Below are 113188 nucleotides of genomic sequence, written 5' to 3'. Positions count from 1 at the left end.
CCCCAGCAGTTCCTGGTCCACCCCCGCGCCGCCGGGTCCACCGCAGGCGTCCAGGGTCAGCACCACCGGCTGTGCCGCGGACTGTGTCACCACGCCGGTGACCGCCAGGCCCCACTCGTTGGGATGGCGGCCGGCGAATTCCGCCACCAGTTGCTCCTTGGTGGGCGGCACAAAAGCGGGCGCGGACGGCGGCGCCGGCGCCGGAGAAGCTTCCTCCGGCACGGCATGGCCAGGCTCGGCAGCACCGGCAGCGCCGTGCCGGGCCTGACCAGGGTGCCCTCCGGGATCCGGTTGCCGGTCCGCCGGGCCGGCCGGATTGCCCGGCCCGGGCTGCCAGGGCGCCGAACACGACGCCGCGGCGGCCGCCACACCCACTGCCAAGCCAACCAACAATTCCCGCCGGCCGGCCAGCGCCGGTGCACGGTGATCCCCCAAGGATGTTCCTTTGTGAAGGCAGGGGCTCCTAGAAGTGGGTCAGGCAGTGCGTGGAACGCTCAACCGCAAACATCCCCCGTGCCTGGAGCGCCGCACCCTGCGTGTGTTCCCGGATCCGCCCAGCCGCCGCCAGCGTAACCGGGCTGACCGCGCCGAGGTAAATCGATGACAGGACAGAGACGTCAAGGTCCAGGTCGGCGGGCGTTTCCTCGGCAAGGCGTTCGACGTCGGCCTGTCCGCCTTCCACTGTAACGGCGAATGTTCCGCCGGCCAGGCCAAGCGGGTCACCGACGTTAATGACCAGCCGTCCGTCCACCGGGTAATGGCGCGCGGTGAGGGCGGCCGGAACGTCGAGGATCCGAAGCCACAGCATGTCCCGGACGTCCGAGGCATCGATGCAGCGGGGATCCGCGAGGGCCCAGGTGAGCGGGTCGTCCAACGGCGCCTCGTCCCACGTGACCCGTTCCACCAGGTCGATGGCGCCGAGGAACTGCCACAGCTCCAGGTAGGCGTCGTCGCTGGCCGCGAGGAAGTCCACTACTTCCACCGTGTAGGGCTCTTTCTCCCAACCCAGGAACTTGTAGGAGACGTAGCCGTCCACGGCGCCGGCAGGCCCGTAATGGAGGGCCACCTTGATGGCCGCATCTTCCTTGCCGTCCCGGCCCCGGGCCCCGGACACCATATGCCGGTACCACTCGTGCCGGCCCACAGACCCCGGCAACAGCCGGTGAACCTGTTCAAAAACTTCCGGGGCAAGGTCCAGCAGCTTCCGGGGATCGGCGATCTCCACAGTCCCGGTGGCCTGGTGGGCCAGGCTGAAACGGGCAGTGGTGTCCACCTTGACGCTGCGCTCAAAACTGGCCACGCCGAACCCGAAGCGCCCGTAAATGGTGCCCTCGGAGGCTGTCAGCGCGGCCATGGAGACTCCGCTGTCCTTGGCCAGGCGCAGGTCCTCAGCCATCATGCGCCGCAGCAGGCCACGGCGGCGGTGTGTGGTGCGCACCGTGACGGCGGTGATGAGGTGGCTGGGCAACGTCCTGCCGAACCCGATGTTCAGGGTCTTCCGGAAGGTGCCAAACGTCGCCACCGGAACTTCCGCCGGCAGGGACGACGCCGGCACATCCCCGACCTGGTAGACCCCGGTGTACTCCGGCTGGTCCGCCACCTTGATGGCCAGGGTGCCGGTGATGTGCTCCGTTGTCCTGGCCTCATCATGGAACCCGAACGCCACTGCCCGGGACCACGCCAGGGACTGGTCGAACCCCTCGCTACCCTCGGTTGCCGCCGGGAAGCGCCGGATCTCATAGTTATCACTCGAATTACTCACGATTCCGAGCCTAACCAATGAATCCGGCGCCTGACCAGCACCTGCGTCAGTGGCCGGCGTCGTACCAGCTGGGTCCTACGCCGATCTGCACTTCCAGGGGCACCGTGAGGTCCGCGGCGGCTGCCATCTGTTCCGTGACCAGCCGTTCCACGGCGTCCCGTTCACCGGCAGCCACTTCCAGCACCAGTTCATCGTGGACCTGCAGCAGCATCCGGGACTTCAGCCCCTGCGCCTTGAGCTCGGCGTGGACGCCCAGCATGGCGCGCTTGATGATGTCCGCGGCGGAACCCTGGATGGGGCTGTTGAGGGCGATCCGTTCGGCGTTTTCGCGCGCCTGCCGGTCGGTGCTGGTGAGGTCCGGCAGGTAGCGCCGCCGGCCTTCAATGGTGGCCGTATAGCCGTCGATCCGGGCCTGTTCCACCACGCCGCGCAGGTAGTCACGCACGGCGCCGAACCGGTCGAAGTAGTCCTTCATGAGGGTGCGGGCCTCATCAACCGAGATTTCCAGTTGCTTGGACAGACCGAACGAGGTCAGGCCATAGGCGAGGCCGTAGGACATGGCCTTGACCTTGGAGCGCATGGCGCTGGTGACTTCCTCCGTGGGCACGTGGAAGATGTTGGAGCCCACAAACCGATGCAGGTCCTCGCCGTCCTTGTAGGCCTGGATGAGGCCGGCGTCACCCGACAGGTGCGCCATGATGCGCATCTCGATCTGCGAGTAGTCGGCCGACAGCAGGCATTCGTAGCCTTCACTGACCACAAAGATGCCCCGGACCCGGCGGCCTTCCTCGCTGCGGATGGGGATGTTCTGCAGGTTGGGGTTGTTGGAGGAGATCCGGCCCGTGGCGGCTACGTTCTGCGCGTACGTGGTGTGGATCCGGCCGTCCGCGGCCACGGACTTCTTCAGCGATTCGATCATCTGGCGGAGCTTCGCGGACTCACGGTGCGCCATCAGCTGCACCAGGAACTCGTGGCCCGTTTTCTCCAGCAGGTTCTTCAGGGACGCGGCATCCGTGGTGTAGCCGGACTTGATCTTTTTGGTCTTGGGCAGTTCGAGTTCCTCAAACAGAACGGTCTGCAGCTGCTTGGGCGAGCCCAGGTTGACCTCATGGCCGATCGCCGCGAACGCCTGTTCCTGGGCGTGGTCGATCACCCGGGCGAGGTCGGCCATCTGGTCTTCCATCCGCTCCAGGTCGATCCCGATTCCTGCCAGCTCCATGTCCGCCAGCACCCGGCTGACCGGCAGTTCCAGCGTGGAGAGCAGTTCCTCGGACTGGCGTTCCTTCAGTTCGGCTTCGAAGAAGCTGCTCAGGGAACGCACGACGGCGGCCGCCTGGACCAGTGCGTCTGCCGCGGCGGTGTCGTCCCCGTCGAAGGAAAGCTCCAGTTGGCCGGCCTTCGCCGTGGCCCCGGGGAGGCCCACGTTCAGGTGGTGCTGGGCCAGTTCCGCGAGTTCGTAGGTCCGGCGGTCGGGTTCCAGCAGGTATCCGGAGATCGAGGTGTCGTCCACAACGCCTTCCAGTTCCAGTCCTCTCGCCGTCAGGGCCTTGAGCGCTGCCTTGAAGCCGTGCAGGACCTTGGGTTCCGCCGGGTTGCGCAGCCAGGCGGCCAGGATGTTTTCAGCTTCGGCGTCCTGCCCCTCCAGGGAGATGTAGGCTGCGCCGCCCTCGCGGACAATGGCCACCGCGGCTGCGTCCTCGCCGACGCGCCCCGGGATGAGGTCCACCGCAACGGCGGACCGCTGGCCGGTACCGGCGGCAAAGAATTCCGAGAGCCCTGCAGCGTCGGTTGGCGTGATGTACTCCGGGGTGGGGATGCTTTCCCGCTCGGCCGCGGGAGTGTCAGCTTCGCCGTACAGTGCGAAGAGGCGGGTCCGGATGGTCTTGAACTCCAGCTCATCAAACAGGTTTTCCAGCGCTGCCTGGTCCGGCCGCGGTTCGTACAGCTCGTCGAGCGTGACCGGCAGTTCCAGGTCCGTGTGCAGCCTGTTGAGCTTGCGGTTCCGCTTGACGGAGTCCACATGCTCGCGCAGGGCGTCGCCCACCTTGCCGCCGATGGCGTCGATGTTGGCCAGCACGCCTTCGAGCCCGCCATAGAGGTTGATCCATTTGGCGGCAGTTTTGGGCCCGACGCCGGGCACGCCGGGCAGGTTGTCCGCGGTCTCCCCCACCAGCGCGGCCAGGTCCGAGTACTCGGCGGGGGTGACGAAGTACTTTTCCTGGATGGCGGCCGCATCCATCCGGGGAATGTCGCTGACGCCCTTCTTGGGGTACAGCACAAAAACGTTGTCCGTAATGAGCTGGAACGCATCCCGGTCGCCGGAGACCAGCAGCACCTCATAACCGGCCTTGTCGCCCATGGCGGCGAGGGTGGCCAGGATGTCGTCCGCTTCGAAGCCGGGCATCTTGATGGTCTTGATGCCCCAGGCCTCCATGACCTGGCCGATGAGGTCGATCTGGCCGCTCATCTCTCGGGGGGTCTCGTTGCGGCCGCCCTTGTATTCGCTGTACTCCGCCTTGCGGTGGGTGGTTTCGTCGGAGACGTCGAACGCCACGGCGATGTGGGTGGGCTTCTGTTCCTTGATCAGGTTGATCAGCATGGAAGTGAAGCCGTGGATGGCGTTGGTGTGCTGGCCGTGGGCGGTGGAGAACTTGTCCGCGGGCAGTGCGAAGAAGGCGCGGAACGCCATGGAGTGACCGTCCAGGACCAGCAGCCGGGGCTGGCCCGTCAGTGGGACAACGGGGGCGTCAGTGGCCGAAACCGTTCCGGCGGCCGGAGGCGGTACCTGGTCCGTGGGGGCAGGGTCGCGCTCGAGGACCTGGGACGGGAAGGGGGCCGGTTTGGTTGTTTCACTCACAGGTGCCAGCCTAGTTGCCATGATGGACAATTTCACGCCCGGACCGTTCACCGCTGAACTGACGGCCGCCGGTATTCCCGAACACCTGCATGGTTGGCTTGGCAGCTTCGGGATCGGTGCCCTGGTGGTGAAAATGGAGATCCGGTTCCTTGAAATGAGCCCGGAACGCACGGTGGCCACCATGCCTGTGGCCGGCAACACCCAGGTTGCAGGGATCCTGCACGGCGGGGCGCACGTGGTCCTGGCAGAGACTTTGGGATCCTTTTCCGCAGGGATCCATGCCGGTCCCGGCCGGCATGCAGTGGGAATTGAGGTCAACGCCACACATCACCGCTCCATCGCCACCGGCTTGGTGACGGGAACCTGCACCGCCATCCACCTGGGCCGCACCCTGGCAACGCATGAAATCGTGATGACGGACGAGGCCGGACGCCGGCTCTCCACAGCCCGGATCACCAACATGATCAGGGACAACAACGGCGGCCGGGCCTAACCGGCCACACCCTCCGCAGCGGTTCCCAAAAGGTAGCGGAGCTCAACAATCCCGCGCCCCATGGTGCGCGAACCGCTCAACTCAAGGACCGGCGTCGGGCCCTGCAGTGGCAGCAGGCGCTTCCCGTCCCCCAGCACCACCGGGATGACCGACAGGATGATCTCGTCCAGCAGGCCGGCGGCTGCGAACTGGGCCGCCAGGTTGCCACCGCCAACCACCCAGATGTTCGCCCCGCCTGCGGCGCCGCGGAAGTCATCGATGAACTCCGCCACGTCGCCGCGGACAAACGTGATGTCCGCCCCCTGCTGGGCGCGGTGTTCATGCCGGGTGAAGACGTAGCTGGGTGTATCCGGGTACGGCCACGTGTCCGGTTCGTGTTCGATCAGCCATTCGTAGGTGCTGCCGCCCATAACGATGCTCCCCACCCCGGCCATAAACGCGTCGTAGCTTTCAGCGCCGCCCTCGAACCCGTCGAACTGCAGCAGCCAGGCGAGGTCGTCGGTGGGTGTGGCGATAAAGCCGTCGAGGGATGCTGCGACAAAGTACTGGATCCGTGCCATGGGGCCAGCCTAGCCAAGCGTGGGCGCAGTTCCCAGAGTGCGGGTGCTCAGGCCGAGAAGTACGGGATGATCAGGTACAGCCCAAAGAGGACTGCAAGCCCGCAGAGGCCGAAGCAGGCGTAGGCCAGGGCCCGTTTTATGCCCGGTGAGGCCTGCTCGGAGTCACCGGCGATGGCTGTGAGCCGGACGCCCAGCGAATAGAGCACCACCACGGTGACGGCGGAAACCAGGGTTGCCCCGCCGACTGTCAGCAGTTCCAACCATTTCATCGCTGGGTCTCCTTGAAGGGTGCGGTGCCGTCTGTGCCGTTGATTTCCGGCGTTGCGCCGGCCGGGTTTTCGGCGGCCGGGGTTTCGGGGGCGGCAGGGTTTTCGGCGGCCGGGGCGGCGGCAGCGCCTGCGCGGTTCCTTGCCCTGTCGCGGACCCGGGCCCTGGCCCGGGCGCGGGCCTCGGCCAGCGCCTTCTTCTTGGCGAAACGGACGGCCTGGCCGGCCTCTTCCACCTCGACGGCGTTGTGGTGGCCCACTTCGGACTTGCGGGAGTGCAGGAACATGTAGAGGACTGCTCCGATACCTGCCACGGCGGCAATCAGGACGCCAACGATGCCGGTCTTGACCAGCAGCGCCGTCAGGGCACCAACGATGCCCGCAGCCGGAAGGGTGAACAGCCAGCCCAGCGCGATCTTGCCCACCATGGACCAGCGGACGCTGGTACCGCGGCGGCCCAGGCCGGAGCCGATGACGGAGCCGGAGGCCACCTGGGTGGTGGACAGCGCAAAACCGAGGTGCGAGGAGGCCAGGATGGCGGACGCGGTGCTGGTTTCCGCGGCGAAACCCTGGGCGGGCTTTACTTCGGTGAGTCCGGAGCCCATGGTCCGGATGATGCGCCAGCCGCCGGAGTAGGTGCCGATCGCGATGGCCAGGGCGCAGGCGGCGATGACCCAGAACTGGGGTCCGGTGCCTGGCGCCTGGGTGCCGGCGGAGATCAGGACGAGGGTGATGATGCCCATGGTCTTCTGCGCGTCATTGGTGCCGTGGGCCAGGGCCACCAGGCTGGAGGTGAAGATCTGCCCGGTCCGGAACCCGCCGCGTTTCTGCGTGAGCTTGCTGCCGGTCTCCGGATCGTGCCGGGACGTCAGTGCATAAGCTAGCCGCGTGCAGGTGTACGCCACGATGCCTGCGATGAGGGGGGCGAAGATGGCCGGCAGGATGACTTTCTGCGCCAGGGATGCCAGGTTGATGGAGTTGAAGCCGATACCTGCGATCGCGGCACCGATCAGGCCGCCGAACAGGGCGTGGGAGGAGCTGGACGGCAGCCCCTTCAACCACGTGATCATGTTCCAGAGGATGGCGCCCATCAGGCCGGCGAAGATAATTTCCGGGGTGATCTGGACCCCGTCGGCGCCTTCGTTGATGATGCCGCCGGACACCGTCTTGGCCACCTCGGTGGACAGGAAGGCGCCCACCAGGTTCAGGATGGCGGCGAGGGTGACGGCAGTCTTCGGTTTGATGGCGCCCGTTGCGATGGGCGTGGCCATGGCATTTGCGGTGTCATGGAAACCGTTCGTGAAGTCGAAAAATAGTGCCAGTGCGATGACCAGCGCCACCATGAAGGTGATATCCACCTGTTGCCCAATCTGCAGAGTCGACGTTCAGCAATTTCGCGTTTCCGGCTGCCCCCGCACAGCATAATTCACCAGCTGTTCGCGGGGAATGACCTGCGGCGTTAACCAACCGGCGTGAAACCTTATCGATCGTACGCGTCCGGAAGGTCAGGTCAAAACAACCGGCGCCGGCCGGTAACCACCCCGCCCAGTGTCAGGCGGTGGTTTCGCGCGGCTGGCCGGTGTGGCCGTCAGGGTGCGTGGCGCCGGCAGCGAGGCCGGGCGCTGCTTTGGCTTCCAGGGCCGCGATGGTGACGTCCGGCAGGACGATCAGGCCATCGAGTTCACGCCGGGCGCGTTTGTAGGCCTGCTGCCGTTCGGCCGGGGTAGCCGCTGAATCCTCGGCGATCCGGAGCAGTTTTCGGGCGGTGGCAAGCCGTTGCCGTTCGGGGCCGCTGAACCTGCTGTCCTTGATGCGTTTAGCCTCGCGCTCGGCCAGGTCCAGCGCCAGCGCGAAGCTGTCGACGGCCTGCCGGTAGGACTCGAAGGCGGCTGGCGACGTCATGTCGGCGGCCGTGGTCGGGCGCTGGCCGTCCGCTTCCCGTTTCGCCCGGAGGAAGGCCACGGTGAGGGGCTCCCGGACGTCCGTCATCAACGGAAAGTCGATGAGTTTGCCGACGTCCAGTTCGTACTCGAGCCACCGCGCGTTGGTTGCGGTGTGCCGGACCAGGACGTCCGCCACCCGGGCAGCCGACGCCACTTCCGCGTCGCGGGACTGGTTCCGGAGGGTGTACAGCTCCACTTTGCGGCGGTGCCGGCGTTCGCCGGCCTTGCGCCACGAGTTGGCCCAGTGCCCGGCAAACGCACTCAGGGGAAAAATCAGCCACCATTTGTCGGATAGGAACTCAAAGAGGGACTCCACCGCACCATCCTTGCAGCAGCCCCGTCCCGCCTCAACCCCCCACGGACCGGCGAGGTGGTTGGTTCAGCGGCCCGGCTGGGAAGCTGCCAGGGCGTAGCTGCCCCATAACCCGGCGGCCAGGAGGAGGGCCAGGTACGCCAGGATCAGCCGGGTATCCCGGAGGTAGCAGTTCGACCGGGTCAGGCCCCGTCGCCGGGCTTTCCAGTAGCCGGCGAATCCGACGGCGGCGAACACGGCCAGTGCCACCGGGCCGGCAACCCAGCCCAGCAGGGCAATGGTCGCGAAGATGCAGAGCCGCAGCGGATCGAACGGCGGTGGGTCCGCCGGGTCCGTTCCGTGGCCGCGCCCCTGGCCGTGCAGGGCGGCATGTTTGGCGCGGACCAGTTGCGATGGCATTGGCCCGGCTGCGATCCGCCGGGCCTCCGACTCGGCGTCCATCAGTGCTCCCCGGCACTGGCCGGGACCTGGCGGACGGGGAGGAGCCGGGTGCCGGTGGCCGTGCTGATGCGTTGCCTGGCCAGGGCGGGCCACGCCTGGACAGCACAGAACGGAGCGCATTGGTGTTCGCCGGCGTCGCTCTTGGTGCCCACGTGGACGCAGCATTGCGTGAGCCGTTCCTCGATCATGGTGGAGATGTCCATAAAGGGCTTCACCATGATGCGGGTGATCCGTTCGCCCAGCAGCCGGCGCAGCCGCTGCTGCTGGCCTGGCAGTTTGCCGGCGGCCAACGTGGTCAGGGTGCCGATGCCGAGGTCGCACTGGGTGCAGATGTTTTTCCAAAGATCCATGGTCCGCGGGTGGGACAGCGATGACTGCTCGCTCAGGAGGTCCAGGAGGGAGGTCTTCATGAGGTTCCGCAGCTCGAGCGGGATCGCGCTGTCGGCGATGCGGTTGGCAAGGCCGTCGGGATTGAGTTCCAGCCACGCGAGCAGCTGGTCATGCCCGACGAGGGCTGCCAGCGAACGCCAGGCCCCGGAATCGTCCTTCAGCATGTAGCCCACGGATGCGCAATGCGGATGGGAGCACGGGAGTGCCGTCAGGTCGTGCCATGAAACCACCCCGCCGGTTTGCGCCGCGAGCCGTTCCAGGACGCCCGTGTGGGTGAGCCTGGCCGTGGGGTCGATGCCGTGGCCGCGCCCCGAACCGAACACCGGCTGCAGCGCAACCCCACCCACAAACGGGGTTTCCAGGGCCCGCATCACAACGGCGCCGACCTCACCATCGTTGACGCCAAGGGCCGCCGTCATGGTCAGGGTGGTGAAGACACCTGCCTCGGACAGGCGTGCGATGGCCAGGTCCTTGAAGCGGGTCAGGTCTCCCCCGCGGTGATGGATGGATGTTTCCCTGGACGGGCCGTCGTATTGGAGGTAGACCTCCACCCGGTCCCGGTGCCTGGCCAGCAGCGCCAGCAGTTCATCGTCGGTTGCGATCAGCATGCCGTTGCTGTTTACCATGATCCGCACGATCGGACGGGCTACGAGCTCGTCCAGGAGTTCAGCCAGCTGCGGATAGAGCGTTGGTTCGCCGCCGGAAAGCATCAGCACGTCGAGCCGCCCGTTTTCGCGGGACAGCCGGGTGTCAATGTTCGCGAGCACCTCGCTCAGCGGTGCCACCCCCTGCAACGTGGGGCCGGAGGCGGTGAAGCAGGTGGGACAGCGCAGGTTGCAGTGTTCGATGATGTCCTGCAGGAGGATGCAGGTGTGCTGGGTCTGCATGGCAGGCAGCCCGTATGCGTAGGCTTCGGGCACCTGGCGGTAATTGCCGGCCTGGTCCGGGATGTGCTGCTTGGTGGGGGCCTGCCATTTCTCCAGGTAGCGCAGGATTTCCGGGGACTCGTCATACAGTGTGCTGACGAGGCCGTGATCGGGGCAGCCGCGTTCCAGCCAGACCCGGTCATCGCGGATCAGCAGCGCGCCGGAGAGGCGCCGCACCTGCGCGAGCGGGGGGTTGGTTTCGTGGCAGTGGGGGCAGAATGCTGTGACGTAGCGGTGGATCCGGTCCCCGCGCAGCGGCTGGCCGGGGCCGGGCAGCGACTGTCGGGAGGCGAACGGCAGTGGATTCATCTCAGGCCCTTATCTGTGCGAGGTATCCGACGCAGATCCCGCCGCCGAGCAGCGTGAAGATTCCCAGGCCAATCAGCAGCCCGGCGCCCCACTTGGCTGTGGGTGGCCGGACCGCCAGCAGAATCGCGATGGCCAGGTAGCCTGCGATGGGAATCAGCACCACAGGCCCACTCAGGTACCGCACCGGCTGGGTGGGATCGGCCGTGGTCTGGACTGCGCTGAAAATAATCGGTCCGCCGACATAGAGGCCGTAGAGGACCACTGCCCCCACGAGGGTTCCGACCCCCAAGGGACCGAGCCAGGGTTCAGCGGGGTCCTCACCGTTCCCGGTAAAGCGGTTGTTCCTGCTCATGCCACCCGTCCTTCCAGCCTGGGGCGGCGGGGTTTCCCGAACACCCGCTGCATCCGCCAGGACAGCAGGGGGAGAATCACCAGCAGAAACCACTGGGGCCGGCTCATGCCCAGCCACAGCACCTCGTTGCCCCGGACGAATTCGACGCCGAACCGGAACAGCGCGTAGGCGCTCACATAGCAGATTAAGAGGTCGCCTGGACGGGGCAGGCGGTCCCGGTACCGCCACATGAGCGCAAAGGCGGCTGCGTGGAAGGCAATCTCATAGGCAAAGGACGGGTGCAGTCCTACCCCGGGCAGCCCGCCCAACAGCGCCGCCTGTGCCGGCGTGAGCGATATGCCCCAGGCCTGCCCGGTGGGGGTACCGGGCAGTTCCGTGAGGAGGCAGCCCACGCGTCCAAGCACCAGCGCCAACGCCACCGCGGGTGCCAACAGGTCGCCGGTGGACCCGCGGTAGCCCGTCAGCCGTTTCCCCAGGTGCACACCAAGCCAGGCTCCGACCAGTCCCGCGAGGATACTGCGGTCGCCGTTGCCCCACCACTCGGCCAGGGAGACCTGGCGGGAAACGTCCCAGGTGAGGACTCGTGAGCCGATTGCCCCGAACGCGATGGCGAAACCCGCAATGGGCCACAGGCGTGGGTCGGTCAGGCCCCGGCGGCGCTTTTCGTAGCCGTAGAACAGCAGGGCCGCCAGGATGCCCAGGCCCAGCAGGCAGGCGTGCACCAGTGGGTCCCCGGCGAAGGGAAGGCCTGTCATGGCCGGTGTGCAGCAGTGAGCATTCCTGCTCCTCAGGTCCTACATCCGGGTGGAAATGGGTCCAACAGCTCCGGCCGGCGCGTCCTAGGGGGCGCCGGTGGCACCCTGGGCGCCGTTGACGTTCACCAGCCAGTCGATGCCGAATTTGTCGGTGCACATGCCAAAAATATCGCCCCAGGGCGAGGCCTCCATGGGCACGGTGACGGAGCCGCCGTCGGTACTGAGCTTCTCGTAATAGCCGCGCAGTTCGGCCTCATCATCCCCGCTGACGGAAACCGAGATGGCCGAGCCCGGGTTGTAGGGCATGCTGTTCGGGGTGTCGGCGCCCATCAGGACCAGCCCACTGGGCGTGGTCAGCATGCCGTGCATCACCTTGTCCGCTTCGGCGGGATCCTCGGAGGCCTGGTACTCGCCGAACGTACTGACGCGGAGGTCGCCGCCGAACACCGACTGGTAGAAGTTCATCGCGTCGCGGGCGTTGTCGCGGAAACTGATGTACGGGTTAAGGATGGTGGGCATGGCGGTGACTCCTTCGTGCAGGATAAAAGCTGGACCAGACAACATCCTGCCCCAAGCCGGTCGCCGCCGGTAGGGGGGATTTCCACATGGCCGGGCCCGGGGTTAAGGCTCGAAGCGGTACCCCATCCCCGGTTCGGTGCGGAGGTGCCGGGGATTGCCGGGATCGGCCTCCAGCTTGCGCCGCAGCTGGGCCATGTACACCCGCAGGTAGTTGGCTTCCTTCTGGTAGGAGGGACCCCAGACCAGGGCCAGCAGCTGCTGCTGGCTGACCAGCCGGGACGGATTGCGGACCAGGATTTCCAGGATGCTCCACTCGGTGGGGGTGAGCCGGACCGGTTTTCCGCCACGATGCACCTGCCGCCGCACCAGGTCAACGGTGAACCCTTCCGTGGCTACCGTGGGGGCGGAATCCGGCTGCGGCACGCGGCGCAGCAGTGCCCGCAGCCGCGCCAGCAGTTCGTCCAGGCCGAAGGGTTTGGTGATGTAGTCGTCAGCACCCGCGTCCAGGGCAGCCACCTTGTCCGCCGAACCGTGGCGGGCAGAGAGCACCAGGACGGGGACGGTGCTCCAGCGGCGCAGGTCCCGCAGCACCGCTGCGCCGTCCATGTCCGGCAAGCCCAGGTCCAGGACCACCAGGTCCGGTGTGTCCCTGGCCGCGGCGGCAAGCGCCGATCCGCCGTCAGCTGCCACGGTGACCCGGTAGCCGTGGCCGGCCAGCGTGATCCTCAGGGCCTTAAGCAGGTGCGGATCGTCGTCAACAACCAGGACGGTGGCCAGTGGGGCAGGTCCGCCTGCGGGGACGTCGGCGGTGCTCACTGGGCCTGTTCCCTGGGACCCGTGGACAGGGGCAACCGGATGACCATGGTCAGGCCCCCGCCCGGGGTTTCCTCCGCGGTCAGGGACCCCCGCATGGCCTCGACGAAGCCCTGCGCAACGGCAAGCCCCAGGCCCACGCCGGTTGCGGGCTGGGCGTCGTCCAGGCGCTGGAACGGGCGGAACATTTCCACCACTTTCATGGCGGGAACGCCGGGTCCGCGGTCGGCGATCCGCAGTTCGCCGGAGGGGTGCCCGGCCAGAGCGGAACCCATGCCATCGGTGGTGCCGGTGATTGCCACCTGGGTGCCGGGTGCGTATTTGAGGGCGTTTTCCACAATATTGGCGATGACCCGTTCCAGCAGCCCGGGGTCCGCATCCACGGCCGGCATGTTGGGCGGCAGCACCACGGCGACGGCGGTTGACGGGATGCCGCGGAGCGCCTTGTCCAGCACGTCATGCCACCGCACGGGTCCCAGGAGGGGCTCCACCGACTGCGCAGTGATCCGTGACATGTCCAGCAGGTTGCCCACCAGCAGGTCCAGCCTGTCGGAACATTCGTCGATGGTCTGCACCAGCTCGCGCTCCTCGGCCCGGGTGAAGGTGCCGGCGTCCTGCAGCAGTCCCCCGGCGGCCAGCTTGATCCCGGCCAGCGGCGTCCGGAGGTCATGGGACACCGCCCTCAGGATGGCGGTGCGCATGGTATTTCCTTCCGCCAGCCGCATGATCTCAAGCCGGCTGGTTTCCAGTTGTCGGCGCTCCAGCTGCGCCTTGATGTGCACGGCAACGGCGCCCAGCAACGTGCGCCGGTCCGGTGCGACTTCCCTGCCGAAAAGGACCAGCCACGTGACGGCGTCCACAGGTTCCACGGTGCTGCCGGGCGGGGGCGCGGCAGGCGGCACCATTCCGTGCCATCCCGTAGTGTCCCCCACCCCGGCAAGCAGCACTACCGGCGCCTTCCCGGCTCCGGCGCCGGGTGACTGCCGCGCCACAATGGCCGCTCCGGCGACGCCAAACACGGTGACCGCATCGGACAGCAGACCGCGGAGCGGGTCTGCGGACCGCGAGGCGTCCAGCGCCAGGTCCCCCAGGATGCCGGCCTCCGCCCGCGCCTGCGCGGCTTCGCGTGAGCGCCGTGCAGACCGGTCCACTACGCCGGCCACCGCAACGGACAGGCCCAGGAACACCGCCAGGGACAGAAAATCCTGCGGGTCCTCGATGGCCAGGTTGCCCAGCGGGGGCGTCGAGAAGAAGTTGACCAGGACACTGCTCCACAAGGCACCAACCACCGCAGGCCGCAAGCCGCCCACCAGTGCGATCGCCACGGCGCCGGCCAGCTGGATCAGCACGGCGGTGGCAACACTGTGTTCGAACGCGGCGAGGACCAGCTGAAGCAGCGCCGGCAGTATGGCGGCGAGCGCAATGCCCCCGAAGGTGCGGGCACGGCCCACATCCAGCGGCCGTCTTTGCACGGGGTTCCGGGCCGGCAGGCCGGGGACCACATGGACGTCGATGTCCCCGGCACCGCGGATCACCCGCATGCCCGTACCGGCAGCGCCCCGGAACATCCCTGCCCGGGAACGCCCCACCACCATCCGGGTGGCCTGGACCGAGCGTGCATAGTCGAGCAGGCCGGTGGCAACGTCATCGCCCTGCAGGGTCCGGAAGGTGCCGCCGGCTGCCACGACGGCGCGGCGCTGCGCCTCGAGTGCCTGCGGTGATCCGCTCCGGCTCCCCTTGGGGGTCCGGACGTGGACGCCCAGGAGTTCACTGCCCCCGCCGGGCGGCAGAAGGCGCGCGGCGCGCTCCGTGAGCACGCCACCGTCGTCGTCCCCCTTGAGGCCGATCACTATACGTTCCGCTGGCATGGGGCACATTCTGCCACCTCCGGAGCGGCACCTTTGACCGCCGGTGTGCCCTTCCCCACACCGGCGTTAAGGATGCGTCAAGATCCCCGGATTTCGGGGTTCGGGGCCTTGTCCCGGTGCTACGTTCGGCTGTGCCGCGGCGCTGTGCCGTGGCCTGGACACTGACGCAGAGGGAACCCGATGACCACCATGAGCAGACCGCCGGCTGATCCGTCAGCCCTTCCTCCCGGCCGCAGGGCTGCGGTACGGGACTGGCTGCTTTTTGGCCTGCAGGACGCCAAAGGCACGCACCAGGGCCCGGGCGGGCAATCATCCGGGCAGGACCACAAACACCCCTGGTGGCAGGTGATGTGCCTGACGGGCGTGGACTACTTCTCCACCCTTGGCTACCAGCCCGCCATCGCGGCGCTGGCGGCGGGGGCCATCTCACCGCTGGCCACGCTGGTGCTGGTGGCCGTGACCCTCCTGGGGGCCCTGCCGGTCTACCGCCGCGTGGCCGGCGAAAGCCCCCGCGGCGAGGGTTCCATCGCCATGCTGGAACGGCTTCTGCCGCGCTGGGGCGGGAAACTCCTGGTCCTGGGCCTGCTGGGGTTCGCCGCCACGGATTTTATGATCACCATGACCCTCTCCGCCGCCGACGCCACGGCGCACCTGATCGAGAACCCGTATGCGCCCGGCTGGCTGCACGGCCAGGAGGTGGCCATCACCCTGGTCCTCCTGGCGCTGCTGGCCGCCGTTTTCCTGCGGGGCTTCAAGGAAGCCATCGGTGTGGCGGTTGTCCTTGTGGTGGTGTACCTGTCACTTAACGTGGTGGTCATTGGCCGTTCCCTGGTGGAAGCGGCCAACCATCCGGTGGCGGTGGACAACTGGTGGCAGACGCTGACCACCTCCCACGGGAACCCGCTGATGGCCGTGGCCATTGCCTTGCTGGTGTTTCCCAAACTCGCGCTGGGCCTCTCCGGTTTTGAGACCGGCGTGGCAGTGATGCCCCAGATCAAGGGCAGCCCCTCGGACACCGACGCGAACCCAGCCGGAAGGATCCAGGGCACCCGGCGGATGCTCACCACAGCGGCCCTGATCATGAGCACGTTCCTGGTGACCAGCAGCTTCGCCACTGTAGTACTTATCCCCGCGGCGCAATTTGAGCCGGGCGGGGAAGCCAATGGCCGTGCGCTGGCCTTCCTGGCGCACTCCTACCTGGGGCCGGGGTTCGGCACGGTGTACGACCTCAGCACCATCGCCATCCTGTGGTTCGCCGGTGCCTCCGCCATGGCGGGGCTGCTGAACCTGGTGCCGCGGTACCTGCCCAGGTACGGCATGGCCCCGGCCTGGGCCAAAGCGGTGCGGCCGCTGGTGCTCGTGTTCACCATCCTGGGGTTCGTGGTCACCTGGCTTTTTGAGGCCGACGTCGACGCCCAGGGCGGCGCTTACGCCACGGGCGTGCTGGTGCTGATGACGTCCGCGGCAGTGGCCGTCACGCTTTCGGCCCGGCGCCAGCAGCAACGCAAACGCACCGTGGGCTTCGGCATCATCGCCGTCCTCTTTACCTACACCACGGTGACCAACATCTTCGAACGGCCCGAAGGCATCCGGATTGCCGCGTTCTTCATCCTGGGCATCATTGCCGTCTCCCTGCTGTCCAGGTTGATGCGCTCCTTCGAACTGCACGCCACCCACGTGCGGCTGGACACCGCAGCCCTGGAGTTCATGGCCCCCGCACTGGCCGGGCCCATCGGCATCATTGCCCACGAACCGGTCCGCGTGGCCGCTGCCGACTACCGGCAAAAACTGGCGTCCGCCACCGAGGCAAGCCACTTCCCGCGAAACGCCCGGCCGCTGTTCCTGGAAGTCATTGTGGACGACTCCTCCGACTTCGAAACCGCCCTGGAGGTGCGCGGCGTACTCCGGCATGGGTACCAGGTCCTGGAAGTCCACGGGCCGGGCGTCCCCAACACCATCGCCTCCGTGCTCCTGCACATCCGTGACGTGACAGGGCTGATGCCGCACATCTACTTCCGCTGGACGGAAGGCAACCCGGTCCGCAACCTCCTCCGGTTCCTGTTCCTCGGCGAAGGCGAAATTGCGCCGGTGACCCGGGAGATCCTCCGTGAAGCCGAGCCGGACATCCGGCAGCGGCCCTGGGTGCACGTGGGCTGACCGGCCGGGCGCCGCCGTCGTGCTTTCCCCGCCCCGACCGGGAAGGTGGTGCGGTGGCGGTCCCGGGAACGTAGGCTCTCCCACATGGCCAGATACTTTGACGTTCATCCACAGGACCCCCAGCCCCGCGCCATCTCGCAGGCAATCAGCATGGTGCGCGACGGCGGCCTGATCGCCTACCCCACGGATTCCTGCTACGCGCTGGGCGCACAGCTGGGCAACAAGGACGCCCTGGACCGGATCCGGAGCATCCGCAAACTGGACAGCAAGCACCACTTCACCCTGGTGTGCCGGGACTTTGCGCAACTGGGCCAGTTTGTGAACATCGGCAATGACGTGTTCCGCAGCATCAAGTCCGTCACCCCTGGCGCGTACACGTTTATCCTGCCCGCCACCAAGGAAGTCCCGCGGCGCCTGCTGCACCCCAAGAAGAAGACCGTGGGGGTGCGGATCCCGGACAGCCGGGTGGTGCAGGCCCTGCTGGCGGAACTGGGCGAACCGCTTCTCTCCAGCACCCTGCTGCTGCCGGACGAGGAGGATCCGTTGACTCAGGGCTGGGACATCAAGGAACGCCTGGACCACCAGGTGGACGCCGTGGTGGACGCCGGCGACTGCGGCTCCGAGCCCACCACGGTGGTGGACTTCTCCAGCGGGGTGGCCGAGGTGGTCCGGCGCGGAGCCGGCGACCCGTCCCGCTTCGAATAAAAACGGCTACTCCGGCTTCTTTGCCCGGCTGGGCTGGACGCGCGGCGGCTCGCCCGGCATCTTTGGATAGTCGGGTGGGAATGCCAGCTCGCCCAGCCCGGCCTCGAGGTCACGTTCCCACCACTGCATCAACGTGTCGATGGTGCCGGGCTTCGCGCCGAAATCCGCCCACGGGTCGCCGATGGTGCGGAGCCGCTCCGGGACCGTCAGGATGGTGAAGTTCCGCGGGTCAGCGGTGTCCAGTTCGTCCCAGGTGATGGGGCAGGAGACCGGAGCGTGCGCCAGGGCCCGCGGGCTGTAGGCGCCGGCAATGGTCCGATCCCGGTTGGCCTGGTTGTAGTCGAGGAAGATGCGCTGGCCCCGTTCCTCTTTCCACCATGCCGTGGTGACCTGGTCCGGCATCCGCCGCTCCACCTCGCGGGCTGCGGCGATCACGGCATGCCGGACGTCCAGGAACTCCCGCGTGGCCTCGATGGGGGCATAAACGTGCAGCCCCCGGTTGCCAGACGTTTTGATGAACGCGTCCAGTCCGGCCTCGGCCAGGACGTCCCTCAGCACCCGCGCTGCGGGGACGGCGTCCTTGAAGTCCGTGCCGGGCTGCGGGTCCAGGTCGATCCGCAACTGGTCCGGGTTGTCCGTGTTATCCGCCCTGGACGGCCACGGATGGAACACCACGGTGTTCATCTGCGCGGCCCAGACGGCCGCGGCCGGTTCATCCAGCACCAGCTGGGGGTGGGACCGGGCGCTGGGGTAGACCACCTTGACGGAGCGGACGAAGTCCGGGGTGCCGCGGGGCGGGTTCTTGGAAAAGAACTGCTCGCCGTCAATGTTGTCGGAGAACCTTTGCAGCGAAACGGGACGGTCGCCGTTGGCGGCGATGAAGGCGTCCCCCACATCGGCGAGATAGTTGGCCAGGTCCAGCTTGGTGAGGCCAAGCTCCGGCCAGAGCACCCTTGAGGGACTGGAAATGCGCATTTCGCGTTCGCCGTGGGGGCCCTGGACTGTGATGGTGGTCTGTTCGCTCGCCATGGGGACAACGTACACCCTGCCCCCGTCGCAGGGCCGTTGCTTCCGGCATGATGGATCCATGCCCATCGCAGAAGAACCCCGCACCATCACCGTGGCGGACGGGGCGGTTTCGGCCGCCTATACCCGCCCCGACCACCCCGCCGCGACCCTGGTGGTGGCGCACGGGGCAGGCGCGGGCATGGACCATCCGTTCCTGGCCGGGTTCTCCGCCGGACTGGCCGACGCCGGCGTTGCCAGCCTGCGCTTCAATTTCCCGTACCGGGAAGCCGGCCGGAAATTCCCGGACCGGCCACCCGTAGCCATTGCCGCCTGGCGTTCCGCCATGGACCATGCCGCTGCACTGGCCGCGGACCACGGGGACCACGGGAACCTCTGGGCCGGCGGCAAGTCCTTCGGCGGGCGGATGGCGTCCATGGCCGTGGCCGAAGGAATGCCCGCCGCCGGGCTGGTGTACCTGGGCTACCCGCTGCACCCGCCCGGAAAGCCCGAAAAAATCCGGGACGAACACCTGTACGGGCTGACGCTGCCCATGCTTTTCCTGCAGGGCAGCCGGGACACGTTTGCCACCCCGGACCTCCTGACGCGCGTGGTGTCCGGGATAGGGACCAATGCTTTCCTGGAATGGGTGGCCGGCGGGGACCACTCCTTCGCCGTCGCGGGCAAAAAGCGGGCCGCGTTCGACGTCGGTGCCGCCGCTGCCATCCCCGTCGCAGCCTTCATCCTGTCCCGGCTGGATCCGCAGCCGTAGGGGTGCCGGGCTCAGACCTGCTCTTCGTGCCACCAGCCTTCCCAGGCGGCTGAGGTGAGCCGGCCTGCCGGGAAACTGCTGCCGGCGCTGCTGCCGAAGGCGTGCCCATCGTCGTTGCGGCGTCCGTCGAGCAGAAGACTGAGGCTGTTCAAAAGAAACATTCGGTGCATCCTTCCAGGTCCATTCGGGCTTCCTTGCCCCTGTGGATCCGAGACTAACGGGACCATGTTTCAACGGGTCGACGCGGCGTTTCCGCTGTGTATCGGACATCTCACCCTGCGCTTGCGGCAGGCCTGCTCCCGCGCCGGAAGGCCGCCCTACCGGGGTTTCGTCCGTGCGGTGGCCGGCGCCGACCAGGGGTCTTCCGGCCAGGGGTGCCGTGGATAGCGGCCCCGCATCTCCGCCCGGACCTGCGCATAGGGCCCCGACCAGAATGACGCCAGGTCATCGGTAACCGCCAGCGGACGCCGGGCCGGTGAGAGCAGATGGAACAGGACCGGAACCCGGCCGTCCGCCAGCCGGGGTGTGGTGGCCAGCCCGAAACACTCCTGCAGCTTGACCGCCACCACCGGCCGGCCGGTACCGTCAGCGTCGGCCGGGTATTCAATCCGGATCCGGGAACCGCTGGGAACTTCAAGGCGCTCAGGTGCCAGACTGTCCAGCCGCCCTGCTTCGGGCCAGGGCAGGAGCCGGCGCACGGCCGGGGAAAGATCCAGGCTGCCCGCGGCGGCGCCGCCGGCCAGTGCCGCCAGCTCAGGCCCCAGCCAGTCATCCAGCCGCTGCAGGAGGGCCGTATCCGACATGTCCGGCCAGGGCGCCCCCATCTCGCGGTGCAGGAAGGCGAGCCGGCGGCGGATGTCCAGTGCCGCCGTCGGCCAGGCCAACACATCAAGCCCCTCAGCTCTTAGCGCCGCCGCCACGGCGGTCCGGCCCTCCGCCGGGGACGGCCGGACCGGGGTGCTCGCCAGGACGATGGCGCCGAGCCTGCGGACCCGCCGGGCGCTGACCCGTCCCTGCACAAACTGTGCCACCACGGAGTCGCTGAGCAGGTGGGCTGCCGCGGATTCCGCCAAGGCAGCCGTCAGCGGCGCGGCGGCGCGGATCACGGCTCCCGTGCCGGCAGCGTCCCTGCCTTCCGCACGGGACACTTCGGCCACGGCCAGCCACTCGTGGCCGGCCAGGGAACTCCCGGCCGGCAGCCCGGCCCGGGTGCCGGAGGCCAGCAGGTAGCGTTCGGGCCCGTCGCCGGCGACGCGTTGCGCCACCCTGCCAGGGAAAGCCAGTGCCACCACGGCGCCCACCGCCTCTGCGCCGCTGCCGGCTTCAGGGCGGGAAGAACCGGGCGCCTTCGCCTTTCCGCTGTTCCCGGCCCGGGCGGCGAGGTCCTGCAGCCGCCGGGACTCCTCAGCCCACCTCCGGCCTTCCGGGCCCCTCTCGGCACGGAGCTGCGACAGGAGGCCGGGGAGGTCGGCGCCGCGCGCGCGGTGGTCCCCGGCCACGGCTGCCACCACCTGTGCTGCCAGGACGGGACCCGCGGCGGTGCCGCCGGCCAGCAGGGCCCTGGCCAGGCGGGGGTCCGCCGGAATGCCGGCCAGCGTGCGGCCGGTGGCGGTGGGGTGCCCGTCCGCACCCACCGCACCGAGTTCGAGCAGCACCGCCGTGGCGTCCGCCAGTGCCTGCTGCGGCAGCTGGTCCGGCAAGGCAAGGCCCGCGCCGCCCGGAGAGCCCCAGCAGGCAAGGGTAAGGGCGGCGCCGGTGAGGTCCGCGACCGCAATTTCCGGGGTCACGTGGGCGGGGGCCGCTCCGAACGCCTGCTGGCTGTAGCACCGCACCACTGTTCCCGGCCCCTGCCGGGCGGCCCGGCCTGCCCGCTGCTCCGCCGACGCCCGCGAGCAGGACACGGTGACCAGCCCCGTCATGCCGCGGCCCGCGTCGCGCCGGGGTTCGCGGGACAGGCCGGAATCGATCACCAGCCGCACCCCCGGCACCGTCAGCGACGATTCGGCCAGGTCCGTGGAGACGATGATCCGTGGTTTCCCGCCTTGCCGCCGGCCGGACACGGCGCTGTCCTGGTCGGCCGCGGGGGCTTGGCCGTGCAGCTCCAGGACGTCAACGCCGCTGCCCAGCCGGCCACGCAGCGCAGCCGCAACCTGGGCCACCTCCCGGGCACCCGGGACAAACACCAAAGCGTCAGCGCCGGGCTCGACGGCAAGGGCGCGGGCATGGAACTGCGCGGCCGTCGCGGCCACGTGGTCCAGGAAATCCCGTGCCACACCCCGGCCATCCACTCGCGGCCCTGCGGCCGGCTGCCAGTCCACTGTCAACGGATGCAGCGCCGACGGGCAGTCGATCACGGGAGCCGGCCGGCCGCCGTCGGAATCCGCCAGCAGCGCGGCGAACCGGGGCGCGTCAAGCGTGGCGGACATGGCCACCAGGGTCAGGTCGCCGCGCAGCTCGCGGACTTCGGCGAGCATCCCCACCAGCAGGTCCGTCTCCAGGCCACGCTCGTGGACTTCATCGAGGACGACGGCGGCCACCCCCGCCAGGCCGGGATCGGCCAGCAGGCGGCGCAACAGGATTCCCGGGGTGACAAATTCGACGACGGTGGACCGGCTGGTCTTGTTTTCGCCGCGGACGGTGTAGCCCACCGGTCCACCCAGTGGGGTGCCGGCCAGGGCCGATAGCCGCCGCGCAGCAGCACGGGCAGCCACCCGGCGGGGCTGCGTAACAACGATCTTCAGGTTGCCGGTACCTGGTTTTCCTGCGCCCAGCAGGTTTGCCAGCAGCGGCGGGACAAGGGTGGTTTTGCCGGTTCCGGGTGGTGCCTGCACCACAGCGGCCATCCCGGCGCCCAGCGCCTCCCGGAGAGCTGGCAGGGATGCGGCGAACGCGAGGCCGGCGCCGATGGCGGCCAGGTCGAAGGCGGGGCCAGGACGCGTCGGGGCGGGTCCCTCAGGAGAAGTCACCCGTCCATTCTGCCCGGTTTTGTACGGGCACCGGTTCCCGGCCAGGCAAGCTGCGCGTCCGTCAGGTCAGGCCGGGGGGGGCAGGCCAGCGCGGCGGCCCGGCACGTCAGGCGGCGTGCCGGGCCGCCCCGGAAGCGGTGCGGCGCACCGGCAGGGGCAGGACGCTCGCAAGCCGGACGGGAGCCTGTACGGGTTCCTGGCTGGTGTCCACCCGCGGCGGGGCAGCCTTCCGCACCAGCTGCCGGGCCAGCGCCTTCAGGCCCAGCGTCAGCAACTGCCCCAGTCCGAGGCCCAGGAACACGTGGCCAACCAGCTGTAGGCCATTGAGGCCCTGCGCCCCGTTACCGCTGGCCGCCAGGCCCACCAGGGTGCCGCTCGCGGCAAGGCCCAGCCAGCAAACGGCGCTGACGATTACGCCCATGGTTCCTGCTCCCATCCTCCGGTTCATCAGTACGCTTACTGATATTGTTCAGCAAGCTTACTACCGGGCGGATGGTGCTTGCGGCACTGGGCCGGCGACGGCCCGGGATCAACTTGTCCCTTCCTGGCGGGACACCGTACAGACCGGTCTGTCTGGGTAGTGTAATGTCTGCCCTGATGGAACATACACGTAGCTCTTCAGCTGGCCCGCTTGCCGCTCCCGTCCCTTCCGGCGCGCGGGAGCGCATCATGGCGGCCGCTTATGAATTATTTACGCAGCGTGGCATCCGGGATGTTGGCATCGCTGAACTTATTTCCCGTGCCGGGGTTGCCAAGGCCACGTTCTATGGGCACTTCCCCGCCAAGGATGTGTTGGTCCTCGCGTTCCTGGAACGCTGTCATCAGGACCTGACCGTTGAACAGATCATTGCTGAATGCAGAAAGCGGTCCGAGGACCCGACAGCCCAGTTGCTGACTATTTTCGACGTCCTGGATGGGTGGTTCCGCCGGGACGACTTCCAGGCCTGTGCGCTGATAAGCACCATGCTGGAGATGGGTCCCACCCACCCCCTGGGGGAAGCATCGATGAGCTACCTGGCGCAGGTCAGAGCCTTTATGCGGAACCTTGCCGAGGAGGCCGGACTGGACCATCCGGATGTTTTCGCGCGGTCATGCCACATCCTCACCAAGGGCTCAATCATCTCGGCGGTTGAAGGCGACAGGGATGCAGCCGTCCTGGCCAAGAGCATGGCCGTGGCCCTCATCGCCAGCCATGGGGGCACCACCGGCGCCGACCATTGGGCGGTCCAGGACAACATGGCGGATCTCTCCTGAGTCTGGACCCGGCTGCTCCACTGCCGGGACGATTCCAGGCAGCCACACCCCAAAGACGGCCCACCGCATCCCCTCCAAGGACCCACCATGGCGTACTCACAGTTTGACCGGTTCCTTCAGGAAGCCACCCACCGGGACCAGGAGTCAGACTCGACTCTTGCCCCGGACTCCCTCTACGGCCTGTACACCAGCTGGTGCACCCTATCGCAGCACCCCCAACAGGCCGAGCACATCTTCTGGGCTGCAATGAGGGACCGCATCGGCCCTGGACAGGGCCTGCGCATGAAGGGACCGGCGGGCGCGGACTACATTCTTGCCAGCTATCCGGCATTGGTTTAAGACGGCCATGACAACATCGTTAAGCAGCTATGTTCCACGGGACAAGGACCAGCCCCGGGGAAAACGCCCCTGGTGCCCCACGTGTGACACCGACCTGCACCTGCAGATTGCATCGCCCAGCGTTTCCGGGCGGCAGGAGGGCACCCTCGCGGTGGCCGTCTGCTGTTCCAAGTGCCACGGGTCCCGCGTGCTGGACACAACGGCAGTCCACTTGGAAACCCTGTCGGGGCAGTTGATGGGCGCTTGTCCGTTGCCGGTGAAGGCCTTATGAACGGCCCCGTCGAGCAGGGCGCCTGTCCCGCCACCGACCAGGCCGGCGACAGTCTTGCCGGGTTGCTGCTGCGTACAGCCGAAGGTGACCACCACGCGTTCAGCGAGTTCTACCGGCAGACATCCACCCGGGTCACCGGGCTGGTCCAGCGCGTTGTTGTTGACCGGGCGCTCAGCGAAGAAGTCGTGCAGGAAGTATTCATCACTGCCTGGCAGGACGCCGGGAAATACCGGCCGGCCCTGGGCACTCCGATGGCCTGGCTGATGACCATCGCCCACCGAAGGGCCGTGGACAAAGTCAGGTCAACCCAAAGCAGCCGCACCCGCGATCATCGATGGGCAGGGTCCGCGCCGGCAGCCTGCGACGGTTTCGTCGACGACCTGGCCGACAAAATGGACGCCCAAATCATCATTGCCTCGTTGGCATGCCTGTCAGCCCTGCAGCGCGAATCAATTCTCCTTGCCTACTTCGGCTCGTTGACCTACCAGGACATCGCCGCGAAGCTCTCCGTGCCGCTGCCCACGGTCAAGTCCAGGATCAGGGACGGCCTCCAACGGCTCCGCTCCCACGTCACCATGGAACATCCGGGCGTTTCGGAGATCGGGTAACAGCCGCAGATCAGCTGGCAACCTCAAGCAGCCGGTCAGCAGCGGAAATCCCGGCGTAGCGGCCCTTGAAGAACAGCAGCGGCTCGGCATCCTGGCGTGCGCTCAGGTGCCGGACGGCTGCCACGACGATGGTGTGATCGCCGCCGTCATACTCCGCGTGGAGTTCGCAGTCGATCCAGGCCAGCGCATCATCCAGGACCGGGTTGCCCAGCGGCGAGGCAGCGTGGCTGACGCCGGCAAATTTATCCGCCCCGGAACGGGCAAACTGGCCTGCCAGGTGCTGGTGTTCTGCCGGCAGGATGTTGACGGTGAACGAGCCTGCCTCGCGGAGCAGCGGCCAGGTGCTGGACGTCCGGGCCGGGCTGAAGGTGACCAGCGCCGGCTCCAGGGAGAGCGAGGCAAACGACTGGCAGGTGAACCCGGCCGGGCCATTGTCCGTTGCGCTGGTGATGACCGTCAGGCCGGTGGCGAAGGTTCCAAAGATGTCCCGAAGCCTGCGGGGCGCAAGATCTGATGTAGCTGTCATGTGAAGGGCCTCTCGTTCGGATCGTTACCTCACCAAACCATCCCCAAATCGTTCAGTTCAAGCGCCGCCGCAATGCCCGGACGCGGGCCGCAACGAAAATTCACAGCACTACTTCTGCCGTCACGGGACAGTTCGCTGCGACGTAAAAAGACGCTGTTTGACGTGCCGCGAACCACCGTGAACTGCGGTTGCGAACTGTTGATGCGCGTGTCGGGAGAACTGGCGGCCCCCGCGGCGCCGGGGCTAACTTCGCAGTGGCTGCCGGGCTGAAACCCCGCCGGCCGGCCCCCGAACCCCCGGCCCGGTCCTCCCCTGCGTTGCACTGGCCCCGACGAGAGATCCCGGCATGACAACAGTTGAAACCGAAGCGTCCCCCCGCGTCCTCGACGCTTTCGCCAGCGCACTCGGCGAGCGCCACCCCGCCATTGAGCTCCTGGCACCCGCCGACGGGACGGACCGGTACCGCTACGACGCCGCGACCGCCAGGGCAGGCGCGGCGGGCGCCGGACAGCCAGGGCCCGCCGTGGTTTTTCCCCGGACGGCAGCCCAGGTGCAGGACGTGGTGCGACTCGCCGTCGAACTGGGCCTGAGTGTTGTGCCGCGCGGAGCGGGGACCGGCCTGTCGGGCGGCGCCACCGCGACTGGGGAGCAGGTGGTGGTGTCCACCGAACGGATGGCGGCGATTGTGGAGATTTCGCCGCTGGATGAGGTGGCAGTGGTGGAGCCGGGGCTCATCAATGCCGACCTGAACGCCGCGCTGGCTCCATACGGGCTGTTCTACGCACCGGACCCCGCCAGCTACGACATCTCCTCGATCGGCGGCAACATCGCCACCAATGCCGGCGGGCTGCGCTGCGCCAAATACGGGGTGACCCGGGAATCCGTCCTGGCCCTCGACGTCGTCCTGGCTGACGGCAGCCTGGTCACGGTGGGGCACCGATCCATCAAAGGCGTCACGGGCCTGGATCTGACCTCCCTGTTTGTGGGCTCCGAGGGAATCCTGGGCATCGTGGTCCGGGCCACGGTCCGCCTGCGGCCCATCCCCGTGGCCCGCAACACCGTCACCGCGTTTTTCGACAGCACGGCCCTGGGCGCCGCAGCGCTCGGCGCCATCACGCTCTCCCCCGTCCGGCCCGCAGCCATCGAGTTCTTCGACACCCCCACCCTGGACTCCATCGACAGCCACTCCGGCTCGGACCTGAGGGCCCGCGGGGCAGCGCTGATCCTCATTGAAATCGATGGTTACGGCATCGCCGGGCAGGCGTCGGACCTGACCGACGCCCTGACCGCCAAGGGCGGCCGGGTCACCGTGGAGCCTGCTGCGGATGCCGTCCAACTCTGGGAGCTGCGCCGCAGCGGGCGCGGGCTGCCGGCCGGCCACTGGTACATCGGCGAGGACATCGCTGTGCCTAAATCCCGGCTGCCGGAGGTCTATGCGGCGTTTCCCGCGCTGGAGGCACGCTTCGGCGTGAAGATCTCCGCCGTGTCCCACGCCGGAGACGGGAACCTGCACCCGCTCATCACCCTGCCGATCGGCCCGGGTGAGGACCAGCCCCCGGCAGCCCTCCAGGATGCTGCCACGGAACTGGTCAGGGTGGCCCTCGCCCTGGGCGGCACCGTCACCGGCGAACACGGGATCGGCAGCCTCAAACAGGACTGGGCCGCGCTGGAACTCTCTGAACGCGTCCGGGAATCCCAGCACGCCATCAAGGCCGCCCTGGACCCCTTCCACCGGCTCAACCCCGGCAAAGCCATCTAGCCCACTTCACATCCCCACACTTTTCCAGGAGACCACCCCCATGCATGCAACAGAATTCAAACGCCGCGCGTTCCTTGCCGGCTTCAGCGCCATCAGCGCCACCGCCCTCCTCACCGCCTGCGGCGGTCCCGCGGCCACCGGCACCCCGGCCGACGGCGGCACTCCCGTGGACGGCGGAAACATCACCTTCCTGATCCAGGGCTATGACACCGGCTGGGTGTCCAGCAAAACCTCCATCTCCAGCTACGAGGGAAACCTCTGGGGCCAGCTCACGGACAAGCTGGTCTACGTTGACGCGAACGGTGCGCTCAGCCCCTGGGTTGCCGAAAGCTGGGAGGAGCTGAACGGGGCGAAGGACTTCGTCATCCACCTCAAGGACGGCGTCACCTTCTCCGACGGCACCCCGCTGGACGCGGCCGCCGTGGTGGCAAACCTCCAGGCCTGGGCCAAGGGGGACCCCGAGCGGGGCATCAGCAAGGTGGGCCTTTTCCCTGCCAGCAACTACGTGGGCGCCGAAGCTGCGGACGCGAAGACCGTCAAAGTCTCCTTCTCCTCCCCCGCCCTGGGCTTCATCGCCACCCTGGCCTACCACGGCTGCATCCTGCTCAGCCCGGAAACCCTTGCCCTCCCTGCCGAGGCGCAGGCAGACCTCAGCCAGGAAATCGGCAGCGGCCCGTTTGTGCTGAAGTCCTGGAAGCAGGGCGACAGCTATGTGCTTGCGAAGCGGCCGGACTACAACTGGGGCCCGGCAGCGCTGGGCCACACCGGCCCGGCCCGGCTGGACACCATCACCTCTAAAGTCATCAAGGACACCTCCGTGCGGACCTCCACGGTGGCCTCCGGCCAGGCGGATGTTGCCTTCAACGTGGAACCGCAGGAAATCGAAGCACTCAAGGCCGCCGGTTTCACCGTGGGAACCCCCAAGTACCTGGGCTTTGTGGATGGGTTCCAGGTCAACACGCAGGCCTTCCCCACCAACGACGTCAGCGTCCGGCAGGCCATCCAGCACGGCATTGACCGCGAGGAAATCCGCAGCACCGTCTACACTCCCGACTGGGACGCGGCCACCACCTTCATCCAGGGCAACGTCCCGGAAGCAGGCGACTACAGCAGTTCCTTCGCCTTCGACCCGGACAAGGCCGGCAAGCTGCTGGACGACGCCGGCTGGAAAACCGGCTCCGACGGTTACCGCACCAAGGACGGTAAGACCCTCGAGTTCCCGCTGACGCCGAACCCCTACGTCCCGTCCACCAAGGCCGAGGACGAACTCATCGCCCAGCAGCTCAAGCGGATCGGCATCAAGGTCACCCTCAAGGTGGTGGACGTCGCCGGATACGCCGCGATCCAGGCCAGCCGTCCGCCGCTGTTCCAGACGTCCCGCAGCTTTGTGGACGTGGGTACCGTGGCAGGCGTCCTGACCAGCCAGAACAAAGGCGAGGACGGGTTCAACGTGGGCACCTCGGACACCCGGCTCAACGAGTTGTCCGCCGCCGTCGCCAGCGCGTCCGACAGGGCATCCCGCGAAAAGGTCACCGGCGAACTGCAGCAGTACGTCCTGGAACAGGGCTACTTCATCCCGTTGAACCAGCTGGTCCAGCGCCTGTACCTGATTTCGCCGAAGGTCCGGGACGTCCAGTACAACGGCCTGGCCTACGCAAACTTCTATACCGCCTGGATCGCCAAATGACCGGCCCGGCCACCTCGTCCCGGCCCCCGGCAACTGTTGGGTGGTGGCGGAGATGACCAACACCTATGGCCGCTTTGCCCTGGTCCGGACCGGCCAGGCCGTGGTGGTGGTCCTGCTGGCGTACATCCTCACGTTCCTGGTGATCAGCGTCCTTCCGGGCGATGCCATCACCAACAGCCTCAGGGACCCGCAGCACGGGCTCAGCGAGGCAGACATCCAGCGGATCGTTGCCTACTACGGACTGGACCAGCCGGTCCTGGTGCAGCTGGTCCTGTCCCTGGGCCGGTTCCTCACCGGGCAGCTGGGTTTCTCGCTGCAGTCCAACCTGCCGGTGGCCCAGCTGGTTGGCGACGCGCTCCCCTCCACCCTGACCCTGGCGTTCACTGCCTTTGTCATCGCCCTGGTCTTCGCCGTGGCCATCGCCTACGGCGCCCACTACGCGCCCGGCCGGTGGGCGGGGGTGCTGCGCTCCATCCCGTCATTTTTCCTGTCCGTCCCCAACTTCGTGATCGGGCTGGTCCTGATTGAACTGTTCGCGTTCCGCCTGCATTCGTTCACCACCACCGATCCCAACAGTGCCGCGGCCACACTGTTCGCCGCCATCACCCTGGCGATTCCCGTCTCGGCGCCGCTGGCAGAGGTCCTGCTCGCCAGCCTGGACCACGAAAGCCGCCAGGACTACGCCCAGGTGGCGCGGTCCCGGGGACTTACCGAGGCCGCGCTGTTCGCCCGGCACCTGGTCAAACCTTCCGCACTGCCCTCGGTTGCCATGATCGCCCTGATCGTCGGCGAACTTCTGGGCGGCTCAGTCATCACCGAAACCATCTTCGGCCGCGACGGCATCGGCACCGTGGTGCAGAAAGCCGTCACCGGCGAGGACCAACCGGTCCTGCAGGCGGTAGTGGCCATTTCGGCAGTGGTGTTTGTGGCCGTCAACCTCGCCGCTGACCTCCTCACGCCGCTGCTGGATCCGCGGGTCAAGATCAACGAAACGGTGGACGCATGAGTGCCGACCTGACCTTCGCCCGGCTCCGCAGCGCCGGCGCCGCGTCCCTCCGCACCAGGACCGCCCTGCCGCCCACGGTGGCGCTGTCCTTCCTGGTCCTCCTCATTGTGGTGCTCTGGTCCCTGGTCCCCGGGGTCTTCACCTCCTTCAGCCCGGTCACCGGCGAAACCGCCGCGAAGCTCGCTGCCCCCAGCGCCCAGCACTGGTTCGGCACGGACTACCTGGGCCGGGACCAATATGCCCGGGTGGTCCACGGGACCGCTTCCTCGGTGACCAGCGCCCTGGTGGCAGTGATCATCGGGCTGGTGGTGGGAAGCGTCATCGGACTTGCCAGCGGATTCCGCGGCGGCTGGGTGGACACCACCCTGGGCCGGTTCGTGGACGTGCTGCTGGCCATCCCCGGCTTCCTTCTGGCCGTGGTGATTGTCAGCTCGCTGGGCTTCCAGACCATCAACGCCGCCATCGCCACCGGCGTTTCGGCCGTGGCCGTGTTTGCCCGGTTGATGCGGGTGGAAGTGATCCGGGTCCGCCGGGCCGCTTTTGTGGAAGCGTCCTACCTGCAGGGCGGCAACCGGCTGCAGGCGCTGCTGGGCCATGTGCTGCCCAACGCCTACCGCCCGGTGCTGGTGCTGGCGGTGCTGCAGTTCGGCACGTCCATCCTGGTCATCGCGTCGCTGGCGTTCCTGGGCTACGGCGATCCACCCCCGGCGTCCGACTGGGGACTGCTGGTGGCATCCGGAAAGACCTACCCCACGGCACCGTGGCTGGTCTACGCGCCCGCCCTGGTGATCGTGGCCACCGTCCTGGCCGTCAACAGGATCAGCCGCTGGCTGCGGAGCACCCGGTGAACGCCGTCCGTCCCCTCGAAACCGTCCACCCCGCAGGAAAGGAAAATCCAGTGCCGACACCCCGGAACGAAGCGCTGCTCACGGTGGCAGGGCTCAATGTCGCCTACGGGCGCAACAACGTGGTCCACAACGTGGGCTTCAGCCTGGACCGCGGCGGCAGCCTGGCCCTGATCGGCGAGTCCGGATCCGGAAAGTCCACCATCGCCAAAGCCATCCTCCGGCTGCTGCCTTCGGGGTCGTCCGCCGGCGGCAGTGTCCGGTTCGACGGCACGGAGGTCCTGGCTGTTCCGGAGCGGCAGTTCCGTCCCCTCCGCGGCCGGAAGCTGGGCTTCATCCCCCAGGACCCGGGCTCCGCCCTGAACCCGGTCCGGACCATCGGCGCCCAGGCCCAGGAAGCCGCGGCGCTGCTGGGACCGGCAGGCGCCGACGAACGCCGGGAGGCCGTCCTGCGCGTGTTCGGGCAGGTGGGCCTGCCGGACCCGCGGCGGGTTTATGACTCCTACCCGCACCAGCTCTCCGGCGGAATGCTGCAGCGTGTCCTGATCGCCCTCACCGTGCTGCCGCGGCCCGCCCTGGTTGTGGCGGATGAACCGACGTCGGCCCTGGATGTCACCGTCCAGAAACTCATCCTGGACATGCTGGCGGACCTTCGCCAGGAGCTGGACATCAGCCTCCTCCTGATCACCCATGACCTGGCCATCGCGGCGGAGCGCACGGACTCACTGGTGGTGCTCAAGGACGGCGCCGTGCAGGAATCGGGCTCCTCGCGGGAGGTGTTTGCCGCCCCGGCCACGGAGTATTCACGCAGCCTGCAGGCCGACGTCCCGGCCCTGAATCCGGACCGGTACCGCAGCCAGCGGACTGCCTCATCCGCCCTCACTGAGCCGGCGGCGCCCCAGATCGAGGTGGCCGGGGTGACCAAGCGGTTCCGGACCGGCAAGAAAGACTTCCTGGCCCTGGATAAGGTGTCGTTCACGGTGGAGCGCGGCCGGACGCACGCCCTGGTGGGCGAGTCCGGCTCCGGCAAGACCACGGCCGTCCGGCTCCTGCTGGGTCTCGACCAACCGGACGACGGCGGCATCCTGGTGGGCGGCCAACCCACCGCCGGGCTGTCCCGGGCTGCCCTGCGGGACGTCCGCCGCCACCTCCAGCTGGTCTACCAGAACCCGTTCACGTCCCTGGATCCCAGCTGGCGGGTGGGCAGGATCATCCGCGAACCGCTGGACCGGTTCCAGGTGGGCCACAAGGCCGGCCGGGCCGCGCTGGTGGTCGAGGCGCTGGAAGCCGTGGGCCTGCCCGCGGAGACCCTGCGCCGCCGGCCCGCGGAACTGTCCGGCGGCCAACGCCAGCGGGTGGCCATAGCCCGCGCGCTGGTGGTGCGCCCCGATGTTGTGGTCCTGGACGAACCCACCTCCGCCCTGGACGTCAGCGTGCAGGCCGGAATCCTCGAACTGCTCGCCCGGCTGCAGCGGGGGCTCGGCCTGACGTACCTCTTCGTCTCGCACGACCTGGCACTGGTGCGCCAGGTGGCGGCCACCGTGTCCGTCCTGCGCCGGGGACAGGTGGTGGAGCAAGGCACCGTGGATCAGGTCTTCTCCCGGCCGGAACATCCCTATACCCAGGCGCTCCTGGCGGCCATTCCCGGCGCCGGCCCCGTCCAACAACCCGTAAAGGCTGCATCATGACTTCCACCCCGACCCGGCCCGCACCGGCGCGCAAAACAGCACTGATCGCAGGGTTCACCGCCCCGAAAGGCTTCGGCGACGCCACCCTCCGTGACCGGCGGGAGGATGCCATCGAACTGCTCGGTGGTATCCCGGACCCCGGAGTCCTCCCTGCCGCGGAGCTGGCTGCGGCCACCACCCGGGTCCTGTCCCGCCCGGGGCTGCCGTCACTCCAGTACTCCCGCACCGAAGGCATTTCGCCGCTCCGGGACTGGATTGCCGCCAGGGAAGGCGTCCCGGTGGAGCGGATCATTATCACCAACGGCGGTTTCCACGGCCTGTCGCTGGGCATCCAGGCGGTGGTGGAACGCGGCGACACGGTGGCCGTGGACAACCCCATCTTCCCGCTCTTCCTCCGCGGCCTCCAGCTCTCCGGTGCAAACACCCTGCCCATCCGGGTGGGCGCGCACGGACTGGACGTGGACGAACTCGCGGACCGGCTCCGCGCGGGTGCCCGCCCGTCATCGCTGTACACGGTCCCCGACTTCCATAACCCCTCGCAGGGCACACTTCCGGCCGGGGCCCGGACCGAGCTGGTCCGGCTGGCGGAGCATTACGGCTTTGTGGTCCTGGCCGACAACCCGTACCGAGAACTCTGGTACAGCGGCGGACCGGAAAGCGTTGACGCCTTCAACACCTCCGACCACGTCATCCACATCAACACCTTCACCAAGACGCTGGGCCCCGGGCTGCGCTTGGGCTGGCTGGTGGCACCCGAACACCTCGCCGCGGACCTCGTGGCACTGCGCAGCCGGCAGGATTCGCACAGCTCCACGCTGGTCCAGGCCATTGTGGGCGAACTTTTGACGTCCCAGCCGGACCTGTTTGACGCCACCCTGGCGCGGGCCCGGGAGCTGTACCTGACCAGGGCAAGGACGCTGGTGGCCGCCTTGGAACGCGAAGCCCCCGGAGCGTTCCAGACCACCCTTCCCGGCGGCGGCCTTTTCCTGTGGCCCCGCCTTCAGGACGCCGGAATCGACGCGGACGCACTGGCGGCAGCCGCCAGCGCCGAAGGCGTGGAGTACCAGCGGGGTTCCTTCTTCGCCTCCGGGCCCGGCACGGACGCTGACCGGCACATCCGGCTGGCCTTCGGGGACGTCCCCGCACAGCGGCTGGAAGAAGCAGCAGTGCGCCTGGGCCGTGCCGTGCGGCAGCAGTAACCGGCTGCGGGTGGCCACCAGGAAAATCGCCTGACGGCGGGCGCCGCGGCGTCAGGAGCAGTAGATTCAGGAGAGGCGGACCACCCGCCGCGGAGTTGTTAACGGAGGATCACATGGCTGAAAAAACCACAGGGCTGTCCAAGGACGAGCGGGATGCTGTCAAACAGCGCGCCGCGGAACTCCGGGCCGAGGAAAAAGCCGGTAAAACCCGGGCCGCAGGGGAACAGGCAGTCCGCGACGCGATCGCGGCAATGCCTGACGACGACCGTGTCCTCGCGGAGGGGATCGACCGGATTGTCACCGAGGTTGCCCCGCAGCTGGTGCGCAAGACCTGGTACGGCTTTCCGGCGTACACGGACGCGGACGGCAAGGTGGTGGTGTTTTTCAAGGCAGCGGCCAAGTTCACCTCCCGCTACGCCACAGTCGGGTTCGAGGAGTCAGCGAACCTTGACGACGGCGACCTCTGGGTCACGTCCTTCGCGCTGCTCGCCCTCACCCCGGAGACGGAGAAGCGGATCGCTGACCACATCAGGAAAGCTGCCGGCTGACCTGCCTCGAACCTTCAGGCGCGCTGGTCCAGGGCTGCCAGGAGCCGCTGGACCGAGCCGCCCAAATTCCATTCGGTGGCCAGGCGCTCCAGTTCCTTCCGCGGACCGCCGGTCACCGGACGAAGGTGCGCGCCTGCCTCCTCGAGGGTAGGCAGGTCCAGGTCCCGCACCAGGTTGACGACGGCGGGGGCTGCTTCAAGGTAGTCCCCGGCCGCCGCCAGTTTGGACCGCACGGCCGGGGAGATCTTGCTGGCGGGGTTGGCGGCTGCTTCGAGGAGTCCTGCCAGGGTCCCGTAGTCGAGGAGCAGCGTAGCTGCGGTCTTTTCGCCGATCCCCGCAACACCGGGGAGACCGTCCGAGGCGTCGCCGCGGAGGGTGGCGTAGTCGGCGTACTGCTGCGGGAGCACCCGGTATTTGGCCACCACGGTTTCCTCGGTCATCACGTCCAGGTTCTTCATGCCCCGGGCGGTGTAGATCACCCGGACCTGGCGGCGGTCATCGCAGACCTGGAACAGGTCCCGGTCGCCGGTGACAACATCCACGGGGAAGGCCGCATGGCTGGCGTAGGTGCCGATAACGTCGTCGGCTTCGTGGTTGGCGGCGCCCACCACGGCGATGCCGGCAAGATCCAGCACCTCGCGGATCATGGGCAGTTGCGCCTCCAGCGCGTCCGGGACCACCTCGACGTCGGTGGCGTCAGGAAACGCCTGGGCCACCCGGTGGGCTTTGTAGGTGGGAATCAGGTCCACCCGCCACTGCGGCCGCCAGTCGTTGTCCCAGCACGCCACAAGGTGCGTGGCGCGGTAGTCGGTGGTGAGCCGGGAGATCATGTCCAGCAGCCCGCGGACCGCGTTCACGGGGGTCCCGTCCGCCCGCCGGATGGAATCCGGCAACCCGTAGAAGGCACGGAAGTACAGCGACGCGGTGTCCAGCAACATCAGGCGGTGGGGCATACCTGATCCTTCCACGGCGCCTGCCGATCCGGCTACCGCCGGACGCCGGTACCGGCCCGCTGGCCAGCCACGATACCGCCTGCAAGGTGAACACCCCACGTGGAGATCATGGCAGGGGACATCGCCGCGCAGGTTTCGGAACCCCGTGCAGCCTGCAGGCCACGGCAATTGAACAGTTACCGGGTGGGGTCACGCCCGCGACGTACCGGACCGGAAACGGCCAGCGGCACTGACCAGCAGGTCGCGGCCGGCCCGCTCCAGGATGGGGTCCAGGCTCAAGGTGGGGTGGTTGACCAGGACGCCGATGTCGCGCTGGATCCGCTGCAGGGGATGTGCCAGCCGGTGCACGCCGGCTCCGGAACCGGCCATAACCAGGCGCACCGCGTCCTGGGCGGCATCGGCGCTGAGGCCCAGCAGCAGCCGGACCTCGGCTCGCCCGGATTCGGTGGGGTCCGCGCCCTTCCCGGGTCCCGCCGTCGTGATGGCGCCAAGGGCCTCCGTCCACAGCAGGCGGGCCGAGGCGAGCTGTCCGAAGGCCCGGGCAAAGCGTGCCTGCGCCAGCGGCGAGTCTGCCTGCCGGCCCACGGGGTTTTTGCCGCCGCCGGCCTGCAGCCGGTCCCGGAACAGGTCCACGGCGCTTTCTGCAGCGCCGAGGGCCACCGAGGGCGCCACCAGGTTCAGCAGCGTCCCCATGGGTGCGTGGATCAGGGGTTCCGGGTGGATCCTGCTGCCTGGGTTGTCCGGCGCCGCCAACTTCTCCCACGCCAGGGTGCGGTAGCCCGGAACAAACAGGTCCTTGGCCAGCAGGTCATTGCTGCCTGTTCCGCGCAGGCCGTCGGTTTGCCAGGCATCCTGCAGTTCCAGCTCCGGCACCGGGACCAGGCACTGCAGGCGAACGCCGTCGAGGTCCACGGCCAGCAGGGCCCACTCCGAGTGCAGGATGCCGGAGGCAAAGCGCCAGTGCCCGGTGATGGCCAGCCCGCCGGGCACGGTGCGGGCCGTTCCCGCCGGTGCGCTGGTCGCAGCGGCCAGGGGCATGGTTCCGTGGTTGAACACCTCGTCCTGGATCTGACGCGGCCAGCGCGCCAGCATCCAGGCGTGTTCCATCAGGTGCCCTGCCGTCCAGGCCGTCGAGGCGCAGCCCCTGGCCAGCAGCCGGATGACCTCTGCATAGGTGTCCGCGCCCATGCCGAAGCCGCCCAGGGCCTTCGGGACCACGACCCGGAAGACTCCGGCACCATGCAGGTCTGCCACGGTGTCCGCCGGCAGGCGCCGCTGCGCCTCGGTGTTGGCAGCGCGGGACTGCAGGGCCGGGGCCAGGGCCTCCACCCGGGCCAGGAGGTCTGCGGGATCGGGGATGCCGGCAGGCGCCGGCACAGCGGAAGCATTTCCTGCAGAACGCTCCACGGCGGAGGGCTCGACGGCGGCCGGCAGGACCAGCGTATGGGCGGTCCGGTCGCGCTTGGCGGCGAGGTACCGGCCGTTGGCCGCCGAAAGGTGCACGCCCGTGGCGACCGACTCGGTGATGCCGATGCCGAACCCCGCCAGTTGGGCGGCCTTGTCCGGGTTGTTGCTCAGCAGCCGCACGGAGGTGGCGCCCAGGGCGTGCAGCATCTGGGCCGCGGCGGTGTAGTCCCGTTCGTCAGCCGCGTGGCCCAGCGCCAGGTTGGCATCGTAAGTGTCCAGCCCCGTGTCCTGCAGGGCATAGGCGTCCAGCTTTGAATACAGTCCGATGCCCCGTCCTTCCTGCCGCAGGTACAGCAGGAAGCCGCCCGTGCCGGCAATCTGCTCCACGGCTTCGCGGAGTTGGGGTCCGCAGTCGCAGCGCTCGCTGCCGAAGACGTCCCCTGTCATGCACTCGCTGTGCATCCGGACCAGCGGGGCGGCTCCGGCCGGGGATCCGGTCGCGGGGTCGGCACCGAGGAGGGCCTGCTCCCACGGTCCGAGGGCCAGCAGCAGGTGTTCCTTGCCGTCGGCCAGGCCGTGGAAGGTCAGGACGTCAGCGGTGGTGCTGTATCCGTCGGAAAAACGCAGGGGAACGGTGACCTGGGTGCGCACGGTGGCCGCGGGCGGGACCGGGAAGTGGCGGGAGGTGTGGGCAACAGCGGTCATGGCGGTCCTCTGCGGTCGAGTTACTTGAAGCTTAAAGTTTATCTTAGGTATGTTTACTCAAAGCTTCAAGTATTTCGCCGTGTGACCTGCCGCCCGCGCCTCCCGGTTAGAGCGCCGTCGGCGCGTCCCCGAAGTCGGGGATGGGCAGCCGTGCGCCATTCTGGAGGGCGGATTCGTGCGCAATGATGCCGGGAAGCGTAAAGCGAGCGGCGGTCCAGGCGTTGACCGGGGGCAGCGTTCCGGAGTTGACCGCCGTCACAAAGTCGTCCACCAGGAAATGGTGGCTGCCCTCGTGGCCGTTGGGCGCGCCCTGGAATTCGGCGGGCAGCCGGAAACTGTCATGGACAGGGGCCAGCCCGGACACAAAGGCGTCACGGAGTTCCGGCGCCACGTTCTCCAGCGACGGATCGTCCAGGGACATGCTGGCCTGCGTCGCCATGAGGTGCGAGATGTCCTCCACGGCCGCCTTGTTCTGCCACACCGTCACGTTGGCCAGCTGCTCGAAGCTGGCCTCCGTGCCGAAGAACCGGAACCGCGATTCACGGATGTGGGAGGGGTAGCCCACCCGGCGCATCTCATTGGTACGCATGGCCCCGCCGTCGCTCATTTCAAACAGGGCGGTGGCGTTGGAGAAATCGTTGCCGAACATGCTGATCTCACGGTCGAAGACGCCATCGCCGCGGTCATCCCTGACCCCGACGCAGCTGACGCTGACGGCATGGGAGGCCGTGGCGCCCAGCACGCCGCCGATGGCGTGGGTGGGGTAGAGCATGGGCGGGTAGCTTGCCGTTTCCTTCCACTGCTCGCCGCCACTGTAGGCGTAGGCATCGTAGAAGCCCAGGTCCATGTCGTGGACGTAGTCGCCTTCGGTGTAGAACAGCCGGCCGAAGTCGCCCGCGGCCTGCCGGTTCCGGGCATAGACGGTGGCGGGGTTGTAATAGCTGGTCTCCCCCATCATGTACACCTTCCCGGTCTCCCGTACCGCCTCGATGATCCGCGCGATCTCGGCTTCGGTGATGGCCATGGGCACCGCCGAGTAGACATGCTTGCCGGCCCGTAGCGCACGCTCCACCAACGGCCCGTGGGTCCAGCGCTGGGTGAAGATGGCCACAGCGTCCACGTCGGAGGCAAGCAGGTCATCGAAGGACGCCATGGTGCCGGTCAGGTGGTGTTGCCGGACAGCCTCTTCGGCACGCTCCGGGCGCTCGTCCACGGCGTAGACGGCACTGACGCCGGGGTGCAGCATAAACAGGTGGGCAAACTGGCCGCCGAACTGGCCGGCGCCAACCACGCCGAGAGAAAACGTCATTGTTATGGGTCCTTTTGTTGAGTGCGGGTGCGGTTCCACTATTCTTGGCCGTATTTCTACTCGAGTCAACTGTTTTTCAAGTTGCCGCTCTCAATCTTTAGCAGCAAGCTTTCTGATTTGGCCTTGATCTATCTACTCGTGTAGATAGAAGATTCGGGTTAAGCGGGCAACCCGGCCTGACCGGCCCGGTGGCGGCCACCGCGCCGCCGGTGTGCAATTCTGGGGGAATGGATTTGGAGGTGCTACCCACGCTTGTTATCCCGGCGGCCGAGCTGGGCTGGCGATTTTCGCGCGCCTCAGGTCCCGGCGGGCAGCACGTCAACACCACCGACAGCCGGGCGGAGCTGTCCTGGAATCCAGGCGCTTCTGCTGTTCTTTCGGAAGGCCAGCGCGGAATGCTGCTGGCCCGGCTGGGCCCCCGGCTCGTTGCCGGCGTGATCACCGTGACGGCGTCCGAGCAGCGCTCTCAGCTGCGGAACCGCGAACTGGCGCTGGCGAAACTGGCGGCGCTGGTTGCTGATGCCTTGGCGCCGGGTCCGGCCGTTCGCCGGGCCACCAAGCCCACCCGCGGGTCGCACCGCCGCCGCCTCGCCGCCAAGGTGCAGCGGTCCGCCACCAAGCAGCAACGACGGCGGCCACCGGCGGAGTAGCGGCTTTTAGGGGCGCGTTCAAGCGCCGCTGTTCAGGCCCGGTTGTTCAGGCGCGGTTGTTCAGGGCCAGCCGGGCGAAGAAATCCTCAACCACCAGCCGAGAATCCAGCTGCTTATAGAGCCGGCGGGACGGCGCGGTGCCGGTTGTTTCATAGCTGCTGGTGACATCGTCGAGGCCGGTGACCAGCAGCGGCGCGCTGTCCCCCAGGCACCAGGTGGGGCCGAACTTTACGACGTCCGGAACCTGCAGGGTGTCAAAGCGCTCCCAAAGCCAGGCGCCGGCGTCGCCCGCTTGTTTCAGGCGGTGCTCAAGCTCCGCCAGGGAAACCACCAACTGACGGTAGGTCTCGAGCGGAAACTGCCACACCGCCAGGTCCGGGTTGCGGAGGACGAAGCCGGCTGCTTCGGGGTCGGTGAAGTAGTTGTATTCATCGGCGTCCGCCGCCGCGCCGCCTACCCAGGCCAGGGTGAGCCGGCCGGCGATGCCGGGATCCGCCAGCAGGGCGTCCGCTACGTTGGTCAGCGGCCCTGCGCAGACCAGGACCGCGGGAAGGTCGCCGTCGGCGTTGGCCGCCGCCACGATGGCGCGGGCAGCGGCGGAATCCCGCGGCCTTCCCGTGAAAGGACTGTCCGGACCGGCGTGGACCGGGGCCGGGACAGCCAGGACCTGCAGGAGTTCCGCCGCAAGGGCTGACCCCGCCAGGGCCTGGCCGGCCGGCGGGCCGAACATGGGATTGGTCAGCGACCCCGTCACGGCGATGATCCGGTTGGCCGGAGACAACGCATGGTGGGCCAGTCCGATCAGTCCATCCGGATCGCCCGCCCAGTCGTTGTCGATAATGACGCGGCATCGTGGTTCAACCCGGATCATGCTGTCCCCTTCCACCGCCGGGCGCTTGCCGCGGTGACGTGCGGCCCCTTGGTCCTGCCGGGATGGCAGCCGGTAACCGTCAGCCAACCATGAACCGGCAGGGCCTGCCGGTGCCGGCGGATTTCATTCAATGGAAGGGTTTCACTCCTGCGTAGGGGCAGGCGCGGTGGTGAGCAGGGCCCGGAGTGCCTGGCCCAGCGGTTCCGTGAAGTCGGCGGAGGTTGCAGAGGTGACCGGCTGGACACCGGTGGAGGTCCGCAGCATCACCAGGCCCAGCATGGTGGCGATCGCTATCTGCGCCCGCAGGAGGAGCGGCTCCGTGGTGGGGTCCTCCGCACGCCAGCCGGCAACCCCGGCAAGCCGTTCCGTGAAGGACTCCAGCGTCCTGCGGCGGATGGCATCCGCCCGCTCATCGCCGGAGGACCGGAGCAGAAGCAGCAGCTGGAGCGGATCATCCGGGTTGGGCAGTTCGATGATGTGCCCGATCAGCCTGTCCACCAGTTCGTCCACCGTGCCGGGGCGGGTAATCCGCCGCGGATCCAGTTCGTCAACGGTCCGGCTCATGCAGGCTTCAAACAGGCCCTCCTTCGACCCGAAATAGCGGCTGATCAGGGCTACATTGACGCCCACGTCCGCGGCGATATGCCGGACCGTGGTAGCCCGGAAGCCTTCGGTGGCAAACCTGCGGCGGGCAGCCTGGACCAGGCGGCGGCGCGTGCCAGCTGCGTCCCTGCCCGTCGTCGTCTGTTGGTTGTCCATGTCCTGCCTTTCCTTCCCCAACCCTATCCGGAATACCGGCATGTAAACGCATGTTGACTTAGGTTGTTCCGTGATCAATTATGAGTCATCAACTGTTTACATCTTGGAGGAGCATCATGTCCGTCACTACGCAGCAACCGGCCGGGAGTCCCGCGCCCGGAGCGGACGTCCAGCGGCCCCGGGGCACCGCAATCATCATGTACCTGGCCTTGGCCGGGCTGTCCTTTGCCGTCCTGCAGTCACTCGTGGCCCCTGCGCTGGGTACCATCGGCAAGGACCTGGGCGTCGCCACCAGCGATGCAAGCTGGGTCCTCACCGCCTACCTGCTGGCCGCCGCCGTCCTGACGCCCGTGCTGGGCCGCCTGGGAGACATGGTGGGCAAGCGTAAAGTCCTCATTGTGGTGCTCGCGCTGCTCCTGGCCGGTACCGTCCTGGCCGCCCTGGCCACCAACCTCACCGTGCTGATCATTGCCCGGGTACTCCAGGGCGCGGCCGGTGCCGTGATGCCGCTGTCCATCGGCATTGTCCGCGATGAGCTTCCCAAGGAGCGGGTCAGCGTCACCATCGGCCTGCTGTCCGCGATTTTCGGAATCGGCGCCGGCATTGGCATCGTAGCTGCCGGGCCCATCGTTGAGGCCTTGTCCTGGCACTGGCTGTTCTGGCTGCCCGCCGTGCTGGTCCTCATCGCCCTCCTGGGTGCCATCTTCGGGATGCCCGAGTCCCCCGTCCGCAAACCCGGCCGCCTGGACATGCTGGGAACCGGCGTCCTCACCGTGGCCCTGGTGGCCATCCTGCTGGCCGTCACGGAAGGACAGGCCTGGGGCTGGGGCGATGCCAAAACTGTTGGCCTCCTGATCGGCGGCGCCGCCGCACTGGCAGCCTTTGTCATCATCGAACTGCGCGTTGCCGAGCCCCTGGTGGATGTCCGGCTGTTCAAAAACCGTGGCGTGTGGACCGCCCACATCGTTGCCCTGGCCTTCGGGTTCGCCATGTTCGGCACGTTCATCCTGATCCCCACGCTGCTGCAGTTGCCGTCCGTGCTGGGGTACGGCTTCGGCAAGTCCGTCAGCGAGGCGGGCCTGTACCTGCTGCCCACCATCGTGGCCATGGTCATCTCCGGTGTGGTGGCCGGTGCCCTCATCCGCCGGATCGGACCAAAGGTTCCCATGATTGTGGGTGCCGTGTCGGTCATCGCCGCATTTATCCTGCCCGCCCTGGGCCATGCGGAGGCGTGGCAGATCCTGGTCTCCGGCGTCCTCACCGGCATTGGCATCGGTATGGCACTGGCTGCCACGTCCAATGCCATTGTCGAAAGCGTTCCCGCCACCCAGACCGGCGAAGCCATCAGCGCCAACACCGTGCTGCGGACCATTGGCAGCAGCGTGGGCACCGCAGTCATCGCGGCGCTCATCTCTTCCAACGTCACCCCGCAGGGGGCGCCGTCCGACGACGCCTTCACCCTGGGCTTCTGGGCCTCGGCTGCCGTGGGCGTGCTCGCCCTCCTGGCTGCACTCCTGGCCCCGTCGCACCGGCAGCGGAAGCAGGACGCGGCAGCCGCCGGAATCGACGACTTTCCTGAAGCAGGCAGCTAGGTCCGGACCGCGGGGCAACGCCGGCGCCGGCCTCAGCGGAGCCTGCGGTCCAGCCGCTGCTCCATGCGGTCCAGTGCCTGGGCAGCGGCGGCGGCTTCACGCAGGCTGCCGAATTCCCCTGCCAGCAGTGGGCCGGCGGCGTCCGCCTCGCAGGTGTCGCCGATGGCTTTGGCCGCGGCTATCCGGACCCGCTCCGTTCCGTCGGCCATCAGTTTGACCAGTTCGTCCGCGGCCTCCGGCAGGTCCCGGAGGCGGCAGACTTTTGCGCACATCTCCCGCACCCGCCAGTGGTCATCGGAAAGTCCGGACACCACGGCCGGCGCGGCCGTGGTGTCCCAGACGTAAAGCAAGGCCCGGGCGCCCCAGACCCGGAACCAGTACGCGTCCCAGCCAGGGGAGCCGCCCAGCAGTCGGATATCCCTCACCCCGTCCTTGCCGGCCCCGTCCAGACCAGCGTCGTCCGGACCAGCGTCGCCCGGGTCGGCGCCGGCCAGCAGGCCCGCCGCCCAGTCCACCACCTCATCCGCGCCGTAGCGCCGGACTGCCGATTCGATCAGGGCCTGCGGACGTTCCCTCATGCCCCGATCCTAGGGACCGGGGCCGGGAACGCAACTACTTTCCGTGCGGAACGATCACGGCCCGGGCGCTCAACTGCCCGTCCGCCAGCCTGCGGTAGGCGGCCAGCCCGTCCTCGAGGCTGAACGTCTCGATGTCCGGCACAATCTGGCCTGCCCGGTACATGTCCACCACCTCGTGAAGTTCCTCGATGGTGCCCCAGTAGGTGTTGGTGATGGTGGACTCGTACGGCGTGTTGAAGAAGGTCCACTCGTGGACTCCCCCGGCAATGCCCACCACGGTCAAGCGGCCGCCCTGCGCCATGGATCCGGTGGCAGTGGCGATGGTGGGCGTAACGCCAACAAAGTCGAAGGCCGCGTCAACGCCGCGCCCTCCGGTAATGGCGCGGATCCGCTCCACCTGTCCGGGACCGCCCGGGACGGTGATGGCGCCGGCAGCTTCCGCCTTGGCCATGGCCTCGGGTTTCATGTCCGTGGCGATCACCGTGGCGCCGGTCAGTGCCTTGAGGATCTGGACGGCGATCTGGCCCAGGCCGCCAAGTCCGACGACGAGCGCGAACCGGCCGCCACCCGCCAGGTTGGGCATGGCCTGCTTGATGGCGTGGTAGGGCGTCAGTGCGGCATCGGACAACGGGGCTGCAGCCACGGGATCCGCGTCGCCCAACGGAATCAGGTTCCGGACCGGCACGGTGACGTACTCCGCCATGCCGCCGTCGCGGCCCAGTCCGATGGCGAGGTAGGGGTTGGTGGCGGCGTTGGCACAATAGGTGTCCTGCCCCCGGGAGCAGGCCTTGCAGTGGCCGCAGCCAACGGGCCCGTACACCAGGTATGCGTCGCCGATCCCGATGCCGGAGACGCCGGGACCCACTTCCTCGACCCAGCCGGAGCTTTCGTGGCCCAGGACAAAGCCCTTTTTGATGTTGCCGGGGACCTCTGCGGTGAAGTCCTGGAAAATGCTGACGTCCGAGTGGCAGGCACCGGCGCCGGCCACCTTCAGCAGGACCTCGCCCGGGCCGGGCGTTGGCTTGGCCACGTCCGCCAGCACGGGAAACTGCTGCCATTCCTCAAAAACGATTGCGCGCATGTCGATGGTCTTTCTGTGTGGTTCAGGTCAGGGGGCGGTGCGGACCGCCCGGCTGCCGGAGCGTGCCGGGCAATCCGCAGGGGCTTTGGCGATCAGCGGGCGGTATAGCCGCCGTCGACCACAAGTTCGGAGCCGGTCATAAACGCAGCGTCGTCGCTGGCGGCGAACAGGATGACCGCTGCGACATCCTCGGGCCGGCCCAGCCGCGCCATCGGGGTGGTTTCCGTGAGCAACTGGCGGTCGGTGTCCCCCAGGATGGGCGTGTCAATGAATCCGGGGTGCACCGAGTTCACGCGGACGCCTTCCGTGGCCCAGCCGAGCGCCGTGTTTTTGGTCAGGGTGCGCACGGCGCCCTTGGCTGCGGCGTAGGCCGGGGACGTTCCGAAGCCGCCCACAATCCCGAACATGGAGGAGACGTTCACCACCGCGCCGTTGCCGGACTCCTTCAGGGCGGCCGATGCGGCCTTGACACCGAGGAACACGCTGGTCTGGGTCACGGCAACCACTTTGTTGTAGGTTTCCAGGCTGGTGACTTCAATGGCCTGGTTGTCGCCGATGCCGGCGTTATTAACCAGGACGTCCAGCCGGCCGAATTCCCGCAGGGTGAAGGCCACGGCGTCGGCCCAGCCGGCCTCGCTGGTGACGTCCAGGTGGATGGCCCGGGCATTGCCGCCGGCGGCCTCGATCCCGGCGACAACCTGCGCTGCGGGACCGTCCTGGACATCGGCGATGACCACCGAGCCACCTTCCGCCGCGAAACGTACCGCGGAAGCCCGGCCAATGCCGCTGGCCCCTCCGGTGATGATGCCGACGCGACCGTCAAAACGGGCCATGGTGCTTCCTTCCAGCCGATGGGCCGGACAACCGCCGGCCTCAGATATCTATCCAACACTTGTTGGATACTTGACACGCTACGCTCGGACTGGCGGTAAATCCACCGCTGGAGTCCGACATCACCCGGGAGTGTGACCTGCATGACATCGCCGCAGAAGGAGGGCGCCGCCTTGGCACCCGCGCTGGACCCCCGGGCTCAGCGCAGCAGGGAGCGCCTCGCCGCGGCCATCCTGGACCTTGCGGCGGACCACGACGCCGGATCGCTCACCGCTTCCCAGGTGGCCGCTGCTGCCGGGGTGAACAGGTCAACGTTCTACCAGCACGCCGCCTCACCGGTGGCGCTCCTCCATCAGGTGCTCTCGACGGAGCTGGACGCCCTGCGCTCCGGGAACCTTACAGCGACGGATAACGAACTGGGCGATGCGATCCGCGCAGTCACCGCAGGAGTGGTCCAGCACGTGGACCAGCACCGCAGGATCTACCGGCGCGGCCTGAACACCGACGCCGGTCCTGCCGGGCTGCACGCCATGCTGGGCGGGCACTTCGAGGCATCCGTGCGGCTGGTCCTCGAAAGCAGGGGCATCACCGTCAGCGCCCGGGACGGCCGCCGGGTTCCGGCGGCGATGGTGGCCCGCTTCATCGCTTACGGCGTGGTGGGTGCGTTCGAGTCGCGGTTGCTGGAGGATACGCCCCGGGCCGCCGGGGATTTCCTGGCGGACCTCAGCGAACTGCTGCCCGCGTGGTGGCCGATCGGCTGACAGGCCGGTGCCACCGCAGGCAGGGCGCTAAGCCAGCCGGGCCGCCAGGTAGGGTGCGGTCCGGGATGCTGCCGAACGGGCCACGTGGGCGGGGGTTCCGGCCGCAACAACCTGGCCGCCCGCGTCACCGCCGGCAGGTCCCATGTCGATCACCCAGTCGGCGGCGGCCGCCACGTCCATGTCGTGTTCCACCACAACAACGGTGTTCCCGGCATCCACCAGCTTGTGCAGCTGGGCCATCAGCAGCTGCACGTCAGCCGGGTGCAGCCCGGTGGTGGGCTCATCCAGGAGGTACAGGGTATTGCCCCGCTGGGCCCGCTGCAGTTCGGTGGCCAGCTTGATGCGCTGCGCCTCGCCGCCGGACAGCTCCGTGGCGGGCTGGCCCAGGCGAAGGTAGCCCAGCCCCACATCGCGCAGTGCCTGCAGGCTCCGCGCCGCAGCAGGGATGTCGGTGAGGAAACCGGCAGCGGCGTCCACCGTCATGCCCAGGACACCGGCCACCGTCTCGCCGCGGTACGTCACCTCAAGCGTCCCGGGGTTGAACCGCGTGCCGTGGCATTCCGGGCAAGGCCCATAGCTGCCGGGCAGGAACAAAAGCTCAACGGCCACAAAACCCTCACCCTCGCAGGTTTCGCACCGGCCACCGGCCACGTTGAAGGAAAACCGGCCGGCACCGTAACCGCGGGCACGGGCATCCTCCGTGGCGGCGAATTCACGGCGGACCGCGTCAAAGAGCCCCGTGTACGTGGCCAGGTTGGAGCGCGGGGTCCGCCCGATGGGCTTCTGGTCCACCGACACCAGACGGTCAATGCGGTCCAGTCCGGCCGCTGACAGCAGACCCTCGGCGGGCCCGTCATCAGCGTGCAGCCGGTGGCCCACAACGTCGGCCAGGACCTGGCTGACCAGCGTGGACTTGCCGGAGCCGGACAGGCCGGTGACGGCGGTCAGCACACCCAGCGGCACCTCGACGTCCAGCCCGCGGAGGTTGTTGCGGGTGACGCCGCGCAACTCAAGCCATTCCGAGGCATCCCGGCCGGCACCCGCGGCGCGCTGCTCCGCGGCGGTACCCGTTCCGGCGTCGGCCGTTGCTACTGCTTCCGCCGGAAACAGGAAAGGCCGCGTCACGGATGACGCTACGCCGGCCAGGCCGGCCACCGGCCCGCTGTACAGCACCTCGCCGCCGCCTTCCCCGGCCCGGGGTCCCACGTCCACCAGCCAGTCGGCCCTGCGGACCACATCCATGTTGTGCTCCACCACAAACACGGAATTGCCGGCCGCCTTGAGCTGCTCCAGGACCGCCTGAAGCGCTTCGGCGTCCGCCGGGTGCAGCCCTGCCGACGGTTCGTCCAGCACGTAGATCACGCCGAACAGGCCGGACCGGAGCTGGGTGGCGATCCGCAGCCGCTGCACCTCCCCCGGCGACAACGTGGGGGTTGCCCGGCCCAGGCCCAGGTAGCCGAGGCCCAGGTCCAGCAGGACCGTGACCCGCTGGAGCAGGTCACGGGTGATGGTCACCGCCACCTCGTTGGTTTCGCCGGTGCCCTGCCGGCGCGAGGCGGTCCCGGCGTCGTTCACGCGTGTGGTGGGGCGGATGATGTCCGCCAGTTCGGTCAGCGGCGCCGCGTTCAGTTCGGCGATGGTCCGGCCGGCGAAGGTGACGGCCATGGCTTCCGGGGTGAGGCCGCTGGCGCCGCAGACAGCGCACGGACCGGTCTGCATAAACCGCAGCGCCCGCTCACGCATGGTGTTGCTCTTTGAATCCGCCAGTGTATGCAGGACGTAGCTTTTGGCGCTCCAGAACCGGCCCTTGTACGGCTTGGCCACCCGGTCCCGCTGCGGCGTGATCTCCACAACGGGCTGCTCGGCGGTGAAGAGAATCCAGTCCCGGTCTTTTTTGGCCAGCTGCCGCCACGGGGTATCCACGTCGTAGCCCAAATGGATCAGGATGTCGCGGAGGTTTTTGCCCTGCCAGGCACCAGGCCAGGCAGCGATGGCGCCGTCGCGGATGCTCAGGGACCGGTCCGGGACCAGCGAGTCCTCGGTGACCGTGTGTGTGGTGCCCAGGCCATGGCATTCTGGGCACGCCCCGGCCGCGGTATTCGGGGAGAAGGCGTCCGAGTCCAGCGGACGGGCGCCGGCGGGGTACGTGCCTGCGCGGGAAAAAAGCATGCGCAGCGAGTTGGACAACGTGGTGACGGTACCCACCGTGGACCGGGCCGTGGCCGTCCCGCGGCGCTGCTGGAGCGCGACGGCGGGCGGCAGGCCCGTGATCATTTCCACCTTGGGATTGTGGCCCTGCTGGATCAGGCGCCGCGCGTAGGGCGCAACAGATTCAAAGTAGCGGCGCTGCGCCTCGGCGTAGATGGTACCGAAAGCCAACGAGGACTTGCCGGAACCCGAAACACCTGTGAAGGCAACAATCGCGTCCCGCGGAACGGCGACATCCACGTTGCGGAGGTTGTTTTCCCGGGCTCCCCGGACAGTGACGAAGCCGGCAGTGGCCTGGTTGTCAGCCGGCAACTGTCCGGCGTCGCGGGAAAGGTCAGCTGCTTGAACGGTCTGCATCTATGCGGGTTCCTCCGGCATCCGCCGGCGGTGCGGCGGATGCTGTTGATTGGTCCTGGCTGTCCACTGTATCGCCGGTCAGGAGCCCCCAGCGACGCAAGTCCCCCTGACGGCCCGCCCCATTGGCATGCCGGCTGTCCAACCACGTGAGGGATGCCTTGCCGGTACACGTTCCAGCAGGGCCTCCCACACATTCCCGGAGGGGTGTTGACTGGGGAGCAGGCTAGCCGGCCTGCAACGTTCGACGAAGGAGAGACGATGCACACAAGGACACTGGGCCAGGGCCTCGAGGTTTCTGCACTGGGGCTGGGCTGCATGGGCATGTCGCAAAGCTACGGCCCCAACCCCGGGGACCGCGCCGGGATGATCGCAGTACTGCGCGGCGCCGTGGACCTTGGGGTCACTTTTTTCGACACCGCCGAGGTCTACGGGCCTTTTGTCAACGAGGAACTGGTGGGTGAGGCGCTGGAACCGGTCCGGGACCAGGTTGTCATTGCCACAAAGTTCGGCTGGCGGATCGAAGCCGGCAGATCCGTGGGGCTGGACAGCACGCCTGGGCGAATCAGGCAGGTGGCGGAGGAGTCCCTGCGCCGGCTGAGGGTGGACTGCCTCGATCTGTTCTACCAGCACCGGGTGGACCCCGATGTACCCATCGAGGACGTTGCCGGTACCGTGGCCGAACTCGTCCAGGCGGGCAAAGTCCGTCATTTTGGCCTTTCCGAAGCCTCGGCTGCCACCATCCGCGCCGCCCACGCAGTCTTCCCCGTCACCGCAGTGCAAAGCGAGTATTCGCTGTGGACCCGCGACCCGGAGCCGGAAGTCCTGCCCACGCTGGCGGAACTGGGCATCGGGTTTGTTCCGTTCAGCCCCCTGGGCAAGGGATTCCTCACGGGTACCGTTGACGCAGCCACCGAGTTTTCCACCGATGACGTCCGGAACACCATCCCACGGTTCACCAGCGGCAACCGGACCGCCAACCACACACTGGTGGACCACGTAACTGCGCTCGCCGCCGTCAGGGGCGCCACCCCCGGGCAGGTTGCGTTGGCCTGGCTGCTGGCGCAGCAGCCGTGGATCGTGCCCATCCCGGGAACCCGCCGTCGTGGGCGCCTGGTGGAAAATGCTGCCGCCACCGCCCTGGCGCTGTCCGCTGATGAGGTGGCAGACCTTAACGGCGTGGCCCGCCGGATCGGGGTGCAGGGCAACCGGTACAACGACACCCACCTGGGCCTGGTGGGCCGCTAGCCACTCCCCGGACCTGCGTCAAGCCGCTGAGCAGGGGCGATCTTGATCAAAGACTTGGTAAAACGCTGGCTGATTCCTGATGGTTGTGCGGCACCATCGAGGCAACGAGACCGCCAGGAGGGCTGCCATGCCAAGCGACCAGCACCCGCCGGTAGCCGGCCACACCGGCGACGGGGACCCTGCAACACCGCTGCCCGGCACCCTGGTGATCAGCACGTGGCACGAACCGCAGGGGTTCCGCGCACGGCTGACGTTCAGCACGGATCCCGACGGTGAACCCCGGACCCTCTACAGTGCCGACACCGCTGAGGTGCTGCGAACGGTGGGGCAATGGCTTGCGGGCCAGGCCACGGCCCGCGGGGATACCTGAGCTGCACGGCCGGCAGGCAGCACTTATGAGATGTCGGCAATAAGGCGCCCCAGGGCAGCCGATGGCGCCAGGCCCAGATCGGCCTTTAACTTTGCCCGGTACACCCTGAATGCCTGCAGGGCGGCGGCGTTGTTGCCCTGCAGCTTCTCCGCGCGGATGAGCAAACCCACGGCGCTCTCGTACAGGGGTTCCAGTTCGAGGGCGGCCTCGGAGGCTTCCAGCGCCGACTCGAAATCCCCGTGGGCCAGCGTCTCGCGGGCGATGATCTGGAAGGCGTGCAGCCGGTCGTGCCGCAGCCTGCTTTGTTCAAAAAGCACCCAGTCGTCGTACCAGCCGGGGAGCAGGTCCGCCCCGCGCAGCTGGTGCAGACTGGCGGCTGCGTTGCCGTTGACTCCCGAACGGCCCAGCTCCAGAATCTGCGCACGCACCCGGTGCAGGTCGACGTCGACCCCTTTGCTCAGCGACAGCACCCGGCCGCCGTTGACCAGCAGGCCTGGCGCCTGCCGCGAAACCAGGTGCACACTCACCCGGAGGCTCTCCAGGGCCCGCGACTCGCGGCATTCCGGCCAGAGCAGGCCCACCAGATACGGGCGGGGACGCGGCCCGCAGATGGCCAGGGCGGTAACGAGCCGCTGCTGGCGGACTGCGAGGTGCACCTCCGTGGTGTCGCAGCGCAGCTGCCAGGCCTGCAGGAGGTCCAGACAATAGCCAGGGATGTCGTCGCCGTTGCCCATGGGTACCCCCAAACAATCCGGCGTGGTTGGAAGGGCCGGATCCGTTGTAGCAACGACTTTTCTCCGCCGGGGGGCGCCCTGTCAATGGTCTCTATTAACTCTCCGCGTGTCGCGGTAAGGCCCGCCCTTGGCTACCAATACATTACGGCCGTGGTGCCGCTGCCGCCGGACCAGTAAAGGCGGACCCGCACCACATATTTCCGGTTCTGGAACAGCTTGACTGACACCTGGGCATTGCGTTCTTCGCCGCTGTCGTCGTCTCCGGCCAAGAAACGGAGTTGCCCATCCACCTCCTCAAAAAGAACCAGTACGGCATCGGCGTTGCCGAAAGTGCCGATTGTGTACGTCCTGGACTCGGACGGCTCGATGCGGAAATTTGCCTGGTCGCCCGGGCCAAGCGTCAGCGGGACGGACGCGAATGGTTCGAGGCGGGCGAAGCCGTTCTCAATGGTGGGATAGAACTTCAGGATCCACTCCTTGTCCGCCGGGGACAGCCCGCCCGGCGGCCGCAGCCCCTCGTGGTACTTCGCCGGCTGGACAATCAGGCCGGCCGGAAACCAGTATTCCATGACGGAGTCAGGGTCCCAGTTGGAGCCTTCAACCTCTGCGGCGTCGATTTTCCGCAGCACGTTGTTGAAGGTCTGGTCCCTGGACCAGAAGTTGGGGCTGCCGCCGAAGTACTGGTAAACTTTCGGTTCGTCCCAAACGATGCCGGTGAAGGGGTTCTGGTGCTCGTGGGGCATGCCCAGGGTGTGGCCGATCTCGTGCAACGCCGTGGTGCGGCCATAGTCGGTGGTCAAATCCCAGCCAAAGTTCATGGTGGCCTGTGCCATCCCGATCGACAGGACGTCGGTACCCACGTAGGACCACGACCCGTCGTTTTGGGCGAACCCGATCCTGACCTCCGACTCGCTCCGGTCCTGCACCTCCCGGAACTCGAGGCCGATCCCGAGGTTCTTCCACTCGGTGAACGCCTTGCGGACTGCCTCCTGCTGCGCTTCGGGTCCGCCCTGGAAGCAGTAGTGCAGGATGGTCCCGTTGACCCATTTGGTGGCGAATGTCCGGATGAGCTCCATCCGGTCCCCGGGCAAGCCGGGCGGCATCGGCCGGGGAATCCGTGCTTTGACGCTGCAAACCGGGGGCACATCCTGTTTAGCCATGGTCTTCTCCTTGAATCCTGGGTGGCGCGGGACCCCGCCACCCGCTTCCGAGCGGGCTCAGCAGCAGCTGCTGAAGATCGGGCGGTGGACCGGCAACCCCGCGGCCGCCGGTCCACCGCCCGTTACGGAACAGGCCATCAGCGCCGGAGCCGGCCGCTCATCACGTGACGTAAACCCACGGCACGCCCAGGTAGTTGGCGTTCCCGTCGCTGAAGTTCAGCTGGGCGTGGGAGCCGCCGCCGCGTGCATAAACGTACAGGGACGCGCTGGCACGCAGGTAGGCCTGGTCCGCGCCGAGCAGGTCCGAGTAGTACATGGTCCGCCAGCCGTCGAACCGGTCGTTGACGTTGATGTTGTCATCGGAGATATCCAGCACGTTGGTGGAGCCGGTAGCCTTGTAGTTGTATTGGTAGCCGACGGCGGACAGGTCGATCCTGACTTTTGCCTCCTTGGAGTCCCAGAAGCCGTCGTCAGAGCGGACAATGTGGAAGCCGTTGAACGGGATGTAGATGGTGTGGGCGTAGTTGCGGTTTTCCGGTGCACGGAACGTGAACCACCAGTCAATGTAGACAGTGAACGATCCCGCCCCCGTTCCAAACAGGCCGGAACCGGACCCACTGGCCGACAGCCAGGTGTCGAGCTGCCCCGGGTTGTAGCCCTGCCAGTACACGGTTCCGTCTGATCCGTGGAGGGTGGCGTAGTACGGCGTCAGCCATCCCACGGCCGCAGCCCCTGCACCCAGGCTCCCCTGCCCGGCGCCCGGATGCAGTCCCGTGCCGGTGGCCAGCGGTTCGGCCTCCGCCATCTCCCGGCGCATGTCGCCGGCCAGCTTTTCCGTCTGGGCCGTTTGCTCCTCGTTGTAAGTGTCCTGGTTCTGCAGGACGGCCGCGATGTCCTTGGGCAGGCTATCGCGCAGATCCGACAGCCGCTGCTGCCCGGTCCGCTCAAGCTGCTGCAGCCGGTCGGCTTGGGCCTTCTGCAGGCCCACAACCTCCTCGCGCCGGGCAGCGACAAGCTGCTCCAGGACCCTGTCGGTCTCGGTTGTTATCTTTTCCATGGTGCATCCTTTGTTGATTGCCATGGGGAGCAGTCCGCAAGCAGCGCCCCCCGGACCAGAGACCGGTGCCGCCACCATATGAAGGCGGGTGTTACTGCGCCGTTATCAGGGACCGCGCCGGCGGCGGCCTGAAACCCGGTAACGCTGCGATAACGCCGCCCCACTACCGTGCGAAGTGCATCGTGCATCGTGCGGCGGAAAGCCTGCAGTTTGGCGCACGGCGCGATGCTCAACCGCGCTGGGACGGTCAGGGTAAACCGGGTCGAATGATCCGGCCGTCCATAGCGGAGTTGTTGAGAGAGGTTTGGACATGCCAAGTCCATTTGTGGGTGAAGTCTTCACTTTCGGGAATCCTGATGGCTCGGAAGTGACCCTGCGGGGGTGGGGAAACCAGTTTGAAGCCGTCTTCGAGACACTCGACGGCTACACCGTGGTCCAGGCCGCTGACGGCTACTTTGAATATGCAACACCGGAAGGTGGCGGCGAATCCCTGGTTGCCGGTGGCAGCCGGGTGGGAACCGTGGATCCGGAAACCCTCGCCATCCCCAAACACCTGCGGGTCACCCGCGTGGCAAGCCGCATCCGGGCCGGCCAGGCCCGCAGCGCCATGGGGCCCGTCCCCCGGTGGATGCAGCGGCGGCAGGAAGAACAGGCGCGCCGCAACGCGCAGCAGCCGCCGGGACTGCAGCAGGAAGCCGGGCCGGACGGGCCCGGCGCTGCGCCGCCGTCGGGCAGCACCACAGGCGACTACCTGGGCCTGGTCCTGCTCATTGATTTCTCCGACTTCCCCCAGTCCATCAGCCGGCAGGAAGTGGATGACTTCTGCAACAAGGCAGGCTATTCCGGCTTCGGGAACAACGGGTCGGCCTTTGACTACTTCCGGGACGTATCTGATGGAAAGCTCCGGTACCGGAACCACGTGGCCGCCTACTACCGGGCAGCCCACGCACGCACCTACTACACGGATCCTGCCGTCGCCTACGGCACCCGCGCGCAGGAACTGATCCGGGAAGCCCTGGACAGCCTGGTGGCCAGCGGTTTCGACTTCTCGCACCTCACCGTTGACTCCGGAAACTTCATCCAGGCGCTGAGCGTCTTCTACGCCGGGAGCAGGTCCAACGCCTGGTCGCAGGGCCTGTGGCCCCACTCATGGGCGCTCGCCAGCACGTACTCCGTGGGCGGCGGCCGCCGGTTCTCCGACTACCAGATCACCGATCTCGGCAGCCAGCTGACCCTGCGGACCTTCTGCCACGAGAACGGGCACATGGTGTGCGATTTCCCGGATCTCTACGATTACGACGCCGTTAATGTGGGAAACGGCATCGGGCACTACTCGCTGATGTGCTTCGGTGGCCAGGACAAAAACCCCACCCAGGTGGAGGCCTACCTCAAGCACGCCGCCGGATGGTCCTCCAACGTCACCACCCTTGCCGCCGGTACCACTACCACCGTCGAGGCCGGCAGGAACGACTTCCTGATCCACGCCAGGAACGCCGCCGAGTACTTCATTATCGAAAACCGGCAGCAGTCCGGCCGGGACGCGGCGCTTCCCGACGCCGGCCTGGCCATCTGGCATGTCGACGTGAACGGCAACAACAGCAACGAACAAATGACGGCGGCCAAGCACTACGAGTGTTCGCTGGAACAGGCCGACAACCGGTTCGACCTTGAGCGCAGGGTCAACGGCGGCGACGTTGAGGACCTGTACGGCGGGGCGGCGGCCACGTTCGGCCCTGCAACAACCCCGGCCAGCAACTGGTGGGACGGCACCGCCTCCGGCCTGGACATCGAGCAGGTCTCCGCCGTGGGCGCCGCCATGACCGTCAAAACCAGGGCTACGGGGGCGCAGTGGTACTCCGCCCTGGCGGTTGACAGCGTGTTCACCACCCACCATGGCCAGAACGGCTGGGCAAGCCTCTCCGGCCTCGGCTGGCGCAAGATCCAGACCGGAGCCCCGGACGGCGTCACCAACATGCTGGCCGTCTTCACCGTGGCACGCAGCAAAAACCTGAGAGTCACTGTCAACGCCGACACCACCACCGTCTTCCAGACCTATCTCTGACCCGCCCACCTACGCAGAGGAACCAACCGACCATGTGGACCCTGATCAACCAGATTTTCACCACCCACCATGCCCAGAACGCCTGGGCCCTTCTCGCCGTGGACGGCGCCTGGCACAAGATCCTGCCCAACGCCGCCGACGGCGTGACCAACGTGCATCTGCTGCTCATCACTGCGAGGGCAAACGGCAAGCAGGCCTACGTTGTGCTGGACGCAGCCAAAAACATCACCCAGGTTTACTTGTAGCCGACGGGGGAACTCCGATGCCCAACGACATCACGATCAATATCTCCCTGGACCCGGCGGCCAGCGTCAAGGGCGCCGGCGACGCCGGGGCCGCACCGGCACCCGCCTCGATCGGGGGCCCAGGCACCTCCGGCGCGGCGGCGGCCGACGCGCAGGATCCGGGCGGGGCACCCGCTCCGCTCCCCCTGGACCAGCTGCCTGCCGGCTCGTCCGGCTCGTCCGGCGACGCGGAGGCGCCCGCGCCGGCACCGCCAGGGTCCTTCGGACCGGCAGCCGACGAAGCGCCGGGGCCGTCGCCGCTTGTGGACCTGCCACCGGAAAGCGGCAGCCGCAGCCGGGCAAAGGCCAAGTAGCTCACGCCTGTCATTGCGAGGAGGGAACGTCCGTGCCCCTGCCACCCCGGCCTGGCCTGGTTTCGGTTTCAGGCCACACATTCCTTACCGATGTGGTGCCTGATGTCTTCGATCAGCGCGACCTCGAGTACCGCCCGCGACTGCAACCGCTGCCCCATGCAATGGACGCCCGGCCCGGGCAGCACTTTGTCCTGACCCAAGTGGGAAGCTCCTGCACGGGACACGCGGTTGCTGCCATGATCAACACGGTCCTCGCCGCAGGACCGGACCCCATCCGGGTCAGCCCCTACATGATCTACAGCCTGGCACGCCGCTACGACGAGTTTGCCGGCGACGGCGACGAGGGCTCCTCCCTGCGCGGCGCGCTCAAAGGCTGGTTCTACCACGGGGTGCTCCCGGAACAGGACTGGCCGTCCCTGGCCGCGGATCCACAGATCGACCTGCACCCGGACCTGGCCGCAAAGGCCCTGCAACATCCGCTGGGTGCGTTTTACCGGGTCAACGCCTTCCGGCTGGACGACATGCAGTCGGCCATCACGGAGCTCAACGCGGTGGCGGCGTCCGCCAGGGTCCACTCCGGCTGGCTTAACCCAACGCTGGAACACCGCGACGACGGAACCAGCTATTACCGCATCAGCCGGCCCGACAAACTGGACCAGCTGGGCGGCCACGCCTTCTCGATCGTCGGATACAACGACGTTGGCTTCCTGGTGCAGAACAGCTGGGGAAAGAACTGGGGCGGCCACGGCTTTGCCACCCTGCCCTATGAGGACTGGCTCACCTCCGCCTACGACGCCTGGGTTGCCCGGCCGGGCGTTCCGTCGGTGCTCAACCTGCATGGCGTAACCAAGGTGGTCACAGCGACCACAGGCGGCCTCGCGCAAGGGCCCGGACCTGACCTGGAACGACTCAAGGACCATGTGGTTAACCTGGGCAACGAAGGGCGGCTCTCCACCAGCGGGCGTTTCATCAGCACCGGCGGGCAGATTGACCGGATCTTCCAGGCAATGGCCGCCAGCCATTCAGCCTGGCAGCAGGCCGCTGCCGGCGGCGCCGACGCGGTGCCACGGCGGATCGTTTTCTACGCGCACGGCGGACTCGTGGACGAGGAAGGCGGACTGCGGGTGGCGCAGGCCCAGCTCAACTGGTGGCTGAACAACAGGGTCTACCCAGTGAGCTTCGCCTGGCAAAGCGGCCCGATCGAAACCCTCACTAACCACCTCCGGGACGTCACCGGCGGCCTGATTCCCTTCGGCGGGCTTGGCTTCGACCTGGTGGAACAGGTGGACCGGCTGGTCGAAAAAATCGCGCACTCCCGGCTCGCCTGGATGTGGGCCGAAATGAAGGAAAACGCCACCAGGTCATCCGGGAACCTGCCTGGTCCCGTCTCCTGGAATCCGGTGGACAGTGCCGCCATGGAGAACCTGCCGGGGGCTTCGCTGGTGGTCAGCAGGCTCCGGGCCTACCTTGACGAAGTGGCCCCGGTGCCCGTGGAGGTGCATCTGGTGGCCCACAGTGCCGGCGCCATCTTCACGGCCCATATGCTGGCCCGGCTCCAGGCGGAGCAGATACCGGTGGCATCCCTGTGCTGGCTGGGACCTGCCATCCGGATCGATGACTTCGAAAGGCTGGTGATGCCGGCGCTGCAGACCCATCAGGTGGAAAGGTTCACCTCTTTTGGGCTGAGCGAGGCTTCCGAACTGGACGATGTGGTGGGCGCCGGTCCCCTGAACATCTACCAGAAGTCCCTGCTTTACCTGGTTTCCCGGGGACTGGAAAGCGGCGGTGAAACGCCGTTGGTGGGGCTGCAGCGCCACGTCAGCGAATCGGCATCCCTCACCGCACTGGCCAGGGACCGCCTCGCGAAGTTCTTCTGGTCACCCAGCCAGAACCCGGTGAGCGGACGGACCAGCGCCACCACCCACGGCGGACTGGACGAGGACATGTTCACCATGACCTCGGTGCTGCTGCAGATCCTGGGAACATCTGCCGTCACCACCAGGACAACGTTCCGGCCCTTTACAGCACTCGACAGTCCCGGCGCTTCGGGAGTAGCCGCCACCGACGTCCAAACCGTTAATGTCCAGCAGGCGGGTGCGGTCCCCGTCACCCGAACGGGCCACCAGCAAACTGCGGATGACCCGCCCGAATAAACGGCGAGGTTCTCTCCGCCTAAGGAAAAGCATTCAGGAAAGCGAGTAGCGCACCCGGCAATTGCCGCTAATTCGAACAAAACGCCCACGGCGTGCTATTCCGCAGCCGGGCGTTGCGATTCACCATGCGGTTTTCCACTGACGTTATTCAGGACGCTGTGCGCCTGCCGGTCAACAATTCCTGTGACCAACTGCTGGCCGGCACCAAAAATCACAGCCCACGCAAGGATCTGCGGTGAATTGTCCAGGGCCGTCAGGCCGGGAACAAAACCACCCCGCATCAGCATCAGTCCCAGGACAGCGGTCAAGGCACCCGTGGGCAGTTTGATCAGCGCCAGCCACAGCGGCAGGTGGTAGGGGGTCGAGGTGCCGGAAACCTTCCGCAGCGAGGCTGAGCCCGAGACGGCAGCGGCCAGGAGGCCCACAAACTCCACCAGGAAGATATCGCCTGCACCGGCCTGGGCACTGACCACCTCGTCCACGTCCGTGCCCGGCGGGACCGGATTGGCCGCTTCGAACCGGGTTTCGTTGGTGGGGCAGACGATTTTCTGGTCCGGGTTGAAACACAGCGCAAGGTCCGTGGGAGACCTGACACCCCAGAGCCCCAGCAGCAGCGCCAACAGCGTCAAGGCTGCAGCAGAGGCCAGGATCAGGGACTGGAAGCTCCTGGCCTGGGCGTAGACCTGCCGTGAGTGGGAATGGGCGGCAGCCACGGCCACGATCACCAGTTCACGGTGCTCTTCCGTCAGGGGCGGATCCCCGGACGCCCGGAACCGGACCAGGGTTTCCACCCGGATCCGGCGCGGATCGTGCTCGTCAAGGTACTTGCATACGTCCGAGTGGATGTCCGGCAGGCGGCCTTTGACGTAGTCGATCGGGGCCCTCCGGAGGAGCAGTTCATCGGCAGCCTGCAGGTTTGCCAGCGCGGACTCCACCTGCGCTGCCCGCCGCGCACCACCTCGCCGGCCGGCCTGGGCAATGCGCCTGGCTGCGTTCAGGTGCCGGCTGATGCCTTCGTCCAGGGCAGCTGCGCCGGGTGGCGCCGGTGCCTCCTGCCCGGCAACACCGCCGGCGGACTTCACCCATTCCGCCAGGGCGGCCATGGACGTGATCCTGGTGAGAATCTGGCTTTGCCAGCCATTGGCAACACGGATTTGCTTTTCCTGGGCTTCAGACATTCCAGCCGCCCTTCCGGGGCATTTGGCCGAATTTTATCCAGCCAGCGTTACTGGGCCGTTACTGGAACGCCGAAACCAGAATCAATGAAACTGCCGCAATAACGCCGCGCACGCGAGGGCTGCAAATTCATTGACAGCAAAGTGGCCCCCGGATAATATTTATTGCATTTACATTGATATACCTGCGCAGCCCCATGTCCGGGAATTATCCCGCTCCTTGCTCCGGCCATTATCGCCGGCCCCTGCATTTACGGCCCCACTCAACGGGCGCCATTTGGCCGCTGCCGGAAGCCGCGGCAAAAGGAGATTACGATGCCAGAATCACTGTCCCGGAAAATCATTATCCTGCGGGCGCCCGCCCTGCGTGCCACCCGCGACCCTTTCGACGGACCAGGGGCGCGGGGGCTGGAATCCGCGGCCCAGAACGTGGCCGAACGGGCCGCCGGCATGAGCGTGGAAACGGCCGGGTATCCTTCCGGCGCCACCATCAGTGCGCTGCAAAAGGACCCTACCGTCCTGGGGTTTGCTCCGGCGATGCCCATGAAGCTCATCGAACCTCTCGCCGCCGATGCTGCAACGGCCGCCGCCGCGACGTGGGGCGTCAAGGCCGTCGGCGCAGACACCTCGCCCTTCACCGGAGCCGGCGTGGTGGTCTCCGTCATTGATACAGGCATCGATGCCGACCATCCCGCGTTTACGGGAGTGGACCTGGTCACCAAGGACTTCACCGGCGCCGGCAGCGCGGAAGACGACAACGGCCACGGCACGCACTGCGCCGGAACCATCTTCGGCCGTGACCTCGGCGGCCAGCGGATCGGAGTGGCCCCTGGCGTCCAGAAGGCATTGATCGGCAAGGTCCTGGGCGGCCCCAACGGTGGCACCAGCGACATCCTGGCCTCAGCCATGCTGTGGGCTGCGGACAACGGCGCCAATGTGATCTCCATGTCGCTGGGCATGGACTTCCCCGGATGGGTGGACGAACTCGTCAACAACAACGGCCTCTCAATCCCGGCAGCCACCTCGATCGCCCTCGAAGGCTACCGCGCCAACGTGCGGCTCTTTGAACAGATCGCCAACCTCCTCAACGCCCGCGCGTCGGTGGCACAAACCACCATCGTGGTGGCAGCGGCCGGCAACGAAAGTGAACGGCTGGGCCAGCCGGCTTATGAAATCAACGTTGCCCCGCCCGCAGCGGCCTACGGGATCACGTCCGTGGCAGCCCTGGCGGACGGCGCCGGCGGGCTCACCGTCGCACCGTTCTCCAACACCATGGCAACGGTTGCCGGCCCCGGCGTGGGGGTCTTCAGTTCCTGGCTGAACGGGGGAACCAACACCATCAGCGGCACCAGCATGGCCACCCCGCATGTGGCCGGCGTGGCGGCGCTTTGGGCCGAACGGCTCCTCGCCCAGGGACCGCTGAGCCCGGTCCTGCTGCAGGCCAAACTCATTGCCTCGGGAACGTTCAAGCCACTCAAGGCCGGCACGGATCCGGTGGACGTGGGCTCGGGCCTGGTGCAGGCCCCCACGGCCGCCAGCTAGCAGTACCGGGCTAGCCCCGGCCCGCCAACTCCTGCCGGGCCGGCCGAAGGGGCGCAAAGAAGGCGGCAAGCCGGGCCGTCGCCTCGAGTGGCAGGACATCCGCCACGTACTGGTCGGGCCGGACCACCACCACGGCGCCACTGCGGCTGATGCCGCGCAGGTCGAAAATATCAGCCTGGGGGTCCACAGCGAAGACCTTCTCCAGGTAGGTCAGCCGGAATGGCCCCACCGTGGGTTTGAACACGGCGGGGACCGCGGAGATGTTGATGTCAGGGTGCGCCAGTTGGTAGATCACCTTCACGTCGAACCAGGCGTCGGCGTCAGCGCCCGACGGCGTCGCGGCCAGCGGCGAGTCGGTTGCGGATTCCAGCCACGCGGCAAAGTCCGCCAACGGTGAGTCGGCACCCGGCGTCGCGGCATCCGCGAAGACATAGATCCGCCAGCGGCCGTCCGCCCTGGCGTGATGCCCGAGGTGCAGGGGGTTGGTGTCGCAGACGCGGACCACGGGCGCGGACTTGAAGCGCTTGCCGATGGGGAAACCGGTGGCGAGGTCCTGGTGTTCCGGCGCGGCCACCAGCATGGACGGTGCGTACTGGGTCATGAACCCTGCCGGAAACTCCGCGGTGCTGACGTAGAAATCTTCCAGTTCCGTCGGGTCCTCGAAGTCTTCGGGCTTTTTGGCCATCAGGGTGGACCATTTCCTGTCGAAGTCGATGAGGTCCCTGGCCACCACCTGGCGTTCGGCCGAATAGGTGGACAGGAGGCTTTCCGGGCTGCGACCCTCCAGGACGTGGCCCAGTTTCCAGGCGATGTTAAAACCGTCCTGCATGGACACGTTCATGCCCTGGCCGGCCTTGGCACTGTGGGTATGGCACGCGTCCCCGGTGATAAATACGCGGGGGGTGCGGCTGCCGAGGTCTTCAGGCCGGACGTCGTCGAACCTGTCCGTGAGCCGGTGCCCCACCTCGTAGACGCTGTGCCACGCAACGTTGCGGACGTCGAGAGTATACGGGTGGAGGATCCCGTTGGCCTTGGCAATGATCTGCTCGATGGTGGTGCTCCGGACGCTGCCGTGCGTGGCCGGGTCCACCTCGCCCAGGTCAACGTACATCCGGAACAGGTGGCCACCCTCGCGTGGGATCAACAGGATGCTGCCGCCTGAGCCGGACTGGATGGCGCACTTGGTGCGGATATCGGGGAAATCGGTGACGGCCAGGACGTCCATCACGCCCCAGGCATGGTTCGCCTGGTCGCCGGCCAGGCTGCAGCCGATCGCTTCACGGACCTTGCTCCTTGCACCGTCCGCGCCCACCACGTATTTGGCGTGGACCGTGCGCTCCTTCCCCTCCTCCGGGCCGGCCGTACAGAGCAGGGTCACGCTCACCGGGTACTCGCCGTCGTCCGCCACGTCCAGCGAACGGAATTCGTAGCCGTAGTCGGGGCTCATCCGGGCCGGCGAAAAGGCCATGACCTCGGCGAAGTAGTCCAGCACCCTGGCCTGGTTGACGATCAGGTGCGGGAATTCGCTGATGCCCATCCCGTCGTCCACCGCCCTGGCGGCGCGGACAATCCGGGAGTGGTCCGCAGGGTCCGGCTTCCAGAACGCCATCTCCGTGATCCGGTAGGCCTCGGCGATGATGCGCTCCGCGAAGCCGAACGCCTGGAAGGTTTCCACGCTCCGCGCCTGGATGCCGTCCGCCTGGCCGATTGCCAGTCGGCCGGTCCTGCGCTCAACGATGCGGGTGGTGATGCCCGGGAACTGCGAAAGTTGTGCGGCGGCGAGCATTCCCGCCGGGCCGGTGCCGACAATCAGGACATCCACGTGGTCAGGAAGCCCCGCAGGCCGGTCGAGGCCCACGCCCGCCGCTGGTTGGATCCGCGGGTCACCGGAAACGTAGCCGTGGTGGTGGAACTGCATGTACTTTCCTCACTCCGTTGTGTGGCCGGCGGTTAACCGGGGCTGTTCGATAATCGAACAAGAAATTCCATAATCGAAAATCCTATGTTGCTCCAGAACTGTACGCCACGCGCCGAGGCCGTTTCAAGCACTGCAAAATAGGCCTTGACGGCGACCCCTCCCGGCGCAATACTCTTTCGTATACGATTTCGTACTCGATGAGGAGCAGCTTTTGGAACAGGTCACGGACCACACGCTGGCCGGCGCCCGCAAGGTCATCGCGGTGCACATCAACTACCCCAGCCGCGCGGCCCAGCGGGGCCGGACCCCCGCCCAGCCCTCATATTTCCTCAAACCAGCCAGCTCGCTGGCGCTGTCCGGCAGCAGCGTGGAACGACCCGCCGGCTGCGAACTCCTCGGCTTCGAAGGCGAAATCGCGCTTATCATCGGCACGCCCGCACGCCGCGTCGGCCTCGAGGACGCCTGGAGCCACGTCAAATGGGTCACAGCCGGTAACGACCTAGGTGTCTACGACCTCCGGTACGCCGACAAAGGCTCGAACCTCCGTTCCAAAGGCGGGGACGGCTTCACCCCCGTGGGCCCGGCACTGCTCCCGGCGGCCGCCGTCGACCCCGCCGGACTCCGCGTCCGCACCTGGCATAACGGCAACCCCGTCCAGGACGACACCACGGAGGATCTGCTCTTCCCTTTCGCCCGGCTGGTGGCGGACCTGTCACAGCTGCTGACCCTTGAGGCGGGCGACATCATCCTCACCGGCACGCCCGCGGGCGCATCCGTCGCCGTACCGGGGGACGTCCTCGAAGTTGAGGTCAGTACGACGGCGGCGGGTGCTGCCGGCGTCGCACTCACCACTGGCCGGCTGGCCACCCGCGTTGTGGAAGGCACTGAGCCGTTCGCCGGCTTTGGTGCGGGGCCGAAAACCGACGACCGGCAGCGCGAGGAAGCGTATGGTTCCCGCGAAGCGGCCGGAATCCCGGCTCCGGCCACCGTACTGACCCCGGCATTGAAGGCGAAGCTGGAACAGGTGGCCACCGCCACCCTGTCCTCGCAGCTGCGCAAACGCGGGCTCAATAACGTGAGCATTGACGGGCTCCAGGCCACCCGCCCGGACCGCAAGGTGGTGGGCCTGGCCCGGACCCTCCGTTTTGTGCCCAACCGCGAGGACCTCTTCAAGGCCCACGGCGGCGGGTTCAACGCCCAGAAGCAGGCCATCGACTCCGTGAACGAAGGCGAGATCCTCGTGATGGAAGCCCGCGGCGAAAAGGGCACCGGCACCGTCGGCGATATCCTGGCCCTCCGCGCCCAGGTGCGGGGCGCGGCCGCGATCATTACCGACGGCGGCGTCCGCGACTTTACAGCCGTGGCCGGCCTGGAGATGCCCACCTACTTCGCCAACCCGCACCCGGCAGTCCTGGGCAGGCGGCACATCCCCTGGGATACGGACATCACGATCGCCTGCGGCGGCGCCACCGTCCAGCCCGGCGACATCATTGTGGGGGACGCGGACGGCATCCTGGTGATCCCGCCTGCCATCGCCGCGGAGCTCGCGGACGACTGCATCCGGCAGGAACGGGAGGAAGCCTTTATTTTCGAGATGGTGGGGCAGGGACACAGCGTTGACGGGCTCTACCCGATGAACGCCGCCTGGCAGTCCCGCTTCGAGGAACGGGAAGCGGGCGCGCCCCATGCCTGACGGCGTGGCCACGGCCAGCAAATCCGAACAGGCCTACCAGGCCGTCAAAGCCCGGATCGTGGACGGCACCTATTCCCCCGGCTACCGCCTGGTGCTGGCCAAGATCGCCGAAGACCTGGGCGTCAGTGTGGTTCCTGTCCGCGAGGCCATCCGCAGGCTTGAAGCAGAGGGCCTGGTGACATTTGTTCGGAACGTCGGGGCAACGGTTGCCGGCATCGACCCCACCGAATACCTCTACACCATGCAGACGCTGAGCATCGTTGAAGGCGCGGCCACGGCGCTGTCAGCCCCGCTGATCGGACCGGCCGCCATTGACCGGGCCCGGGCCGTCAACGCGGAGATGCGCGACTGCCTGGACCATTTTGATCCCCTACGGTTCACCGCCCTCAACCAGGCGTTCCACAGCATCCTGTTCGAATCCTGCCCCAACCCGCACCTGTTGGACCTGGTGCACCGCGGCTGGAACCGGCTGGCCTCCCTCCGGTCCTCCACGTTCCGCTTCGTCCCCGGCCGCGCCCACGACTCCGTGGCTGAACACGAGGCCCTCCTGCAGCTGATTGAATCCGGCGCCGGTGCTGACACCATCGAGACGGCCGCGCGCCTGCACCGCTCCACCACCCTTGATGCCTACCTGGCCCAAACAAACCACTGACCAACGGACAAGGACCTCAACGATGACGACTCCTGCACAAACCACAGCCACGCATTACGTCCCCCAGGACCTGCCCGGCCACATCCAGCACTACATCAATGGCCGGTTTGTTGATTCCGTAGGTGGGGCAACCTTCGATGTCCTGGACCCGGTGTCCAACACCAACTACGCCACCGCAGCGGCAGGGCAGAAGGAGGACATCGACCTGGCCGTGGCCGCCGCCCGTGACGCCTTTGTGAACGGCCCGTGGCCCAGGATGAAGCCACGCGAACGCGCCCGCATCCTCAACAGGATCGCCGACGCCGTCGAGGCCCAGGAGTCCCGCCTCGCGGAACTTGAGACGTTTGACACCGGCCTGCCCATCACCCAGGCAAAAGGCCAGGCCCTGCGCGCAGCGGAGAACTTCCGGTTCTTCGCTGACCTGATTGTGGCCCAGTTCGATGACGCCATGAAGGTCCCGGGCGCCCAGATCAACTATGTGAACCGCAAGCCCATTGGTGTGGCCGGCCTGATCACGCCGTGGAACACCCCTTTTATGCTGGAGTCCTGGAAGCTCGCGCCCGCCCTGGCCACCGGCAACACCGTGGTCCTTAAACCGGCTGAGTTCACCCCGCTCTCGGCGTCGCTGTGGGCGCAGATCTTCAAGGATGCGGGACTCCCGGACGGCGTCTTCAACCTGGTCAACGGCCTCGGCGAGGAAGCAGGCGACGCGCTGGTGAAACATCCGGACGTCCCGCTGATCTCCTTCACCGGTGAAACCACCACCGGCCAGACCATTTTCCGCAACGCCGCCACCCACCTCAAGGGCCTGTCCATGGAGCTCGGTGGCAAGTCGCCCTGCGTGGTGTTCGCCGACGCGGACCTGGACGCCGCGATCGACTCCGCCCTGTTCGGGGTGTTTTCCCTGAACGGCGAGCGCTGTACCGCCGGTTCCCGCATCCTCGTGGAACGACCCATCTACGACGAATTCTGTGAAAGGTATGCGGCCCGGGCCAGGAACATTGTGGTGGGCGATCCGCACGATCCCCGGACCCAGGTGGGCGCACTGGTCCACCCGGAGCATTACGCAAAAGTGGCCTCGTACGTCGAGATCGGCAAAACCGAAGGCAGGCTCCTGGCCGGCGGCGGCCGCCCCGACCACCTCCCCGAAGGCAACTACATCGCACCCACGGTGTTTGCCGACGTCGGGCCCGGCGCCCGGATCTTCCAGGAGGAGATCTTCGGCCCTGTTGTTGCCATTACGCCGTTTGAGGACGACGACGAAGCACTCGCCCTGGCCAACAACACCAAGTATGGGTTGGCCGCGTACATCTGGACCCAGAACCTGACCCGGGCGCACACGTTCTCCCAGAACGTCGAAGCCGGCATGGTGTGGCTCAACAGCCACAACGTCCGGGACCTCCGCACCCCGTTCGGTGGCGTCAAGTCCTCCGGGCTGGGCCATGAAGGCGGCTACCGCTCCATCGACTTCTACACCGACCAGCAGGCGGTCCACATCAGCCTCGGCGCGGTACACACCCCCAAGTTCGGCGCCTAAGCACCACCCCGCCCAACTGACTCGCAGTTGTTGTCGTTATGGGCCCCCAAAACGACAACAACTGCGACCTAGTTGGGCCTCGAGACCCTTTCAACGAAGAGAGCGCACCATGACGAATTTTGTTCCCACCCCCACCGCCCCGGCTCCGGACATTGTCCGCTGCGCCTACATGGAAATTGTGGTCACCGACCTCGCCAAGTCCCGCGAGTTCTATGTGGATGTCCTGGGCCTGCACGTCACCGAGGAAGACGGCAGCACCATCTATCTGCGGTCCCTGGAGGAGTTCATCCACCACAACCTGGTGCTCCGCCAGGGCCCCGTCGCCGCGGTGGCCGCCTTCGCCTACCGGGTCAAGTCCCCCGCCGAGGTGGATGCCGCCGAAGCCTACTACCGCGAACTGGGCTGCCGGATTGAGCGCCGCAAGGAAGGCTTCACCAGAGGCGTTGGGGACTCCGTCCGGGTGGAGGACCCCCTGGGCTTCCCGTACGAGTTCTTCTACGATGTGGAACACGTCGAACGCCTCACCCAGCGCTATGACCTCTACTCCGCCGGAGAACTGGTCCGCCTGGACCACTTCAACCAGGTCACCCCGGACGTTCCCCGCGGCCGCGCCTACCTCGAAGACCTCGGCTTCCGCGTCTCCGAAGACATCAAGGATGCCGACGGCGTCACGTACGCCGCGTGGATGCACCGCAAGCAAACCGTGCACGACACCGCCCTGACCGGCGGCAACGGGCCCCGGATGCACCACGTCGCGTTCGCCACCCACGAAAAGCACAACATCATCCAGATCTGCGACAAGATGGGCGCGCTGCGCATCAGCGACAGGATCGAACGCGGCCCCGGCCGGCACGGCGTCTCCAACGCCTTCTACCTCTACATCCTGGACCCGGACAACCACCGGATCGAGATCTACACCCAGGATTACTACACCGGCGACCCCGACAACCCCACCATCACCTGGGACGTGCACGACAACCAGCGCCGCGACTGGTGGGGCAACCCGGTGGTCCCCTCCTGGTACACGGAAGCTTCCCTGGTCCTGGACCTGGACGGGAACCCGCAACCGGTGATCGTCCGGGAGGAAAAAAGCGAAATGGCTGTCACCGTCGGGGCTGACGGCTTCTCCTACACCCGGCCCACCGGCGACGGCGCCGCCGAAGGGTTCAAGCTCGGGGCCCAGCTGTGACCCTGGACCAATCCACAATTGAGGCCATCGCGGATGAGTTGGTGGCGGCCGGCCGCTCCCGGACGCCGGTCCCCCGGCTCACTGCCCGCTACCCGGGCATGACGGTGGCCGATTCCTACGCCGTGCAGCAGCTGTGGCGGCGGCGGAACGAGGAAGCCGGCCGCACCCTGGTGGGCCGGAAGATCGGCCTCACGTCCAGGGCCATGCAGGCCGCCACGGGCATCACCGAGCCGGATTACGGCGCCATCTTCGATGACATGGTCCTCGACACCGGCTGCTCCGTGACCTGGGACAAGTACACGCACCCGCGGGTGGAGGTGGAGCTCGCGTTTGTGTTGAAGTCAGCGCTCAAGGGCCCGGGCTGCACCATTTTCGATGTCCTGAACGCTACCGACTACGTGGTTCCGGCCCTGGAGATCCTGGACTCCCGGATCGAGATGGAGGGCCGGACCATCGTGGACACCATCGCTGACAACGCCGCGATGGGAGCCATGGTGATCGGCGGCAACCCCGTGAAACCCGACTCCGTGGACCTCCGCTGGGTCTCCGCTATCCTCTACAAAAACCAGACCGTCGAAGAAACCGGAGTTGCGGCAGGAGTCCTGGACCACCCCGCCAACGGAGTGCACTGGCTCGCCAACAAAATCGCCGCCCACGGGGACACGCTCAAAGCCGGCGACATCATCCTGGCAGGCTCCTTCACCCGTCCCCTCTGGGTAGCCAAAGGCGATACGGTGCACGCAGACTACGGACCCCTCGGGAGTGTCACATGCCGGTTCGACTAGAAGACACCTTCCGGGACACCCTGCGCCATCAAAAAGAAAACGCCGGCAGGCCATTGGCCGGGATGTGGGTGTGCTCCGGCAGCCCGCTCATCGCGGAGCTCTGCGCCGGCTCCGGCCTGGACTGGCTGCTGGTGGACGCCGAGCACAGCCCCAACGGACTCGAATCCATCCTCGCCCAGCTCCAGGCCATCCACGGCTACCCCGTCCACACGCTGGTCCGGCCGCCGGTCAACGACACCGTACTCATCAAGCAGTACCTCGACCTCGGCGTGCAGAACCTGCTGATCCCCATGGTCCACTCGGTCCAGGACGCCGAAGCGGCGGTCGCGGCCACCCGCTACCCGCCCCACGGCGTCCGGGGCGTCGGATCCGCCCTGGCCCGGGCCGCCCGCTGGAACCGCGTCCCGGACTACCTGGCCCGGGCCAACGACACCATCAGCCTCACCGTGCAGATCGAATCAGCCGCCGCAGTCGACGCCGTCGCGGAAATCCTCGCGGTGGACGGCGTGGACGCCATCTTCCTTGGCCCCTCCGACCTCGCCGCGTCCATGGGACTTCTCGGACAGCAGGAACACCCCACGGTGATGGCCGCCGTCGAACACTGCCTCGCCGCCGCGAAGGCTGCCGGCAAACCCGCCGGCGTCAACGCCTTCAACCCCGCCACCGCCCGGCACTACCTCGACGTTGGGGCCGCCTTCATCCTGGTGGGCGCCGACGTCGCCCTCCTGGCCCGGGGCAGCGAGGCGCTGGCGGCGGAATTTGCCCGGACTGACGACGGCGGGACCCCCGGCAGCTACTGACCCCCGGTCCGGGAGGCTTCGGCGTCGTCGCCGAACGACGCCTGCAGGGTCCGCTTCAGGATTTTCCCGCTGGGGCCCAGGGGCAGCTCGGTCCGCAGCTCGATGAGGCGGGGGTACTTGTGGGCCGCTAGCCGGGCCTGCGCAAATTCCGCCAGTTCCCCGGTCGTCACGGTGCTGCCGGGCACGGCGATCACAGCCGCGGCGATCTCCTGGCCATGGACCTCATGCGGTACCCCGAAAACCGCCACCGTGGCCACGTCCGGATGCTGGCTGAGGACTTCCTCGACCTCCCGCGGGTAGACGTTGTAGCCGTTCCGGATGATCATGTCGCCCTTGCGGTCCATGATGCGCAGGTAGCCGTCCCCGTCCTTGGTACCGAGGTCCCCCGTCCGGAACCAGCCGTCCACCAGGGCTTCGGCGGTGGCATCGGGCCGGTTCAGGTACCCCTTGAACAGGTTGTGGCCCCGGACCACCAGTTCGCCCAGCTCACCTGCCGGAAGCAGTTCGATGGCATCGGCCACCTCCGGCCGGGCAATGGCCACCTCCACTCCCCAGATTGCAGTACCGATGGTTCCGGGACGCGGTGTGGTGCCCACATGGTTGAAACTCGCCACCGGGGACGTCTCCGTCAGCCCGTAGCCCTCGTAGATTTCCACACCGAAAAGTTCGCGGAAGCGATCGATCACGGCCACGGGAAGGGAGGAGCCACCCGAGATGCCATACCTCAGTCCCTCGGGGCGGCCCGGACTGGCCCTGATCGCTTCCAGGAGGGCCATGTACATCGTGGGGACGCCGAAGAAGATGTCAATGTTGTGGCGGCGCACCAGGTCCAATGCTGCCGCGCCGGTGAACCTCGGCAGCATCACCACAGTGGCCCCGGCGCGCAGGCCGGCGTTGAGCACACACGTCTGGCCGAACGTGTGGAACAGCGGAAGCCCGCCGAATATTTTGTCTCCGGCGCGGAGGTCGAATGTACTGGTGAGCAGCACGTTCACCTGCTCCACAAGCGCGAAATGCGTTCCCAGCGCCCCCTTTGGCTTCCCGGTGGTGCCCGAGGTGTACAGGATGGTTGCCGTGTCCTCCGGCCGGCGCGGCACGTACGTCCGGATAGGTTCGGTATCCGCCGCCGCGTCTTCGAGGCGCGGCAGTCCGTCCGTTGCCTCGGCCGCCAGGACGGTCAGGACCGGGGTTCCCGCGGCCCGGGCGCCCGGTTCGCCTTCCGGCAGCAGCGGCGCCGCGCAGACCAGCAGCTCCGCGCCGCTGTCCCGGATCACGTACTCGATTTCCCGTGCCTTCAGTAGCGCATGGACAGGCACCACGATGCCGCCCAGGGCCAGGACCGCGAAGTAAACGCGGGCAAAGTCGGCCACGTTGGGGACCAGGATGGCCACGGGCACGCCCGGGCCCACGCCGCGGTCCCGCAGTGCCCCGGCGTAGGCCCTGGCCTGGTCCCAGAGAGCGGCATAGGTAACACTTTCGTCACCCACGATCAAAGCGACTGCGTCGGCCCTGCGGGCAGCTGACTCGGCAAGGATGGCGGCGACGGAGATGGTGCCGAAGCCGTCGTTGGCTTGTTCTGTTCCCATGGCAACTTCCTTCGTGCAGCTGGTGCTGGAATTCGGGTGTCCGTGCAGGCCGGACCCGGGGAGCCGGTCAGGACGCTGTTGTGCACAGCATAGTGCCCGCGCCAGCCCTGGGCACGGCATCCCCACCGCGGCCGCCGGATGGGAGAGAATCGGACGGGCGCCCCACAAAGCGCCCACCGCCGGCGCCAGGTCCCACCAAAGACCGGACCGGCGCAACCCAACGACAGCCAGGAACCCCAATGACTACTCCGGACACCCGCCCAACGGACACGCCCACCCGGACAGCACTGGTGGTGGGGGCCAGCGGAATCGCCGGCTCGGCCATCATTGAGCAGTTGGAGCGGGAGGGCGGCTGGACGGTCCTGGCACTCTCACGGACCCCGGTCGCCGGCTCAACCGCGAGTCACATCGCCGCGGACCTGATGTCACCGGACAGCCTTGCCGGGGCACTGGCCGGGGCCGAACCCACGCACGTCTTCTTTACGGCATGGGCCAGGCAGGATTCGGAAGAGGAGAACATCCGCGTCAACGCCGCGATGCTCCGCAACCTGCTCCGGGCCCTGGCCCATGCCCCGGTGGAGCACGTAGCCCTGATGACCGGGCTGAAGCACTACCTTGGGCCTTTCGAGTCCTACGGTGCGGGACCGGTTCCGGATACACCGTTCCGCGAAGAGGAACCCCGGCTGCCGGTTCCGAATTTCTACTACGCCCAGGAAGATGAGTTGTGGGCGGCAGCAGCGCGGCAGGGGTTCCGCTGGTCCGTGCACCGTTCCCACACGGTGATCGGCCACGCCGTGGGTAACGCCATGAACATGGGCCTCACGTTGGCGGCGCAGGCAACCCTGTGCAAGGAACTGGGCCAACCGTTCATCTTCCCCGGCTCGGAAACCCAGTGGAACAGCCTCACCGACATGACCGACGGGGACCTGCTGGCGGAACATATGGTCTGGGCAGCCACGACGGAGCAGGCAGGCAACGAGGCCTACAACGTGGTGAACGGGGACGTGTTCCGGTGGCGCTGGATGTGGCCAAAGCTGGCGGCCTGCTTCGGCGTCACAGCGGAAGGCTTCAAGGACGCCCCACGGCCCCTCGAAGAGCAGATGCGGGGCATGGAAAAAGAGTGGTCGAGGATCGCAGCCAACCACGGACTGGTCGAATCCGACCTGGGCAGGGTCGCTTCGTGGTGGCATACGGACGCTGACCTGGGACGCACCATGGAAGTCCTCGCGGACATGGGCAAGAGCCGGCAGGCAGGCTTCAAGGGCTACCGCCGGACTGATGATTCCTTCCGGAGGCTGTTTGACCGATACCGCGGCGACGGCATCATTCCCTGATCCGGCGTCCACACCAGTAGCGCCGCCGGACCAGGCGGCGGTAGCTTTGGACTACTTTCTTCCGCTGGGCAGCCAAGGTGCCGGAGGTGCCGCTGATGCAGGGCCTTTCCACGTCATTGGTGCTGATTGCCCTGCTGGCCATCCTGGCACCCCTGGCCGCCCGGTTCCTTGAGCGGGTAGTCAAGGTGCCCATTGTGGTCTTCGAAATTGTCCTCGGCATCCTGCTGGGTCCCAGCCTGCTGGGGTGGATCCAATCCACGGCGTTCACCGACACGCTGGCGGACTTCGGGTTGGCCATGCTCTTCTTTGTTGCGGGCAACGAGATCGATTTCGCGCTGATCCGCGGCAGGCCGGCCAACCGCGCGGCCACCGGATGGATCATCTCGCTGGCCCTTGGAATCGCCGCCGGTTTCATCCTTGTCCCGGCAGCGGGCGCGGCAGTGATCATCGGCGTGGCGTTGTCCTCCACGGCCCTGGGTGCCCTGCTGCCCATCCTCCGCGACGAGGGCCGGTCCCGGTCGCCACTCGGCGTAGCAGTGACCGCACTCGGCGCGGCGGGTGAGTTCGGCCCGCTGGTCGCCATCTCCGTGTTCTTCAGCGGCCGGCAGCTGGGCCCGGCAACCGCCGTGCTGCTGGGTTTTGTCCTCCTGACGGGCCTGGCCATTGTCCTGGCGTCCCGGTCCAGGCACACGCTGCTCCATTCCCAGGTCACCAGGACCCTTCACACCAGCGGCCAGTTCGCCGTCCGCGCCATCATGTTCATCCTCACCGTCCTGGTGGTGCTGAGCATGGTGCTGGGCCTGGACATGCTGCTGGGAGCCTTCGCGGCCGGTGTCCTGTGGAAGGTTGCCATGGCGCGGGCGCCGGAAAAAGACAGGACAGTGATCGAGGCCAAAACCGACGCGATTGCGTTCGGCTTCCTGGTGCCGGTATTTTTCATCGATACGGGCATCGATTTTGATCTGGGTGCACTCACCGGAAGCCCCGCTGCCCTGGCACTGGTCCCCCTGTTCCTGCTCCTGCTGCTGGTGATCCGCGGGTTTCCGGCGCTGCTGGCCGATCCCGCCCATTCCACTTTCGCGGACAAGCGGGCCATCATGCTGTTCGGCGCAACGGGACTGCCGATCATTGTCGCCGTCACCGCGATCGGGAAAGACCAGGGCCTGATAACCAGTGGAATGGCTTCGGCGCTGGTTGGTGCCGGCATGCTCTCGATCCTTGCATTCCCGCTGCTGGCCCTCCGCCAGCAGCAACGGGCGACCCCGGAACGCCGGTCCCGCAAAAGTAATTAGGGGGCTGAGCATTGACACGCCGCGCTGTCAGCACGTTAGAGTCATCCACCAAGGGGGACTCCGCGACGCCGCAAGACGAAGGGCCAGGTCCGCTGGACAATGAGCACCGAAGCGCAGGAACCCTTACATCACCGGCATCTTGGCGAGCGGCACCGGGCCGGTGCGCACATCAGGCGGATCACGCCCCGCACGTGGCTCATCCTCGCAGCGGCCGCGTTGCTCATCCTGGTCCTGGCCGCCTGGATCCGGGTGGCAGACCTGGCGTCGTCCATCGAAACCGATCTGAAGGCCGTCGCGCGGCTGATGCCTGAAATGCGGCAACAGGTGGCCGGAACGGACATTGCGGGCGCCCGGGGAACGGCGGAAAGCATCCGGCTGCATACTGCAGCGGCCAGCAGGGCCGCCCATGACCCGCTCTGGGAGGCCGCGTCCGGCCTCCCCTGGGCTGGACCGAACTTCAGCACCGTCACGGAAGTGGCGCGGTCCGCCGACGAAATCACCAGGCTGGGGCTCCTGCCCCTGATTAACGTCCTGGCGTCCCTGGATTGGGACACCCTGGTCCCGCGTGAATCCGGCACCGACCTGGAACCCATGAAAGCCGCTGCACCCAGTGTGGCTGCGGCCGCCGACGCCGTGCGGGCTTCCTCGGACCGGCTCGCAGCCATTGATGACCGAAGGGTATGGCCGCAGGTGGCCGATCAGCTGAACCTGGCGCGCGGGCAACTCCGGGAGGTCACCGGAGCCCTCAGTGCAGCCGCCGACGCAGCCAGGGTGGCCCCGGCGATGCTGGGCGCGGACGCACCGCGCAACTATCTCCTGATGATCCAAAACAACGCTGAATCCCGCGCATCAGGCGGAATCCCCGGCGCTTTGGCCGTCATTACCCTGGACCGGGGAAAACTGACCCTGTCCGCCCAACGGAGCGCCGCGGACCTCGGCACCATGACCCCGGCCCTCGGGAGCGACCCGGAGCAGCTGGCCCTGTACACGGCCCGGCTGGGCACCGCCATGCAGGATGTAAACCTGACGCCTGATTTCCCCTCCGCCGCCGCAACGGCCAGGGCCATGTGGGAACGGAAAACCGGGCAGGGGGTGGACGGTGTCATCTCCATCGATCCCGTGGCCCTGAGCTACATCCTCGCAGCGACCGGCCCGGTCAAATTCACGGGCCTGGAACTGGTGGCGGCGGCCGCCGTTGGCCTGCCAACCGAGCTGACCGAACAAAACGTGGTCCCCACCCTGCTCTCGGACGTTTACGCCAAAATAGCGCAGCCCAAAAGCCAGGACGAGTACTTCGCGGGAGCCGCCCGGCAGATCTTCGGCGCGCTGTCCAGCGGCAAGCCGGAAGCCGCCGGGCTCATGACCGCGCTGACCCAGGGTACAGCCGAAGGCCGGGTCCGGGTGTGGTCCGCGGCAACGGGCGAACAGGATGTCCTGGGCAGGTACGACCTCGGCGGATCGATCTCCGGCCCCAGCCTTGCGCCCGCGCAGTTCGGCATCTACCTCAACGATGACACCGGCGCCAAAATGGACTACTACGTGCGGCGCACCGTCCAGCTGGTCAAAGCCTGTCCCAGGGGGGGCTTCGAACAAACCACCGTGCGGGTCAAAAGCACCAACACCGCTCCCGTGGACGCAGCAACCTCACTGCCTGCCTACGTCACCGGAGGCGGGCGCACTGTGGAACCGGGTTCAGTCCGGACGAATGTTGTGGCCTACGGTCCGCTGCAGGCGAACGTGGAGGCGGTCACCGAGGACGGCCGGGCGGTGGACCTGTCGCCACACCTGCACCAGGGCCGTCCCGTGGCGGTCCATACGATCGTCCTCAAGCCAGGGGAAAGCAAAACCATCGATTTCAGCTTCGGAAAAATTCTTCAGGACACCGAACCCGAACTCGCTGTTACCCCCACCATCCAGCGCGCCGATGACGTGCTGCTCCCCCCGCTCGATTCGCCGTGCGGCTGAGCTGACGCAGCCGGCGCGGCCTTGGGTGTCGCCCGGGAACCCTCAGCGGCCGGCCGGCCCGTAGTGCGCGGCCAGTTTCGCCAATCCGTCGTCCAGCGACACAGCGGGCGTCCAGTCGAGGAGTTCGCGGGTGCGCCGCTGGTCGAACCAGTGGGCGGTGGACAGCTGCTCGGCCAGGAACCGGGTCATGGGCGGCTCCTCGTTCCGGCCGGCCCAGGTCCAGAGCCGCTCCACCACTGCTCCGCCGGCCCGTGCCAGCACACCCGGCACCGCCCAGGAGGGCGCCTTGACGCCGCCGGCGGCGCAGATGCCCGCGAGCAGCTCGCCCACTGGCCTGGGCTCACCGTTGCTGACCACCAAAGCCTGGCCGCTGACGTGGTCCATGCGGTGCAGTGCTGCCACGATGGCCGCGGCGGCGTTGTCCACGTACGTGGTGTCGATCAAGGCGGCGCCGGCGTCGAGCAGGGGCAGCCGACCGTGCCTGGCGCGGGCCAGGACCCGTTCCACCAGCTGGGTGTCGCCGGGGCCCCAGACGATGTGGGGGCGCACCGCCGCCACCCGCAGCTCCGGGCTGTTCGCCGCCAGCGCCAGCAGTTCTGCTTCCGCCTTGGTGCGGGAGTAATCGCCGTGAGCCCGCACGGGATCGGCAGGCTCCGCGGCCAGGCCGGTGATGGCGGCGCCGGAATTGGCCACCGACGGTGAGGAAACAAACACCACGTCCCGTACGCCGGCCCCGCGGGCTGCGTCCAATACCCGGCGGGTGCCCGCAACGTTCACCTCGTCAAATTCCGCGGCACGGCCGGTGAAGGAAACCTTCGCCGCGAGGTGGATGATCCCTTCCGCGCCGCGGACCGCTGCGTCAAGTTCGCCCGCGTTGGTGACGGAACCGCGGAAGTCCGTGGCGCCGTCGACTCCTGAGGGGCGGCGCTGGAAGGTGGCGACCGTGTGGCCCTGGTGGACCAAAAGGCGCGCCACCGCTCCGCCGAGCAGTCCGCTGGCACCCGTTACCAGGACCCTCACGGCTTCCCCGGCCGGCCGCCGGCCAGCACGCGTTCTGCCCACCGCGCCAGCCTGGTCCTGTCGATCTTGGCGTTGTGCCTGATGTCGGTGGGCTGCGCAGGCACCGCGAGCACCGCCGCGACGTCAACCCCCGCATCCCGTGCAGCGCCGCGGACGCGGCCGGCCAGTTCAGGCGTGGCTGGACCCGCTTTGCGGACCGGTGGGAGGGTCTCGACGACGGCCACCACGGCCTGGGTGCCGGCCGGGCCGACGCCGGTGATGGCAGCCAACCTGATGCCGGGGAGCCGTTCGATGGCCTGTTCGGCGCCCACCGGCGTCACGGTGGCGTCGGGGGCCGTGACGATGTGGGCGAGGCGGCCTTCCACCCAGAGCCGGCCTGCGGCGTCGAAATGGCCCACGTCACCGGTGCGGTGCCAGCCCGGGACGGAGACGCTTCCGCGCTGGACCAACCACAGCCTGTCGTACGCCTCTTTGACGTGTGGAGCACTGACCAGGATTTCCCCGGTCACGCCAGGCGCGGTGCTGGGTCCGGAGCCGGGCGCGGAACCATCCGCGGCAAGCGGGATGACGGCTACGCGGGCGCCTTGGACGGGCCAGCCCACGCAGACGCCGTTGCCTGCTCCTGCCACGGTGCCGGCGGCTGCGTCAGCGGCGGCCTGCCGGATCTGCCCGAGGCTGATGTCCGTGACGGGCAACGCTTCGGTCATGCCGTAGGGCGTGTGCAGGGAAGCGAGGGGCAGCAGGCGCTGCACCTGTGCCAGCAACGGTTCGGGGACCGGTGCGCCGGCGGAGAGCAGCAAGCCGATCCGTGCCAGGGCCTCCCGGCCGGAGCCGCCCATGCCGGTCTCGGTGTCGATAACGTTCCGCAGGGCCGCCGGCGAGGCGAAGACCACCCTGGCGCCGATGGCCGCGGCGGCGTCCCCCAACGCGCGTGCTGTCAGGGTCCGGGGCGCAGTGACGTCCATGTCCGGGGTGACGGACACCGCACCGAGGGCTGGTCCCAGCAAGGCGAAGGGGGCGAATCCCGCCACCAGCCGTGCGCCGGGTCGGATCCCGAACGTGCCGGCCACAGTGTCGCGCATCGCTGCCAGCTGCCGGTGTGTGTAGAGGACGCCCTTCGCGGGCCCGGTTGACCCTGAAGTGAACAGCACCGCTGCGGGGGCATCCGGATCTGCTGCTCCGATCACGTGGGTCGCGCTGGCGGGGGCACCTGCCCGCGCCAGCGCCTGCAGCGACGTTTCCACCCCGAGGAGCCGCCGGCGTGCGGCCGGAAGGTCCTGGACGCTGATCCGCCGGCCAGGCCAGCCAAGGACCGAGGCGGCGGCCAGCGCCTTGTCGATGCCGATGAGGAAATCGGCGGTGGCTCCCTTGACGGCGCGGCTCATGCCCTTGGTTCCCAGTCCTGCGTCTGCCACTACCACCACGGCTCCCAGCCGGAGGCAGGCATACAGCGTGACGGTCAGGTCCACACCGGGCGGAACCATCAGGCTGACCCGGCTGCCGCGTTCCACGCCGGCGTCGTGCAGTCCCGCAGCGAGGTCCAGGATGTTGCGTTCCAGGTCCTGCCAGCTGAGCGAGCGGTCCACTGTGCCATCCGCGGCCATTTCGGCGACGGCGGTCCCCGTTGCGGCGGGCCCTGCGGCCAGTTTCCCGAGTTGGTCCCACAGCGGCGTGAAAGCTACCGGTTCCGGCGCGGCAGGTTCCGGCAGCGCCGGAGTCCCCTGGTCAGCGAGCCATTGGAACACCGGCGTGGCAATGTCGCGGTCTTCGGCCACCAGGTGGCCGGCGCCTTCGAAGCGGTGGATAGTGGCGTTCGGCAGCCGGCCGGCGAGGTCCTTGAGGTATTTGTCGGAGAAGATCGGATCCCGGGGGCCCCACAGCATCAGGGCCGGTACTTCCAACCCGCGCAGGCGTTCCGCGACGCCGGACAGCGCAGCAAAGCTGGGATGCCCGGCGTCCACGGGGATGTCCGCCACAAAATTTCCGACGCCGGCCCGCCGGTCCGCGCCGCGGTACGGGGCCATGTAGGCGGCCCGGATATCCGGGGAGAGCGGCGGGTGGGCCAGCGCATGGGTCACCCGCAGGAACGCATCAGAGGTTGTGGTGCCCCAGCCATGCACGGCCGGGTGGAGGGCAAGCCGCAGCGCCGCCGGGATGTCCGATTCCGGCGGCTGATGCACGGCCGTGTTGGTGAGCACCACCCCGGCAAGATCGTCCGGATGCGCCAGGGCCCAGCCCAGGCTGATCACACCGCCCCAGTCGTGGCCCACGGTGACCACAGGGCCGGACAGGCCCAGGGCATCAGTCAGGTCGCCCAGATCGTTGATCCGGTCGGCCAGCCGGCGGAACGTTCCCGTCCGTTCCGAGAAGCCCATGTCCAGCTGGTCCACGGCCACCACGCGCCAGGGATGGGCGGGATTGGACCCTGCTGCCAGCAGGGTCCGCCACAGGTAGGACCAAGTGGGGTTGCCGTGGACGCAGAGTAGGGTGCCGGCAGGTTCCAGGCCCAGGCGTTGCAGCTGGGCGCTGTTGTCCAGCAGGTGCCAGCGGCGGACCGTTCCCGGCCCATCGGCTGCGGAGGTGGATGGCACATCAACTTCCCGCGGCCACTCCGGGTGGACCCCGGGCCAGCCGGCGGCTACCAAACGAGTTCCAGCATTGCGGTGTTCAGGCCGGAGCCCACACCCATGCACAGCACCCGGTCCCCGGCTTCCAGGGACTGCGCTTCGGCGGCCAGGGTCATGGGCAGGGACGCCGGACCCACATTGCCCCAGTGCGGGAAGGTGATGGGGACCTTGTCAGGATCCAGGTCGATGGCGTCGATGATGGCCTGCGTATAGGCGTTGCTCACCTGGTGGGTGACGTACCTGTCCATGGAGCCCCAGTCCCACTCGGGGTGCGCCTCGTGCCAGGCGTCCACCACAAGCTGCAGGCCGCCGTCGAGCAGGCCTTTGGTGTCAGTGGACATGCCGTCAATGCCGCCCACACACAATTCGTGATGTTCGGTGCCGGCACGCATCACGCCGCCCACAATCCGATGGGCACCGGGGTGCCGGTCCGCGGGGCCAAGCACTGCTGCCGCTGCACCGGAGCCCAGCGTCAGGGTGGCGAACTCCCGGTTGAAGTCCTCCCGGGTGGTTTCCGGCCGTTGCAGCCGGGCCAGTGTGGCCTCCTGCGTACCCTGGGCATCCTCGGCGTTGACGATCATTGCGTAGTCGATCTGGCCCGAGTCGATCATGTTGGCCGCCAGGGTCATGCCGTTGACGAATCCCAGGCAGGCGTTGGCCAGGTCAAAGTTCATGGCCGACGACGGCAGGCCCAGGCCGTGATGGATCTTCACCGCAACGGATGGCTCAAGGTTGCGCCGGGTCACCGACGTGTTGATCAACAGCCCCACCTGCGAGGCATTGATGCCGGCCTCAGCCAGGGCCTTGGCGCCGGCCTCAATGGCTGCATCATCGAAGGAGGTCCCGGCCGCCCACCAGCGCCGGTGCGTGATGCCTGCCACGCGTTCCAGCAGCCGCGGCGGGAACTTCAGCCGCTGCAGCGTGGACGCCAGCCTGCGGTCGAACTCCGTGGAGCTGACGATCATGGGAGCCTCGACACTGCTTACCGAAAGCAGCGCCGAGTTGTGATGCCGGAAGGTTGCGTTACCTGCCAATTCAAGCCTCTGTTCGTTTCCGTCCTGCGTTCCTGCGGGGACTTTACCCAAAAAGCGCAAGTCCAGAAGCTTAACTATGCTGGTGCGCGCCCGAATCTGCACATTAACCACGCTGTTGGGCCGCCAAGATGGAGCAAGATCACTAAGTTTGCTTCGCACCAGGGCAGCTGGGGCGACGGGGCGGATCGGCTGCCCGACGGCGGCCGCCAAGTGCCGCCGTCGGCCGTCTGTTGGTGCTGCAGGCAAATACCGGTCCGGCTCTGGACTCTCCGGCAAGGCGCACCCACACTGGCTGCATGGGGTGGAATTTTTACCGAGGTGCCTGTTCCATACCCTTTGAAAGGACCTGGTCATGCCGGACCTGTCAGCATTCTTTCCCCTGATCGCCATCATTCTTGGAGTACTTGTTGCGGTCGGATTCATCTGGGGGGCCACCCGGCTGATGTGGAAGGTGGCCGAACCCAACGAGGCCCTCATCATTTCCGGGCTGACCCGGGGAACGCCGGAAACCCGGGCCGGGATGGACTTCAAAATTGTCACCGGTAAGGGTGCGCTGGTGCTTCCGGGGCTTCAGACAGTGCGGGCCTTATCGCTGACGTTGAACGAGACCGAACTGAAAGTCTCCTGCGTCACCTCCCAGGGCATCCAGGTCATCGTGGAGGGCGTGGTCATTTACAAGATCGGGGATGCGCCGCCCTTCATCGCCAACGCGGCCCGGCGGTTCCTGGGCCAACAGCCCAAAATGCAGAGCCAGGTCTACAACGTTTTCGAGGGCCACCTGCGCTCCATCATCGGCAGCATGACGGTGGAGGAGATCATCCGCGAACGGGACAAACTCGGCTCGCAGGTCCGCAGCGCCAGCGGCGTGGAAATGGAAAAGCTGGGTCTTGTGGTTGATTCCCTGCAGATCAAGGACCTGCAGGACCCCACGGGCTACATCCAGAACATCGCCAAGCCACACATCGCGCAGGTGAAAATGGAAGCCCGCATTGCGGAGGCCACCCGGAACCGTGAAGCAGCCGAAAAGGAAGCGGAGGCCGCCGCGCTGATCGCGGATGCGCAGAGCATTTCAGCCATCAGGCAGTCTGTGGCGCAGGCTAACGCCGAGCGGGCCAGGGCCAACGCCGCCCAGGCCGGACCCTTGGCCGACGCCACGGCGCGGCAGCAGGTGGTGGTCCAGGAAACCGAGGTGGCCAAACTGGAGGCGGACCGGGAGGAACAGAAGCTCCAAACCACAGTCCGGAAACCCGCCGATGCCAAGGCCTACGCCAAACGCACCGACGCCGAAGGCCAAAAGGCCGCGGACATCAGCGCGGCCGAGGCCCTGGCGCGGCGCACCGAACTCGAAGCCCAGGCCAATGCCCGCCGAACGGAACTTCAGGCGCAGGCAAATGCCACCGCCGCAGCTGCCGCTGCAGGCGCCACCAAGGTCACCGGCGAGGCAGAAGCCGCAGCCACGCGGGCCAGGGGTGATGCCGCGGCCTCGGCGATCAAGGCCAAGGCACTGGCTGAAGCGGATGGCATCAAAGCGCGGGCCGAAGCGTTGGGAACCAACCAGGACGCGGTGATCTCCCAGCAGCTCGCGGAGAACATGCCCGCCATCATCGCGGCAGCGGCCGAGCCGTTTTCGCACGTGGGCCATATGACGGTCCTGAACGGCGGCGAAGGTGTGAACAAGATGCTGGGCGGCATTCTCGCGCAGGCCGGCGACTACCTGCCGGTCCTTGCGTCGGCGCTGAAAAAGGGCCAGGCGGGCCAGCAGCCGCCGGCAGCTCCCGGCGCCTGAGGAACAGCTGATGCACAGGGAAGCCGACCGGAGCCTGACCGGCCGGATCGGAAGGGTTTCCGGGCGGATCGGGCCGGGCACCATCGGCGAGGTGATGCTTTCCTACCGGGGTGGCACTGCTGCCTTCCACGCCCACCCGTTCGACGGGGTGAGCGGCTTCGCCGTGGGTGATGAGGTGCTGGTGATCTACTTCGACCCGCCGCAAACGGTGTACGTGGATGAACTCCCTGACGTGTTGCGGCATACCGGTTGAGGCCGGCGCTTCACCAGCCGCCGCGCGTTGGTGTGTGTCCGGTCCGCGCGTCGTCCGGCATGGCCATTTCGGCGCGCAGGCCCAGCAGGCGGATAGGTTGCCCCTCCTCGATCGCGGCTGACAGCTCCACCGCCCTGGCCAGGATTTCGTCCCGGTCGAAGGTTTCCGGGATCTTCTTCGCGTGTGTTGTGGTGCGGAACGGGGCGTAACGGACCTTTAATGTCAGCCCCACCACGGGCCTGCCTTCGGCCGCCACATCCGTCAGGACCCGCGCCACCAGCTCCCTGACGGCGTCCGCCACCTGGGCAGGAACGGTGAGGTCCTGCTGGAAGGTGGTTTCGCGGCTGTGCCCGCGGGCCACCCAGGGGGTGTCGTCCACCTCGCTGGCACCGTCTCCGCGTCCCAGGCTGGCATACCAGGGACCCATCTTCGGGCCGAATTCCGGCACCAGGGCCGCAGGATCGCAGGCGGCGAGCCCGGCCACGGTGCGGACGCCAAGTTTCGCCAGCCGGGCCGATACCTTGGACCCCACCCCCCACAGGTCCTTGGTGGGCCGGTTCCCCATAACGTCCAGCCAGTTCGAGGCCGTGAGGCGGAAGACGCCGGCCGGTTTGCCGAACCCGGTGGCCACCTTGGCCCGGACCAGCGTGTCTCCGATGCCAACGCTGCACTGCAGCTGCGTCCGGGCCAGCACAGCCGCCTGCAACTGACGGGCGTACGACTCCGGGTCCGCCGTGGTGATGCCGACAAAGGCCTCGTCCCAGCCCAGGACCTGGACGACGGCGGCCGGCTGCGCCCGCAGCGTGGCCATAACCGCCTCGGACGCCTCAAGGTACGCTTCCTGGTCAACAGGCAGGATCACGGCGTCGGGGACTTTTCGGGCCGCGATCCGAAGTGGCATCCCGGATCCCACTCCGAAGGCCCTGGCCTCGTAGGAAGCCGTGGACACCACGGCCCGCTCCGTAGGGTCGCCCCGGCCGCCGACAATGACCGGCCGGCCCGCAAGCTCCGGCCGCCGCAGGACTTCGACGGCAGCTATGAACTGGTCCAGATCGACGTGCAGCACCCACGGAATTCCGCTCACGCCATCAGTCTGCACCATTTCACCGAGGCGCGCGTTCCCGGCTGCTGCCTGCCCAGTCTTGAACCAGCCTGCTGGCACGTCAGTCGAGCTTGACGCCCCGGAGCAGCACCAGCGTTCCGCCCACCACAACAGCGGAGACGAGGAACACCCCCGCGGCGCCAAGTCCTGCAGCGACGGTGCCGATCGCGGCGGGCAGCACCACCTGTCCCACCCGGTTGCCGGCAAGCCGCAAGGCCAGCGCCCGGCCCCGCTGTCCCGCCGGGGCACGGGATGACAGCCAGGACATGGTGAGCGGCTGGCCGATCCCCAGCCCCAGTCCCAGCGCACCCATCACAACAAACAGCAGCCAGGCCGGCATGGGGATCGCCGCAACAGCCAGCGCCACCGTGGACAGGACAAGGCTGACAACCAGCAGCGGCATGCGCCCCATGGCCCTGGCAGCCCGGCCCAACAGGATGCGGGAAAGCATTGAGAAAACGGCCCGGACGGTCAGCATGGCACCCACGGTGGCCGCCGTCAGCCCCCGTTCGGTTCCCAGTGCGGGAAGATAGACCATCGTCAGGTCCACCACAGCCAGGACGGTGGCACTGGTGGCCAGGGCCCGGGCAACGCCAGGGGTCTTGAGCAGTGCCAGGGAACCACCGCCACTCCCCGGCGCGGCGGTCCCCTTTATGCCGCTGCTGACGCTTCCTGACACCGCAAACGTTGTCAGGAAGAGCACCAGGGCCATGCACACGGCCAGCAGGAAAATGGCCTGCGTGTCCGGGCGGATAACGGCCCCGCCCACCAGTGCAATCGCAAGCGGCCCCAGGGCCTGGCCCAGCGATGCGGCGAAGGTCAGGTATCCGAACGCCGAGTCCAGCCTGGCTGCGACGGCGTTGTTGGCCACCACAGCCTGCTGTCCCACCACACACGCCAGTTGGCCCGCGCCCAGCACGGCAGTGCCGATCACCAGGGTGACAATGGACGAGCCAGCCACCAGAAGGAAGGCGGAACTGGCCAGCACAACGGCGGATCCGATGGCCATCAGCCGGCGCTCGCCCAGGCGGTCCACCAGTGCGCCCGTTGGCACGGCAAGCAGGAGCGGGAAGACGGCGTAGCTGGCGGCCAGGAGTCCGAGGGCGTAGCCGGGCACGTCCAGTTCGAGGGCACGGTAGGTCGCGGCCGGCCGGACCAGGAAGGTGACGGCCTGGATCAGCGCGGAGTGCACCAGCAGGGCCGTGGCCGAGCGGCGGCCGAGTTCACCGATCACGGGGTGACCGGGCCGTTGCGCGTGATGGCCCGCAGGGACGCGTCCCGGGCGGCGATCACATGCTCGAACGCGATGGCAGCGGCCTCGTCCGGATTCCCGGCCGCCACGGCCGCCACCAGGATCCGATGCTGGGCCAGGGCAGCATCGCGCCGGTCCTGGGTGCTGTTGGTGAAGTGCCGGTACCGCTCCATCTGGCTGGAAACCTGGCTATGGACGCGATGGGCCCACGAGTTTCCGGCAATGCCGGCGATTTGGGCGTGCAGGGCCATCCCCTGCTGCATTGCGTCATCGGCAAACTCCACCAGGGCAGCGTTACGCGCCAGGATCCGCTCCAAGGCTTCGATGTCTGCAGCCGTCGCTTTGAGGCAGGCGTTGCGCGCCATCAGGGATTCCAGGGCCGCGCGCACCTCGTACAGCTCCGAAATCACCACTTCGTCCAGGTCCGGCACCAGCACGCCGCCCGTTGGTTGCTGCTCCAGGAGGCTTTCGGAAATGAGCCGCCGGATCGCCTCCCGCAGGGGCGTCCGGCTGATCTGGAGTTCGGCGGCCATCGCCGGTTCGTAGATCCGCTCCCCCGGCTTCAGCTCGAGCGTCAGGATCCGGCGCTTCAGCTCTGCGTAAACGACGTGGGCACCGGTGTTCCGGGTAATTTGTTCTGGCATTGCGTCACCTCCGCATACAAGTCTACTTGTATACAAGAGCGAGCAGGAAGACCCGGCGCTAGGCTCGGGTGATGGAAGTCGAGCACAGCCTTGCCGGCGGTAATGCCAGCGGCGCCGTGGTGCGCGTGGGAGTATCCGTCCTCACACGCCGCCGGCCGCAGCTGCCAGCGTCGCATCGATGACTGCCGGCGACAAAACATGCTGGGCCACCATCTGGCTGGCGCCCAGGATGGCGGCACTCGCGCCGGCCAGGGCCACACCGATGTGCAGCCGTGACGTGGCAAGGGGCAGCGACCGCTGGTAGACGACCTCCCGGATGCCCGCCACCAGGTGGTCGCCGGCTTCGCCCAGGCTGCCGCCGATCACAATGACGGACGGATTGAGCAGGTTCACAACCGTGGCCAGCACGTCACCCACGTCCCGTCCGGCCTGGCGGAGAGCCTGGACTGCACGGACCTCCCCCTCAGCGGCGAGCCGGAGCACATCCGCCCCCGTTGCAACGTCCAGTCCCTGACCGCGCAATTCCGCGGCCAGCGCGGGGCCCGAAGCGAGCGCTTCGAGGCAGCCATGGTTGCCGCAACGGCACAGCACCCCGCTTCCCCGCGGCACCCGGACATGGCCAAGGTCTCCGGCGGTGCCATCCGCCCCGCGCTGGAGCGCACCGCTGCTGATGATGCCCGCGCCAATCCCGGTAGCCACCTTCACAAAAAAGAAGTTGTTATGCCCGGCCCAGTGGGCCGCACGTTCCCCCAGCGCCATGATGTTGACGTCGTTATCCACCAGGACCGGGACGGGCAGTGACTTCCGGATGTACTGGACCACGTCAAAACCGTCCCATCCGGGCATGATGGGCGGCTTAACGGGAGTACCGGTGCTGTGCTCCACGGGTCCCGGCAGGCCCATGCCGACTCCGGCCAGTTCCTGCAGGCTGCGGCCGGCACCTGCCAGCACCTCCCTGCCCAACGTGACAACGCGGTCCAGCACCACTTTGGGGCCGTCGGCAATATCCAGGACGGCGCGGCGCTGGCCCAGGACCTTTCCGCCCAGGTCGGTCACGGCAACGATCACGTGCGTCGCGCCGACGTCGACCGCCAGCACCACCCGCGCGGCCGGATTGAAGGCAAAGCGCGACGGCGGCCTGCCGCCGCTGGAGACCGCCTCCCCGGCCGGTCCCACCAGTCCGGACAGCATAAGCGCATCAACCCGTGCAGCGACCGTGGACCGGGCAAGTCCTGTGCTGAGGGCAAGTTCGGCCCGGGTCCTGGCCTTCCCGTCGCGCAGCAGCTGGAACAGGTCCCCCACACGGCTGTGGCTGCCCGCGGCTTCAGCGGGCGGGGGCAGCAGGTCTCCGGATGTGGGCATACGACATGGATAGCACGCCCACTTATATATGTCACGCCAGCAACTTTTGCTTGACCTTCGGCAGAAGTGGCCTTAGGTTTGCAGGAGACCCGAAATGTACTGCACAACACATCCCCCATGCCAAGGAAGCCAGGAAAACATGCCGTATTCAATCCAGCTCTACACCCTGCGTGATGCCATGTCCGCGGACCTGCCCGGAACCATCCGCAAGGTAGCGGAAATCGGCTTTACCCAGGTGGAGCCGTACAACTTTGTGGCCACAGCCCAGGAGCTCGGTGCGGCGTTGAAGGAAAACGGCCTGGCGGCCCCGTCCGGCCACGCTCCGCTGCTCAGCCAGGACCAGGACCAGATTTTCGCGGCAGCCAGGGAACTTGGCATCACCACGGTGATTGATCCGTTCATCGGCGCAGAGCACTGGCAGGAAGCCGCCGACATCGAGGCGACGGCAGCGAAGTTGAACGACGCCGCCAAAAAGGGTGCGGACTACGGCATCCGGGTGGGCTACCACAACCACCAGTGGGAGCTGGAGTCCACCATCGGGGACCAGACGGCGCTGGAATACTTTGCCGGCCTGCTGGATCCGGAGGTTGTCCTGGAAGTGGACACGTACTGGGTTGGGGTGGGCGGCCAGGATCCGGTGGCGGTGCTTGAAAGGCTTGGCGACCGGGTGAAGCTGATCCACATCAAGGACGGTCCGCTCACCACCGACACCAAAGCCCAGCAGCCGGCCGGCCAGGGCCTGGTCCCGGTCCTTGACGTCATTGCCGCCGTGAAGTCCCTGGAGGTAGGCGTGGTGGAATTCGACGACTATGACGGCGACATTTTTGCGGGCATCGCCGCTTCCCTGGCCTTCCTCACCGCCAACACCCCCGCAGGAGCCAGCGCATGAGCACCCCTTCAGCAACAACCCGCCGCGGACCCGTGGGCGTCGCCGTCATCGGCGCCGGCAACATCTCCAAGGCCTACCTGGACAACCTCACTACCTTCCCCGACCTGAAAGTCCTGGTCATCGCAGACCTCTTCGTTGAGGCAGCCGAGGCCCGCGCCAAGGAATACGGCGTCCCCGAATGGGGCGGCCCGGACGCCGCCCTGAACCATCCCGACGTCGAAATCATCGTTAACCTGACCATCCCCGCCGCCCACGTGGAGGTTGCCACCGCGGCGGTCAAAGCCGGAAAACATGTCTGGACCGAAAAGCCGTTCAGCCTGGATCGGGAATCGGGCCTGGGTCTGCTGAAGGTTGCGGACGCCGCCGGCATCCGGCTCGGTTGTGCTCCGGACACGTTCCTGGGCGCAGGCCTGCAGACCGCCCTGCGGCTGATCCAGCGCGGGGATATCGGCACGCCGCTGACCGCAATGACCACGTTCCAGACTCCTGGCCCGGAATCGTGGCACCCCAACCCGGCCTTCCTTTTCCAGTACGGCGCCGGTCCCCTGTTCGACATGGGGCCGTACTACCTCACCACACTGGTCCAGGCCTTCGGGTCCATCAACAAGGTGGCCGCCGTCGGCTCGAAGGCCAAGGAGGTGCGCGTGATCGGTTCCGGTCCCAAGGCAGGCGAGGAATTCACCGTCGAGGTCCCCACCCACGTCTCCGCGATGGCGCTCTTCGACTCCGGCGCATCCTCGCACAGCGTCTTCTCCTTCGAATCCCCCCGCGTCCGGATGGGCTTTGTGGAAATCACCGGCACCGAAGCAACCATTTCCCTCCCGGACCCCAATAATTTCGACGGCGACATCCGGCTCTGGCGCGCGGGAGACGACGAGTGGACCGTTATCCCCGCGACCGGTCCGGCCAACGGCCGCGGCATGGGGGTCCTGGACATGGCCAGGTCCCTCCGCGCCGGGGTCCAGCACCGCGCCACCGGCGAACTGGCCTACCACGTGCTGGACAGCATGGTCTCCATCGCGGAATCCGTGGAAACCGGCACGTTCGTGGACGTAGCCAGCACGGCCGGCACCGCACCCGCCCTCCCCGAGGACTGGGCGCCGGAAACCGCAACCCTCTAACCGAAGCGAAGCAGGCACACCTTTATGCGCACTCCCGAAACCCCTACCGCACAGCCACCCGCAGCAGCGGACCGGCCATTGGGCGTGGCCATGATCGGCTACGCCTTTATGGGCAAGGCCCATTCGAACGCGTGGCGGAATGTGGCCAGCTTCTTCGACGTACCCGCCATCGAGCAGAAGGTGCTGGTGGGCCGGGACGCTGGTGCGGTGGCCGAGGCCGCAGCCCGGTACGGGTGGGCGGAGTCAGCCACCGACTGGCGTGAGGTCATCGCGCGGGACGATATCGACATCGTGGACATCTGCGCGCCCGGGTGGATGCATGCCGAAATCGCCATCGCGGCGCTCGCAGCCAACAAGCATGTCCTGCTGGAGAAGCCCCTGGCCAACACCCTCGCCGAGGCGGAAACCATGACCACCGCCGCGGCGGCCGCCCGGGCACGGAACGTGCAGTCGATGGTGGGGTTCAACTACCGCCGGGTGCCTGCCCTGGCACTGGCCCGGGAGCTCATTGCGGAAGGAAGGGTAGGGAGCGTGCGGCAGGTCCGGGCAGCCTACCTGCAGGACTGGCTGGCTGATGTCCAGGCGCCCATGACCTGGCGGCTGCGCAAGGAAACCGCCGGATCAGGGGCACTGGGGGACATCGCCTCGCACGCCATCGACCAGGTGCTGTTCCTGCTGGGCGATTCGGTCACCGGGGTTTCGGGCCGCCTCCACACGTTCGTGGACCAGAGGCCCGGCCCGGACGGACTGGAACCCGTCACTGTCGACGACGCCGCATGGGCCACCCTCACCCTCGCCTCCGGCGCCATCGCGTCGGTGGAGGTCTCCCGGGTTGCCACCGGAAGGAAGAACGCCCTGACGGTGGAAATCTATGGAGACAAGGGCGCCCTCCGCTTTGACCTTGAGAACCTGAACGAACTCGAATTCCTCGATGCCACAGCCCCTGCCCGGGAGCAGGGTTTCCGCCGGATCCTGGTCAACGAACCGGAACACCCCTACCTGGCCGCGTGGTGGCCGCAGGGCCACATCATCGGCTGGGAGCACACCTTCACCCACCAGATCCGCGATTTCCTGCTGGCGGTCCAGGGCGGGCACGCCCCGTCCCCGTCGTTCCAGGACGGGCTGAACGTCCAGTACATCCTTGACGCCGTGGTGGAATCCGCCGCGGCAAACAGCACCAGCATCCACGTCGACGGCCGCAGCACCAGCGTCGCCGATACCGTCCCCGAAGGAGCCTGACCATGCCCCGCCCCTACACCCTGTTCACCGGCCAGTGGGCCGACCTGCCCTTCGAGGAAGTGGCCCGCCTGGCATCAGGCTGGGGCTACGACGGCCTGGAAATCGCCGTCTCCGGAGACCACCTGGACGCCTGGCGCTGGGACGAACCAGGCTACGTCGAGTCAAAACTTGCCATCCTGGCGAAGTACAACCTGAAGGTCTGGGCCATCTCCAACCACCTCAAGGGCCAGGCCGTGTGCGATGATCCCATCGATTTCCGCCACGAGGCGATCGTGGGGTCCAAGGTCTGGGGCGACGGCGACCCCGAAGGCGTCCGCCAGCGCGCCGCCGAGGAAATGAAACACACCGCCCGGCTCGCCAAGGCACTGGGTGTGGACACCGTCGTCGGCTTCACCGGCTCCTCCATCTGGCAGTACGTCGCGATGTTCCCGCCTGTCCCGGAAAAGGTGATCGACGCCGGCTACCAGGACTTCGCCGACCGGTGGAACCCCATCCTGGACGTGTTTGATGAGTGCGGTGTCCGCTTCGCCCACGAAGTCCACCCGTCCGAGATCGCCTATGACTACTGGACCACCGTGCGCACCCTTGAGGCGATCGGCCACCGTGAAGCCTTCGGCTTGAACTGGGACCCGTCCCACTTCATGTGGCAGGGCATCGACCCCGTCTCCTTCATCTGGGACTTCAAGGACCGGATCTACCACGTGGACTGCAAGGACACCAAGCTCCGCCCCACCGGCCGGAACACGGTCATGGGCTCCCACCTCCCCTGGGGCGACCCCCGCCGAGGCTGGGACTTCGTCTCCGCCGGGCGCGGCGACGTGCCCTGGGAATCATCGTTCCGGGCCCTGACCGCCATCGGCTACACCGGCCCCATCAGCGTTGAATGGGAAGACGCCGGCATGGACCGCCTCCACGGCGCACCCGAAGCCCTCGCCGCGCTCAAGAAGTTCGACTTCCCCGCCTCCCAGACCTCCTTCGACGCCGCGTTCAGCAGCGGCGACTAGAACGGACTAGCCCGGAACTGCCTGGACATACGGAAAGCCCACGCTCAGCGAGAGTGGGCTTTCCGTATGTCCCACCAGCGATGCTCTGCTGGTCCTGCCGCTGTTGCTCGTCGCCAGTGTTGAGGCGCCCGCCCGGATCCCGGAGCAGTCCGAAGGATCTTCCCCGTCGCCCGGGCTGTTTCTGCCACCGGCAGCGTCAGTCCTGGGGGAATGGGGGTGGCCCAAGAATTTCGATGCCGCCGTTAAGGCGCCCGGATTCGCGGATGCGGTCAAAGTCAACCACGCCAGACCCGCTCGCGGAGTCGAGAGGTTCGCTGGCACCGTCGTAGAACGCCTGGGCGCTGCCAGGGGTGTGGAGGCACAAAACACGGGTCCCGTCCTGGAGGACTTTGAAGGCATGCGGGACGCCGCGGGGCGCGATTGTCACCCCACCGGCGGCAACCCGGTGTTCTGCCCCGTCCACGTTCATCAGAATCTCGCCGGCCAGGATGTACATGGTCTCGTCTGACTCCGGGTGCGTGTGCAGGGGCGTGGTCTTGCCTGCCGTCATTTCGTCTTCAAACAGGAGGAACGCTCCCGCTGTTTCTTCCGCCGTCGCCTTCCATGTGTGCACCCCGCCACCGAAGAACCATCGCCGGGGCCCTTCTCCCGGCTGCCGGATGATCGCTGGTGCAGCTTTTGTCGTCTCCATGGTGGTCGCCTCGATACGTGGTTGGAAGACTTATGGGACTGATGTCCCATAACAAGACTCGTGTACCATAAAAGCTATGTCAAGACCTTATGCCGAGGCCGGCAGGACGGGCCAGAAGCGCCGTACCAGGGAAGCCCTGGTCGCGGCCGCACGCGAACTGGTTGCGGCCGGCACATCGCCGACCGTCGACGATGCCGCGTCCGCTGCCGGGATCTCAAGGAGCACCGCCTATCGGTATTTCACCGGCCAGCGGGAGTTGCTTGCGGCAGCTCATCCGGAAACCGGACGGACAACGCTGTTGCCTGCGTCTCCACCCGAGTCCGTCGCAGAACGGCTGGACGCGGTGATAGCTGAGTTCACCAGGCTGATTGTTGAAACTGAATCCCAGCAACGCACCATGCTTCGGCTTTCGCTTGAGCCGGCGGATGCTGCACCACGTGACCTGCCGCTGAGGAAGGGCCGGGCGATTGCCTGGATCACCGAGGCGCTTGCACCGCTCCAAGGGACAATGCCGGACCAGGACATCCATCGACTGGTCATGGCAATTCGAAGCGCCACCGGCATCGAGTCACTGGTCTGGCTTACTGACGTCGCGGGTTTGAGCCGGGAACAGGCCATCGCCTCGATGCGGTGGACCGCCGCGGCGCTGTTGTCCCAGGCCGTGGCACACGGGCTTCCATCACCGGCCTGAACCGGCACTGCCGCCTCCGTTGCATCCGTACCGACGGAAATTTATCCCGTGACGGTTGGCCACACCAAACGTGCGGAGACTGACCATCCCTACTGCAACTGCCCCACCCAGGCCGTGGCGATGGCGGTGAACGCTGGAAGCGCAGCCAGGAGCGCCGGCTCATCGGAAAAAGTTACCACAAACCGGTTCCGGTCCGCGCGCCGGAGCAATCCTGATGGATCTTCGATCATGATCTCCGGATGCCCCGGTTTGGGCTTCGCGCCGGTATGGAAAATGACCTGGACAACGGCGGCCCGGCGGAGGTTCATCGTCGCAAAATCATCCTTGAGGGCGAAGTTCGGGGCCTTCCACTTCACGGATTCCTGAACTTCCGGCGACAGCGAGGCGAGGACCCGCCGCAGCTGCTGAGCCCCGGCCTTCATCGGATGGTCCAAGGCCTCGAACCACGCATCCACATCGGTTAAGGTCATGCTTTATCATCCCCCGAATCAAGCAGCCGCAGCCGGCGACACCTGCAGGTTTGTTCACCACATGGTCCTCCCTGCCGGCGGGAAAGGCCTTGCCGTAAGGTGGCGGACAACCCACTGCACAGCGGCACGGACCGCCGCGTACCCACCCAGCATCAGCCGTTAGGGAATCTTCTTATGCAACGCATCACTTGGGGCATTATTGGCCCGGGAAACATTGCAGCGCGGTTCGCGGAGCAACTGGCAGCCAGCGCCACGGGGACCCTGTCCGCCGTCGCAAGCCGTAGCCTTGAGCGCGCCCGGTCGTTTGCCGACCGGTTCAGCACCGGCCAGGCGCCGGTTCGGACGTTCGGCTCCTACACCGAACTTTTCGCGGACCCGGGCATTGACGCTGTCTACATCGCAGTCCCCCACACCGAGCACGTAAGGCTCGTTGTCGAGGCCGCTGAGGCGGGCAAGCACATCGTTTGCGAGAAGCCCCTGTCCGTCGACAAAGCCGGAGCCCTCACTGCCATCGACGCCGCACAACGCGGCGGCGTTTACCTGGCGGAGGCGTACATGTACCGGTTCCACCCGCAGACCGAGCGGCTGGTCGATCTTGTCCGCACTGGCGCAATCGGCCAGGTCCAGCACATCGAGGCTTCCTTCGCCTTTGCCGCCGACGCCCCGCCCGAACACCGGCTCATGAACCCCGATCTCGCCGGCGGCGGCATTCTGGACGTTGGCGGCTACACCGTCTCCATGGCCCGGCTCATCGCCGGCGCCGCCAACGGCGAGCCCTTCGCCGAGCCCACCCACATCACGGCAGCGGGAACCATCGGGCCCACCGGCGTCGACGAATGGGCCACCGCGTCGCTCACCTTCGCCTCCGGCATCACCGCTCACCTGACCGCCGGCATCCGAGTCCAGGACGACAACCGCGTGGTGGTCTCTGGTTCAGCCGGCCGGATCGTCCTGGCCCAGCCGTGGCTCCCCAATCCGGACGCCGACACCATCATCGAGGTGCACCGGACAGACTCCGCAACAAACCACATCGCCATTCCCGCTGCCAAGCAGTACGCCCTGCAGGCCGACGCCGTCGCTGCCTTCCACGGCACCGGCCAGGCACCCCAGATGAACTGGGCGGACTCCCTCGGAACAGTCGAGGCCATGGACTGCTGGCGCGCTGCGATTGGTCTCCGCTACCCTTTCGAGCAAGCAACGACGGCGGCCGCAGCAAACCAGGCCTGACAGGCCGTGCGGGCTCCGCCTGCTTTTCCACTTAGGCGATGCAGGCCTGCGTGGATTCTGCCGCCGCACGGTGATTTACTTCGACAATGGCTGAGATGGTGGAACAGCACCCCAACGAACCGCACGAGCAGACCTTTGCCGCCCGGCTGAACTGGCTCAGGGCAGGTGTCCTGGGCGCCAATGACGGCATCGTGTCCGTTGCGGCAACGGTGGTGGGCGTGGCCGGGGTGACCAACGAGGCAACCCCCATCCTTGTGGCCGGCGCGGCTGCCGTGGTGGGCGGCGCCGTTTCCATGGCACTCGGAGAGTACGTCTCCGTCAGCAGCCAGAGCGACAGCCAACGCTCACTTATTGAAAAAGAACGCAAGGAACTCCGCGACGACCCGCAAGGGGAACTGGCTGAGCTCGCCGCGATGTACAGGGCCAAAGGCCTGTCCGATGCCACCGCGCAGACCGTGGCGCGGGAACTGACCGACCATGACGCTTTGCGTGCCCACCTGGAGGTGGAGCTTCGGATTGAGGAAGGTGAGGTTGCCAGTGCCTGGAACGCGGCCCTCGCCTCTGCAGTCGCCTTTACGGCCGGGGCCATTCTTCCATTGTTGGCGATCCTCCTTACCCCGGCAGGGGTGCGCGTACCCCTGACGTTCTTCGCCGTCGTTGTCGCCCTGGCGATCACCGGATCCGTCAGCGCCCGGATCGGTGGCAGCTCAAAACGCCGCGCAACCCTGCGGCTCGTGGTGGGAGGCGCCGTCGCCATGGCCTTCACGTACTGCGTCGGGCTGTTGCTGGGCACCACCGGAATCGCCTGACTGATCCCGCGCACCATGCCGGGACCGCAGAGTGGACTACGCGCGGACTACTCCTGACCGGCACCCATCTCCTGCATTCGTGCCCGCAGGCGCCGCCGTTGGTACACCAACCAAACCGTAGTGACGATGGGCAAAACCGGAACCACCGGCCTGTCCATCAACACCAGGACGACGAAACCTGCCCAAAGAACAGCGGTGACGACGGCGGCCGAGATCAGTGATTTGGGAAGTTGGCAGCGTCCAAAGCGATTCCCAGCAGCGCGGACCTCCTGTCCCCGTAATCAGGGAACCCGGAGACGCGCCTTCAGGCTTTCTGAAAATTCCGCAACTCCGGCCACAATGTCGACTGTCCCGTTGGACAGCACCCACTGGATCTGCAGGCCGTCGCTGACAGCTATGCATTCGCGGGCAACCAATTCCAGGTCAACATCCGGCCGGATTTCCCCTTTGTCCACGGCCGCCTGCCAGCGGGCAACCAGCGACTCCACCACGCCGTTGTATTGCCCGGCAAGGCGCGCGTGTGCGGGGCTGCTCGCGTCCGCCGCCTCAGAGATGGACAGCACAAAAAGCTCGATCAGGCCCGGCTGGTCGGTGAAACGCCGCGTTGCCTCCACCATCTGGTCCAGCACGGCCAGTCCTGATTCCGAGCCCGGTTGCGCCTCCCACCAGGACGCCGTTTCGATGAGGCGCCGCTCAGCGACGGCCTGGAGCAGCACCTTCTTACTGGGAAAGTGGTGCGCCAGGCCGCCCTCGCTGATGCCCACGGCCTCGGCGACCGCTGACATCGGCGTGGCGTGATAGCCGCCCGCACCGAACAGCCGCGTTGCGGTGTCGATGATCTTCTCGCGGCGCCGGAGTCCGGTTGGATAGCTGCCGCCACTGGCCTTCAGTCCCATGCTCTTTACGCTAACCCACGGGCCAAAGAGAAAAAACAGTGGTTCCACTTTTTTATGCCATACTGTCGGTACAACACCCGCTCATCACTCCCACAGGCCTTGTGTGCGAAGCATCCGGGCGGGCAGCACGCAGACAAAGGAGTTCCTGTGACTAACCTGATGGGGGCGGAAGTGCCCTTCGCCGCGGTGCTGGAAGGCGCGGGGTGGATCCGCCCCAACGAACCCGCCGACCCCGGCCCGGGCGCCCGCCCCGCCTACGTCCTCCGGCTCGATGTTGAGCTGCCCGACGACGTGGAAACGGCAACCCTCGCCGCAACGGCCCACGGCATCATCGAGGTTTTCCTGAACGGTCACAGGATTGGGGACGAAGAGCTGGTCCCTGGGTTCACGGCCTACCGCAAGCGGCTGCAGGTTTTTGAGTGGGACGTTGCCGGCTACCTTCACGGCGGAACCAACAGCATAGAGGTGCTCCTGAGCGACGGCTGGTTCCGTGGCCGGCACGGCTTTGAACGCCGCGCCAACGGATTTGGCGCCGAAACGGCCCTCCTGCTCGGACTGCAAGGAATGTCCCGGACAGGAACGCCGATCCGAGTCGTCTCAGACGCCGCTTGGCGTTCGGCCCCGAGCCACATTGTTCGTGCCGACCTCATGGACGGCCAAAGCGTTGACTTCCGCCGGCTCGACGACGGGGGCTGCTTCGCCGGACCCTGGTCACCGGCGCTTCCGGCAACCGGCGGCCTCTACGACGACCGGTCGCGGTTAATTCCGGCGGCTGCGCAACCGGTACGCCGGATCGAGACGCTTGCCGCTGTGGCGGTTACCTCGCCGAAGCCGGGTACCGCCGTCGTCGACTTCGGCCAGAACCTCAACGGCTGGGTGCGGCTGTCCGCCCTTGGCCCCAAGGACACCCGCCTGGTTCTGACGCATGGGGAAGCCCTCGACGGCGAGGGCATGGTCAGCACCGAAAACCTCCGGGCCTTCAATTTCGCCACCGGCGACCTCCTGCCGGCAGGCCAGGTTGACGAGGTCATTTCCGCCGGCCGGCCCGGTGACGTCTTCGAGCCGCGGCACACCACCCACGGATTCCGCTACGTCCAGGTCGAAGGCCTGCCGGGCCACCTCTCCCCCGGTGACATCTGCGCCGTTGTTGTCCATTCTGATCTGGCTCCCGCTGGCTCCTTCTCCTGCAGCGACAGGTCCCTTAACGCACTGCACACGGCCGGGGTGTGGAGCTTCAGGGGAAACGCCTGCGAAATACCCACTGACTGCCCACAACGGGAACGCTCCGGTTTCAGCGGCGACTGGCAGGTATTCGTCAGCACTGCAGCCCTCCTCTACGACGTCCGGGCCTTCTCGGACAAATGGCTCGCAGACCTCGCCGCCGATCAGTGGGCGGACGGACGGGTTCCCACCATCACACCCAACCCGGCCGGCGACCAGCCTTCCGGCGTGGTCTTTGAGGATCTGTCAGCCGGGTCAGCCGGCTGGGGTGACGCCGCAGTCCTGGTCCCTTGGGAACTCTGGCGGGCCTACGGCGACAAGGGCATCCTGCGCCGCCAATTGCCATCGATGCAGGCCTGGGTGGACTACGCGTCCCGCGCCGCAGCGGCCTCCCGGCATCCCGCCCGGGCTGAGCTCCGGCCTACCCCTGAGTCCTGGGAGGCCTTCCTCTGGGACACCGGATTCCACTTCGGCGAATGGTTGGAACCTGGCGTCCGCCCCGCGCCGGACCCCAGCGCGGACCACAGCATCGTCGCCACGGCCTTTCTGCACCGCTCTGCCTTCCTCCTTGCCGCCTCGGCAAAAGTACTGGGCGAACCGGAGATCGAAGCCAAATACGCGGCCATTGCAGCAGGGGCCCTGACGGCCTGGCGGCGCGAGTTCCTCACGGACATCGGCCTGCTCTCGCTGGAATCACAGGCAAACTATGCCCGGGGCCTGGCATTCGGGCTTTTTCCCGTTCCTCTCCGTGACAACGCTGCGGCGCGCCTCGGTGAGCTGGTCTCGCAGAACAACGGCCGCTTGGGCACCGGGTTCCTCAGCACCGGGCAACTGCTGCCCGCCCTTGCCGACCATGGCAGGGCGGAGCAGGCATACTCCCTCCTGCAGTCCACGGGATTCCCCTCCTGGCTGGGCATGCTGGAAAATGGCGCAACCACTGTGTGGGAGTGGTGGAACGGCGTCAGCGACGGCGACGTCCGTGGCTCCCTTAACCACTACAGCAAGGCCGCCGTCCTGTCCTTCCTCTACACCCATGTGGCCGGAATCCGGCTTGGGGAGCAGCCCACCGAGGCCGAGGCAGCGTACCGCCACGTCACCATCGCGCCGGTACCAGGCGGCGGGCTCGGCTGGGCCCGGGCCTCCCTGGCCACAACGCGTGGCCCGTTGTCATCTGCCTGGCGCATCGTTGACAGCACCTTCATCCTCGACATCGAGATACCTCCCGGCACCCGTGCGCGCATTGAACTGCCGGACGGCGCCGTCCTGGACATCGGAGCCGGCCAGCGCACCTTCAGCGTTCCGCTGCACCAGTCCGTCCCGGCGTAGGCGCGCGCAGGAACGGGTGTACCGGCCGGCACTGCACCGAGGCCGCGTATCCAGGCGCCGGCGCAGTAGTCACAATTGAATATGCGTCCCGCTGCGTTGCTTTGATCCGCAGATGAGGTACTACTGTGGCCTTGTGACCAGAATACGCATCGCTGAAGCAGCACGGTTCCTGGGTGTCAGCGACGACACCGTGCGGCGTTGGACGGACAACGGAACCCTTTCGCCCCACAAGGACGATTCCGGCCGCCTGGCCGTGGACGGACTCGAACTCGCCCAGCTGGCCCGGGAGCAGGCCCAGCTTCCGGATGACCCCACCAACATCGGCCGTTCCGCCCGCAACCGGTTCGTTGGGTTGGTCACCGGAATCACGGCCGACAAGGTCATGGCGCAGGTGGAACTGCAGTGCGGGCCCTTCCGGGTTGTATCCCTGATGAGCAGCGAAGCCGTCCGTGAACTCGGGCTGGAACTTGGTTCAGTGGCAACGGCCGTGGTCAAGGCCACCACAGTCATCGTCGAAACACCCCAAGGAAAGAGCATCATATGAGGATCACCCGCGGGACCATCCCGGCCCTCCTGGCTGCCGGGACCCTCGCCGCCGGCCTGGCGGCGTGCGGTGGCGGCAACGCCCCACCGTCAACCACCAGCACTCCCGGCACCACCGAAACGGCCAAGCTTTCGGGCACCGTCACCGTGTTCGCAGCAGCGTCTCTGAAGGCAACCTTCACCAAAATCGCCGCCGGATTCGAAGCAGCGAACCCCGGCACCAAAGTCACACTGAACTTCGCGGGCTCCTCGGACCTGGTCACCCAGATCACCCAGGGCGCCCCGGCTGACGTCTTCGCTTCGGCGGACACCAAAAACATGTCCAAGTTATCCGACGCGAAGCTCATCGACGGCGCAGCGGCCAACTTCGCCACCAACGTCCTCGAAATTGCCGTCCCGCCATCAAACCCAGCCAACATCACCTCCTTCGCAGACCTGGCCAAGCCAGACATCAAGGTTGTTGTCTGCGCCCCGCAGGTCCCCTGTGGCTCCGCCACCGAAACCATCGAAAAGGCGACCGGCACCAGCCTGGCCCCGGTCAGCGAGGAATCCTCCGTCACCGATGTCCTCGGGAAGGTCACTTCCCAGGAAGCCGACGCCGGACTGGTCTACGTCACGGACGTCAAAACCGCGGGCGACAAGGTCAAGGGCATCCCGTTCACAGAATCGGACAAGGCCGTCAACACCTACCCGATCGCCACCGTCGGGGAGAGCAAAAACAAGCAACTGGCCCAGGCGTTCATCGACGCAGTGATCGGCGCTGAAGGCAAAAAGGTCCTCACCGACGCCGGTTTCGGAACGCCGTAACCCAGCGGATGCCATCACGCAGCCGGAACGGCTACACAGGGGTCCCGCCGTGGATTTACGCCATCGCGGCAGCAGGGGCGCTCTTTGTCCTGCTGCCGCTGGCAGCCATGGTGGCAAAGGTCAACTGGAACCAGTTCATCCCACTCATTACGTCCGAGTCCTCGCTCACGGCCTTGGGCCTGAGCCTGCGCACCTCGGCAACCAGCACCGCGCTGTGCGTTGTCCTCGGCGTTCCACTCGCGCTTGTGCTGGCCCGCGGAAGCTTCCCCGGGCAACGCCTGCTGCGCGCTTTTGTGCTGCTGCCGCTGGTGCTGCCACCTGTGGTGGGCGGCATCGCCCTGCTCTACACCTTCGGCCGCCAAGGGCTCCTGGGGAAATCCCTCGAAGTGGCCGGCATCCAGATTGCCTTCTCCACCACGGCCGTTGTCCTGGCCCAGACCTTTGTGGCCCTCCCCTTCCTGGTGGTCAGCCTCGAAGGAGCCCTTCGTACTGCCGGGACCAAATACGAAGCGGTCGCCGCCACCCTCGGCGCCCGGCCCACCACGGTCCTGCGCCGGGTCAGCATCCCCCTCGTTCTGCCAGGACTCGCGTCAGGTGCCGTATTGTCCTTCGCCCGCTGCCTCGGCGAATTCGGCGCAACCCTGACCTTCGCGGGAAGCCTGCAGGGGGTCACCAGGACCCTCCCGCTCGAAATTTACCTGCAACGCGAAACCGACGCCGACGCCGCCGTTGCGCTCTCCCTTGTCCTGGTCGCCGTGGCGGTGGCCGTCGTCGGGCTTTCCTACCGGCGTTCCCGTCCGCTACCGGCCAAGGAGGCAACCAGCCCATGACCTTCGAGCTGAACGCGACGCTGCCTGCCCGCAATTTCGATGTCTCCCTCGCCCTTGGAGCGACTGAGACCGTCGCGATCCTTGGGCCCAACGGCGCCGGGAAGTCAACGCTCCTGGGGATCATCGCCGGGCTGCTCCGCCCCGACACGGGCAGATCCGCACTCGGCGACACAATACTGTTCGACACCGATGCCGGCGTGTTCACCCCTCCGCACCAGCGCGGCACCGCCCTCCTGGCCCAGGAGCCGCTGCTCTTCCCGCATCTGAGCGTCCTGGAGAATGTGGCCTTTGGCCCGCGGGCAACAGGCGCGTCCCGCAGGGAAGCCCACCACACCGCAGACCACTGGCTGGCCGAAGTCGACGCCACGGAGTTCGGTCAGCGGCGACCCGGGCAACTCTCCGGCGGCCAGGCACAGCGGATCGCCGTGGCCCGCGCCCTGGCCACCAATCCGGACCTGCTGCTCCTCGACGAGCCCATGTCCGCACTCGACATCCACGCCGCCCCCCTGCTGCGCCGACTCCTTAAACGCGTACTTGCCGGCCGGAAAGCCATCATCATCACCCACGATGTACTGGACGCCCTGATGCTCGCCGACCGGGTCATTGTCATCGAAAACGGCCACATCACCGAACAGGGGCCCACCCGGGACGTCCTGGCAAAACCCCGGAGCCGGTTCGCCGCGGGCCTGGCCGGCCTGAACCTCCTGACGGGGACCATCACCGATGACGGCCTCGCCAGCGACGACGGCCGCCACATCGCCGGGCACCTGGACGGCAACAGCACCCCCGGCAGCCAGGGGGCAGCGGCTTTCCCGCCCGCTGCGGTCTCCATCTATCCGACGGCGGAACACGGCAGCCCCCGGAACGCTTTCCAAGTGACCATTACGGACCTCGAACCCCACGGCGACCTGATCCGGGCCCGGGCCGGGAACCTCTCCGCCGACGTCACCCCCGCCGCTTCGGCCGACCTTGGCCTCACGCCGGGAAGCACCGTCTACTTCGTCATCAAAGCCGCCGCCGTGACCGTCTACCCTGCCTGAGACAGCACGGCGCCAAAAATAGCGGTCTCCCGGAACGCCTTGCTGTGGTCCAATAGGAAGGTTAGACCGGCTGCCCGAGTCCGACCTTGGCCTCGGCCATATGGAAGGAAGCACATGACGGATCATCAGGACCAGCCCCAGGCCCCCACCCCGGAAAGCGCCCCGGGCATGGACCCCAAGGCCGAGGGTGGGTGCCCCGTTATCCATGGCAACGCAACGTCGTCCGGCAGCGAGAGCGAGAACCCTGCGATCGATGCGCCGCAGCCCAAAGCGCACCGGCCGCGGACGGTTGCAGACTGGTGGCCCAACCAGCTGGACCTCACAGTGCTCCACGCCCACTCCCCTGTCGGCAACCCGCTCGGCCCGTCTTTCAGCTACCGGGAGGAGTTCCAAAAACTCGACGTCGAAGCCCTCAAAACAGACATCATCCAGGTTCTGACCACTTCCCAGGAGTGGTGGCCTGCCGACTTCGGCCACTACGGTGGCCTGATGATCCGGCTGAGCTGGCACGCCGCGGGCACATACCGCGTCCAGGACGGCCGCGGCGGCGCAGGCGATGGCAGTCAACGGTTCGCGCCCCTCAACAGCTGGCCTGACAACGCGAATCTCGACAAAGCCCGGCGGCTTCTGTGGCCGGTGAAGCAGAAGTACGGCCAAAAGATCTCGTGGGCCGACCTGCTGGTCCTGGCAGGCAACGTTGCCCTTGAGTCGATGGGCTTCAAGACGTTCGGTTTCGCGTTCGGGCGGCAGGACGTCTGGGAACCGGAGGAGATTTTCTGGGGACCGGAAGACGCCTGGCTGGGCGACGAACGCTACATCGACGAAAGCCGGATGGCCGACGATGTGGGAGCCACGGAAATGGGCCTGATCTACGTCAACCCTGAAGGGCCCAAGGGTAACCCGGACCCGGCTGCGGCCGCGGCGTTTATCCGCGAGACATTCAAGCGGATGGCGATGAACGACGAGGAGACTGTCGCCTTGATCGCTGGCGGCCACACGTTCGGAAAGACCCATGGGGCCGGGGACGCGGACGCCAACGTTGGCGCCGAACCCGAGGCTGCCAACCTCGAAGCCCAGGGCCTGGGCTGGCTCAGCACCTACGGGTCAGGCAAGGGCTCCGACACGATCACCTCGGGCCTGGAAGTTACCTGGACGGACAAACCCACCCAGTGGAGCAACCGGTTTTTCGAGATCCTGTTCGGCCACGAGTGGGAACTCGTCAAGAGTCCCGCCGGAGCCAACCAATGGGTGGCCAAAGATGCGGAACAAATCATCCCGGATGCCCACGACCCGCAGAAGAAGCACCTGCCAACAATGCTCACCACCGACCTGTCCCTGCGCGTCGACCCGACCTACGAGAAGATCTCCCGCCGGTTCCTCGCGAACCCTGACGAGTTCGCACTCGCATTCGCCAAGGCCTGGTACAAGCTGCTGCACCGTGACATGGGGCCCGTCAGCCCGCGGCTGCTCGGGCCCTGGGTTCCGGAAGCGCAGCTCTGGCAGGACCCGGTGCCGGCGGTTGACCATGAGCTGATCGGCGAACCGGAGATCGGCGCCCTTAAGGCCCAGCTTCTGGACGCCGGGCTGTCCGTTGCGCAGCTCGCCGGCACGGCCTGGTCAGCGGCTGCCACCTTCCGCAAAACCGACAAACGCGGCGGCGCCAACGGCGCACGGATCCGGCTGGAACCCCAGCGCGGCTGGGAGGCCAACGAACCCGGCGAGCTGGCAGCGGCACTGCAGGCCCTCGAAGCTGTAAAAGAAAAGTTCGACTCGGGGCAGACCGGGGGCAGGAAGGTCTCCCTCGCAGACCTGATCATCCTTGGCGGCTGTGCGGCCGTGGAGAAAGCTGCCCAGGATGCCGGCTTCCCTGTCACCGTACCGTTCCGGCCGGGGCGCACCGACGCAGCCCAGGACCAGACCGACGTCGAGTCATTCCAGTACCTGCAGCCGCGGGCGGACGGGTTCCGCAACTATGTACGCCCCGGAGTGAAGCTCCAGCCAGAGACTCTCCTGCTGGACAAAGCGTACCTGCTGGGCCTCTCCGCACCGGAGATGACCGCACTGCTCGGAGGCATGCGTGCTTTAGGCACAAACGTGGGCGGCACGCCCCACGGCGTCCTCACTGACAGGCCGCAGGTGCTGACCAACGACTTCTTCGTTAACCTGCTCGCAGCGGGGACACGGTGGAAGGCTTCCGAGGCCGGGGAGAACATTTACGAGATCAGCGACGTCGCCACCGGCGAGGTGAAATGGACTGCCACGCCGGTGGATCTGGTCTTCGGCTCGAATTCACAGCTTCGGGCGCTGGCCGAGGTCTACGCGAGCGACGATGCCAAGGAGAAGTTCGTTCACGACTTCGTGGCAGCGTGGGTAAAGGTTATGGAGCTGGACCGGTTCGACCTGGACTGACCCGGCCCGGGACTCAAAAAACCGGGTACTGGCCCCCGTTTGGGGGCCAGTACCCGGATGTCCCTGCCTCCCCTAGCCGATTGGCGTGGGCGGCTCCGCGCCCTGGAGCACGGCGAGTGCGTTATTGGCGGCGAGTACGGCCATTGCGGTCCGTGTCTCAACAGTGGCGGAGCCGAGGTGCGGCACGAGTGCCACGTTTTCGAGCCCAAGCAACTCGGGATGGACCTTGGGCTCCTCTTCGAAGACGTCCAGGCCGGCACCGGCGATCTGCCCCTCGCGAAGCGCAAGTGCAAGTGCTGCCTCGTCGACGATCGGTCCGCGGGCGGTGTTGATCAGGAACGCGGAGCTCTTCATCGTGGCGAGTTGCCGGGGACCGATCAGATGATGCGTTGCAGGCCCATAGGGGCAGTGCACGGAAACGATATCTGAAACGGCCAGCAACTCCTCAAGGTCCATGCGGCGGGCGCCCAACTCGGCGGCGATCGTGGAATCGATTTCGCTGCGCGACTGGTAAACGATCTCCATGCCGAAGGCCTTGGCCCGGCGGGCTGTAGCTTGGCCGATGCCGCCCATACCAACAATGCCGAGGGTCTTGCCCTGCAGGCTGCTGCCGAGGAGGAAGAACATTCCCCATTTCCAGGGCTGGCCGGAACGGATGAGCCGTTCCCCTTCGCCGAGCCGGCGGGTCGCCATGAGGATCAGTCCAAACGCGATGTCGGCAGTGGCGTCAGTGAGCACGCCGGGGGTATTGGTGGCGACGATACCGCGCGCCGCGCAGGCCGGGACATCGATGTTGTCATAGCCAACGGCAACGTTGGCGACCACCTTGAGCTGCGGTCCGGCGGCGTCGAGCAGTTCGCCGTCGATGCGCTCGGTGAGCAGGCTGACGATGGCTTCGGCCCCTGCGACACGGCGGAGGAGCTCCTCGCGACCGATCGATTCCGGACCCGCCCAGGCGTCGACGTCGTGTTCGGCGCGCAGTTTCTCAAGCGCAGGTTCGGGGATACGCCCCGTGACGACGACCCGGCTCATGCTGTCTCGATCCACTGGTGCAGGCGGCCAAGGCCGTCTCGAATGTCTGCGACGTCAATGCCCGAGTAGGCAAGCCGGATGTACTGGCGCTCCTCGCCGGGCAGGCGCCGGCCGAAGTGTTCACGTGTACAGAAGGACACGCCGGTCTTGTACAGGGCGTCGGCGGCGAAGTCGCCCACAGCCGTGTACCCCATGCGCTGCATGGCCTCGGTGACGTCGGGGAACAGGTAGAACGTCGACTGCGGCACGGCAACGTGCATGCCGGGGATGGCGTTGACGATCCCGCACGCGGCGTCCCGCCGGTCCCGCAGGATGTCCAGCATTTCCTGGACCGAGTCCTGGGGGCCACGAAGGGCTTCGATGCCGGCCCACTGCACGTAATGCGTGGTGCACGATTCGTCGTTGGTGTTCAGGGTGCTCAATACCTTGGCGATCTCGAGCGGGGCGACGGCGCAACCCAGGCGTGAGCCGGTCATCGCGAACTTCTTGCTGAACGTGTAGAGGATGACCGTACGCTCCGCCATGCCGGGCAGCGATGCGATGGAGCCGGAGACGCCCTCGTAGCGCGTCTCGAAGTAGGCCTCATCGGAGAGGACCCACAGATCGTGCTCCTGGGCGATCTGCGCGATGGCCTCGCGTTCGGCTACGGTCGACTCGGCTGAGATGGGGTTCTGCAGGTCGTTGTAGATGATCGCGGCAGTGTTGGGCGTGATCGAAGCGCGGACCTGGTCGAGGTCAATCGCAAACCCGTCGCTGGTGGGCACATAGCGGTAGGGCACGGCCGTGCCACCGAGGTATTCGATCTGCGATTCGTAGATCGGGAAACCGGGGTTCGGGTACAGCACTTCCTGGCCGGGGTTCATGACCGCCTGCAGGAACTTGGTGATGACAGGCTTGCCGCCGGTCATCACCACCACATTTTCGGGGGAGAACTCCATCCCGCGCCGCGCTCCCAGGTCCTCGGCGAGGGCCTGGCGGAGCTGCGGGATGCCCGGACCGGGGCAGTATCCCGTGTACCCGTCGGCGATCGCCCGGTTCATGGCTTCGACAATGTTCGGGGCGGTCGGGATGTTGATGTCGCCGAGGTGGAAGGGGTACACCAGGTTTCCCTTCGCCTTCCAGGCGGCGGCCGCCTGCGCGACGCTGAAGGCGGTTTCGGTGCCAAGGCGTTCAAGCCGTTGGGCGAGTTTCTGCATGTGCTGTTTCACTCCTCGTCGAGCTGGACACGGGTCCACGTAAGATCCCGGACTAGTATATTACTGATGTATCAGTCTGTCGATAGAGAGCGTTTGCAGCGTAGTAGGCCACTGGCCGTCGGAATCCCCCGGCCGCCCTGATCAGGCTTCTGTCCCCCTTCCTTTCCCAGACCTCGTCGAACAGCACGCCCTCGACGGCGTCGGCGCCGGGCTTCGGTCGGATGCGGGCGCTGCCGCTCGCTGACCTCTTCCTCATGCACGCGAACTGCGCCGCTGACGAACGACTCGTCGGCGACGCGGTTCGTCGCTGCCATGCAAAGCAGGTGGAACTTGTCGGGCACCTCCTGGACAACAACGACGAGGCAATCCGTCAGTGGTTTGGTGCGGGGATGCTCCAAAACGTCGTCACAACCCTGGGCCTCGCGGCCATCGACAAGCCATGGGCCCGCGCCATGAGCGGCACCTGTGCGACTGCGCCCCTGTAAAGTCCACCAGTTCCACAGTGAGCGCCACGCATCAGCGGGAACATCCGTATTTGGCCAGCCAATCCTCGTGACAGCGAAGGCGACGGCGCTGACGTCAGGACCGCTAACAGGCGACTCAGCCGCTGGCTTCCGTCTGCTGATCGACGGCGTTGAGGTTGACGCGCCGGCAATCACGACGAATTGGCAACAGGTCTTCACCGTCAGCGACCTCGCCGTAGGCAATCACGTCATCACCGCCGAGTTCGTTGACACTTACGCCAACTACCATTCCTCAACATCCGCCCCAGTGGCCTACGGTGTGTTGCCGGTTCCAAGGGCGGTGAAGGCTGAGTTCCATTCTTCGCGTCACGGTGACATCCCGGCCGGTACTGCTGTTGCGGTCCAGGCTGTGATCGAATCATGTGCTGTTGGCGGGGCCACCCCGGCGGGGTGGGTGCAATTTTATGACTGGAACACCAAGGTGGGCTCGCCGGTGAAGTCGGTCAACGGCCAGGCGGCCTACACATATGCATCCCTGAAAGACGGCAAGCACGTCCTGCAGGCCAAGTACATTGGCTCCAGCGTGTACATACCGGCTTTCACTCCTGCCAGGACGGTAAGCCTCGGGTAACCTCCGGCTATGCCGGTCATCCGGACTATCGCCGGATGGACTCGGCGATCCGCTTGATCTCTCTGAGTGTTATCGGAATGCCGTCGAGGGCCTGCTTCGTGCGGTCAGCAATTTGGGCCGGCGCCCCGGCACCGAACTTCTCTTCAAACATGGCGATCCCGGCTGGCAGGAACTCCCACGACTCGGTCAGGGTTGTCCCGGTTCCCGTTGGTGTCAGGGTGAACCCCCAGCGGACAAACTTGCCACCCACAATCCAGGCAAATTCGTGGCCGCGATCGGCGGCCACCACCTGCGAGCGGGTCTCCCAGGTTCGGTGCGGGAGCTCGTTACGCCCAGTGAACCAGGCACCGACCGTGGCGGCGCTGACGTCATCATCCCACCAACACGACGTGCAGACCGGGCTCCACTGGCCGGTGCGGGTGATGTCTGAGACCAGGTCGTAGAGCGTCACCGTTGACGCCTGGACCATGACGGACTCCTGGTGCTGCCGAACGGTTTGTTTCATGGGTCCATCCTTACAGACGGATTCCTGTCCCGGCGTCGAGGGGCCTGCGCGGAAGCGCCGCAGCTAGGAGTGGGCTGGTCCCAATTGATCCGCAACTTCGTCGGTCGACGGCGGCGCGGCGTCCTTTAGCTCAACAAAGAACACATGAGTGTCTGATCCTCCGATGTTTTCCCCGTAATGGTGCTGCGCCGGTAACCAGCGCGCCACGCCGGCGGGCAGCTCCACATCAACGGAGTTTCCGTTGGCGGAGATGCGGCGGTTGAAGGCGCTGGCTGTAATCATCACGCTGTCGGGGTGGCCATGCTCAGTCGTCACATGCCCGGGAGCGTCGGTGTACTCAAGCACACGGACGCGTTCGTTTTCAAAGGCCACCCGGTAGTTCCCCGGATTCGTCTCCACAGGATCTTCTGCCATGGACGGAATATACGCCTTGGGTGCCATCCCGGACCAGTGGACTGGTTAAACGCCGACGTGTTCGGGTGGAAGGACGGGCAAGGACTGCTGCGAGCAATCAGATGAATCGCATGACGGGTGAAGCCCGCCCAGCTAGGCGAGGGCAGCGGACAACGCCCGCAGAATCCAGCTGCGATAGGCCCCAACGGTCCACCCCGAGGATTCCACCAGTGCCTGGAACGTGCGTGGATGTCCCAATGACCAGATGGCGGCAGCTGCCTCGCCGTTGGTCATGCCGGAGGTGAGGCCGCCCCGCTCGCGGGCAGCGGCGGCCGCCATGTTGTACCGCTCCAACCGCTGAAGGGCGCGGCGTTCCTCCAGATTGGCAACTTCCGGGTCGACGGCGGCCGCCTGGGAGATCACATCCACTATGCGGCCAGTGCGCTGGTTCACTTCGACGAACCAGTCCGCCAGCACGCCTGTCAACGACTCCAAGTCGGGTGCGCTCTGTGTGCGTTCCTGCATCAGCTCCAGCACTTGCCTGGTGCCGGGCCCCGCAGCTGCTGCATCCAACACCGCAGAGAGCAGGGCCGCCTTGTTTCCCACCGAGTTGTAGACCGTCTGCAGCGCAACGCCAGCTTCAATGGCAACGGATTCTATGGTGGTGCGGACATAGCCGTTTGCATCGAAGAGCCAACCGGCCGTGGCAACGATATGGGCGCGGGTCTCGGCAGCCTGGGTCGCCCGCCGGGTCGGTTTGGGCTGCGCAGAACGCACGGTTGAAGCTTTGGGAGCGGGCGCCCCGGACGCTGTTGCTTTTGCTGCATTCGACATCTCATTAGACTATCGCTCTACTCATTGGAACGGTACTCTAGTCTAATAAGGATGATCCGTGATCAGGGTTGAGGAAGTTCTCATGAGCGAGGAAGATCATGTGTTCGATGCATTAGTCATCGGAGCCGGTCAAGCCGGGCTTGCGGCCGGATACCACCTGACTGGCAGGAAACTCCGCTTCGCCATTCTGGAAAGCGCGGGCCGGGTGGGCGACCAGTGGCGGAGCCGGTGGGACTCGCTGCGGCTTTTCACGCCAGCACAGCATGACGGTTTGCCAGGGCTTCCCTTCCCCGCCGGCAGGAACACCTTCCCGGCCAAAGAGGAAGTCGCCGCCTATCTCGAAGGCTACGCCGAACACTTCAACCTGCCCGTGCGGACAGACACTCACGTCACCACTGTCCGTCGGATGGACGACGGTTTCGACGTTGCCACCGACTCGGGCACACTGCGGGCACGTAACATTATTGTCGCTGCCGGCGCCAACACCCTCCCCCGGATCCCTGCTGCGTCTAAAGACATCAACCCCGGCATCAGCCAGTTGCACAGTTCGCAGTACCGCCGCCCAACCGATCTGCCCGAAGGCGACGTCCTGGTCGTGGGTGCCGGAACTTCGGGAGCTGAAATTGCCAGGGAGTTGGCAGCCACCCACCGGACTTTCATCGCCGGCCGGCCCACCCCGCATATTCCTGACCCCGTGCTGCGATACGCCGGAGACGCTTACTGGCGGTTCATCCATTCGGCGCTCACCACCGGGTCTCCCGCCGGCCGCAAGGTGGCCGCCAACTTCCACAAGCGCGGGGCACCCCTCATCCGGATCTCCGTTAAAGACCTGGACCGCGCTGGCGTAGTGCGGCTGCCGCGCCTCTCGGGCACCATGGACGGGCAGCCCACGTTCGACGGCGACACATCGGCCAGCGCCGAAACGGTGGGCGTGAGAACCCTTATCTGGGCCACTGGTTACCGGGCGTCGCTGGGTTGGATCGAGGGACTCCCGGTGACGGAGGGGGGCTGGCCGGTCACGCGCCGCGGCGTCGTGCCGGAACTACCCGGACTGTACTTCGCGGGCATGCCGTTCCAGTACGCACTGACCTCGGGACTCATCGGCGGAGTTGACCGCGATGCTGCCTTTGTCGTGGGGCACCTTGCCCGCGCGACCGGGCTCCCGGGACAGAAGCTTTCGGCCGGAAAGGAAGAGTAAGTTCCCTTGCAAACTGTTGCGCCAGGCCGGTCATGTGCGCCTGTCCTGATGCTCAAACGTATGTTCTCCCTGGTTGGCGGAAGGAGAGTCGGCCAGCCGGCGGGTCCAGACGCGACGTGCTGCCCGAAAAATGTCAGCCGGATATCCGGTTCAACCTCAGACCAGCCAGCGCCACCAGCGCGACTGCTCCGGCTCCGGTTCCGGCGGCGTTTCCGGCTCCGGCACTTCGCCCAACGCCACCGCGGCGCCCACGATGTCGTCCGCGGTCAGCGTCATGACGGCCTCACGATCGAGCGCGTCGAGACTTCGTTCCTCGTCGAGCGAGAGCCGGAGCGCCTGGCGGTTAAGCGCCTGCTCGAACAGCGTGCGGGCAAACCGTGCGTTACCGGAGTCTTCGCCCGCGTGAAGCCCGGTGAGGATGCGGCGCAGCATCTGCTCGGCACCGGGCTCCAGCATGTACTCGTGCTGGGCCAGCATCTGGTGGAAGATCGTCTGGAGTGCTTCCACCGAGTAGTCGGGGAATGTGATCTCGCGGGCGAACCGGGAGCGTAGTCCGGGGTTCGAGAGCAGGAAAGACTCCATGAGCCGCGGGTACCCGGCCACGATGACCACCAGTCGGTGCCGGTGGTCCTCCATCCGCTTGAGCAGGACCTCGATCGCTTCGGGGCCGAAGTCCATCCTGCCGTCCTCCGGGGCCAGCGCATAGGCCTCGTCAATGAACAGCACTCCATCTAACGCACGCCGGATCACCCGATCGGTCTTCACAGCGGTTTCGCCAACGTATTGCCCCACCAGGCCCGAACGGTCGACTTCGACCAGGTGGCCTTTCTGCAGCAGACCGACCGCGCGGTACATCTCGGCAAGGAGCCGCGCCACGGTGGTTTTGCCCGTGCCCGGATTTCCCAGAAAAACCAGATGCTGTGATGTGGCCACCTCCGGGAGGCCATGTGCTTTGCGGCGGGCCTGGACCCGGAGCAGCGCGACGAGGGCGCGAACTTGTTCCTTGACGGTCTCCAGGCCCACGAGTAAATCGAGCTCGGCCTGCACCTCGGCCAGTGGCCGGGCCGGGCCAGGCCTCGAACCCATTAAGTCGCCGACCAAGTCGTCGACGCGCTCTGAACCGGACAGCCTGAGCTGATCGGCCAGGTGGCCGATGGTCCCACGCAGGTCTTCAAGCGGATTGCGGCTGGTAGCCATGCACTAACTGTAGTACTCCGACACCTCTGGATAAACGTGGCAACTGAAGGGGCCAAAAGAGCTACTTCACCCGGTCAGTCGCGGCGGTACCCGGCGGACCGTGCGGCGGCCAACTTATGCTCCAGATGCCTGTTCATGGCCTCGAGTTCAAGGACCAGTCGGATGCCGGCCAGGTTGAGCCCCTCTTCGAGTAGTACGCCGATCCGGCGCAGGGTCTCAAGGTCATTCTCGCTGTAACGGCGCGTACCACCGCGGGTGCGGCCCGGCTCGAGCAGGCCCTTGCGCTCATACAACCGAAGGTTCTGCTGCCCCGTTCCCACCAACTCAGCCGCAACTGAGATCGCATAGACCGGGGCGCTCTTCGCTGGACCCACTGCCACCAAAAACCTCCAAAAAATCCCAAAATGACCTTGATCCAGTTTCTCACCCAGTGGTATAAAAAATCTATACCAGCCACGACAGATAGTTGGACTGGTAGCTGAGATCAAAAAACGATTGCAAGGAGTGAGAAAACAATGCTGATGCGTACCGACCCGTTCCGCGAGCTCGACCGGCTTGCCCAGCAGGTCCTAGGTACCACTGCCCGGCCCACACCGATGCCGATGGACGCCTGGCAGGACGGGGAAGAATTCGTCGTCGCCTTCGACCTTCCTGGAGTAGCCGTCGATTCGGTGGACATCGACATCGAACGCAACGTCCTGACAGTCCGGGCGGAGCGGACAGACCCTGCCGATGCGAAAACCGAGCTGATAGCGGCCGAACGTCCCCGCGGCGTGTTCAGCCGCCAACTGATCCTCGGTGAGGCGCTGGACACCGATGCCGTAAAAGCAGCCTATGACGCCGGGGTACTTACGTTGCGGATCCCCGTGGCCGAGAAAGCCAAGCCCCGCCGCATCGAAATCGCCTCCGAGTCCAATCAGCGCCAGGAAATCAGCGCTTAACCCCACCGTGAGGGGACCACGGAATGCGCTGCATGCGCGGTCCCGAGGCCAACTCCCCGTGATGATCCCCGGCGCCAAACACCGGGGATCATCACTCCTCTTACTGAACCGGGTGGCACGATGCTGGATTAATGCCGGCCTGGTCTGCAACAAGGCGAAAGGGCACCAATGAGCGCCTGGCATCCCTATAACGAGAACCTGCTCCCAGCCTTCTACGAACGCTTTGAACAACGCTGGGGTAAGGGAACAGCCCCGTTCCTGGACCCGGAAGTCCACGAAGAACCGCTCCCCCGCGCCCAGTGGATTAACCCCGACACCGGCGCGGCAGTCGCGGTCGTCCCTGTCTGGACCGAGAACCCCCAGCACCGATCCTTCGGCGTCTTCTACCTGCCTCCCACCGGCGACATCTGGGTCTTGCGCCCCGGACACACTGCCTACACCGAGGCCGGCGCAACAAACTCCGAAGAACAGATCACCCTCCGCAACGACGCATTCCGCAAAGCAGTCGACCACGCAAAGAGATTCATCTACGGCACCCAAACGTGAATCTCCACAACTGATCCACAACCTCGCAGGACGTGCCGCCCAGGAGATCAGCGAACGCGGATCAGGGCGGCCGGGTAGGTGCGGCAGGCAGCACATTCTGCGCTTCCAGCGCCGCCGCTCCGAACCTCTCCACCCCACGACGTCCCTAAAGAAAGGTCTTGCGGACTTGATAGCAAGTGTGCTTAGTATCTGATTAGTAACCATGCTTACTAAACGCGGTGGGCAGTGTGTTCTGCACCCGCTGCAACTTCCGAAAGAGAGCGATCATGACTGAGAACCAGTGGACCGATGTTGCGGCTCCCGCACCCATTGACCCGTCCGGCAGCCCAACACCCAACGAACGGGCAGGTGCTGCTTTCGCTGGCAGAAAGGATGCCGCGAAGGACGAGGCAACTGATGTGGCCCGGACCGCGGCGGATTCGGCGCAGAATGTCGCGCAGACGGCCAAGGAGGAAGTCGCCCATGTGGCGTCCGAGGCCAAGTCCAGTGCGAAGGACCTGATGAACCAGGCAAAATCCGGGCTCACCAGCCAGGCCGGGACCCAGCAGCAGAAGGCTGCCGAGGGAATCCGGAACATCTCCAGCCAACTGCACAGCATGGCCGAGGCTCCCGGAGAGCAGGGCATGGCCACTGACCTCATCCGGGAGGCAGCCGAACGCACCTCAGCCGTTGCGGGTTGGCTTGAGAACCGGGATCCGGGTTCGCTCCTTAGCGAGGTCCAGACCTTCGCCCGGAACAAGCCGGGCACCTTCCTGCTGCTGGCAGCGGGCGCAGGTATCCTTGCCGGCCGCCTTACCCGTGGACTCACCGCCGGACCCACCGGGAATGACACCGTATCCACCCCCTCGGGGCAGCAAGTAGCCAGCCGCTCACCACAGCCTGCACCGCGGCGGCAGGAAACGGTATTCGCCGCGGGTAGCGATGCCGACCTTCACGCCGAGCCCGTAGTAGGCAGCGGAACGCCGGTGTCCACGGCGTCGCTCCCGGCCGGCACGTCGGCGGACACACCGTTGCGGTTCGAGGATGACCCGTACAATCCGGCGGAAGGACGTCTGCTGTGAGCAGCCAAATCCCCGAACCGGCCCCGAGTGAGGCCCATCGGAAAGCGGATACTACCTCGTTGGGTGAGCTTCTTGGTGATGTCACC

105 protein-coding genes (1 of these 105 cut by a window edge) are annotated in these 113188 nt (G+C 66.9%); 54 read left to right on the top strand and 51 right to left on the bottom strand.

Annotated elements, in window-relative coordinates; translation table 11 throughout:
- The 3 genes in view from QRN07_RS02490 to polA are tightly spaced (at most 46 nt apart) and all read right to left on the bottom strand, a layout consistent with a single transcriptional unit that may run on beyond the window.
- Positions 1–435, bottom strand: the 5' portion of a protein-coding gene (locus QRN07_RS02490) for a polysaccharide deacetylase family protein (RefSeq protein WP_050687815.1). Its footprint begins 540 nt before the window's first position; the window shows 435 of its 975 coding nt (coding positions 1–435); its start codon is at positions 433–435; its stop codon lies off the left edge, out of view.
- A gap of 28 nt (positions 436–463) precedes the next feature.
- The gene (locus QRN07_RS02485) at positions 464–1762 is read right to left on the bottom strand and encodes a GNAT family N-acetyltransferase (RefSeq protein WP_050687816.1); all 1299 of its coding nucleotides are present in this window, start codon (positions 1760–1762) and stop codon (positions 464–466) included.
- 46 nt (positions 1763–1808) lie between these two features.
- Positions 1809–4451: a DNA polymerase I gene (polA, locus tag QRN07_RS02480; protein WP_056600472.1), complete on the bottom strand. Its 2643-nt coding sequence runs from the start codon at positions 4449–4451 to the stop codon at positions 1809–1811.
- Between the two features lie 187 nt (positions 4452–4638).
- On the opposite strand from polA, the gene QRN07_RS02475 reads away from it, so the two are divergent.
- Complete coding sequence (locus tag QRN07_RS02475) at positions 4639–5112, top strand: hotdog fold thioesterase (protein WP_050687817.1); 474 nt, start codon at positions 4639–4641, stop codon at positions 5110–5112.
- On the opposite strand, the gene QRN07_RS02470 is transcribed toward QRN07_RS02475, so the two are convergent.
- From QRN07_RS02470 to QRN07_RS02420, 11 genes are all read right to left on the bottom strand, one after another.
- The gene (locus QRN07_RS02470; RefSeq protein ID WP_285240278.1) at positions 5109–5672 is read right to left on the bottom strand and encodes a dihydrofolate reductase family protein; all 564 of its coding nucleotides are present in this window, start codon (positions 5670–5672) and stop codon (positions 5109–5111) included. The genes QRN07_RS02475 and QRN07_RS02470 overlap by 4 nt on opposite strands.
- A 47-nt stretch (positions 5673–5719) precedes the next feature.
- Positions 5720–5941 (bottom strand): hypothetical protein, encoded by a 222-nt coding sequence (locus QRN07_RS02465; RefSeq protein WP_050687819.1) that lies wholly within the window; start codon positions 5939–5941, stop codon positions 5720–5722.
- Positions 5938–7296, bottom strand: a complete 1359-nt coding sequence (locus tag QRN07_RS02460; protein ID WP_235504744.1) for an inorganic phosphate transporter — start codon at positions 7294–7296, stop codon at positions 5938–5940. The genes QRN07_RS02465 and QRN07_RS02460 overlap by 4 nt, the downstream gene beginning before the upstream one ends.
- A 193-nt stretch (positions 7297–7489) precedes the next feature.
- Positions 7490–8197, bottom strand: coding sequence for a hypothetical protein (locus QRN07_RS02455; protein ID WP_050687807.1), 708 nt, complete (start codon positions 8195–8197; stop codon positions 7490–7492).
- Positions 8198–8260: 63 nt separating this feature from the next.
- A complete protein-coding gene (locus tag QRN07_RS02450) occupies positions 8261–8635 on the bottom strand; it encodes a hypothetical protein (RefSeq protein WP_157371007.1) in 375 nt (124 codons plus the stop codon).
- Positions 8635–10260, bottom strand: coding sequence for a radical SAM protein (locus QRN07_RS02445; protein WP_056600432.1), 1626 nt, complete (start codon positions 10258–10260; stop codon positions 8635–8637). The genes QRN07_RS02450 and QRN07_RS02445 overlap by 1 nt, the downstream gene beginning before the upstream one ends.
- A gap of 1 nt (position 10261) precedes the next feature.
- Positions 10262–10612: a hypothetical protein gene (locus QRN07_RS02440; RefSeq protein WP_056600434.1), complete on the bottom strand. Its 351-nt coding sequence runs from the start codon at positions 10610–10612 to the stop codon at positions 10262–10264.
- Positions 10609–11367 (bottom strand): prolipoprotein diacylglyceryl transferase family protein, encoded by a 759-nt coding sequence (locus tag QRN07_RS02435; RefSeq protein WP_056600436.1) that lies wholly within the window; start codon positions 11365–11367, stop codon positions 10609–10611. The genes QRN07_RS02440 and QRN07_RS02435 overlap by 4 nt, the downstream gene beginning before the upstream one ends.
- A gap of 84 nt (positions 11368–11451) precedes the next feature.
- Positions 11452–11886, bottom strand: a complete 435-nt coding sequence (locus QRN07_RS02430) for a VOC family protein (RefSeq protein WP_050687801.1) — start codon at positions 11884–11886, stop codon at positions 11452–11454.
- 102 nt (positions 11887–11988) lie between these two features.
- Positions 11989–12663, bottom strand: a complete 675-nt coding sequence (locus tag QRN07_RS02425) for a response regulator (protein ID WP_285240357.1) — start codon at positions 12661–12663, stop codon at positions 11989–11991.
- A gap of 35 nt (positions 12664–12698) precedes the next feature.
- Positions 12699–14567 carry a DUF4118 domain-containing protein gene (locus tag QRN07_RS02420; RefSeq protein WP_235504745.1) on the bottom strand — a complete coding sequence of 623 codons (1869 nt, stop codon included), beginning with the start codon at positions 14565–14567 and terminating at the stop codon, positions 12699–12701.
- 180 nt (positions 14568–14747) lie between these two features.
- Here QRN07_RS02420 and QRN07_RS02415 point away from each other — a divergent pair, with 180 nt between their 5' ends.
- Together QRN07_RS02415 and QRN07_RS02410 are read left to right on the top strand one after the other, a co-directional pair.
- Positions 14748–16724 (top strand): APC family permease, encoded by a 1977-nt coding sequence (locus QRN07_RS02415; RefSeq protein WP_056600440.1) that lies wholly within the window; start codon positions 14748–14750, stop codon positions 16722–16724.
- Between the two features lie 84 nt (positions 16725–16808).
- Positions 16809–17429: an L-threonylcarbamoyladenylate synthase gene (locus QRN07_RS02410; RefSeq protein ID WP_050687795.1), complete on the top strand. Its 621-nt coding sequence runs from the start codon at positions 16809–16811 to the stop codon at positions 17427–17429.
- Between the two features lie 6 nt (positions 17430–17435).
- On the opposite strand, the gene ligD is transcribed toward QRN07_RS02410, so the two are convergent.
- The gene (gene ligD / locus QRN07_RS02405; RefSeq protein WP_197273621.1) at positions 17436–18458 is read right to left on the bottom strand and encodes a non-homologous end-joining DNA ligase; all 1023 of its coding nucleotides are present in this window, start codon (positions 18456–18458) and stop codon (positions 17436–17438) included.
- Positions 18459–18516: 58 nt separating this feature from the next.
- Here ligD and QRN07_RS02400 point away from each other — a divergent pair, with 58 nt between their 5' ends.
- Positions 18517–19206, top strand: coding sequence for an alpha/beta hydrolase family protein (locus QRN07_RS02400; RefSeq protein WP_056600443.1), 690 nt, complete (start codon positions 18517–18519; stop codon positions 19204–19206).
- Between the two features lie 11 nt (positions 19207–19217).
- On the opposite strand, the gene QRN07_RS02395 is transcribed toward QRN07_RS02400, so the two are convergent.
- The 3 genes from QRN07_RS02395 to QRN07_RS02385 form a co-directional block, all read right to left on the bottom strand.
- Positions 19218–19367 (bottom strand): hypothetical protein, encoded by a 150-nt coding sequence (locus tag QRN07_RS02395; RefSeq protein WP_164468851.1) that lies wholly within the window; start codon positions 19365–19367, stop codon positions 19218–19220.
- Between the two features lie 156 nt (positions 19368–19523).
- Positions 19524–22172, bottom strand: a complete 2649-nt coding sequence (gene hrpB, locus QRN07_RS02390; protein WP_056600445.1) for an ATP-dependent helicase HrpB — start codon at positions 22170–22172, stop codon at positions 19524–19526.
- A 106-nt stretch (positions 22173–22278) separates the two neighbouring features.
- A complete protein-coding gene (locus QRN07_RS02385; RefSeq protein ID WP_050687789.1) occupies positions 22279–22593 on the bottom strand; it encodes a hypothetical protein in 315 nt (104 codons plus the stop codon).
- Between the two features lie 248 nt (positions 22594–22841).
- On the opposite strand from QRN07_RS02385, the gene QRN07_RS02380 reads away from it, so the two are divergent.
- The 3 genes from QRN07_RS02380 (at position 22842) to QRN07_RS02370 (ending at position 24644) form a co-directional block, all read left to right on the top strand.
- Positions 22842–23426, top strand: coding sequence for a TetR/AcrR family transcriptional regulator (locus QRN07_RS02380; RefSeq protein ID WP_231686125.1), 585 nt, complete (start codon positions 22842–22844; stop codon positions 23424–23426).
- Positions 23427–23513: 87 nt separating this feature from the next.
- Positions 23514–23765 (top strand): hypothetical protein, encoded by a 252-nt coding sequence (locus QRN07_RS02375; RefSeq protein WP_050687788.1) that lies wholly within the window; start codon positions 23514–23516, stop codon positions 23763–23765.
- A gap of 267 nt (positions 23766–24032) precedes the next feature.
- Positions 24033–24644, top strand: coding sequence for a sigma-70 family RNA polymerase sigma factor (locus QRN07_RS02370; protein WP_050687786.1), 612 nt, complete (start codon positions 24033–24035; stop codon positions 24642–24644).
- 10 nt (positions 24645–24654) lie between these two features.
- On the opposite strand, the gene QRN07_RS02365 is transcribed toward QRN07_RS02370, so the two are convergent.
- Positions 24655–25170, bottom strand: coding sequence for a flavin reductase family protein (locus tag QRN07_RS02365; RefSeq protein WP_050687784.1), 516 nt, complete (start codon positions 25168–25170; stop codon positions 24655–24657).
- Between the two features lie 346 nt (positions 25171–25516).
- Here QRN07_RS02365 and QRN07_RS02360 point away from each other — a divergent pair, with 346 nt between their 5' ends.
- The 7 genes from QRN07_RS02360 (at position 25517) to QRN07_RS02330 (ending at position 33902) form a co-directional block, all read left to right on the top strand.
- Complete coding sequence (locus QRN07_RS02360) at positions 25517–26929, top strand: FAD-binding oxidoreductase (protein ID WP_285240277.1); 1413 nt, start codon at positions 25517–25519, stop codon at positions 26927–26929.
- Positions 26930–26969: 40 nt separating this feature from the next.
- On the top strand, positions 26970–28616 hold the full coding sequence (locus tag QRN07_RS02355; protein WP_285240276.1) for an ABC transporter substrate-binding protein: 1647 nt from the start codon (positions 26970–26972) through the stop codon (positions 28614–28616).
- Between the two features lie 52 nt (positions 28617–28668).
- Complete coding sequence (locus QRN07_RS02350) at positions 28669–29622, top strand: ABC transporter permease (RefSeq protein ID WP_050685160.1); 954 nt, start codon at positions 28669–28671, stop codon at positions 29620–29622.
- The gene (locus tag QRN07_RS02345; protein WP_285240275.1) at positions 29619–30470 is read left to right on the top strand and encodes an ABC transporter permease; all 852 of its coding nucleotides are present in this window, start codon (positions 29619–29621) and stop codon (positions 30468–30470) included. The genes QRN07_RS02350 and QRN07_RS02345 overlap by 4 nt, the downstream gene beginning before the upstream one ends.
- A 50-nt stretch (positions 30471–30520) precedes the next feature.
- The gene (locus QRN07_RS02340) at positions 30521–32155 is read left to right on the top strand and encodes a dipeptide ABC transporter ATP-binding protein (RefSeq protein ID WP_285240274.1); all 1635 of its coding nucleotides are present in this window, start codon (positions 30521–30523) and stop codon (positions 32153–32155) included.
- Complete coding sequence (locus QRN07_RS02335; RefSeq protein ID WP_285240273.1) at positions 32152–33354, top strand: aminotransferase-like domain-containing protein; 1203 nt, start codon at positions 32152–32154, stop codon at positions 33352–33354. Before QRN07_RS02340 ends, QRN07_RS02335 begins: the two co-directional genes overlap by 4 nt.
- 113 nt (positions 33355–33467) lie before the next feature.
- Positions 33468–33902 (top strand): iron chaperone, encoded by a 435-nt coding sequence (locus tag QRN07_RS02330; protein WP_285240272.1) that lies wholly within the window; start codon positions 33468–33470, stop codon positions 33900–33902.
- 14 nt (positions 33903–33916) lie between these two features.
- Here QRN07_RS02330 and QRN07_RS02325 read toward each other — a convergent pair whose 3' ends face one another.
- The 3 genes from QRN07_RS02325 to QRN07_RS02315 all read right to left on the bottom strand — a co-directional run bounded on the left by QRN07_RS02325 (position 33917) and on the right by QRN07_RS02315 (position 38276).
- Complete coding sequence (locus tag QRN07_RS02325) at positions 33917–34855, bottom strand: 5'-3' exonuclease (protein ID WP_197273546.1); 939 nt, start codon at positions 34853–34855, stop codon at positions 33917–33919.
- 189 nt (positions 34856–35044) lie between these two features.
- Positions 35045–36967: a GTP cyclohydrolase II RibA gene (gene ribA, locus QRN07_RS02320; protein WP_056600455.1), complete on the bottom strand. Its 1923-nt coding sequence runs from the start codon at positions 36965–36967 to the stop codon at positions 35045–35047.
- A gap of 106 nt (positions 36968–37073) precedes the next feature.
- Positions 37074–38276: a Gfo/Idh/MocA family protein gene (locus tag QRN07_RS02315; protein WP_056600457.1), complete on the bottom strand. Its 1203-nt coding sequence runs from the start codon at positions 38274–38276 to the stop codon at positions 37074–37076.
- A gap of 227 nt (positions 38277–38503) precedes the next feature.
- On the opposite strand from QRN07_RS02315, the gene arfB reads away from it, so the two are divergent.
- Entirely contained in the window at positions 38504–38926 is a 423-nt protein-coding gene (arfB, locus tag QRN07_RS02310) for an alternative ribosome rescue aminoacyl-tRNA hydrolase ArfB (protein ID WP_050685167.1), read from the top strand.
- Between the two features lie 46 nt (positions 38927–38972).
- On the opposite strand, the gene QRN07_RS02305 is transcribed toward arfB, so the two are convergent.
- Both QRN07_RS02305 and QRN07_RS02300 read right to left on the bottom strand, forming a co-directional pair.
- On the bottom strand, positions 38973–39797 hold the full coding sequence (locus QRN07_RS02305) for a nucleoside hydrolase (RefSeq protein WP_056600459.1): 825 nt from the start codon (positions 39795–39797) through the stop codon (positions 38973–38975).
- Positions 39798–39938: 141 nt separating this feature from the next.
- Positions 39939–40556, bottom strand: a complete 618-nt coding sequence (locus QRN07_RS02300) for a TetR/AcrR family transcriptional regulator (protein WP_082484338.1) — start codon at positions 40554–40556, stop codon at positions 39939–39941.
- Between the two features lie 116 nt (positions 40557–40672).
- Here QRN07_RS02300 and QRN07_RS02295 point away from each other — a divergent pair, with 116 nt between their 5' ends.
- Positions 40673–42148, top strand: a complete 1476-nt coding sequence (locus tag QRN07_RS02295) for an MFS transporter (RefSeq protein WP_056600461.1) — start codon at positions 40673–40675, stop codon at positions 42146–42148.
- Between the two features lie 32 nt (positions 42149–42180).
- On the opposite strand, the gene QRN07_RS02290 is transcribed toward QRN07_RS02295, so the two are convergent.
- The 3 genes from QRN07_RS02290 to QRN07_RS02280 all read right to left on the bottom strand — a co-directional run bounded on the left by QRN07_RS02290 (position 42181) and on the right by QRN07_RS02280 (position 44640).
- Positions 42181–42726, bottom strand: a complete 546-nt coding sequence (locus QRN07_RS02290) for a HEAT repeat domain-containing protein (RefSeq protein ID WP_056599888.1) — start codon at positions 42724–42726, stop codon at positions 42181–42183.
- A gap of 34 nt (positions 42727–42760) precedes the next feature.
- Positions 42761–43807 (bottom strand): NAD(P)-dependent alcohol dehydrogenase, encoded by a 1047-nt coding sequence (locus tag QRN07_RS02285; protein WP_050685171.1) that lies wholly within the window; start codon positions 43805–43807, stop codon positions 42761–42763.
- A gap of 92 nt (positions 43808–43899) precedes the next feature.
- On the bottom strand, positions 43900–44640 hold the full coding sequence (locus QRN07_RS02280) for an SDR family NAD(P)-dependent oxidoreductase (RefSeq protein WP_056599885.1): 741 nt from the start codon (positions 44638–44640) through the stop codon (positions 43900–43902).
- A 141-nt stretch (positions 44641–44781) separates the two neighbouring features.
- Between QRN07_RS02280 and QRN07_RS02275 the strand changes: the two genes are divergently transcribed.
- Positions 44782–45399: a TetR/AcrR family transcriptional regulator gene (locus QRN07_RS02275; RefSeq protein WP_050685173.1), complete on the top strand. Its 618-nt coding sequence runs from the start codon at positions 44782–44784 to the stop codon at positions 45397–45399.
- 27 nt (positions 45400–45426) lie between these two features.
- Here QRN07_RS02275 and QRN07_RS02270 read toward each other — a convergent pair whose 3' ends face one another.
- Positions 45427–47964, bottom strand: coding sequence for an excinuclease ABC subunit UvrA (locus QRN07_RS02270; protein ID WP_056599882.1), 2538 nt, complete (start codon positions 47962–47964; stop codon positions 45427–45429).
- 258 nt (positions 47965–48222) lie between these two features.
- Here QRN07_RS02270 and QRN07_RS02265 point away from each other — a divergent pair, with 258 nt between their 5' ends.
- Both QRN07_RS02265 and QRN07_RS02260 read left to right on the top strand, forming a co-directional pair.
- A complete protein-coding gene (locus QRN07_RS02265) occupies positions 48223–49209 on the top strand; it encodes an aldo/keto reductase (RefSeq protein WP_050685175.1) in 987 nt (328 codons plus the stop codon).
- A 127-nt stretch (positions 49210–49336) separates the two neighbouring features.
- Positions 49337–49579, top strand: coding sequence for a hypothetical protein (locus QRN07_RS02260; protein WP_056599881.1), 243 nt, complete (start codon positions 49337–49339; stop codon positions 49577–49579).
- A 23-nt stretch (positions 49580–49602) separates the two neighbouring features.
- Here QRN07_RS02260 and QRN07_RS02255 read toward each other — a convergent pair whose 3' ends face one another.
- From QRN07_RS02255 to QRN07_RS02245, 3 genes are all read right to left on the bottom strand, one after another.
- Positions 49603–50313 carry an AfsR/SARP family transcriptional regulator gene (locus QRN07_RS02255; RefSeq protein ID WP_050685177.1) on the bottom strand — a complete coding sequence of 237 codons (711 nt, stop codon included), beginning with the start codon at positions 50311–50313 and terminating at the stop codon, positions 49603–49605.
- A 131-nt stretch (positions 50314–50444) separates the two neighbouring features.
- On the bottom strand, positions 50445–51473 hold the full coding sequence (locus tag QRN07_RS02250; protein ID WP_285240271.1) for a M12 family metallopeptidase: 1029 nt from the start codon (positions 51471–51473) through the stop codon (positions 50445–50447).
- A 160-nt stretch (positions 51474–51633) separates the two neighbouring features.
- A complete protein-coding gene (locus QRN07_RS02245; RefSeq protein WP_285240270.1) occupies positions 51634–52530 on the bottom strand; it encodes a hypothetical protein in 897 nt (298 codons plus the stop codon).
- 310 nt (positions 52531–52840) lie between these two features.
- Here QRN07_RS02245 and QRN07_RS02240 point away from each other — a divergent pair, with 310 nt between their 5' ends.
- Genes QRN07_RS02240 through QRN07_RS02225 form a run of 4 tightly spaced genes read left to right on the top strand, consistent with a single transcriptional unit; the run spans position 52841 to position 57343 of the window.
- The gene (locus QRN07_RS02240) at positions 52841–54592 is read left to right on the top strand and encodes a M6 family metalloprotease domain-containing protein (RefSeq protein ID WP_050685180.1); all 1752 of its coding nucleotides are present in this window, start codon (positions 52841–52843) and stop codon (positions 54590–54592) included.
- Between the two features lie 32 nt (positions 54593–54624).
- Positions 54625–54837 carry a hypothetical protein gene (locus QRN07_RS02235; RefSeq protein WP_056599878.1) on the top strand — a complete coding sequence of 71 codons (213 nt, stop codon included), beginning with the start codon at positions 54625–54627 and terminating at the stop codon, positions 54835–54837.
- A gap of 17 nt (positions 54838–54854) precedes the next feature.
- Positions 54855–55190 carry a hypothetical protein gene (locus tag QRN07_RS02230; RefSeq protein WP_056599875.1) on the top strand — a complete coding sequence of 112 codons (336 nt, stop codon included), beginning with the start codon at positions 54855–54857 and terminating at the stop codon, positions 55188–55190.
- 32 nt (positions 55191–55222) lie between these two features.
- Positions 55223–57343, top strand: coding sequence for a C1 family peptidase (locus tag QRN07_RS02225; protein WP_285240269.1), 2121 nt, complete (start codon positions 55223–55225; stop codon positions 57341–57343).
- Between the two features lie 95 nt (positions 57344–57438).
- On the opposite strand, the gene QRN07_RS02220 is transcribed toward QRN07_RS02225, so the two are convergent.
- The gene (locus QRN07_RS02220) at positions 57439–58521 is read right to left on the bottom strand and encodes a hypothetical protein (RefSeq protein WP_285240268.1); all 1083 of its coding nucleotides are present in this window, start codon (positions 58519–58521) and stop codon (positions 57439–57441) included.
- Positions 58522–58833: 312 nt separating this feature from the next.
- Between QRN07_RS02220 and QRN07_RS02215 the strand changes: the two genes are divergently transcribed.
- On the top strand, positions 58834–60060 hold the full coding sequence (locus QRN07_RS02215; RefSeq protein WP_050685185.1) for a S8 family peptidase: 1227 nt from the start codon (positions 58834–58836) through the stop codon (positions 60058–60060).
- Positions 60061–60070: 10 nt separating this feature from the next.
- Here QRN07_RS02215 and QRN07_RS02210 read toward each other — a convergent pair whose 3' ends face one another.
- A complete protein-coding gene (locus QRN07_RS02210; protein WP_285240267.1) occupies positions 60071–61978 on the bottom strand; it encodes an FAD-binding monooxygenase in 1908 nt (635 codons plus the stop codon).
- 211 nt (positions 61979–62189) lie between these two features.
- Here QRN07_RS02210 and QRN07_RS02205 point away from each other — a divergent pair, with 211 nt between their 5' ends.
- From QRN07_RS02205 to QRN07_RS02180, 6 genes are all read left to right on the top strand, one after another.
- Entirely contained in the window at positions 62190–63671 is a 1482-nt protein-coding gene (locus QRN07_RS02205) for a fumarylacetoacetate hydrolase family protein (protein ID WP_285240266.1), read from the top strand.
- Positions 63664–64323 carry a GntR family transcriptional regulator gene (locus tag QRN07_RS02200; RefSeq protein WP_285240265.1) on the top strand — a complete coding sequence of 220 codons (660 nt, stop codon included), beginning with the start codon at positions 63664–63666 and terminating at the stop codon, positions 64321–64323. Before QRN07_RS02205 ends, QRN07_RS02200 begins: the two co-directional genes overlap by 8 nt.
- A 22-nt stretch (positions 64324–64345) precedes the next feature.
- Complete coding sequence (hpaE, locus tag QRN07_RS02195; RefSeq protein WP_285240264.1) at positions 64346–65860, top strand: 5-carboxymethyl-2-hydroxymuconate semialdehyde dehydrogenase; 1515 nt, start codon at positions 64346–64348, stop codon at positions 65858–65860.
- A 109-nt stretch (positions 65861–65969) separates the two neighbouring features.
- A complete protein-coding gene (gene hpaD / locus QRN07_RS02190; RefSeq protein WP_285240263.1) occupies positions 65970–67049 on the top strand; it encodes a 3,4-dihydroxyphenylacetate 2,3-dioxygenase in 1080 nt (359 codons plus the stop codon).
- Between the two features lie 2 nt (positions 67050–67051).
- A complete protein-coding gene (gene hpaH, locus QRN07_RS02185; protein WP_285240356.1) occupies positions 67052–67834 on the top strand; it encodes a 2-oxo-hept-4-ene-1,7-dioate hydratase in 783 nt (260 codons plus the stop codon).
- Entirely contained in the window at positions 67819–68634 is an 816-nt protein-coding gene (locus QRN07_RS02180) for an HpcH/HpaI aldolase family protein (RefSeq protein ID WP_285240262.1), read from the top strand. The genes hpaH and QRN07_RS02180 overlap by 16 nt, the downstream gene beginning before the upstream one ends.
- On the opposite strand, the gene QRN07_RS02175 is transcribed toward QRN07_RS02180, so the two are convergent.
- A complete protein-coding gene (locus tag QRN07_RS02175) occupies positions 68628–70220 on the bottom strand; it encodes a long-chain-fatty-acid--CoA ligase (RefSeq protein ID WP_285240261.1) in 1593 nt (530 codons plus the stop codon). The genes QRN07_RS02180 and QRN07_RS02175 overlap by 7 nt on opposite strands.
- Positions 70221–70459: 239 nt before the next feature.
- Between QRN07_RS02175 and QRN07_RS02170 the strand changes: the two genes are divergently transcribed.
- The 3 genes from QRN07_RS02170 (at position 70460) to QRN07_RS02160 (ending at position 74811) form a co-directional block, all read left to right on the top strand.
- Positions 70460–71554 carry an SDR family oxidoreductase gene (locus QRN07_RS02170; protein ID WP_285240260.1) on the top strand — a complete coding sequence of 365 codons (1095 nt, stop codon included), beginning with the start codon at positions 70460–70462 and terminating at the stop codon, positions 71552–71554.
- 95 nt (positions 71555–71649) lie between these two features.
- Positions 71650–72846, top strand: coding sequence for a cation:proton antiporter (locus QRN07_RS02165; protein WP_285240259.1), 1197 nt, complete (start codon positions 71650–71652; stop codon positions 72844–72846).
- Between the two features lie 99 nt (positions 72847–72945).
- Positions 72946–74811, top strand: coding sequence for a DUF4012 domain-containing protein (locus tag QRN07_RS02160; RefSeq protein WP_285240258.1), 1866 nt, complete (start codon positions 72946–72948; stop codon positions 74809–74811).
- 42 nt (positions 74812–74853) lie between these two features.
- Here the strand turns inward: QRN07_RS02160 and QRN07_RS02155 are convergent, their stop codons facing one another.
- From QRN07_RS02155 to QRN07_RS02145, 3 genes are read right to left on the bottom strand one after another with little or no spacing between them, the layout of a single operon-like run.
- Positions 74854–75831, bottom strand: coding sequence for an NAD-dependent epimerase/dehydratase family protein (locus tag QRN07_RS02155; protein WP_050685224.1), 978 nt, complete (start codon positions 75829–75831; stop codon positions 74854–74856).
- On the bottom strand, positions 75828–78476 hold the full coding sequence (locus QRN07_RS02150; protein WP_285240257.1) for an alpha/beta fold hydrolase: 2649 nt from the start codon (positions 78474–78476) through the stop codon (positions 75828–75830). The genes QRN07_RS02155 and QRN07_RS02150 overlap by 4 nt, the downstream gene beginning before the upstream one ends.
- Positions 78470–79492: a 3-oxoacyl-ACP synthase III gene (locus QRN07_RS02145; protein WP_050685225.1), complete on the bottom strand. Its 1023-nt coding sequence runs from the start codon at positions 79490–79492 to the stop codon at positions 78470–78472. The genes QRN07_RS02150 and QRN07_RS02145 overlap by 7 nt, the downstream gene beginning before the upstream one ends.
- A 352-nt stretch (positions 79493–79844) precedes the next feature.
- On the opposite strand from QRN07_RS02145, the gene QRN07_RS02140 reads away from it, so the two are divergent.
- Entirely contained in the window at positions 79845–81278 is a 1434-nt protein-coding gene (locus QRN07_RS02140; protein ID WP_050685196.1) for an SPFH domain-containing protein, read from the top strand.
- A 10-nt stretch (positions 81279–81288) separates the two neighbouring features.
- Positions 81289–81531 (top strand): NfeD C-terminal domain-containing protein, encoded by a 243-nt coding sequence (locus QRN07_RS02135; RefSeq protein WP_157370990.1) that lies wholly within the window; start codon positions 81289–81291, stop codon positions 81529–81531.
- Positions 81532–81541: 10 nt separating this feature from the next.
- On the opposite strand, the gene QRN07_RS02130 is transcribed toward QRN07_RS02135, so the two are convergent.
- From QRN07_RS02130 to QRN07_RS02115, 4 genes are all read right to left on the bottom strand, one after another.
- Positions 81542–82633, bottom strand: a complete 1092-nt coding sequence (locus tag QRN07_RS02130) for a DNA polymerase IV (protein WP_285240256.1) — start codon at positions 82631–82633, stop codon at positions 81542–81544.
- 61 nt (positions 82634–82694) lie between these two features.
- A complete protein-coding gene (locus QRN07_RS02125; protein ID WP_056599844.1) occupies positions 82695–83867 on the bottom strand; it encodes an MFS transporter in 1173 nt (390 codons plus the stop codon).
- The gene (locus QRN07_RS02120; protein WP_285240255.1) at positions 83864–84529 is read right to left on the bottom strand and encodes a GntR family transcriptional regulator; all 666 of its coding nucleotides are present in this window, start codon (positions 84527–84529) and stop codon (positions 83864–83866) included. The genes QRN07_RS02125 and QRN07_RS02120 overlap by 4 nt, the downstream gene beginning before the upstream one ends.
- A 141-nt stretch (positions 84530–84670) precedes the next feature.
- Positions 84671–85891: an ROK family transcriptional regulator gene (locus QRN07_RS02115; RefSeq protein WP_285240254.1), complete on the bottom strand. Its 1221-nt coding sequence runs from the start codon at positions 85889–85891 to the stop codon at positions 84671–84673.
- A 139-nt stretch (positions 85892–86030) separates the two neighbouring features.
- Between QRN07_RS02115 and QRN07_RS02110 the strand changes: the two genes are divergently transcribed.
- Genes QRN07_RS02110 through QRN07_RS02095 form a run of 4 tightly spaced genes read left to right on the top strand, consistent with a single transcriptional unit; the run spans position 86031 to position 90144 of the window.
- The gene (locus tag QRN07_RS02110; protein ID WP_285240253.1) at positions 86031–86780 is read left to right on the top strand and encodes a sugar phosphate isomerase/epimerase family protein; all 750 of its coding nucleotides are present in this window, start codon (positions 86031–86033) and stop codon (positions 86778–86780) included.
- On the top strand, positions 86777–87901 hold the full coding sequence (locus QRN07_RS02105) for a Gfo/Idh/MocA family protein (protein WP_050685201.1): 1125 nt from the start codon (positions 86777–86779) through the stop codon (positions 87899–87901). Before QRN07_RS02110 ends, QRN07_RS02105 begins: the two co-directional genes overlap by 4 nt.
- A 24-nt stretch (positions 87902–87925) precedes the next feature.
- Complete coding sequence (locus QRN07_RS02100; protein ID WP_285240252.1) at positions 87926–89140, top strand: Gfo/Idh/MocA family protein; 1215 nt, start codon at positions 87926–87928, stop codon at positions 89138–89140.
- A gap of 2 nt (positions 89141–89142) precedes the next feature.
- Positions 89143–90144 carry a sugar phosphate isomerase/epimerase family protein gene (locus QRN07_RS02095; RefSeq protein WP_056599833.1) on the top strand — a complete coding sequence of 334 codons (1002 nt, stop codon included), beginning with the start codon at positions 89143–89145 and terminating at the stop codon, positions 90142–90144.
- 196 nt (positions 90145–90340) lie between these two features.
- On the opposite strand, the gene QRN07_RS02090 is transcribed toward QRN07_RS02095, so the two are convergent.
- The gene (locus tag QRN07_RS02090; RefSeq protein ID WP_285240251.1) at positions 90341–90835 is read right to left on the bottom strand and encodes a cupin domain-containing protein; all 495 of its coding nucleotides are present in this window, start codon (positions 90833–90835) and stop codon (positions 90341–90343) included.
- Positions 90836–90911: 76 nt separating this feature from the next.
- On the opposite strand from QRN07_RS02090, the gene QRN07_RS02085 reads away from it, so the two are divergent.
- A complete protein-coding gene (locus QRN07_RS02085; RefSeq protein WP_050685205.1) occupies positions 90912–91526 on the top strand; it encodes a TetR/AcrR family transcriptional regulator in 615 nt (204 codons plus the stop codon).
- Between the two features lie 89 nt (positions 91527–91615).
- On the opposite strand, the gene QRN07_RS02080 is transcribed toward QRN07_RS02085, so the two are convergent.
- Positions 91616–91996 (bottom strand): DUF1801 domain-containing protein, encoded by a 381-nt coding sequence (locus QRN07_RS02080; protein WP_050685206.1) that lies wholly within the window; start codon positions 91994–91996, stop codon positions 91616–91618.
- A 174-nt stretch (positions 91997–92170) separates the two neighbouring features.
- Here QRN07_RS02080 and QRN07_RS02075 point away from each other — a divergent pair, with 174 nt between their 5' ends.
- Positions 92171–93223: a Gfo/Idh/MocA family protein gene (locus QRN07_RS02075; RefSeq protein ID WP_056599830.1), complete on the top strand. Its 1053-nt coding sequence runs from the start codon at positions 92171–92173 to the stop codon at positions 93221–93223.
- A gap of 86 nt (positions 93224–93309) precedes the next feature.
- The gene (locus tag QRN07_RS02070) at positions 93310–94032 is read left to right on the top strand and encodes a VIT1/CCC1 transporter family protein (RefSeq protein ID WP_050685208.1); all 723 of its coding nucleotides are present in this window, start codon (positions 93310–93312) and stop codon (positions 94030–94032) included.
- Between the two features lie 281 nt (positions 94033–94313).
- Here the strand turns inward: QRN07_RS02070 and QRN07_RS02065 are convergent, their stop codons facing one another.
- Positions 94314–94928 carry a TetR/AcrR family transcriptional regulator gene (locus tag QRN07_RS02065; RefSeq protein WP_285240250.1) on the bottom strand — a complete coding sequence of 205 codons (615 nt, stop codon included), beginning with the start codon at positions 94926–94928 and terminating at the stop codon, positions 94314–94316.
- 147 nt (positions 94929–95075) lie between these two features.
- Here QRN07_RS02065 and QRN07_RS02060 point away from each other — a divergent pair, with 147 nt between their 5' ends.
- The 6 genes from QRN07_RS02060 (at position 95076) to katG (ending at position 103104) form a co-directional block, all read left to right on the top strand.
- Complete coding sequence (locus QRN07_RS02060; protein WP_285240249.1) at positions 95076–97475, top strand: alpha-L-rhamnosidase; 2400 nt, start codon at positions 95076–95078, stop codon at positions 97473–97475.
- 133 nt (positions 97476–97608) lie between these two features.
- Positions 97609–98019 (top strand): TOBE domain-containing protein, encoded by a 411-nt coding sequence (locus QRN07_RS02055; protein WP_050685229.1) that lies wholly within the window; start codon positions 97609–97611, stop codon positions 98017–98019.
- On the top strand, positions 98016–98825 hold the full coding sequence (modA, locus tag QRN07_RS02050; protein WP_285240248.1) for a molybdate ABC transporter substrate-binding protein: 810 nt from the start codon (positions 98016–98018) through the stop codon (positions 98823–98825). Before QRN07_RS02055 ends, modA begins: the two co-directional genes overlap by 4 nt.
- A gap of 8 nt (positions 98826–98833) precedes the next feature.
- On the top strand, positions 98834–99655 hold the full coding sequence (locus QRN07_RS02045) for an ABC transporter permease (RefSeq protein ID WP_285240247.1): 822 nt from the start codon (positions 98834–98836) through the stop codon (positions 99653–99655).
- A complete protein-coding gene (locus QRN07_RS02040; RefSeq protein WP_285240246.1) occupies positions 99652–100695 on the top strand; it encodes a sulfate/molybdate ABC transporter ATP-binding protein in 1044 nt (347 codons plus the stop codon). The genes QRN07_RS02045 and QRN07_RS02040 overlap by 4 nt, the downstream gene beginning before the upstream one ends.
- Positions 100696–100809: 114 nt before the next feature.
- Positions 100810–103104 carry a catalase/peroxidase HPI gene (katG, locus tag QRN07_RS02035; RefSeq protein WP_285240245.1) on the top strand — a complete coding sequence of 765 codons (2295 nt, stop codon included), beginning with the start codon at positions 100810–100812 and terminating at the stop codon, positions 103102–103104.
- Positions 103105–103176: 72 nt separating this feature from the next.
- On the opposite strand, the gene QRN07_RS02030 is transcribed toward katG, so the two are convergent.
- Together QRN07_RS02030 and QRN07_RS02025 are read right to left on the bottom strand one after the other, a co-directional pair.
- Positions 103177–104136 (bottom strand): 2-hydroxyacid dehydrogenase, encoded by a 960-nt coding sequence (locus QRN07_RS02030; protein ID WP_056599812.1) that lies wholly within the window; start codon positions 104134–104136, stop codon positions 103177–103179.
- Positions 104133–105332: a pyridoxal phosphate-dependent aminotransferase gene (locus tag QRN07_RS02025; protein WP_050685214.1), complete on the bottom strand. Its 1200-nt coding sequence runs from the start codon at positions 105330–105332 to the stop codon at positions 104133–104135. The genes QRN07_RS02030 and QRN07_RS02025 overlap by 4 nt, the downstream gene beginning before the upstream one ends.
- A gap of 323 nt (positions 105333–105655) precedes the next feature.
- Here QRN07_RS02025 and QRN07_RS02020 point away from each other — a divergent pair, with 323 nt between their 5' ends.
- Both QRN07_RS02020 and QRN07_RS02015 read left to right on the top strand, forming a co-directional pair.
- A complete protein-coding gene (locus QRN07_RS02020) occupies positions 105656–105817 on the top strand; it encodes a hypothetical protein (protein ID WP_200933657.1) in 162 nt (53 codons plus the stop codon).
- A complete protein-coding gene (locus tag QRN07_RS02015) occupies positions 105798–106427 on the top strand; it encodes an Ig-like domain-containing protein (RefSeq protein ID WP_082484280.1) in 630 nt (209 codons plus the stop codon). Before QRN07_RS02020 ends, QRN07_RS02015 begins: the two co-directional genes overlap by 20 nt.
- Before the next feature lie 25 nt (positions 106428–106452).
- On the opposite strand, the gene QRN07_RS02010 is transcribed toward QRN07_RS02015, so the two are convergent.
- From QRN07_RS02010 to QRN07_RS02000, 3 genes are all read right to left on the bottom strand, one after another.
- Positions 106453–106932 (bottom strand): SRPBCC family protein, encoded by a 480-nt coding sequence (locus QRN07_RS02010; RefSeq protein ID WP_082484279.1) that lies wholly within the window; start codon positions 106930–106932, stop codon positions 106453–106455.
- A gap of 63 nt (positions 106933–106995) precedes the next feature.
- A complete protein-coding gene (locus tag QRN07_RS02005; protein WP_056599894.1) occupies positions 106996–107346 on the bottom strand; it encodes a hypothetical protein in 351 nt (116 codons plus the stop codon).
- A 132-nt stretch (positions 107347–107478) separates the two neighbouring features.
- A complete protein-coding gene (locus QRN07_RS02000; RefSeq protein ID WP_235504734.1) occupies positions 107479–108102 on the bottom strand; it encodes a TetR/AcrR family transcriptional regulator in 624 nt (207 codons plus the stop codon).
- Positions 108103–108241: 139 nt separating this feature from the next.
- On the opposite strand from QRN07_RS02000, the gene QRN07_RS01995 reads away from it, so the two are divergent.
- On the top strand, positions 108242–109357 hold the full coding sequence (locus QRN07_RS01995; RefSeq protein WP_056599803.1) for a flavin-containing monooxygenase: 1116 nt from the start codon (positions 108242–108244) through the stop codon (positions 109355–109357).
- A gap of 156 nt (positions 109358–109513) precedes the next feature.
- On the opposite strand, the gene QRN07_RS01990 is transcribed toward QRN07_RS01995, so the two are convergent.
- A complete protein-coding gene (locus QRN07_RS01990) occupies positions 109514–110554 on the bottom strand; it encodes an AAA family ATPase (RefSeq protein WP_056599800.1) in 1041 nt (346 codons plus the stop codon).
- A 74-nt stretch (positions 110555–110628) separates the two neighbouring features.
- Positions 110629–110934, bottom strand: coding sequence for a MerR family transcriptional regulator (locus QRN07_RS01985; RefSeq protein ID WP_082484277.1), 306 nt, complete (start codon positions 110932–110934; stop codon positions 110629–110631).
- Positions 110935–111069: 135 nt separating this feature from the next.
- On the opposite strand from QRN07_RS01985, the gene QRN07_RS01980 reads away from it, so the two are divergent.
- From QRN07_RS01980 to QRN07_RS01970, 3 genes are all read left to right on the top strand, one after another.
- Entirely contained in the window at positions 111070–111495 is a 426-nt protein-coding gene (locus QRN07_RS01980; RefSeq protein WP_050685217.1) for an Hsp20/alpha crystallin family protein, read from the top strand.
- A 168-nt stretch (positions 111496–111663) separates the two neighbouring features.
- Complete coding sequence (locus QRN07_RS01975; RefSeq protein ID WP_050685218.1) at positions 111664–112041, top strand: hypothetical protein; 378 nt, start codon at positions 111664–111666, stop codon at positions 112039–112041.
- Positions 112042–112307: 266 nt separating this feature from the next.
- Entirely contained in the window at positions 112308–113102 is a 795-nt protein-coding gene (locus QRN07_RS01970) for a hypothetical protein (RefSeq protein WP_285240244.1), read from the top strand.
- Positions 113103–113188 lie beyond the last annotated feature (86 nt).

This window comes from Pseudarthrobacter sp. MEB009, from assembly GCF_030208875.1.
In the GTDB taxonomy this organism is placed as follows: Bacteria; Actinomycetota; Actinomycetes; order Actinomycetales; family Micrococcaceae; genus Arthrobacter.
The sequence above is the reverse complement of the archived record's forward strand: the minus strand, read 5'-3'. Positions and strand labels throughout refer to the sequence as shown.

What these genes read in the sequence shown, in the direction of transcription:
- QRN07_RS02080 (WP_050685206.1), bottom strand. Translation starts at nt 91,996, where the DNA reads ATGACCTTAACCGATGTGGATGCGTGGTTCGAGGCCTTGGACCATCCG.
- QRN07_RS02170 (WP_285240260.1), top strand. Translation starts at nt 70,460, where the DNA reads ATGACTACTCCGGACACCCGCCCAACGGACACGCCCACCCGGACAGCA.
- QRN07_RS01970 (WP_285240244.1), top strand. Translation starts at nt 112,308, where the DNA reads ATGACTGAGAACCAGTGGACCGATGTTGCGGCTCCCGCACCCATTGAC.
- QRN07_RS02305 (WP_056600459.1), bottom strand. Translation starts at nt 39,797, where the DNA reads ATGATCCGGGTTGAACCACGATGCCGCGTCATTATCGACAACGACTGG.
- QRN07_RS02430 (WP_050687801.1), bottom strand. Translation starts at nt 11,886, where the DNA reads ATGCCCACCATCCTTAACCCGTACATCAGTTTCCGCGACAACGCCCGC.
- QRN07_RS02130 (WP_285240256.1), bottom strand. Translation starts at nt 82,633, where the DNA reads ATGGTGCAGACTGATGGCGTGAGCGGAATTCCGTGGGTGCTGCACGTC.
- QRN07_RS02140 (WP_050685196.1), top strand. Translation starts at nt 79,845, where the DNA reads ATGCCGGACCTGTCAGCATTCTTTCCCCTGATCGCCATCATTCTTGGA.
- QRN07_RS02180 (WP_285240262.1), top strand. Translation starts at nt 67,819, where the DNA reads ATGCCGGTTCGACTAGAAGACACCTTCCGGGACACCCTGCGCCATCAA.
- QRN07_RS02265 (WP_050685175.1), top strand. Translation starts at nt 48,223, where the DNA reads ATGCACACAAGGACACTGGGCCAGGGCCTCGAGGTTTCTGCACTGGGG.
- QRN07_RS02120 (WP_285240255.1), bottom strand. Translation starts at nt 84,529, where the DNA reads ATGCCAGAACAAATTACCCGGAACACCGGTGCCCACGTCGTTTACGCA.
- QRN07_RS02240 (WP_050685180.1), top strand. Translation starts at nt 52,841, where the DNA reads ATGCCAAGTCCATTTGTGGGTGAAGTCTTCACTTTCGGGAATCCTGAT.
- QRN07_RS02270 (WP_056599882.1), bottom strand. Translation starts at nt 47,964, where the DNA reads ATGCAGACCGTTCAAGCAGCTGACCTTTCCCGCGACGCCGGACAGTTG.
- QRN07_RS02450 (WP_157371007.1), bottom strand. Translation starts at nt 8,635, where the DNA reads ATGGACGCCGAGTCGGAGGCCCGGCGGATCGCAGCCGGGCCAATGCCA.
- QRN07_RS02365 (WP_050687784.1), bottom strand. Translation starts at nt 25,170, where the DNA reads ATGACAGCTACATCAGATCTTGCGCCCCGCAGGCTTCGGGACATCTTT.
- polA (WP_056600472.1), bottom strand. Translation starts at nt 4,451, where the DNA reads ATGGCGTTCCGCGCCTTCTTCGCACTGCCCGCGGACAAGTTCTCCACC.
- QRN07_RS02085 (WP_050685205.1), top strand. Translation starts at nt 90,912, where the DNA reads ATGTCAAGACCTTATGCCGAGGCCGGCAGGACGGGCCAGAAGCGCCGT.
- ligD (WP_197273621.1), bottom strand. Translation starts at nt 18,458, where the DNA reads ATGGCGAGCGAACAGACCACCATCACAGTCCAGGGCCCCCACGGCGAA.
- QRN07_RS01990 (WP_056599800.1), bottom strand. Translation starts at nt 110,554, where the DNA reads ATGGCTACCAGCCGCAATCCGCTTGAAGACCTGCGTGGGACCATCGGC.
- QRN07_RS02100 (WP_285240252.1), top strand. Translation starts at nt 87,926, where the DNA reads ATGCGCACTCCCGAAACCCCTACCGCACAGCCACCCGCAGCAGCGGAC.
- QRN07_RS02110 (WP_285240253.1), top strand. Translation starts at nt 86,031, where the DNA reads ATGCCGTATTCAATCCAGCTCTACACCCTGCGTGATGCCATGTCCGCG.
- ribA (WP_056600455.1), bottom strand. Translation starts at nt 36,967, where the DNA reads ATGACCGCTGTTGCCCACACCTCCCGCCACTTCCCGGTCCCGCCCGCG.
- QRN07_RS02285 (WP_050685171.1), bottom strand. Translation starts at nt 43,807, where the DNA reads ATGCGCGCAATCGTTTTTGAGGAATGGCAGCAGTTTCCCGTGCTGGCG.
- QRN07_RS02095 (WP_056599833.1), top strand. Translation starts at nt 89,143, where the DNA reads ATGCCCCGCCCCTACACCCTGTTCACCGGCCAGTGGGCCGACCTGCCC.
- QRN07_RS02475 (WP_050687817.1), top strand. Translation starts at nt 4,639, where the DNA reads ATGATGGACAATTTCACGCCCGGACCGTTCACCGCTGAACTGACGGCC.
- QRN07_RS02445 (WP_056600432.1), bottom strand. Translation starts at nt 10,260, where the DNA reads ATGAATCCACTGCCGTTCGCCTCCCGACAGTCGCTGCCCGGCCCCGGC.
- QRN07_RS02245 (WP_285240270.1), bottom strand. Translation starts at nt 52,530, where the DNA reads ATGGAAAAGATAACAACCGAGACCGACAGGGTCCTGGAGCAGCTTGTC.
- QRN07_RS02210 (WP_285240267.1), bottom strand. Translation starts at nt 61,978, where the DNA reads ATGCAGTTCCACCACCACGGCTACGTTTCCGGTGACCCGCGGATCCAA.
- QRN07_RS02410 (WP_050687795.1), top strand. Translation starts at nt 16,809, where the DNA reads ATGGCCAGATACTTTGACGTTCATCCACAGGACCCCCAGCCCCGCGCC.
- QRN07_RS02360 (WP_285240277.1), top strand. Translation starts at nt 25,517, where the DNA reads ATGACAACAGTTGAAACCGAAGCGTCCCCCCGCGTCCTCGACGCTTTC.
- QRN07_RS02160 (WP_285240258.1), top strand. Translation starts at nt 72,946, where the DNA reads ATGAGCACCGAAGCGCAGGAACCCTTACATCACCGGCATCTTGGCGAG.
- QRN07_RS02415 (WP_056600440.1), top strand. Translation starts at nt 14,748, where the DNA reads ATGACCACCATGAGCAGACCGCCGGCTGATCCGTCAGCCCTTCCTCCC.
- QRN07_RS02465 (WP_050687819.1), bottom strand. Translation starts at nt 5,941, where the DNA reads ATGAAATGGTTGGAACTGCTGACAGTCGGCGGGGCAACCCTGGTTTCC.
- QRN07_RS02220 (WP_285240268.1), bottom strand. Translation starts at nt 58,521, where the DNA reads ATGTCTGAAGCCCAGGAAAAGCAAATCCGTGTTGCCAATGGCTGGCAA.
- QRN07_RS02315 (WP_056600457.1), bottom strand. Translation starts at nt 38,276, where the DNA reads ATGACGTTTTCTCTCGGCGTGGTTGGCGCCGGCCAGTTCGGCGGCCAG.
- QRN07_RS02045 (WP_285240247.1), top strand. Translation starts at nt 98,834, where the DNA reads ATGCCATCACGCAGCCGGAACGGCTACACAGGGGTCCCGCCGTGGATT.
- QRN07_RS02325 (WP_197273546.1), bottom strand. Translation starts at nt 34,855, where the DNA reads ATGCCCCACCGCCTGATGTTGCTGGACACCGCGTCGCTGTACTTCCGT.
- QRN07_RS02440 (WP_056600434.1), bottom strand. Translation starts at nt 10,612, where the DNA reads ATGAGCAGGAACAACCGCTTTACCGGGAACGGTGAGGACCCCGCTGAA.
- QRN07_RS02230 (WP_056599875.1), top strand. Translation starts at nt 54,855, where the DNA reads ATGCCCAACGACATCACGATCAATATCTCCCTGGACCCGGCGGCCAGC.
- QRN07_RS02400 (WP_056600443.1), top strand. Translation starts at nt 18,517, where the DNA reads ATGCCCATCGCAGAAGAACCCCGCACCATCACCGTGGCGGACGGGGCG.
- QRN07_RS02330 (WP_285240272.1), top strand. Translation starts at nt 33,468, where the DNA reads ATGGCTGAAAAAACCACAGGGCTGTCCAAGGACGAGCGGGATGCTGTC.
- QRN07_RS02370 (WP_050687786.1), top strand. Translation starts at nt 24,033, where the DNA reads ATGAACGGCCCCGTCGAGCAGGGCGCCTGTCCCGCCACCGACCAGGCC.
- QRN07_RS02300 (WP_082484338.1), bottom strand. Translation starts at nt 40,556, where the DNA reads ATGGACAACCAACAGACGACGACGGGCAGGGACGCAGCTGGCACGCGC.
- QRN07_RS02255 (WP_050685177.1), bottom strand. Translation starts at nt 50,313, where the DNA reads ATGGGCAACGGCGACGACATCCCTGGCTATTGTCTGGACCTCCTGCAG.
- QRN07_RS02375 (WP_050687788.1), top strand. Translation starts at nt 23,514, where the DNA reads ATGGCGTACTCACAGTTTGACCGGTTCCTTCAGGAAGCCACCCACCGG.
- QRN07_RS02420 (WP_235504745.1), bottom strand. Translation starts at nt 14,567, where the DNA reads ATGCCAGCGGAACGTATAGTGATCGGCCTCAAGGGGGACGACGACGGT.
- QRN07_RS02135 (WP_157370990.1), top strand. Translation starts at nt 81,289, where the DNA reads ATGCACAGGGAAGCCGACCGGAGCCTGACCGGCCGGATCGGAAGGGTT.
- hpaE (WP_285240264.1), top strand. Translation starts at nt 64,346, where the DNA reads ATGACGACTCCTGCACAAACCACAGCCACGCATTACGTCCCCCAGGAC.
- modA (WP_285240248.1), top strand. Translation starts at nt 98,016, where the DNA reads ATGAGGATCACCCGCGGGACCATCCCGGCCCTCCTGGCTGCCGGGACC.
- QRN07_RS02470 (WP_285240278.1), bottom strand. Translation starts at nt 5,672, where the DNA reads ATGGCACGGATCCAGTACTTTGTCGCAGCATCCCTCGACGGCTTTATC.
- QRN07_RS02075 (WP_056599830.1), top strand. Translation starts at nt 92,171, where the DNA reads ATGCAACGCATCACTTGGGGCATTATTGGCCCGGGAAACATTGCAGCG.
- QRN07_RS02290 (WP_056599888.1), bottom strand. Translation starts at nt 42,726, where the DNA reads ATGAGGGAACGTCCGCAGGCCCTGATCGAATCGGCAGTCCGGCGCTAC.
- QRN07_RS02090 (WP_285240251.1), bottom strand. Translation starts at nt 90,835, where the DNA reads ATGGAGACGACAAAAGCTGCACCAGCGATCATCCGGCAGCCGGGAGAA.
- QRN07_RS02010 (WP_082484279.1), bottom strand. Translation starts at nt 106,932, where the DNA reads ATGAAACAAACCGTTCGGCAGCACCAGGAGTCCGTCATGGTCCAGGCG.
- arfB (WP_050685167.1), top strand. Translation starts at nt 38,504, where the DNA reads ATGGATTTGGAGGTGCTACCCACGCTTGTTATCCCGGCGGCCGAGCTG.
- QRN07_RS02355 (WP_285240276.1), top strand. Translation starts at nt 26,970, where the DNA reads ATGCATGCAACAGAATTCAAACGCCGCGCGTTCCTTGCCGGCTTCAGC.
- QRN07_RS02105 (WP_050685201.1), top strand. Translation starts at nt 86,777, where the DNA reads ATGAGCACCCCTTCAGCAACAACCCGCCGCGGACCCGTGGGCGTCGCC.
- QRN07_RS02235 (WP_056599878.1), top strand. Translation starts at nt 54,625, where the DNA reads ATGTGGACCCTGATCAACCAGATTTTCACCACCCACCATGCCCAGAAC.
- QRN07_RS02335 (WP_285240273.1), top strand. Translation starts at nt 32,152, where the DNA reads ATGACTTCCACCCCGACCCGGCCCGCACCGGCGCGCAAAACAGCACTG.
- QRN07_RS02280 (WP_056599885.1), bottom strand. Translation starts at nt 44,640, where the DNA reads ATGGCCCGTTTTGACGGTCGCGTCGGCATCATCACCGGAGGGGCCAGC.
- QRN07_RS02345 (WP_285240275.1), top strand. Translation starts at nt 29,619, where the DNA reads ATGAGTGCCGACCTGACCTTCGCCCGGCTCCGCAGCGCCGGCGCCGCG.
- QRN07_RS02380 (WP_231686125.1), top strand. Translation starts at nt 22,842, where the DNA reads ATGGCGGCCGCTTATGAATTATTTACGCAGCGTGGCATCCGGGATGTT.
- QRN07_RS02275 (WP_050685173.1), top strand. Translation starts at nt 44,782, where the DNA reads ATGACATCGCCGCAGAAGGAGGGCGCCGCCTTGGCACCCGCGCTGGAC.
- QRN07_RS02385 (WP_050687789.1), bottom strand. Translation starts at nt 22,593, where the DNA reads ATGGGCGTAATCGTCAGCGCCGTTTGCTGGCTGGGCCTTGCCGCGAGC.
- QRN07_RS02115 (WP_285240254.1), bottom strand. Translation starts at nt 85,891, where the DNA reads ATGCCCACATCCGGAGACCTGCTGCCCCCGCCCGCTGAAGCCGCGGGC.
- QRN07_RS02040 (WP_285240246.1), top strand. Translation starts at nt 99,652, where the DNA reads ATGACCTTCGAGCTGAACGCGACGCTGCCTGCCCGCAATTTCGATGTC.
- QRN07_RS01995 (WP_056599803.1), top strand. Translation starts at nt 108,242, where the DNA reads ATGAGCGAGGAAGATCATGTGTTCGATGCATTAGTCATCGGAGCCGGT.
- katG (WP_285240245.1), top strand. Translation starts at nt 100,810, where the DNA reads ATGACGGATCATCAGGACCAGCCCCAGGCCCCCACCCCGGAAAGCGCC.
- QRN07_RS02295 (WP_056600461.1), top strand. Translation starts at nt 40,673, where the DNA reads ATGTCCGTCACTACGCAGCAACCGGCCGGGAGTCCCGCGCCCGGAGCG.
- hpaD (WP_285240263.1), top strand. Translation starts at nt 65,970, where the DNA reads ATGACGAATTTTGTTCCCACCCCCACCGCCCCGGCTCCGGACATTGTC.
- QRN07_RS01975 (WP_050685218.1), top strand. Translation starts at nt 111,664, where the DNA reads ATGAGCGCCTGGCATCCCTATAACGAGAACCTGCTCCCAGCCTTCTAC.
- QRN07_RS01980 (WP_050685217.1), top strand. Translation starts at nt 111,070, where the DNA reads ATGCTGATGCGTACCGACCCGTTCCGCGAGCTCGACCGGCTTGCCCAG.
- QRN07_RS02260 (WP_056599881.1), top strand. Translation starts at nt 49,337, where the DNA reads ATGCCAAGCGACCAGCACCCGCCGGTAGCCGGCCACACCGGCGACGGG.
- QRN07_RS02005 (WP_056599894.1), bottom strand. Translation starts at nt 107,346, where the DNA reads ATGGCAGAAGATCCTGTGGAGACGAATCCGGGGAACTACCGGGTGGCC.
- QRN07_RS02030 (WP_056599812.1), bottom strand. Translation starts at nt 104,136, where the DNA reads ATGAGCCGGGTCGTCGTCACGGGGCGTATCCCCGAACCTGCGCTTGAG.
- QRN07_RS02070 (WP_050685208.1), top strand. Translation starts at nt 93,310, where the DNA reads ATGGCTGAGATGGTGGAACAGCACCCCAACGAACCGCACGAGCAGACC.
- QRN07_RS02065 (WP_285240250.1), bottom strand. Translation starts at nt 94,928, where the DNA reads ATGGGACTGAAGGCCAGTGGCGGCAGCTATCCAACCGGACTCCGGCGC.
- QRN07_RS02350 (WP_050685160.1), top strand. Translation starts at nt 28,669, where the DNA reads ATGACCAACACCTATGGCCGCTTTGCCCTGGTCCGGACCGGCCAGGCC.
- QRN07_RS02395 (WP_164468851.1), bottom strand. Translation starts at nt 19,367, where the DNA reads ATGTTTCTTTTGAACAGCCTCAGTCTTCTGCTCGACGGACGCCGCAAC.
- QRN07_RS02175 (WP_285240261.1), bottom strand. Translation starts at nt 70,220, where the DNA reads ATGGGAACAGAACAAGCCAACGACGGCTTCGGCACCATCTCCGTCGCC.
- QRN07_RS02200 (WP_285240265.1), top strand. Translation starts at nt 63,664, where the DNA reads ATGCCTGACGGCGTGGCCACGGCCAGCAAATCCGAACAGGCCTACCAG.
- QRN07_RS02165 (WP_285240259.1), top strand. Translation starts at nt 71,650, where the DNA reads ATGCAGGGCCTTTCCACGTCATTGGTGCTGATTGCCCTGCTGGCCATC.
- QRN07_RS02250 (WP_285240271.1), bottom strand. Translation starts at nt 51,473, where the DNA reads ATGGCTAAACAGGATGTGCCCCCGGTTTGCAGCGTCAAAGCACGGATT.
- QRN07_RS02215 (WP_050685185.1), top strand. Translation starts at nt 58,834, where the DNA reads ATGCCAGAATCACTGTCCCGGAAAATCATTATCCTGCGGGCGCCCGCC.
- QRN07_RS02025 (WP_050685214.1), bottom strand. Translation starts at nt 105,332, where the DNA reads ATGCAGAAACTCGCCCAACGGCTTGAACGCCTTGGCACCGAAACCGCC.
- QRN07_RS02435 (WP_056600436.1), bottom strand. Translation starts at nt 11,367, where the DNA reads ATGACAGGCCTTCCCTTCGCCGGGGACCCACTGGTGCACGCCTGCCTG.